Origin of the sequence: Spirillospora sp. NPDC047279 (genome assembly GCF_040643285.1) — a bacterium.
Classification (GTDB): Bacteria; Actinomycetota; Actinomycetes; order Streptosporangiales; family Streptosporangiaceae; genus Spirillospora.
Genome location: NZ_JBEYUA010000031.1, coordinates 1 through 84469 on the forward strand (window position 1 = coordinate 1; position 84469 = coordinate 84469).

Below are 84469 nucleotides of genomic sequence, written 5' to 3' on the forward strand. Positions count from 1 at the left end.
GCTGAACGAACTCGCCGCTGCCTACCCAGGTCGCATCAGGTAAGACAACCAGACCCACACCAAGATCAACTTTACACACTACGAGTTACAAGCTCCAAGCGGAGTGCACCGTTGGCCCGCGATTCCACCTCGCCGACGTCAGGATGGGGATGATTTGGGGGCGCTGGGCTGGCGCGCTTCGTGGCGGAGCAGTTCGCCGTCTCCCGTGCCACGTGCAGGTCCATGCGCCGCCCAATCACCGAGTACGGCATGTCCCATGCGTGCCCACCGGCAAGGGTCGCGTGACAGTCTGCCTGGCTCGTACCGGGCTCAAAGAGCGGCACAGGTAGCGGGCAACGGGCAGCGGGCGCGCCGACGAGCGTTCAGGGACGTTCGGCGCGCCTGGTGAGACGGTGGTCGATGTGCAGGTGCCGGGCTTGGCGTTGTGGGAGACGACCGTCGGGAGGGGCCCTGGCTGGCGGGCGGATGTTGTCGGTGGAGGTGCTTCTTGAGATGGATGTCGTGGTCGACGGCGGGCGGATCGTCTTGTATGTGAAGGCAGTCGACGAGAGGTGGAGGGCGCCGTGCCGGATGAGGACAGGAAGCGGGCAGCGCACCGAGCCCTGGTGGATCGCGTGCTGAACGGGGAGGGCGAGGCGTCTGCGGAGGATCGAGGACGTGCCTTCCGCAACGACGGGCTCTCCCCGCCGCTGGACGTGCTGATCGGCAAGGTCGTCGAGAGACCGGCTCAGGTCAGCGAGGCGGACCTGGCGGCGGCGAAGGCGGCGGGCCGCAGCGAGGACCAGCTTTTCGAGCTGGTGGTGTGCGCCGCGGTCGGCCGGTCGGAACGGCTGTACGAGGCAGGGCTGGCGGCGCTGGCCGAAGCGACCGCCGACGAGAGGCCGGATCATGCGACTTGACATTCTCGACCACGGTTACCGGCCAGGCACCAAGTTGTTGTTCGCGGTCATCAGGCTGTTCTCCCGTCATCCGGTGCCGGACGCCGCCAAGCTGGTCTTCTACCGGCCCGAGTTCTACGGTGCCCGGGCCAAGGCGTTCACCCACGAGGCGATGCGGGGGCCGTCCGCCTGGTCGGTGGGCGATCGGGAGCTGATGGCGGCCTACGTGTCCAAGGTGAACGGGTCCGCGTTCTGCGTCGGTGCGCACACCGCGACCGCGAGCCTGGCATACCAGGACGGGCGTCGGGTCGCGGCGGTACTGGCCGATCTGGAGTCGGCTCCGGTCGCGGAGCCGTTGCGGGCGACGTTGCGGATGCTCGGCAGGCTGACCCGGGAGGGGACGGTCGGTGCCGAGGACATGCGGGAGGTGCTGGCCGCCGGGGTCTCGCCCCAGCAGGTCCGGGACGCGCTGGCGGTCTGCGCCGCGTTCGACATCACCGATCGGCTCGGTGACGCCTTCGGGTTCGAGGTGCTCAGCCCCGAGGGGTTCGAGGCCGGCGCCAAGTATCTGCTCAAGCGGGGTTACAAGTAGCCGGACTGCGGCGTGGGGTGGCCCGATCCGGCCATGAAGATCACGGCTGGCTTTCCTCCTGGGGGCACGACCTCTTGACTCCCATTCGGACGACGTCTGGGCGCTTGAGCGGAAGGCCGATCCGGACGGCGCGTGGTTGAGGGATGCGTACGGCCTGGAGTACGCCGAGCGTGACCTCGTCAGGCGTGCGGTCGCACGGGGTGCGGCGGTGTCCCAGGAGCAGCTCCGCGCGCCTGCCGTCGCTTATGCCCAAAGGTTGCTGGGCCGGTCCTGGTGGTTCAGGCACGGGTCGGCCAGGGTCTGCGGCTGGACGCTGGTGGCGCTTCCCTTGGGGTTCTGTGTGGCGGACGGCGTCTCCCTTGCCGTCGGCAAGGTGGTCTCCCTGGAGAGCGCAGCGATCCACGTGGTGTGGCTGGTGGTGATGGGGGCGGCGTTTCCGGCGGGCGGTGCGGCTCAACGGGATCGACGAGCGGTGATCCGCGTTCGCGGCCGGTCAGGGGTGCGGGGGCGGGGCTAGGACGCCGGTGCCTCGCGTTGGGGTCTGCTGGCTGAGGTTCAGGGGGCTGATGCCGTCGGCGGCGGCGATTTCGGGAGCCGGGTCGAACGTCACCCAGGTCCGTTCCTCGACGTCTTCCTCGTTCGCGGGGGCGGGGTCCCAGTCGGACGGGTAGCCGAGTTGCTCGTGCCAGGCCGAACGTTCCTGTGGCAGGGGGCCGCGCAGGGCAAGCTGTTCGTCGTCCGGCCCGACCGCTGAGTATCGGCTCAGGACGGTGCCGTGTTCATCCATGCGGCGACGGCTTGGGGCGGCAGCGCCGGCCGCGGGCGAACAGCGGGTGCTGGCGGTCGTAGTCGATATGTCTCAGCACACTGCCGAACCTCACCTGGGCGGGGGTGCTGAGGCGCGCGGCCGGTCTGCTGGCAGACTGCCTGCCATGTCCGCCGTCCACCATCTCCCGTCCGAGCTGTCGTCGTTCGTCGGCCGGGCCGCCGAGCTGGCGGCGATCGGTGAGGCGGTGGCGGCCGGGCGGATGGTGACGCTGGTGGGGCCCGGCGGGTGCGGCAAGACCCGGCTGGCGATCCGCACGTGCCAGGACCAGGCGGCGGCGGGCGCGTGGCCGGACGGGGTGGTCTGGGTCGGCCTGGAGCAGGAGACCGACGCCGGTCATGTCGCCCATCGCGTGGCGGCGGCGCTGGACGTTCTCCTGCCGGCGCGGCCCGATCCGGTGCAGGTTCTGACCGCCGCGTTGCGGGATCGCGAGCTGTTGCTGGTCGTGGACAACTGCGAGCACGTGCTGGACGGCGCCGCGAGCGTCATCGCCGAGGTCCTGTCGCGCTGCCCGGGCGTCGCGGTGCTGGCGACGAGCCGGTCCACGCTGGGCATCGCGGGTGAACGGGTGTGGCGGGTGCCGCCCATGGCCCTGGCGGACGCGCTGGAGCTTTTTCTCGAACGTGCGGCGGTCGGTGCGGACGTACGTTCGGGGGCGCGGCGGGTCTGTGACCGGCTCGACCGCCTTCCGCTGGCGCTGGAGCTGGCGGCCGGCTGGGCGGGCACGTTGTCGCTGGCGCAGATCGCCGACTCGTTGAACGCCCCGTTCGCCCTGCTGGAAGGGGGCGTGCGGACGGCGCCGTTCCGGCAGCAGACGCTCGAAGGGTCGATGCGGTGGAGCCATGACCTGCTGAACGAGGACGAGCGGGTGCTGTTCCGGCGGCTGGGGGTGTTCGAACCCGGCTTCGCGGCGGACGCCGTCGCCGGGCTGGCGGTGGGCGATCCGAGTGGTGAACGGCTGCTCCGGGCGTTGCGGGGGCTGATCGACAAGTCGCTGGTCGTCGCCGACACCACGGGCGAGGTGGCCGGTTACCGGATGCTCGGGGTGGTGCGGGCGTACGCGCTCGACCGGCTGGAGGAGGCGGGCGAGTCCGAGGCCGTGCGGGACCGGCACCTCGACCTGCACCTGGCCCTCCTGGACCGGCTGGCGCCGTTGCTGGACACCGACAAGGACACCTGGCGCGCGCGGGTCGGCGACGTCTACCCCAACGTCCGCGCGGCGATCGAGTGGGGGTTGTCGCGCGACGACGCGTCGCGGGGGCGGCGGCTGGCCGTGGCCTGCGCGTGGTTGTGGCAGCTGGAGGGGCGGGGCCCGGAGGGCGTGCGGCTGCTCCGGCTGGCGATCGAACGCGGCGCGGACGAGCGCGGCCCGTTGCAGGCGGAGGTGCTGGCGGCGTTCGCCCTGGTCGCCGACAGCGCGCTGCCGGGGATCGAGCCCTACGAGGTCGCGCGGGAGGCGCGGGCCATGGCCGCCGAGGTCGGCGCGCCGTCGGCGGAACGGCTGGCGGGGGTGTTCGGCGCCCTCGGGCGGCTCGCCGTGGGCCTCACCGAGGCGCTGGAGGAGGCCGAGGCGGTCCGGGACGAGGCCGTACGGGCCGGGGACGGGTTCGTCGCGGACACCTCGGCGGCGTTCATCGGGCTCGTGCACGTGCTCGCGGACGACTACCGCGAGGGGATCAAGCACCTCGAACCGGCCGTGGAGGGGCTGCTGGGACGCGGCGACCGCGGCATCGCGTCCAACATGCTCGGCTGGCTGGCGCTGGCCGCCGCCCGGTCCGGCGACCTGCGGCGCGCGGGTGAGCTGGCCGAACGCGCCGTGGCCACGGCCGAGCCGCTCCGCGACTTCCACTGGACGGGTTCGACCCGCGGCATCCTGGCCGAGATCCGCGTTCTGCAGGGCCGTCTGGAGGAGGCCGCGGCGGCGATGGAGCCCATCGACCGCCTGGTCGCCGAGTCCGATCACTCGCCGCTGATCACCGGCTGGGAGCGCACCAAGGCGATGCTCGCCCTGGAGAACGGCCGTCCGGAGGAGGCCGTGGCGTGGTGCCGCAGGGAGGGCGCGTGGCACCCGGAGAAGAGCGAGGAGGTGCTCGCGCCCGACACCCGCCTGGTGCTGGCGGCCGCTCTGCGCCAGGCCGGTGACCACCAGGCCGCGGCGCGAACGCTCGACGCGCTGTCCGGTTCGCCCCTGACCAGGGAGATGCCCCGCATCCACGCGGGCATGCTGGACGAGCTGGCGCTGCTGGCCCACGCCACCGACGCCGAACGTGCCCTGAAGCTGCACCACGAGGCTTTGCGCGTCCGGATGGACCACGATCTCGTCCTCGGCTACGTCTCCAGCCTGGAGTCGCTCGCGCTCCTGCACCTGCGGCGCGGCGCCGCCGAGATCGCCGGGGTCCTCGCCGGTGCCGCCGAGCGCGCCCGCGCGGATCTCGGCCCGGCGCCCGAAGACCTCCGCGGCTCCGCGCCCGGCAAGTCTGTTCGTGTCGTGGACCGCACGGTGGCCGAGGCCCTTCGGGCACGACTGGAGCAGGAGCAGGACCCGCTCTTCCGCGAGGCGCTCGACCGCGGCCGCACGATGGACCTTCAGAGCGCCGTCGCCCACGCCGCGCGCGGACGGGGGCCGCGCCACCGGCCCGAGTCCGGCTGGGACAGCCTGACCCCCGCCGAGCTGTCGGTGGTGGAGCACGCCGTGCAGGGCCTGACCAACCCCGAGATCGCCGCCCGCCTCTTCATCAGCCGCGGCACGGTGAAGACCCATCTGGCCCACGCCTACGCCAAACTCCACGTCGCCAACCGCACCGAGCTGGCCCGCCTCGCCACCGAGCACCTGGACCGCTGATGGACGCCGTCGCCCGGCTGCGCGGAACGCTCGCCGCGCACCGGAGCGACGAGGGAGTCCGGTTCGGCTCCCGCGCCTGGCTCATCACCGCCCACCGCCGCCGACCGGCGAGGGCGCCGTGATGGGGTGATCAGGTCAGCCAGGTGAGGATGTGGGCATTGACGTCGGCGGGGCGTTCGAGGTGGAGGAAGTGACCGGTGCCGGGGATGACGGCGGCTTCGGAGCCGGGTGGGAGCTGGGCCAGGACGGTGGACCGGTCGGTGAGGTCGGCGCTGAGGCAGCCGTCGGCGGCGCCGTGCAGGTAGAGGATGGGGCGTTCGCCGGTGGTGGCGGCGGCCGCCTGCTCGGCGGCGTAGGCGTCGACGTGGTGGGAGGGGTCGAGCATGGCGCGGTAGTAGCCGATGGTGGCGGCGATGTTGGCGGGAGCGCCGAGGGACTCCATGACGTGGTCGACGTCGGCGGTGGCCTCATAGCCCGGTGACCAGTCGCGCCAGAGGCCTTCGACGAAGGAGCGGTCGAGGGCCATCTCGGCCAGCGGCGTCTGGAAGAGGAAGATGTAGAACGAGCGTTTGAGCTGCTCGTACGAGAAGAAGCCGCTCATCATCGCGTTGAGGGGCGGGACGGCGAGGGTGACGGCCCTGCGCCACCGGTCCGGGGCGTGGGCCGCGGCGGCGTAGGTGGCGAAGGCGCCCCAGTCGTGGCCGATGATGACCGCGTCGGAGCCGCCGCCGAAGGCCTCGTGGAGGGCGTTGGCGTCGGCGGCGAGGGCGCCGGTCTGGTAGGCGCCGTCGGGCGGGACGGCGGTGGGGGCGTAGCCGCGCAGGAACGGGGCCACGGCGCGGTATCCGGCGGCGGCCAGCTCGGGGAGCAGGTGGCGCCAGGTGCGGGCCGAGTCGGGGAAGCCGTGCAGGCAGAGCGCCAGCGGGCCGTCCTCGGGGCCTTCCGAGAGGTAGCCGAACTCCAGCCCGTTCGCCTTGACGATGTCCATGGTGCTCCGTCTCCTCGTCCGCGCGACGACGGTACACCGCGGGCCCCGGCGGGCGACGATGCGAAGATCACACAGATCCTTCGGATATCGAGGCCTGATTGGATGTTTGCAGCTAATTCCGTAGTCATCTAGCATCAGGACAACTGGATCGATCGCGACAGGGAAGTGTGCAATGACGGAGTCCGACCTTCTCCAGACGGCTGCCCGCGACCACCTGTGGATGCACTTCGCCCGTCACTCGGCGTACGAGAACGGCGGCGAGGTTCCGATGATCGTCCGGGGCGAGGGCGCGTACATCTACGACGCGCAGGGCCGGCGGTACCTCGACGGGCTCTCCGGGCTGTTCGTGGTACAGGCCGGGCACGGGCGCGAGGAGCTCGCCCAGGCCGCCGCCAAGCAGGCCGCCGAGCTGGCCTTCTTCCCGATCTGGTCGTACGCGCACCCGAAGGCGGTGGAGCTGGCCGAACGGCTCGCGAACCTGGCGCCGGGCGGCCTCAACCGCACGTTCTTCACGACCGGCGGCGGCGAGGCCGTCGAGAGCGCCTGGAAGCTGGCCAAGCACTTCTTCAAGCTCACCGGCAAGCCGGCCAAGCACAAGGTGATCAGCCGCGCGGTCGCCTACCACGGCACCCCGCACGGCGCCCTGTCGCTGACCGGGCTGCCCGGCATCAAGGCGCCGTACGAGCCGCTGGTGCCGAGCGCGTTCCGCGTTCCCAACACCAACATCTACCGGGCGAACGAGCACCGCGACGATCCGGAGGCGTTCGGGCGCTGGGCCGCCGACCGGGTCGAGGAGGCCATCCTCTTCGAGGGGCCCGAGACGGTCGCGGCGGTCTTCGTCGAGCCCGTGCAGAACGCGGGCGGCTGCTTCCCGCCGCCGCCCGGCTACTTCCAGCGGCTGCGCGAGATCTGCGACCGGCACGACGTGCTGCTGGTCTCGGACGAGGTGATCTGCGCTTACGGGCGGCTGGGAGAGATGTTCGGGGCGGCGAAGTTCGGCTACGAGCCGGACATCATCACGTTCGCCAAGGGCCTGACCTCGGGCTACTCGCCGCTGGGCGGGATGCTGGTGAGCGACCGGCTGTTCGAGCCGTTCCGGCACGGCACCGAGATGTTCGCGCACGGCTACACGTTCGGCGGGCACCCGGTGTCGGCGGCGGTCGCGCTGGCCAACCTCGACCTGTTCGAACGGGAGGACCTGCTCGGGCACGTGCGGCGGAACGAGGGCGCGTTCCGGACGACCCTGGAGCGGCTGTACGACCTGCCGATCGTCGGCGACGTGCGGGGCGACGGCTACTTCTACGGCATCGAGCTGGTCAAGGACAAGGACACCCGCGAGACGTTCGACGACGAGGAGAGCGAGCGGCTGCTGCGCGGCTTCCTCGACAAGGCGCTGTACGAGGCGGGCCTCTACTGCCGTGCCGACGACCGCGGCGACCCGGTGGTGCAGCTCGCGCCGCCGCTGATCTGCGGCCAGGCGCAGTTCGACGAGATCGAGCAGATCCTGCGGTCGGTGTTGACGGAGGCCTGGTCGCGGATCTGATCCGGCCGGCAGGCCGGGCCGCGCCGGGGTGGGCTCGGGCGCGGCCTGCCTGCCTGCCGGTCGGCCGGTCGGCCGGTCAGGGGACGCTGCTCAGCGGGTGTGGATGAGGGCGGCCGCGCGTTCGCCGATCATGATCGCGGGGGCGTTGGTATGGCCGCGGGTGATCCGCGGCAACACCGACACGTCGGCGACGCGCAGCCCCTCGACGCCGCGGACGCGCAGTTCCGGGTCGACCACGGCGTCGTCGTCGGTGCCCATGCGGCAGGTCCCGGTCGGGTGGTAGAGCGTCTCGCCGTTGGCGCGGACGTGCCGCGCCACCTTCTCGTCGTCGTCCGCGCCGCCCTCGTACGGGTCCATCGGCGGGCCCGCGTACGCCTTGAGCGGCTGGGTGGCCAGCAGCTTCTCGGCGAACCTGACGCCGTGCGCCATCACCCGCAGGTCGCCCTCGCCGGTCAGGTAGCCCGGGTCGATGGACGGCGCGGCGGCGGGGTCGGCGGACGCGAGCGCGATCCGGCCGGACGACTCGGGCTGGAGCAGCACGACGCCGACGGTGATCCCGTGGTCGGCCGGCTCGGTGAGGCCGTGCTCGGTGTACGGCGCGGGCGCGAAGATCAGCTCGATGTCCGGCGCCGCGAGGCCGGGATCACTCCTGAGGAAGACGACCGCCTCCCCCACGTTCGACGTGAACGGCCCGCGCCGGGCCAGCAGGTAGCGGGCGAGGTTGCGGGCCGAGTCGGCGAACGCCAGCGTGACGGGCTTGGTGCAGTGCCGCATGACGCCGACCGACAGGTGGTCCTGGAGGTGGCGCCCGACGGCGGGCCGTTCCACGACGGGCTCGATCCGGTGGTCGCGCAGGTTGCCGGGATCGCCGATGCCCGAGAGCATCAGCAGGTGCGGCGATCCGATCGCGCCCGCGGACAGGATGACCTCGCGGCCCGCCCGCATGGTGCGGCCCTCCGACTCGATGCCGACGGCCCGGCCGTTCTCGATGAGCACGCGCGACACCTGCGCGTTCGGGACGACGGTGAGGTTGGCGCGCTTGCGGGCCGGGCGCAGGTACGCGTCGGCGGCGCTCCAGCGGCGGCCCCGCTTCTGGCTCACCGGGGTCTGCGCGTACCCCTCGTTCGACGGGCCGTTGAGCTCCGGCAGGCGCGTCAGCCCGGCCGCCTCGCACGCCTCGAGGAACGCCAGCGTCGTCTCGTTCGGGCTGCGCTGCTCGGAGATCGTCAGCGGCCCCTCGGTGCCGTAGACGGCGCCGGCGTTGCTGCCGACCCGGCCCTCGACCCGCTTGAAGTACGGCAGGACGTCGGCGTACGACCAGCCGGGCACGTCCCAGCCGTCGTAGTCGGCCTGGTGGCCGCGCACCCACATCATCGCGTTCATCGACGAGGAGCCGCCGAGCATGCGGCCGCGCGGCCAGTAGAGCTCGCGGTTGTCCAGTTCGGGCTGCTTGGCGGTGGCGAAGTTCCAGTCGACGTCGGTCTTGAACAGCTTGGGGAACGCCGCGGGGATGTGGATCTCGTTCTTCTTCCCCGGCCCGCCCGCCTCGATCAGGGCCACCCGCACGGAGGTGTCCTCCGAGAGCCGCGCGGCGAGCGCGCAGCCCGCCGAGCCCGCGCCGACGACGATGTGGTCGAATTCCATCTGGGGCTCCTCACGCGACGAGGACGAGCTCCTGCCAGACTCGGCATACCACCGCGGCCCGGCGCCGTAAATGGCCACCGCCGCCACGCGCCCGCCGCCCCCGACGGCGGAGTCCGGCTCTAGGATCACTTCGACCCGTTTTCCGGCCCGATCCGGCCTTACGGTTCACTGTGCGTCGCCGCACTGGCACCGTTGGACGGGGCGTGTGCCGCGGGGGCGGCGGACGTACGGGGGCCGGGGCGAGACGGGTGCGGGTGAGGGGGGAGCGTGTATCTGTCGACGGCACGCGCGGCCGACACGGCGGGCGGCGTCGCACGCGCCGGCGTCCGTGACTCGGCCGCGGTCCGGGCCGTCCCGGCGAACGTGTTCGTGCTGGGCACGGTCAGCCTCCTCACCGACGTCTCCGCGGAGATGGTCACCGCCGTCCTGCCGATCTACATCGTGGTGGGCCTCGGGCTGAGCCCGCTGGCGTTCGGGCTGCTGGACGGGGTGTACGGCGGGGTCACCGCGCTGGTGCGGCTCCTGGGCGGGCACGCCGCCGACCGCGGGCGCCGCCACAAGCTGGTCGCCGGGCTCGGGTACGGGCTGTCGGCCGCGGCCAAGCCCGCGCTGCTGCTGGTGTCGACCGTTCCGGGAATCGCGGCGGTCCTGGCGGTGGACCGGTCGGGCAAGGGCCTGCGGACGGCGCCGCGCGACGCGCTCATCTCGCTCTCGGCCGGGCCGCGCGACCAGGGCCGGGCGTTCGGCATGCACCGCGCGATGGACACCGCCGGCGCCCTGCTCGGCCCGCTGGTCGCGTTCGGGCTGCTGTGGGCGGCCACCGACGCCTACGACGCCGTCTTCGTGGTGAGCGGGTGCGTCGCGGTCTTGGGCCTGCTGGTCCTCGTCCTGTTCGTCCGCCCGCCCGCCGCCGGTCCGGGCGGCGGCCCGGGCGGCGGTCCGGGCGGCGGTCCGGGCGGCAGGGAGGAGGCCAGGCCGTCGCTGCGGGCGGCGTTCGGGCTGCTCCGGCTGCGGGCGATGCGGCGGATCTGCGTCTGCGCGTCGCTGCTCGGCCTCGTGACGATCAGCGACGCGTTCCTGTTCCTGCTCATCCAGCGCAAGCTCGACCTGGCGCCGCAGTGGTTCCCGCTGCTGCCGCTCGGCACGGCCGCCGGGTTCCTGGCGCTGGCCATGCCGCTCGGGCTGCTGGCCGACCGGATCGGGCGCTGGCCCGTGTTCGTGGGCGGGCACATGGCGCTGCTCGGCGCGTACGCGCTGCTGCTCCTGCCGTACGGGGGGACGCCCGCCGTCGTCGCCGTCCTCATCCTGCACGGCGTGTTCTACGCCGCCACCGACGGCGTGCTGATGGCGGCCGCGGGCCCGTTCCTGCCCGCCGGGCTGCGCGCCAGCGGCCTCGCGCTCGTCCAGACCGGGCAGGCCGCGACCCGGTTCGTGTCGTCGCTGGCGTTCGGTGCCGCGTGGACGTTGTGGGGCATGGGCCCGGCGGTCGCGGCGGCCGCGGTAGCGCTCGCCGGATGCACCGCCGTCGCCGTCGTCCTCCGCCCCGCCGAGGAGCCAGTGTGACCGGCAGCGTGACCGGCAGCGTGACCGGCAGCGTGACCGGCAGCGTGACCGGCAGCGCGACCGGCAGCGCGACCGGCAGCGCGACCGGCAGCGCGACCGGCAGCGCGACCAGCGCGGCATGCAGGCCGGACGGCCTGGGCGCCGAGCAGCGTGAGGAGGCCGGGTGAGCACCGCGGTGCGGGTCCGCATCCTGATCGTGGCGGTCGTCGCGCTGGCGGCGGTGGCGACGGCCTACACCCTGTACGCGGCCGGACGTACGGACGCGCGCGACAAGCCCCGCCCCGGCGGGCCCGTCGTCGTGCAGGGCACGGTCGACCTCACCGGCCGCGGGCGCGTGCTCTTCCGCAACATGGCCTTCGGCCCGCAGCGCGACCACCTCGCCTCCGTGCCGCTGGACGGCATCGGCGGGCCGCGCACCGTCGCGTCCCTCTCCTGCCAGAAGTTCCACGCGTCCGCCGGGACCGCGGTGTGCGCGCAGGCGGACCGGGGCGCCGTCACCACGTTCTCGATCCTGATCCTCGACTCCCGGATGCGCGAGCTGCGCCGCTACAAGGCGGTCGGCGGGCCCAGCCGCGCGCGCGTCTCGCCGAGCGGGCGGATGGCGGCGTGGACGGTGTTCGTGAGCGGCGAGTCGTACGCCGGCATCGACTTCTCCACGCGCACCGCCATCCTCGACACCCGTACGTGGACGCTGCACGACAACCTGGAGAAGTACCGGATCCTCAAGGACGGCGAGCCGTACCGGTCCGTCGACGTCAACTTCTGGGGCGTGACGTTCGTCGACGACGACCTCTTCTACGCGACGCTGGCGACCAAGGGGAAGACCTACCTCGTGCGCGGCAACGTCTCGGCCAGGACCGTCCGGACGTTGCGCGAGAACGTCGAGTGCCCGTCCCTGTCCCCGGACGGCACGCGCATCGCGTTCAAGCACCGCGTCAAGGGCGCCATGTCGGCGATGCCGTGGCGGCTGCACGTGCTCGACCTGAGGACGATGAAGGAGACCGCGACCGCCGAGACCCGGCCGCTGGACGACCAGGTCACCTGGCTGGACGACAGGACGCTCCTCTACGCCCTGCCGGCCGAGTTCGAGACCGACCAGTACAAGGTCCCGGCGGACGGGACGGGGGCCCCGGCGCTGGTCATGAAGGGCGCCCAGACCCCCGTCATCCTCCGCTGACCGGCGCCGGGACGTCCGGCCGGGGCGTCCGGCCGGGGGGTTCGTCACTCGGGCTCGACGAACTGCATGTCGAGCGCGATCTTGACCACCTCGCCGAGCAGGCCGGGCGCGAACTTCAGCCCGAAGTCGCCGCGGCGGATCTCGCCGGTCGCCTCGAACCCGGCGTGCCGGCGGCCGTCCACCACCGAGTCGACGACGCCCCCGAACTCGACGGCGAGCGTCACCGCGCGGGTCACGTCACCGATGGTCAGGTCGCCCGCCATGGTCCAGTCGTCGCCCGCGCCGCTGATCCCGGTGGAGCGGAACGTCATCTCCGGGCGGCTCGCCACGTCCATCAGCTCGGGGGAACGTACGTGGTCGTCGCGGTCGGGGTTGCCGGTGTCGATCGAGGCGAGCTTGACCGTCGCCGTGATGGCGATGTCGGCCAGGGTCGCGCCGACGCTCAGCGAGGCGTCGAAGTCGCGGAACGCGCCGCGCACCTTGGAGATCCCGAGGTGGCGGATCGTGAAGCCGACCTCCGAGTGCAGGGGGTCGAGCCCCCACTCGCCCGCCTTGAGCGGCAGGCCGGTGGTGCTGGTCCCGGTGGTCGCGAGGGTGCTGTTCGTCGAAGTCATGCCTCCAACCTGCCGTCGCCGGCGAGGCGGAGGGAGACCGCGTCGAGGCTGGTCCCCGCGGGGACACGCTGCGCCCGCGGCACCGACCGCCGGGGCGTGCCGGCGGGCTCCCGCCGGAGACGACTCGCCGGGATTCGGCGATCATGGTCATCGGCCGGACGTTCAGCCCATACGGTTCCCTCTGTAACACTGTCAGCCTGGCAGCGGGCGGAGAGGGACTGGGTGTGGGCGGGAACCATTCGCATGACGTGACACCGGCGAGATCGCCGAAGGCGGTACGGGTGGCCGTCCTCGCCGTGATCGTCCCAGTCGCGATCGCGACCCTGCTCGCCATGGCCCTCATGTGGCCGGACAAGCCCAGGTCGGCAGCGTCCGAACGGCTGACCGAGGTCACCGGAACGATCCTGGCCATCGAGCTCAAGCCCTGTCCCAAGGCGGCCCCCGGCATCCCGGGGCAGGAGGCGCCGCCGGCCGACCCGGCCCGCTGCGGCGACGCCCGCGTGGAGCTGACCTCCGGCGGCGAGAAGGGTCGCGGCGTGACCGCCCCGCTGCCCAGCGGCCCGGGCACGCAGACGTTCAAGGCCGGCGACGACGTCATCCTGATCGAGGTGACCGACGCCCCGGACGGCATCCCCTACCAGCTGTCGGACCACCAGCGCTCCAACGCCCTGTGGATCATCGGGGCGGCGTTCGCGCTCGCCGTGGTCGCGTTCGGGCGCTGGCGCGGCGTGACCGCCCTGGTCGGGCTGGCGATCACGTTCGTCCTCCTCCTGCAGTTCCTGATCCCGGCCATCCTGGCCGGGTCGCCGCCGCTGCTCGCCGCCATCGTCTGCGCCGCGGCGATCATGCTGGTGGTGCTCTACCTGACGCACGGCTTCTCGATGACCACCTCGATCGCCGTGGTCGGCACGATCGCCAGCCTCGCCCTGACCGGCCTGCTCGCCACGGCCGCCCTCGACCTGGCGCACCTGAGCGGGCTGACCGACGAGAGCGCGCTCAACCTGGACCTCTCGTCCGGCATCAACGGGCAGGGGCTGCTGCTGGCCGCGATCATCATCGGCGCGCTGGGCGTGCTCGACGACGTCACCGTCACCCAGGCGTACACCGTGAACGAGCTGGCGCAGGCCAACCCGTCCTACCGCTTCCGGCAGCTGTACAAGGCCGCCGCCCGCGTGGGGCGCGCCCACATCGCCTCGGTGATCAACACGATCATCCTCGCGTACGCGGGCGCGTCGCTGCCCCTGCTCCTCCTGCTGAGCGTCTCCCAGCAGCCGCTCGGCGACGTGCTGACGGCCCCCGCGATCGCCACCGAGATCGTCCGGAGCGTGGCGGGCACCCTCGGCCTGATCGCCGCCGTCCCGATCACCACGGCGCTGGCCTCGCTGGCGCTCACCCGCGCCGACGACGAGCCCGCCGAGACCCCGCACGAGCACGTGGACGTGGACGCGTTCGCCTAGCCGCGCCTGCGGGTCGGCGCGGGCGGTCAGCGCGGGCCGGTCAGCGCGGGGGTCAGCGCGGGCGGTCAGCGCGGGCGGTCGTCGCAGCCCTCGAACTGCGGGACCTCGACGATCGAGATGTCCAGGCCGCTCCGCCCGAACCAGCGGCGCACGAGCCGTTCGGCGGTGCCGTCCTGGTACATCTCGGTGATCGCCTTGTTGATCGCCTCGCAGCCGTCGGGGTCTCCCAGCCGCAGCCCGATGCCGGTGCGCTGCTCGCCGAACTTCGCGTTCACCAGGCGGAACGCCCCGCGCTCGCGGATGGCCAGCCCGGCCAGGATCACGTCGTTCGTGGTGATCGCGTCGACCGTGCGGTCGCGCAGCAGGAGCACGCAGCGGTCGTAGTCGTCGGCGGGCACGACCGAGGCCCGCACCGCGCGGGTGGCGACCAGCCGCTGCGCGGCGTCCGATCCGCGCACCGCGCAGATCCTGCGCCCGGACAGGTCGCGCACGGTGCGGACCGCCCGGTCGTCGGCCCGGACCAGGATGTCCTGGTACGAGAGGTGGTAGGGCCCGGCGAAGGCGATCGTGCTCTTGCGGTCGGGGGTGATCGAGAACGTGGCGGCCATGAGGTCGACCTCGCCGGAGAGGAGCTTGGGGATCCGCTCGGACGCCAGCGCCTGCACGAATCGCGCCTCGCGGCCCAGCTTCGCCGTCACGTACCGGGCCACGTCGACGTCGAACCCCTCGAACGTGCCGTCCGCCCGTTTCAGCCCGAGCCCCGGCAGGTCGGGACGGACCCCGATCACCCAGGTCCGCTTGTCGAGGATCGACCCGGCCGCCGCGCCGCCGCAGGCCCCGGTGAGAAGCCCGCACACCAGCACGGCGACAGCGAGCACGCGCATCCGTCCCCCAGAAGTCCGGCCTCCATCCAGGGTGTGGAGGGGAGGACCCATCGTCCAGAAAGATCCATCCCGAGCGCCATGCCCCGTCCGACTCCGGCCATATCCGCCCGAGAGCTGGCAAACTGCCCGGATGGACAGGGTACTCGCCCGGCGCTGGCTGGCGGAAAGCGGCTTCACCGCGGCGGACGGCGGCGGGTGGGAGAGCGACGGCGAGGTGTCGTCCGCGAACGACCTCGTGCACATGGTCACCGGTTCGATCATGGTGGACGGCGACCTCACGCCCGCCGAACGGGTCCGGACGGGCTTCGGCCTCCTGGACCTGACCGGCGAGGGCTGGGTCCTGGTCGAGATCGGCTGGGGCCTGAAGGCCATGAAGGCCCCTGAGGCGGACGAGATGTTCTGGATCTGCTGCCGCCGCCGTCTCGAGGCCCCGGAGCCCTGCGAGCCCGTCCAGTACAGGTTGTGGGTCGACTGGTTCGAGCATGACGACACCGTCGAGCGGGCGTTCGCCGAAGTACTCGGCAACGACGTCTCCTGGCTGCGCGGGCACGACCGGCGCGGACGCGTCACCCAGGACCCGCGGTTCCGCCGCGCCGACCGTGTCCTGCGCGTCACCGGGCCCGTCCCGTGGGCGTTGAAGCTCCCCGTCTACCAGGCCGCCCGCACCTCGCGGGAGCTGCACCCGGCGATCTTCCAGGGCCTGCTCACCAGCTACCACGACGTCTACGGAAAGCTGGAGCCCGCGCCCGCCCTGGCCGTCCTCGAAGGACTCGACCTGCCGCCGGACACCGAGCACCTCGGCAGGCTGCGCACGGTCCTGCGCGGCGGCCACGAGAACCACTACCGCTCCCCCGAAGCCTGGCACGCGTAGCCGTCCGGGGCGTTCGGATCCGTCCCGAACGCCGGACGCCCTTGAGACCGCCCGGCCCGGACAGATGAACTGGACCCGCCACTCACCAGGAGCGGCGGGTCCAGCCCGGCGCGCACCCTCCCGCGCGCCGGGCCTCAGCCGCCGAGCAGGTCGCGGATCGCCTCCACGACGGCGTCGGGCCGTTCGACGTGCAGGTACTGATGGGAGGCGCCCGGGAGCGGCCGGAGCTCGCCGCGCGGGACGGAGGCCGCCAGCGCCGCGTGCATCCGCCGCAGTCCCTCGTGGGCCTCGCCCAGTTCGTCCGCGGACATGAACCGCTTCCAGTACGGGTTCTCCGCCTGCGCGGAGAGGACGATCAGAGGGACATCCGGCAGGGGGCCGCCGCCGCGGAGCTCGTCGTACACCTCGGTCTCGAAGTTCTCGGTCTCCCGCGTTCCCGTCCGGTAGGCGGCCAGACCGTGGTCGATCAGCGGCTCGCGCACTTCGTCCGGCCACTCGGCGTACAGCCGCCCGAACGCGACGCGGGCCGCCGTCAGCTGCTCGTCCGTGAGGTCGGCGGGCGGCTCCTTCATCCGCTCGTTGATCTCGGCGACCCGGGGCGGCATGAACGTGAGGATGTCCTCGTGCCCGGGGTCGAGCAGTAGCAGCCCGGCGACCTCCTCCGGAAACAGCTGCGCGTAGCGGCGGGCGTAGAACGCGCCCAGCGAATGGCCGGCGAGCACGAAGGGGCCCGGCACGTCCGCGGCGCGCAACAGGTCGCGGAGCTCTCGCGCGACCTGTCCGGGCGTCCGGGGCAGGTCGGCTTCATCGCTCCAGCCCGTTCCGGCCCGGTCGTACAGGACGCCGGTGGTGAACTCGGCGGCGCGGCGCTGCACGTTCAGGAAGTCCAGGCCGACCAGGCCCGCGCCCGGCAGGAACACCACGGCGGGGCCTCCCGCTCCCGAGCGGTGCAACATCAGGCCCCGGCCCGCCACCTCGTACCGCCGTCCAAGCGGTGGTTCCATCGCCCCTCCTCATCGTTCTCAAGTTTGAGAAAGGTATCAGATGTGAGATCGTACGCGAGTGGACCCGATGGACCTTCTCCTGCATCCGGTGCGCCTGCGCGTCGTGCACGCCCTGTCCGGCGGCCGGACACTGACCACCGGCCGGTTGTGCGACCTCCTGCCGGACGTCTCCAAAGCCACTCTCTACCGCCACGTCGGCCTGCTCGCCGACGGCGGTGTCCTGGAGGTGGTCGGCGAGCAGCGGGTGCGCGGCGCCGTGGAACGCAGCTACCGGCTGCACCGGGGACGGGCCGTGATCGACGCGGAGACCGCCGCCGCCGCGACCCCGGACGACCACCGCCGCGCGTTCGCCGCGGCCATGGCCACCCTGCTGGGCGAGTTCAACGCCTACCTCGCCCGCGACCACGCCGACCCCGCGGCGGACGCGGTCGGCTACCGTCAGCACGCCGTCTGGCTCAGCCCGGAGGAACTGGCCGACCTCCTCCAAGACCTGCGAGCCGTCATCGCACCACGCCTCGCCCGCAACCCCGCCCCCGGGCGCACGCGTCACCTGCTCAGCCCGATCCTCTTCCCAGCCGAAGAAACGAACGCCCAGGAAGCCGAAACCGAAGGACACGATTAGCCGAACCCCCCGGACACCCACGGCGCCACACCACACGCCGCATGCCCAGGCACGCAGGCGACCAGACTCCCGGTCACGCGGCCTTGCGCGGACACAAGCCTGCACAGACGCGGGGCTGCACGGACGGGTCGAGCCACAGGGGCACGCAGGCGCGGAATTGCACGGGCGCTGGGCGCGCGGGAGCACGGGCGCTGGGGCGCGCGGGCACAGGGGCGCGCGAGCGCGGAGGTGCACGGACAAGTGGGTCACCGGCCTGCGCGGGCGCTGGGGTGCGCGGGCGCTGGGGTGCGCGGGCGCTGGGGTGCGCGGGCGCTGGGGTGCGCGGGCGCGGACAGGCGGGCCGTGGGGTTCGCAGGTGCCGGTGGGTGCGCAGGGGAGGCGCGGGGTTCGGGAGGTGCGGGGGTGGGGGTGTGTTGTTAGGGGATTTTGTAGGGGGTGGGGGCGGGTGGGAGCGTGAATTGGTAGCGGTAGGGGCTTCGGAAGTCGAACGGGGTTGAGGTCGTCGGGGTCGGGGTGGGCTTCGGGGATGTGGACGGGGCGGGCCGCGTCCGGGCTGGGCGGGGGGTCGTGGAGGCGGGCGGACCTGACTTCGATCCCGGTCGGGGCTGGGCGTTCCGGGGTGGTGTGCCGTTCGGCGAGGGGGTCGGGTCGGGCTGTTCGGAGCGGGTGGGGGTGGGCCGTCCTGGCGCGGGTGTGGATCCGGGCGTGGTCTGGATGACGGCGGCGGGGGTGGCCGGGGCGGAGGCGCCGGGCATGGCGAGCCAGACGACGGCGGCGCCGACCGCGGCGCCGAGGAATCCGGTCAGGAGCGGGAGCCTTCCGCGTCCTCGCGAACGGCCGGCAGGGGCCGGCGCGAGGGACGGCTTGTCGGGGGCGTCCGGGGACAGGGCGTGCCAGGCCCGCGTCCAGCGGTCCGTCTCGGCCGCGATCTCCTCTTCGGCGTGCTCGCCGCCCGCGCGGAGGCACGCGCCGACGAAGGCGACGACGAACGGGAGGCGCGGCAGGTTGGGCAGGCGCTTGCCCGCGAGGTTGTCCGAGAGCGTGCTCACCGGCAGCAGGTCCGCGGGCGGCCGGCCGGAGTCGGAGCCCCTCCCCGCGAGCGCGGTCAGCGTCCGCAGCGAGGGCTGCCCCGCCCAGGCGCGAAGCCGCCGCAACGCTTCGAGGAACTCGTCCTGTGTGGTCGCCGACCTCGGATCGGGCCGAGTGTCCATCTGACTCCTCCCCCAGAGTCATCGGGTGTCGCTGTAATCCTTATATAGACAATGGTGTCTTATTGACTCGCGGACCTGCAAGGGCCCCTGTCCGAAGGGTGTCCGGCGGCGTCCGGACGCAGCTCAGGGGTTGCCGGACACCTCGCCGGACGGTTGTCGTGGAGGTCATGATCCATCTCGTCCGAGTGGGCCTCACCTCCGTCGGGGTCCTGTCCTTCGCCGTCTTCGGCGGCCTGGTCTACGACGCGTTCACGGCCGGGGAGGCCCAGGCGGCGCAACGTGCGTCCGCGGCCCCGTCCCCGTTCTTCTGCCAAGGGCAGACCGGGTTCGCGGCGGCCCTCTGCGACCAGACGAACCGGACCTCACCGGTGCCCCTGCCGTCGCCGCCGCGCTACCAGCCGATCGAACGGCTGCTCCCCCGTTCCCCTGTGCCCGGCTTCTCCGCTCCCAAGACCCGCTCGACCCCGAAGCCTGCGCCGCGCTCCTCCGAACGTGCACGGCCCAAGCGTTCGACGTCCAAGCCGACCACGCCGGTGGCGAAGCGGCGTTCGGCGACACCGTCCGGCGAGTCGTCGGCGTGCCCGGCCGACCGTCGGCCTCAGTGCGGACGGGACGCCCGCCCCGCCAAGCGGACGCCGAGCTCGCCCTGGAGCCAGAGCAACACCGCACCGCGAACGGAAGGCACGAAGCCCGGCGCAGGCTCCGCAGCTCCCGTCCCGCCGGGAACCCCCACGCTCCCGGCTCTCCCCGTGCTCCCCGGCGTGCCGGTGCCCCTCCCCACCCCGGTACGGACGGCCTCGTTCGTGTCCGACAACGGCGACGATCGGGCGTCCGGCGCGCCGCAGAACCCTGGTGCCGCGGGCTCCGGCGACGGCGGGCCGGACGTCCCCGGTGTCTCGGGCGCCGGTGAAGGCGGGCCGGGCGTCGGGCGCGCGGGAGGAGAGGCCTCGCCGGGACGCTGGTTCCCGTCCCGGCCATGGAGCCGGACGCGGCCGACGTCCGGCGGACCGCGCGTGGGCCTTGGAAAGCGGCTGTACTACGGCTGGTTCACGCCGCGGCTCTCGACGAGCCCGACCGTCTCGGCCGCGGAGGAATCGGCCGTCCTGGGCCAGGCGATGCGCAACTTCGTGGTGGCGCCGAGCTATATGAGCGGGACGGCCGCCGCGGTGGCGGCCGGGGACTTCTACCGGACCCGGTCGGAGATGGTCCGGGACGCCGGGCTGGCGCGCGCCGAGGACAGGGCGGCCAAGGCCGCACGCGAGCTGCGGCAGGCGCAGGGCAAGGGCCCCTGGGCCCGGCAGATGGCGCAGTGGGAGGTGATCGCGGCCAACCGCGCCCTGGACCGGGCGCGCCAGGCACGGATCGCCGATGTCCGGCTGGGCATGACCGAGAACTGGAAGCGCGTGCAGGCCGCGCAGACGGCCCTCGACCGTGCCAAGAACCCCGTCGCCCGGTACGTGGCGAACTACCGCCTGACCAGGGCCAGGGTGCAGTTCGCCGACTCCGTCAAGGCGGCCCAGGACCTCGACAAGGCCACCTGGTCCAAGGGTTACGGGTGGAAGGCGGGCGAGGGCTACCGGGCGGGAGTCGGCACCAGGCCGGTTCCGGGCGGCGGCCAGGGCGAGTGGCCCAAGCTCGGCACCAGGCCGAACTGGACGCGCACCGGCCCGACCGCGCCCCAGGCGCGTACCGCGCCCCGCCTGCCTGATGCCAACTGGAGAGGCGTCGCCCGCGGCACCGCGCCCGGCACCGGCACAGGCCGCGCCGGGCTCGCCCCCGCCGACCCGGCCTCCGGTTGGCGCGGCAACGCCCGCAGCACCGCCCCAGGCCGCGGCACCACCCCCGGCACCACCCCAGGACGCGGTACTCCCCCGGGCACCACACCAGGGCGCGGTGCCGCGCCGGGCGCGGCTCCGGACGCCGCGCCGGGCAAGTCCACCGGCACTGGCCGCGCCGGTCCCGCGCCCACCGGCCGCTTGACGTCCGGATGGCCCGGCAACGCACGGCCCGCCCCCGGCCGCGCCCGGCTCCCCCAGACCGGGGTGACGGGCATCGACTGGCCGGGCTCCGCCCGCAGCACGGGAACAGGTACCGGAACCGGCGCTGGGCGTGGAACGGGCACCGGCGCGGGCACAGAGACCGGCACAGGGCGCGGCGCCGGCACCGGCGCAGGGCGCGGCGCCGGTACGGGCGCGGAGTCCGGCACTGGACGTGGCACTGGTACCGGCACAGAGACCGGGGCCGGGCGCGGTACGGGTACCGGCGCGGGGAGCGGCAGCGGTACGGGCACTGGCAGTGGCTCGCGTACGGGTTCAGACGCGGGTGGCGGTAGTGGGCGGGCTGGGCTCGCTCCTGATGGGCAGAACAGGTACGGATGGCCGGGGATGCCTGACGGCGGCGGCCAGGCCGACGATGGCAGGGGCGGCGGTGGCGACACGGACGGTCCGCGGCCGACGCGGCCGAGCGGGCCGCAGCCGGTGAAGCCGGGACCGTCCGGCGGAGCGGCCGAACGTCCGTCCGGCTCGCCGGGCACAGGCGGACGTGCGCCAGGCACGGACACCGGGGCCGGGCGCCCGCCGGTCACCGACCCGGGAAGCGGACGTGCGCCAGGCACGGCCCCAGGGGTCGGACGTGCCCCCATCACCGACTCCGGCGTCGGACGGCCGCCCATCGCTGACCCTGGAGTCGGACGGCCGCCGGTCACCGACCCAGGGGTCGGACGTGCGCCCATCACCGACCCCGGAGCCGGGCGTGCCCCGGTCACGGATCCTGGGCTTGGGCTTCCGCCGGGCACTGATCCAGGGGCGGGACGTCCGCCGGGGAACGAGCCTGGGTCCGGGCGGGCGCCTGCTGCTCCTCCGACTGGCATGGAGGGGGACGCGGGACGGGCGCCGCGACCGATGACGCCCGCGCCGCCCGGGTTCACGCCGGACAGCGTGCCCAAGGTGGTCGATCACCGGGTCGGCTACTTCGGCAAGGGCAACATCGCCGCGGAGGCGTTCGCCCAGGGGCTGGAGATCACCTACGGCAGGCTGCTCGCCCGGAACCTGACCGCGCTGGCCGATCGGCTGGCGAAGGATCCGGCGGCGGCCGGCCGGTACCTGGACGAGTACGAACGTTTCCAGAACCTGAGCTGGGCGGAGAAGCGCACGCGCGACTTCGGGCAGTTCCTCGGGCTCAACGACGAGGAGTTCATCGAGGACTACTTCAACCCCGAGCTCAGGGCGTACCTCCAGCGGCTGTTCCCCACGATCGGGATGGCCGACGAGTCACAGACCCCGATGAACCCGAACGACCGGTACGGGGTGATGACGCCCCGGGACCAGCAGCGGACCCGTGATCTGCAGGCGGTCTACCGCTACAAGGCCGGTCAGGAGGGCAAGGACCTGGACCTGCTGCTGCGGGACCAGCAGCCGACGACGAGCCCGGCGCCCGAGGCTCCCGAGGCGCCCGAGGCCGCTCCGAAGCGCGACAAGGACGAGTCGCCGCACCAGCGCCGGATGCGGATGGGCAAGGTCAACAAGGGCAAGCGCGACATCGGACGGGCGGACACCGGGAACGACGAGCCCAAGCGTTACGGCGCGCGGAGCGGCTCCAACACCGTCGACCCCGACTACGGCGACAGCGGCCGGGACCGCGATTCCACCCCGGACCGGGACCGCGGCAACCAGCTCGGTGAAGGCGGCCGCAGGGACAACGGGCCGCGGGGCGGCGGCGCCCCCTCCGGCGGCGCCCCCTCCGGCGGTGCGCCCAGTGGCGGGGCGCCTTCGGGCGGCGCGCCCAGTGGTGGCGGTGCTCCGTCCGGCAACGCCGCGCCCGGTGCCGGTGGGCCGCCCACCGGAGCCGGTCCCGCGCCCGATCCCGGGCCGGGCAAGCTCAACAAGCTCGAGGGCGACCCGCCGACCGGCGGATCCGGAGGGGGTGACCCTGCCAAGAGGGTCTGACCCCACGAACGTGTGAGGCCCGCGCCGGCGACGGCGCGGGCCTCACACGTTCAGCGCTCAGGAAGCCCAGGTGGGCCGCAGCGGCATGTGGGCGTTGTTGTCGGCGTCCAGCTTCACGCCGAGCGTCTGGTGGAGCTGGATCCAGTTCTGCTCGAAGCCCAGGACGCAGCCGGCCATGTAGACCTTCCAGACGCGGGCGATGCCGTCGCCGACCTCCTCGACCGCCTCGTCCCAGTGGTCGTCGAGGTTGGCGCACCAGGCCTTGAGCGTGCGGGCGTAGTGCTCCCGCAGGTTCTCCTGGTGGCGGATCTCGAACCCGGCGTCGTTCATCTGCATCTGGATGTAGCCGGGGCCCTCGAGCTCACCGTCGGGGAAGACGTACCGGTTGATGAACCCGGCCTGCTTCATCGGCGGCGCCAGGTTGTCGGGCCGGGTGATGGTGTGGTTGAGCATCCGGCCGCCCGGCCTGAGCTTGCCGTACAGGAACGAGAAGTAGGACGGCAGGTTGGCCTTGCCGATGTGCTCGGTGAGGCCGATCGAGCTGACCGCATCGAAGCCCTCCTCGGCCACGTCGCGGTAGTCCATGTGCCGGACCTCGGCGAGGTCGGACAGGCCCCGGTCGGCGATGGCCTTCTGCGCCCACTCGGCCTGCTGCTTGGAGAGCGTGACGCCCAGGGCCTTCACGCCGTACTCCTTGGCGGCGTGCATGACCATGCCGCCCCAGCCGCAGCCGACGTCCAGCAGCCGCATGCCCGGCTCGAGACCGATCTTCTTGGCGACCAGGTCGTGCTTGAAGAACTGCGCCTCTTCGAGGGTGGAGTGTTCCTCGGGGTAACAGGCGCAGGTGTACGCCATCGACGGGCCCAGCACCCATTCGTAGAACGTGTTGGACACGTCGTAGTGGTGCGAGATCGCCTTGGCGTCGCGCCGCTTGGAGTGACGGAGCCACCCCGGGACGCGGCTGAACGGAGCCTCCTGCGGCGGGGGGTCGAGCCGGCGGGTCACGGCGGCCCTCAGCAGCGGGTCCCCCAGCACCGAGGCGACGATCTTGGCTTTCTCGCGCCCGGTCACCTCACCGAACACCTGCTGCATGGTGGACAGCGCCGTGTACATGTCGCCGCTGACGTCGATCATGCCACTGACGTACGCGCGGGCGAGCCCCAGCGCGCCGGGCGAATGCACCAGGTAGGACACCGCGTACGGCGAACGCACGTGAAAACGGATCTCGGCGCCGGGCACCCCCGCCCGGGATCCGTCGTAGGCGGTGAACTCCACTGGCGCCTCAGCCCCGGCGAGCCGCTCGAAGACCCTGGCCAGCGTCATCGTCATCCCTCCCTCTCTCTTCGCCCCGGCGAGGGCGATGGGGTCGCCATCGGCCCCGTCCGGGGCCTTCCCCCGATGGCGGCGAGCGCGCGTCAGCGCCCGCCCACGCACTTGTCGTAGAGGTCCAGCAGCCGTTCGGCGGGGTCGTACGTCTGCTTGAGACGCCGATAGGTTTCCCCGTCGTAATGGCGCCAGAACTCCTCCCGGCTGTAAAAAGCAGTCGAATAGAGGGACTTGTGCCCGTCAAGGGCCGCGACCTTACGTTCGATCAAACGGTTGTGGTATTCCGGGATCTGGCCCGGCGGCAGCCGCACCGTCCCCCAGAAACCGACGTTCACGTAGGTCGTCTCCGGCTCGAGCGGGTAGAGCGGCCAGCGTTCCCGCGCCTGCAGCGGGCACAGCCAGATCGGGCTCATTCCCACCTTGTCGTGGAAGAACTCCAGGAACTCGGGCAGCCGCTCGACGGGCACCTCGATGTCCTGGATGACGTCCTCGCGGGGCCGCAGCCCGCGCCAGCGCTCCACCCGCGCCACGACCTGGAAGCGCCGGTCGTACGCCACGAACTTGCGGTAGACGTCCGACCGTTTGGCCTTGTCCGGCCACACCCGCCGCACGAGCGGGTTCTGGACGCCGAAGGCGCCCGAACACCAGAACCAGTCGGTGTCCCAGCGCCAGATGTAGTCGCGCACGGTCAGGAAGTCGACGGACCGTTCCGGAATGGACCTGTAGTAGATCCCCTGGCCGGTGTAGTCGGAGGTGTACGGGGCCTCGTCGGTGAAGAAGCCCAGCGTCACGTACTGCTCGCGGCCGGAGAAGACCGTGCCGTCCATGAAGTCGACCGGCTCGCCCTCGTACGTCCGGGACGCGGTGACCTCCTGGAGCACCCGCGCGCACTCGGCCGCGTCGTCGAACCGCAGGTGGCGCACCCGCACGTACGGCTTGACCGGGATCAGCTGGATCTTCAGCCGCAGCGAGTAGCCGAGCGTCCCGTAGGAGTTGGGGAAACCGTAGAAGAGGTCCCGGTGCTGGTTGTCGCGCGTCGCCGTGACGATCTGGCCGTCTCCGGTCAGCACGTCCATCTCCAGGACGGCCTCGTGCGGCAGCCCGAGCCGGAACGACGTCGACTCGATGCCGAGCCCCGTCACCGCCCCGCCGAGCGTGATCGTCTTGAGCTGCGGCACCACCGTGGGCATCAGGCCGTACGGCAACGTCGCGTCGACGAGGGCCTCGTAGGTGGTCATGCCCTGGACCTCGGCGGTGCGCGTCTCGGGATCGACGCTGAGCACCTGGTCGAAGCCCGACACGTCGAGGCCTGGGGCCTCGTTCGGGTCACGCCACCGGAAGAGGTTGGAGGTCTTCTTGGCCAGCCGTACCGGTGTCCCCGGCGGAATCGCCTCGTACGACCTGCGCAGTGCCTCCACCGCGCGCCGGTGATCATCCTTGATCAGAAGCTCCGTCATGCACCCCTCCCGCGCCTAGTAAACCGATCATCCCATGTATGGTCCACATAAGTGGGACGAGAGGGTCGTCACAGGCAGGGAGGGGAATAAGTGAACGATCCGAGCCGCATTCGGCACACACGTATCACTTGACGAGACGCAGGATCCAGGGGTATCGGAACGACGATCCGGTGAGCGCGACGATGGCGGCCACCCCGGCCACCAGCCAGGTGACCGCGAACAGCATGGCCCCGACCCCGAACGTCACGATGGTGATCAGCAGCACGGTCAGCTGGAAGTTCAGCGCCTCCCGCGCGTGCCGCCGCACGTACTCCGAACGTTTGCCGCTCACCAGCATCAGGACCAGCGGGCCGACGAAAGACGTCGGATACCCGATCGCGTGCGCGACCGCCGCGAGCATCCGGTCCTCACCGCTGGGCTCCGGGCCGTGCCAGGGGCTGTCCCCGGGCAACACCGGCGTCGCGGGCCCCGGGCCGAGGTCGTACAGGACCCCGTCCAGCTCACCCCGCGTTTTGGCCGTCATGGCCAGATGCATGCGCATGTCGAACTCGCTGTGTTCGAGCCTGCCCTCGGCGTAGGCCTCCTGGAGCCGTTCGATGACCGGCTCCCGTTCGGCGTTCGACACCCGCAGACCGACGTTGGTGCTCTCCATGCCTTCCATCCTCAGCGTCGGGGCGGAAGGTCACCATCGGGGAAGTCCCTGGCTCAACCCCGAGATTGGTACCGCGCCACCTCCTCCCGGCCGATGACCCGGACAGGTCGCCATGGCCCCGACGTCGGCCGCCTGAGATCTCAGTTCGTAGGCGGCGGTGGCGGCGGTTGGTCCGGCGGCATCACCGGCTGCCCGTGTTGGGCAGACCCGTAGGACGGCCGAGGTCCGGGCCCGGCGGGCGGCTGCGAACCAGAGCCGTAGGACGACTGCGGGACAGGGCCAGGGCCGTAGGACGACTGCGGATCAGAGCCGTGGGCCGACTGCGGACCAGGCGCGTATGACGGCTGCGAGCCAGCGCCGTAGGACTGCGGGCCAGCGCCGTAGGACGACTGCGGACCAAGGGCGTAGGGCGGCTGCGAACCGGGGGCGTAGGGCGGCTGCGGGCCAGGGCCGTAGGACGGCTGCGGGCCAGGGCCGTGGGGCGGCTGGGGACCACGGGCGTAGGGCGGCTGCGGGCCAGGCGGGCCGTAAGGGCCCGCGCCATACGCCTGCCCGGGATGCATCGGGTGCTGCCAGGACGGCCGCTTGCGGTTCGAGGACCTGCTCGCAAGCGCTACGACCGTGACCAGCACCCCCACCACGAGCACGAAGGCCATGAGGCGGCCCATCAATTCGAAGGGACTCGTCTGCTGGGCCAGGATCGCCGTCGTCGCTGCATCCATCACCTCAGGCTCTAATAGACATAGGTGTTTGTCAAAGCCGTGGAGGGGTCGCATGCCCTCGACGCCAGTGGACGGGATCCACGTCGGCCGGTTCCCGTGGCTGATGCGTAACACGCTCAAGGCCGGGCGCCTCAAGGACCGGGCCCGGAACGCCGCGCCGAGCGAGTCCCGCGAGATGGCGTGGCCTCACAGATCCCCGAGATCCTGGCTAAGGACCGGGCTTGCGCTCGGTGTACTTCCTCCCGGGCGTGAGGGGCTTGCCGTACAGCTCCGACACCGTGACGAAGACGTACCCCTTGCGGGCCAGCCGGTCGATGATGGCGGGCACGGCCGCGACCGTCGTGGGGTGGATGTCGTGCAGCAGCACGATGGACCCGGGACGGACCCTCGCCACGACCTTCCGCTCCACGGCCCTGCGGTCACGGTCGAGCCAGTCGAGGGGGTCGACCGCCCAGAGGATCTGCGCGAGCCCGAGCTCCTTGGTGACCGCCGCGACGTCCCGGTCGGTCGACCCGTAGGGCGGCCGCATCAACGTGGGCGTCACCCCGGTGGCCCGCTTGACCGCGTCCTGCGTGCGCTGCAGCTCGGAGCGCACGCGGCCGGCCGACGCCCGCCCGAGGTCGGTGTGCGTGTAGCTGTGGTTGGCGAGCTCGTGCCCGCCCGCGAGCTCGGACCGCATGACGTCGGGCCGCTCGGCCGCGTTCCGGCCCACCACGAAGAACGTGGCCTTGACCTTCTTCCCCGCCAGGATCTCCAGCAGCCTGGTCGTGCTGGGCATGGGCCCGTCGTCGAACGTCAGCGCGACGCACTTGGCCGCCCTGCAGTCGATCTTGCGCGGCGGCGCCTGCACGACCGGCGGCGGTGGAGGTGCCGGCGGCGGCTTGGTGATCGGCGCCCGCACGGCGGCAAGCTCCGCCCGCTGGGGAGGCTCGCCACCCGTCAGAGTGCTCATCCATCCGGCGACCGCCAGTGCCGCGGCCACTGTGGCCCATCGCCTGGCCACGACCGTTCCCCGCATGCAGGTGTTCCCTCGACGCCAAGATGATCCTTACGGTCCGCAAGTGTATGGGCGAGCCCGGTCACAGGAAGCGCAAACCTTCACGGTCTCCGCAAGATCGTGACCGGCGTGGAACCCAATGCACCTGAACGATCGTTATCGTCTTACTCGCCCACTGCCCCGGGTTCACTCCGGGGCGTCGACAAAGGACGGGACAGGCGATGAGGTTCCGAGACCGGTTCGGGATCCGCAAGCACCGTGGCTCGTCGGTCACCAAGCTCGACCGCGAGGCCACCGATTCCGACATCGAGGCGCTGATCGCGTTCGCGCGCGCCAAGCAGGGTGTCGAGTTCTTCGTGGAGCCCGAGACCTTCGCCACCGACACCACCGCCGTGGCCGTCGCCCACGACGGCGAGTGGACCCGCCGCCGCGTCGGGGCCCCCAAGGTCATCGCCAAGGTGGCCCGCGACCTGGGCCTCCCCATCTACGACGTGCAGATCGTCGGCTACCCGCCCCGCATGCGCGCCTGGAACGAGCGCCACCGCGACCGCCGCATAGACCCCGGCTCCCCCGGCGAAGCCGTCTCCTCCTAACCCACCCCACGCACACGACCGCACTCCCACACGACCGCGCTTCGAACCGTGGAACACCCGCACGCCGGGCCGACCGCACCGTGGGACAACTGCACCCCGGACCGACCGCGCGATGGGCCGACCGCACAGTGGGACATCCGCACACCGGACCGACCGCACCGTGGGACATCCGCACGCCGAGCCAGCCGCACCGTGGGACATCCGCACGCCGAGCCAGCCGCACCGTGGGACATCCGCACGCCGAGCCAGCCGCACGGTGAGACATCCGCACGCCGAGCCAGCCGCACGTCGGACCGGCCGCACCGTGACAACTGCACGCCGGACCGGACGCACGATGGGCCGACCGCACGCCGAGCCAGCCGCGCGGTGGGAGGTCGCGCGATGGGGCGGCCGCACCGTGGGACATGCGCACGCCGGACTGGCCGCACGGTGGGAGGCCGCGCGACAGCGTGACCGGGCGTCCGCCTTCGCGGGTCCACGGGGCAGTACGGCTTGCGGCGAGGTGAGGTCTGGCAGGGTTCGGGTTGGCTCGGGTTCTTCGCTGGCGCGTGGGTGACCGGGCGGCGGGGTGGCCCCGGGCCGGTGGGGGCGGTCCGGGGCCTTGAGCGGCCGGCAAGGCGGGCAAGGGGGTCTTGGGGCCGCCTCGCGTCAGGGGTCAGGCCGCGGATCGTTGGTCAGGTCGGGCTCCTCTCTCTGGTGGGGTGGCGCGGCGGGGTCGGTGTAGGCGGGGTCGGTGTAGGCGCGGGTGGTGTAGGCGGGCTCGGGGTCGGTGTAGGCGGTGGCGAGGGCCTCGGGGGTGAGGGAGAGGCGGAGCTCGGACGGGGGGATGCCGACGGCTATGACGGCGCGGAGCAGGGACGCCAGGGAGTAGGCGGGGTCGGAGTCTTCGGCGCGGTCGAGGGCGAGGTTGGCCAGGCCGCCGTCTCCGGAGGCGTAGGCGGCGATGGCCAGGAGGCAGGCGGGGGCCGCGGCGTAGGGCTCCTCCACGCGGCGCAGGACGTCGCGCCAGAAGGCGATGTCGGAGCTCGGGTCGTCCTTGTCGATGCGCAGCCAGGCCTCGTCGCGGACGCGCATGTTGGTCAGGGCGATGCCCAGCCAGGCGATGTCGTCGTCGGACAGGGCGGCGGCTGTCCCGCTCAGGCCCAGGAGGGGCACCGCGCGGTGGAGGAGGCGGGCCTGGATCTGGGCGGGGGCCAGGCCCTCGCGGGCCCAGGAGAGGAAGCGGGTCTCGGCGTGGTCGGTGGCGCGGCGTACGGAGGCGCGGGGCAGGCCTTCGAGGGGTGCGATGGTGCGGGCGAGCTCGGCGCGGTCGTGGAGAGCGACCTGGCCGGCGAGGGTGGCCTCGGCCGCGACGACCGTGGAGGAGCTGTCGTAGGGGTGGCCGTCAGGGCAGCACTCGTCGGTGAGCGACCACCAGCGGTCGCCGGTCACGCGGATGGCGTCGGCCACCTCCAGGCCGCCCTCGGTCAGGGCCTCCCAGGTGGCCTGCACCGTGGGGGTGACCGCCTGGGCGGTGCCGTAGCAGAGCAGGAGCGCCCGGCGGAATCCGTTGTGCCGGAGCATGGTGGCGACCCGTCCGGCCGCGTCGGGCTGGGGTAAGTCCAGCCGCATCGCGCACGTGTCGTGCGGCCCGTCGTAGCCGATCACGACGAGGCTCTCGGACGGATGGAAGCCCAGCAGGTACGGGACGGCGGCGATCGCGTCCTGCGGTGAACGGATGACCAGTCGTGTCTTCATGGCCGCAACGTTCGCAGCGCACCGCGGAGAGCGACAGTGGAATCACGTTCTGTGGAAAACGCCGGTCACTCGCTGGCGGCGGCGACGGTCACGCGGTCCTCCTTGCCGCGGGTGCCGCCCAGCTTGGCGTGCAGGATCATCTCGAGCTCGAGGCTGCGGCGCGGGTCGAACAGCTCGTCGCCGAAGAGCTGCTCCAGGCGGCGCAGCCGGTACCGGACCGTCTGCGGGTGGACGTGCATCTGGTTGCCGGCCTCGGTGGCGTTGAACTTGTTCTCCAGGAGCGAGAGGAGCGTCTCGGAGAGGCGTTCGGCCTGGACGGGCGAGATCGAGCGCAGCGGGGCCAGGCGGGCGACCGCGGCGTGCTCGATCAGCTCCTCGGCCCGGAAGATCGCGAGGGTCGGCACGTGGTCCATGCAGCGCACGACCTCGCCGTCCCGGATGACGCCGCGGCGGACGAGGGCCTGCGCCTCGCGAGCCCAGCGGAGCGACTTGCCCGTCTCGGCGGGCTGGACGGCGGGCCCGACGACGACGGTCCAGTCGCGCAGGAGCGGCTCCAGCATGCGCAGGCGGCCGGGCCCCTCGGGGTCGGGCAGGACGAGGACGAGCGGCGAGGCGGCCGGGTCAACGAGCACCTCCGGCGGGAGGGCCGGCGGCCGGAAGTCGGCCACGCCGCGCGGGTAGAGCGCGACGGCGGCGACGACGCGGGGCAGCCGCCACTCCGCGGTGCGGGCCGCGTCCTTGATCAGCTCGGCGGGCGCGGGCGGTTCGCTGAGCAGGAGGTTGAGCAGCCGGGCGCGGCGGCGGTGGACGGCCTCGCTGCTGCCGGCCAGCTCGATCTCGTACCCCTGGGTGACGAGCGCGGAGACCGCGTCCATGTAGCTGAACTGCGCGTCGGCGATCAGGCCGAGCGTGGCCCGGTCGATGTCGAGCGAGTCGGCCATGCCCGTGATGGCGCGCCAGGCGGAACGGGCGGTCTGGCACACCAGCCGGTGGACCTCGTCGAGGTCCTGGCCGTCGCGCGCCATCTCCCGGCCGAGCTCCACGTAGATGGGCGTGATGCGCTGCCAGGCGGCGTGCGGGTCCTCGACGAGCGCGTAGAAGTGCTCGAGCCCCTGAACGATGCGTTCCCGGATCTTCGCGGCGCGCGGGTCGCCCGGGACCGCGGCGGCCGGCGTGACGACGGTCAGCTGCTGCTGGCCGGTCCGGGCCGCGTGCGGCCGCATGCGCCGTGCGATGTCCCGGGGGATGGCTTCGAAGGGACTGACGTCCAGCTGCGCTTGCGTCATCGTCGCGGCTCCCTGCAACAACGGACCACTGTGATACCCCGAGTCCCACAAGAATGGCGCATCCGCCTCCCGCATTGATTGTCAAAACGGTGCGAGCTTTAGCGCGCCGATTGTGACCCCGGCTGACAAGACCGAATGTTGTTCAAGGTCAAAAGCCTGCGCGGAGTTGAACGAAGGTGAGTCCCCGGACGCGCCGAGAGCGGCCCGGTGATCGGGCCACCCTCGGGTGCGTACCACCTACAACCTGCTCTTGCGGGATCCCGCGTCCCAGATATCAGGGTGTGGTCTGCCCGGCCGGACGCGGGTGCGCGGCGAAGAAGGACCACAACATCTCGGTGCCCTCCACTCCGGCCGTACGGGTGGGCGTGGGCCACTCGTGCCCGCCGCCCGTCACCGTGCACAGCGCCACCTCGGTCAGGGCCCGGCCGGTGCTGAGGCAGCTCGTGGCGGCCTTGTTGAAGTAGTTGTGGCTGAGCGCGGGCAGGGCGGCCAGCCTCCGCCAGATGTCGACGACCGTCTGCACGGGCAGGAACGGGACCTTGACGTCGAAGTCCATGTTGCCGCCGCCGTTGTAGGGCACCGAGAAGTCGGACGTGCCGTGGAACGCCAGCAGCGACACCTTGGGACGTTTCGGACAGAGGGTGGCGAGCGCGCCGGAGACGACGCCGATCGCGGCGACCCTGTCCGGGCGTTCGCACACGTAGCGGTACGCCATGCCGCCGCCGTTGGAGAACCCGGTCAGGTAGATGCGCCGCGGGTCGGCCAGCTTCTCCCTGACGAGGGTGGCGATCAGCTCGTCGATGAACGCGACGTCGTCCACCCCGGCCAGGCGGGCGAACGAGCAGCACCCGCCGGCGTTCCAGGTGCGGACGAAGCCGTCGGGGTAGGCGACGACGAAGCCGTGCCGGTCTGCGACGGCGTCCAGGCCGCTCTGCTTCTGGATGTAGGCGCTGTCGTCGAGGCCGCCGTGGAGCGCGATCACGAGCGGCGGCGGGCCGCCGCGCCGCCGCTCGGGCACGTGCAGCAGGTACCGCCGCTCCCACTTCTCCCTGATGAGCCAGTTGAACGTGGGCATGGTGAGCGTGCGCGCGTGCGTGCCGGGCGTCGTCGGGTCCGCCGGCGCCGTGGGCTGAGCGGTCGTGGTGGGCTGAGCGGTCGTGGTGGGCTGGGCCGTCGTCGTGGGCTGGGCGGACGCCGCCGGATCGGAGGTCGCCGGGGGCTGGGCCGGCGCCGCCGTCGAGGCGGGAGCCTGGGGCCGGACGGGCACGGCCACCGCGGGCAGGGGGTGGGCGCTGCTGATGAGGACCATGGCCACCATCAGCGGAGCCGCCCGCATGATGATTCTCATGCCGCCGATCTTGCGTGCCCGATGGGGATGATCGCTAGAGGTGGGACGCGTGAAAAACCAATTGGTTTGTGGGTTCCGGCATACTCCCGGGGCACAAGATCGCGCTACGGATTCGAGGTTGTACCCCCGGTGAAGGTGTCGATGTTCGAGATCTTCCACCGGCCGGACCGCCGCACGGCGTCGACGGCGAGCATGGCGCCCGCGTAGGAGCTCTTGCCGTCCGTCCCCCGCGTGCTGCGCTGGTCGGCGAAGATCAGCAGCCGGGCCCGGTCGCCCTGCAACATCTTCACCGCGCTGTCGGTGACGGTCGTGGTGAGCACGAGCCTCTGCTCCGGCGCCGACTTGCGCACCAGGGCGAACATCGTGTCGTACTGCCGGACGGCCTTGCCGACGAGCAGATCCTTGGCGGCCCGCTCCGTCTTGCCGATGTCGGTGTGGTTGTAGGAGAAGACCGTGTTGACGACGTCGTTCACCGAGCCCTTCACCTCGCTGGTGCGGGCGTTGTCGGTGAGCGCCACGTTGCGGGTCGCCGGGGTGGCGCGCAGATCGCCGGCCTGCTGGTGCGACCAGACGGTGAAACCGCCCAGCAGGACCGTCACTGCGCCGAGGACGGTGGACAATCTGGTGAGCATGGGTGGTCCTTCGCGGTCCGCGTTTCTCAGGAGTTGCCGACGGGGGCGGGGCCCAGGGCGCTGACCTTCCAGCCCGCCGAGGTCCTGGTCAGCTCGGCGATGTGCCGGTCGCGCTTGGTGGCGGGCGCGCCGCTCGGCGGGGTGACGACGATCTCGACCGCGACGATGACCCGCGCCCTGCCCGCGTGGGCGTCCAGCTCGGTGATCGCGCTCTCCAGGATCCGCGCCCTGGTGACCGTCTTGGCCTGCTGGGTCTGCTGCTCGAAGGTCGCCCGGCCCTGCACGATGTCGGAGTTCATCTTGCCGGTGGTGGAGTCCTGCCAGGAGCGCAGGCTGGCGTCCAGCGTCCGGTAGTCCAGGGTGTTGAGGTTCTGGACCGCCTGCTCGCCGCTCTGCAGCGCCTGGTCGCGCAGCCGCGAGTACGCCAGCGAGTCGTCGTGCTCCGCCCCGTACCACGACCACCCCGACCACAGCGCGGCCAGCGCGGCGATCGAGACCAGCACGATCGCCACCACCCCCACCGGATCCCGCACCGGGTCACGCTCCCGCACCCGTGCGGACGTCCGCGGCCGTGCCCGTGCCCGTGCCTCCTTCTTCCGCTCAGGCTCGGGCTCCTCGTCCGGCTCGGACTCGTCCTCCGAGGCGGCCTCATCCTGCGTCTTGACCTTGTCCTCGGGCTTGTCCTCGGGCTCGGCCTTGGTCTTGTCCTCGGGTTTGGCCTTGTCCTCGGGCTCGGGCTTGGGCTCGGCCTCGGCCTCGGGCTTGGGTTTGGCCTTGTCCTCGGGCTTGGGCTCGTCGGTTTCCTCCATGACGCCCACCGCGGCTTCGTCGGCCATCGGTGTCACCCCCTTCGGCGAGATCGTCGGGTCAGCGGGACGTGAGCTCGGTGATGCGCCAGAGACCGTCCTGGAGCACTGCGGTGACCGAGAGCTGGGCGGCGGCCGTCGAGGCGCCGGGCTTGCCGTTCCGGGTGGTCACCTGGTCGAGGAACACCAGCAGCCGCGCCCGGTCGCCGGTCAGGCTGACCAGGCCGGCGCGCACGACCCGGGTCCTCAGGCTGAGGCCGCCGGCCGGCGCCTGCCGCTCGACCTGGGCGAACAGGCGGCGGTAGTCGGCCGCGGCGCGGCCGGTCAGGGACTCGGCGGCGGCACGTTCGGCGGTGGCGGTGTCGGCCGAGGAGTAGGTGAAGATCCGGGTGAGGGCGTTGCTCACGTCGCCGACGGCCTTGGTGGTGGCGTCGGCGTCGGTGAGGGCGCGGTTGGGAGACGTCTCGCCGCCCGCCTGGCCGCGCAGGGCGAACAGGCCGGCCGCCGCGAGGCCGATCACCACCGCGACGCAGAGGCGGAGGACGAACGGCCGGCGCGAACGGACGGCGGTGTGCTCGTCGTCCTCGGTCGACGGGTCCTCGATGATGGTCGCCATCGTGTTCTCCTCAGCCCGCGCCGACCGGGATCGCGGTCAGCGACTTGAGCTTCCAGCCCGCGGGCGTCCGGGTGAGCCCGGCCTCGTAACGTTTGCGCTGGACGGTGGGCTGCCCGGTGACCGGGGTGAGCCTGACCCGCACCGTGGCGATGATCTGTGCCGTGCCGGACCGCACGTCCAGCGACAACACCGCGGCGTCGTCGACCGTCGCGGCCGCGCTGGTGCGGGCCTTGAGGATCTTCTGCCGGCTCGTGGCCGACTCGCGCTTGAGCTGGTCGTGGAGCGGTCCGGTGGACGACGCGAGCCATTGGCGCAGCCCGGCGTCGCTCTGGTTCCAGTCCATGCTGTTGAGCGCCGCGACGTGCCGCTTGCCGGTGGTGAGGACGAGGTCGCGGTCCTTGCCGAGGTCGTCGCCGCCCGCGTTCCAGGTCCGGTGGAGCGACCAGCCCGACCAGCCGAGGAGCACCAGGGCGAGGGCGATCAGGAGCGTGCCGAGGCGGGTCGCGGTCATTCCCTGTCTCCGTTCAGCCCGAGGAGCCCGCCGAGACCGGTCGTCGTGGCGGTCAGCGCGGGCAGGCCGAGGGCGCCGGGCAGCGACGGGTCGCCTGCCGCGCTCATGAGCGAGTCGGGACGCGCCGGCACCGGCACTCCCCCGCGCGGGGCGTTGGCGGCGCCGCGCACGTTCACGCCGCTGGAGGCGGGCATCGTGCAGCGGGCGGCGGTGTTGAGCGGCGGCCCGGCCGACACGTCCAGGCCGTTGCGGTACCGCGTGCCGCCGTACCCCTGGGTGCAGGGCAACGGCTGGAAGAACGTGGTCACCATGCCGAAGTTGAGCTTGCCGTTGTCGATCATCGACGATCCGGCGGAGACCGCGTGGGGCACCTTGACCAGCAGCTCCTCCAGCCCGTTCACCCGCGTGAGCAGGATGTCGGAGGTGGTGAGCAGGTTGGCGAGCACCACGCTGAGGTTGGGGTCGAGGTCGCGGACGAGCCCGGCGAACTGCTCGGACGCGCCGGGCGCCGCGGCCACCAGCCTGCGGAAGTCGCCGTCGGACTCGCGCAGCTGCCGCGCCAGCAGGCGCGCGTTGGTGCCGAACGCCTTGAGCGAGCCGGCCTCCTGGTTCTGCGTGCGCAGGACGACCTCGCTGTCGACGATGAGCCGCGTGGTCGGCTGGACGTGCGCGTTCGCCTCGCGGGTGAACGCGGCGCCGCTGTCCAGGAGCGCCTGGAGGTTCTGGCTCTGCCCGGTGAACGCGGTGCCCAGCTCGCTGATCATCGTCCGGTAGTCGTCGAGCGGCACCGACCGGGACAGGTCGCTGACGCTGCGCAGGAGGTCGGTGACCGGGGCCGGGGTACGGGTGGAGGCGCGGTCGATCCGGGCGCCGGCCGCGAGGTACGGGCCGCCGGTGACCTCGGGGCGCAGGTCGATGTACTGCTCGCCGACCGCGGAACGGTTGGCCACGAGCGCCGCGCTCCTCTGCGGGATCTTGGGCGCCGACTTCTTGATGCGCAGCTCCGCGACGACCCCGTCGTCGGTGAGCCGGATGGGCCCGACGCGGCCGACCGAGACGCCGCGGTAGGTGACGTCCGCGTACTGCAGGAGCCCGCCGGCCTCGGCGAGGTCGACGTTCACCACGTAGTAGTCGCGGTAGCCGACGTAGCCGCCCAGGTTCGCGTAGCGGACGCCGACGAACGAGAGCGTGATGACGGCCAGCAGGGCGAAGGCCCACACCTTGACCCGGGTCACCATGGTGATCATCAGCCCTGCCCTCCCCCGACGGTCGGCGGCGCGACCGTCTCGGCGCCGCCGGCCGACGGCAGCGGCAGTGGCGGCGACGCCTCCCGCCGCCCGGCCGGCGCCTGCTCGCCCGCGGGGGTCTGCTTCCCGGCGGGCGCCTGCTTTCCGGCCGGCGCCGGGGACGTCGACGCGGTGATCGGCGGGACGAGCTTCGGCGTGCCGGGAACGGCGGCCACCGTGAGGTACACGTTCAGGTAGTCGCCCTTGATCGCGGGCAGCACCGCGTCGGTGAACGGATAGGTCAGCAGCACCTGGAGCGAGCGCGGCAGGTCGGTGCCGGAGTCCGCCAGCTTGCGCAGCGTCGGCTCCAGCGCCTTCAGGTCGGCGACCATGTCGTCCCTGCTCTTGTCGATCGTCGTCACCGCGATCCCCGACAGCCGGTCGAGCGCCTCGAGCATGCCCACCAGCGCGCCGCGCTGCCGTTCGAGCACCTTCAGGCCCGGCTCCAGGTCGTCCAGCACCGTGTTGATCTGCGCGCGGCGGCCGTTGAGCGTCGCGGAGAGCCGGTTGAGCCCGTCCAGCGCGTCGGTGATGCCCCGCTTGTTGCCGTCCAGCGTGGACGTCAGCTTGGTGACCTGCTGCAACATCGACTTGACCTGCGGCTCGTTGCCGTTCAGCGCGTTGTTGAGCTCGGTCGTGATCGTCTTGATCTGGTTGAGCCCGCCGCCGTTCAGCAGCAGCGACAGCGCGCCGAAGACCTCCTCGATCTCGGGGTTGCGGTTGGTCCGCTCGGCCGGGATCGTGCCGCCGTCGGCGAGCGTGCCGGTCGCGCCGGTGGACGGCGGGGTCAGCGCCACGTACTTCTCGCCGAGGAGGCTCGACTGGCGCAGCTGCGCGTACGCGTTCGCGGGCAGCTTGACGTCGCCGTTGACCAGGAGCGTCACCTCCGCCTCCCAGCCGCCGGCCGGCAGCGAGACCTTGCTGACCCGGCCCACCGCGACGTCGTTGACCTTGACCGCCGACTGCGGCACCAGGTTGAGCACGTTCGCGAACCGGGCCTTCACCTCGTACGGGCGTTTCCCGACGTCGGCGCCGCCGGGCAGCGGGAGGTCCTGCACGCCGCTGACCCCGCCGCCGCTGCAACCGGCGAGCACGGAGACGGCCAGCGCGGCCAGCGCGGCCCTGGGGCCGAGCGACGCGGCCCTGGGACCGATGGATGCGAGGCGGCGCATCAGCCGCCACCTCCGTTCACGGCCGGGAGCGGCAGCGGCGGTGCGCTCGTCGTGGCGGCGCCGCCCATGCTCAGCTCGTTGAGGTTGCCGCGGCCCATGAGGCCGCGGAGGGTCGGGTCGTAGGCGTTGAGGACGTTCTGCACGTTGAGCGGCTGGACGTCCAGCGCCTCGGCGAGGGAACGCCGCTGGTCGACGAGCACCTGCGTGATCGAGGCGAGCTTGTCCACGTTCGCCTTGATCAGCGCGCGGTTGTCCTGGATGAACGTCTTCACCTTGCCGAGGGCCTCGGCGAGCAGCCGCAGCGCGGCGGCCAGGTTCTCGCGGTCCGCGGCGAGGAACCCGGTCACGTCGGCGAGCTGCTGCTCGGCCTGCCTGACCTGGGAGTCGTTGGCCCGCAGCATGGTCGTGAACTTCTGCAGGTGGACGATCGTGCCGAACAGGTCCTTCTGCGAGCCGTTCAGCGTCCTGGCGGCCTTGCCGAGCTGCTCGACCGTCTCGCCGGTCGCCTGGCCGTTGCCCTCGAAGTTGCGGGCACCGGTGCGGAGGGCGTTCGACAGCGCGCCGTTCTTGTTGAGCCCGTTCGGCCCGAGGTCGGCGGCGAGCTTCTTGACCGTCCCGTAGAGGGTGTCGATCTCCACCGGGGTGCCGGTGCGGTCGCCGGGGATGACGGCGCCGTCCGCCATCCTCGTGCCGCCGGTGTAGGCCGGGGTGAGCTGGATGTAGCGGTCCGCGACGACGCTCGGCGCGATCACCAGCGCCCCCGCGTTCGCCGGGATCTCCACGCCGTGGTCGACCTTCAGCACGACCCTGACCCGGGTGGGCTCGGGCCGCACCGAGTCGATGGTGCCCACCTTCACGCCGAGGACGCGGACGTCGGAGCCCACGTACACGCCGACCGCCTGGGTGAAGTAGGCCGTGATCTTCGTGACCGGCCGGCCCGTCAGGACCGAGAACGCCACGGCGACGAGCACGACCGCCATGACCGCGGCGATCGCGACCGTCAGGGCCCGGCGCACGCGCCGGTACCGCCGGGCGCGCCGGTCGTTGAGGATGATGGTCTGCTGCATCAGCGGCCTCGCTTGGGGGGCTGGCACCGTCCGGGCTTCTGCTGCTCCGCCTGCTTGGGCGGCAGGTGGTACGAGGGCGGGACGGCGCCGCAGAGGTAGCCGTCCATCCAACGGCCGTTGCCGAGCGAGTTGCCGAGCAGCCGGGTGTAGGGGCCGGCGACCGACAACGCCCGGTTGAGGTCGGACCTGTTGCGTTCGAGCAGCGCCGCGACCCGGTCGAGGGACCGCAACGCCGGCGCGAGCTGCTTCTGGTTGTCGTCCACCAGCCCGGACAGCTCGGCCGACAACTTCTGGGTGCCGACGAGCAGCCCGTGAATGGCGTCGCGGCGTTTGCGCAGCTCGGCGAGCAGCAGGTTGCCGTCGCGCAGCAACGTCTCCACCTGCGTGGTCTGGCCGGCCATCGTGCCGGAGAACTTGTTGGTCCCGGCGAGCAGCCGCTTGAGTTCGCTGTCACGTTCGGCGATCACCTTCGACAGCGCCGTGACGCCGGTCAGGGCCTTGCGCATCGCGGGCGGCGTGCCCGCGAAGGCCGCGGAGAGCGTCTGGAGGCTCTCGCCGAGCTTCGCCGAGTCGAGGTTGACCAGCGAGGTGCTCAGGTCGTCGAACGCGGCGGTCACGTCGTACGGCGACATCGTCCGGGCGACCGGGATGGTGGCGTCCGGGTCCTGCGGGCCGGTGCCGAGCGGGTCGACGGCCAGGTACTTGTCGCCCAGCACCGTCTTGATCGAGATCGCGGCGGTGCTGGCGTCGCCGACCCAGGCGTCCTTCACCCGGAACGTGACCCTGACCCTGCCCCGGTCCAGCCTGACCCCGGTGATCTTGCCGACCTTCACGCCGGCGACCCGCACCTCGTTGCCCGGCCGCAGCCCGGCCGCCTCGCTGAAGTCGGCGCGGTACGTGGTGCCGCCGCCGATGACCGGCAGGTCGGCGGCACGGAACGCGGCCGCGCCGAGGACGGTGAAGAACACCATGCCGACGATGAAGACGGTGATCGGGTTGCGGTCCCGCACCCGCTTGAACAGCGGCCGGCGGAGGCGGGCGGGCCCGCGGAGGCGGGCCGGGCCGCGCGCGGGCCGCCCGGCGGGGGCGCCCTTCGTCCTGCTCATGACGTGCACCTCGCCTGGGTGATCGGGATGCCGGTGGGCGGCGGGCGCCGGGAGTCGGGGTACTGCTCGTACTGGACGCCCGACAGCGAGGCCTGGCACAGGTAGAGGTTCATCCAGGAGCCGTACGAGCCGAGGCGGCCGATGGCGTTCATCTTCACCGGCAGCGTGTTGAGGAACTTGTCGAGGGTGGCCGACTCGTCCGCCAGGTTCCCCGAGAGCCGGCCCAGCTGCGCGATGTCCTTCTTCAGCGGGTCCCGGCCGACCTCCAGGAGGCCCGCGGTGCTGCGCGCCAGGTCGTCCAGCGCGCCGATCGCCTCGCCGATCGGACGGCGGTCGGCGGCGAGGCCGGAGACGAGCCGCTGCAGCGTGTCGACCAGCTCCACCACCCGGCCGCTGCGGCCGTTGAGGGTGTCGAGCAGCCCATTGAGGTTGGCGATGACCTGGTCGATCACCTGGTCCCTGGCGGCGACCGTGCTGGTGAGCGAGCCGATGGTGGACAGCAGCGTCTCCAGCGTGCCGCCCTCGCCCTGGAAGACCTGGATGATCGACTCCGCCAGCTTGTTGATGTCGTTCGGCGACAGCGCCTGCATCAGCGGGCGGAAGCCGTTGAACAGCTGGGTGAGGTCGAGCGCGGGCTTGGTGCGTTCGAGCGGGATCGTGGCGCCGGGCCGGAGCGTGCCGGTGGAACCGGTGCCGCGGTCGAGCTCGACGTAACGCTGCCCGACCAGGTTGACGTACTTGATCGTGGCGGTCGCCGACGCCGGCAGCGTGCGGTCGCGCTCGATCGAGAACTTCACCTGGGCGATCCGCCGCTCGGTGACGCGCACGCCGTCGACCCGGCCGATCTGCACGCCGGCGATCCGCACGCTGTCGCCCTCGCGGAGCCCGGACGCGTCGGTGAAGCGGGCCGTGTAGCCGCGCGTGTCGCCGACGTTGGTCTGGGCGATGCTGACCGCGAGGACGGCCGTGGCCAGACCGGTGAACGCCACGAAGAGCAGCGACTTGACGAGCGGGCGTGCCATGCTCCGGCTCTTCATCGGACCGTCACCTCCTTGCCTCGGTAGATCGGGCCGAGCAGGACGCTGCTCCAGTCGGGGAGGGCGCCCGGCACCTCGTTGAGGCCGGGGGCGAGCAGTTCGTTGATGAGCCGGTTCTCCTCCGGGGAGTTGGGCAGCCCGAGCCCGCCACGGCTGATCCTGACCGTCGAGGCGTTCGCGGCGTACGGCACCGGGTAGCAGTCGGGGCCGCTCTTGTCGCGGTACACCGGCCTGTCCCGGCCGGGCCGGTAGGCACCCTTGGACCGCATGGTCGTGACGTTCACGTGCAGGCCGGGCTGCTTGGTGCCCTTGCCGAGGACCTCGTCCATCCTGGGGATGAAGTCGTTCAGCATGCGCAGCGTGCAGGGCAGCTCGGGCGAGTACTTGGCGAGCACCTGGAGGCTCGGCCTGCTGTGCGCCGACAGCCGGATGATGTTCTGGGAGTTCTCGTTCAGGAAGTCGGTGAGGTCCTGGGAGGCGGCGGTCACCGACGAGTAGACCGTGCTCAGCCCCGCCTGCTGGTCGACCAGCGTGCGGCTGGTGTACGTGGCGTCGTTGAGCGCCTGGATCACCTCGGGGACCGCGTCGCTGTAGTTGCGGGTCAGCGCGACCAGCTCGGTGATGTCGCGGTTGAGCGCGGGCAGCGTCGGGTTCATCTTCTTCAGGTAGGCGTCCAGCTCGACGATCGTCGTGCCGAGCTGCGCGCCGCGGCCGTCCAGCGCCTGCGCGATGGCGCTCAGCGTGAACGACAACTTCGCGGGCTCGATCGCGGTGAGCAGCGGCAACATGTCGTCCAGCACCTGCTGCAGCTCGATCGAGTTGGACGACCGGTCCTGGCTGATCACGCTGCCCGCCACGAGCCGCTGCGGGCTCGGCCGCAGCGGCGGGATCAGCGCCACGTACCGCTGCCCGAACAGCGTGGTCGGCAACATCTGGGCCGACACGTTCGAGGGGAGCATCCTCACCTTGTCCGGATGGATCGCCAGCCTGAGCGTCGCGCCGGAGCCGTTGGCGCGGATCTCCCGCACCTCGCCGACCGTGACGCCGCGCAGCTTGACGTCCGCGTACTGGTGCAGCGAGTTGCCCGTGCTCGCCGCGTGCAGCGTCACCATCGAGACCCTGGTGAACCGTTTGTCGTACACGGCCATCGACAGGACCACCAGCAGCACCGGGACCAGCAGGAAGACGACCCCGGCCAGCCTGCGCCGGAGCATGTCGCCCTGCTCCGTTCTCCGCCGCCCCTTGCTCATCCGGCCACCTTCACCGTCGTCGTGGTCCCCCAGATCGCCAGGCTCATGAAGAAGTCGGTGATGCCGATCAGCAGGATCGACGTGCGCACGGCCTTGCCGACCGCCTGGCCCACGCCCGCCGGTCCCCCGGCGGCGCGGAAGCCGTAGTAGCAGTGCGAGATGATCACCATCACGCTGAAGATGAAGACCTTGAGGAACGACAGCAGCACGTCCACCGGCGACAGGAACAACCCGAAGTAGTGGTCGTAGGTGCCGGCCGACTGCCCGTTGAACACCGTCGTGACGACCCGCGCCGAGAAGTACGAGCTGACCAGCCCGACCCCGTACAGCGGGATGATCGCCACGGTGCCCGCGACGATCCGCGTGGTCACCAGGTAGGGCAGGCTCGGGATGCCCATGACCTCCAGCGCGTCGATCTCCTCGTTGATGCGCATCGCGCCGAGCTGGGCGGTGAAGCCCGCGCCGACGGTCGCGCTCAGCGCCAGGCCGGAGACCAGCGGCGCGATCTCCCGGGTGTTGGCGTACGCGGACGCGAAGCCCGTGAACGCCGCCGACCCGATCTGCTGGAGCGCCGAGTAACCCTGCATGCCGACGACCACGCCGGTCGCCAGCGTCATCGCGATCATGACGCCGAGGGTGCCGCCGACGACCCCGAGGCCGCCGCTGCCGAACGCGACCTCCGACAGCAGCCGCTGGACCTCCTTGAGGTACCGGCGGATCGTGCGCGGCGTCCACAGCAGCGTCTTCGTGTAGAAGATGAGCTGGTCGCCGGGCTGGTCCAGGAACCGGAACGCACGGCCCGGGTTCCGGAGCGCCCTTCTGCCGGGGAACGGGATGCTCATCGGTCATCCTCCCTTCGGTGGGACGACCTGCAGATAGATCGCGGTGAGGAGCATGTTGACGACGAAGAGCACGAGGAACGCGTAGACGACGGACTGGTTGACCGCGTCCCCCACGCCCTTGGGGCCCTTGCCGGGGTTGAGGCCCAGGTAGGACGAGACGACCCCGGCGATGAAGCCGAAGATGAGCGCCTTGACCAGGCCCACGTACAGGTCGGGGAGCTGGGCGAGCGCGGAGAAGCTCGCGAGGTAGGCGCCCGGCGTGCCGTCCTGCATGAAGACGTTGAAGAAGTAGCCGGCGCTCACCCCGACGACCGAGACCAGCCCGTTGAGCAGGACCGCGACGCCCATGCAGGCCACGACCCGCGGCACCACCAGCCGCTCGATCGGCGAGACGCCCAGCACCATCATCGCGTCGATCTCTTCGCGGATCGTGCGCGAGCCCATGTCGGCGCACATCGCCGACCCGGCCACGCCCGACACCAGCAGCGCCACCACCATCGGGCTCGCCTGCTGGATGATGACCAGCACGCTGGCCGCGCCGGTGAAGCTCTCCGCGCCCAGCTGCTGGATCAGCGAACCCACCTGCAACGACGTGACCGCGCCGAACGGGATCGACACGATCGACGCCGGCAGGATCGTCACGCTCGCGATGAACCAGAACTGGTCGACGAACTCGCGGAACTGGAACTTCGTGCGGAACAGCAGCCCGATCACGGTCGCCGCGAGCTGGAACACCTGTCCGATGGTCCGCATCGCGTTGACCGGGAACGCCAGCGCCCGAGCCGTCTGACTCGTCACGACCGGCCCCCGGCGGGCGGGGTCTCGATGCTTTTCACGGGCTCCTCACAACGCTTTTTCATTCACCGCTCCAAGCTTATGGAGATGATCTCCAAAAGCCATTTCGGCAGGCAATGAAAGCCTTTTAGTTCACGCTAGTGCCCGGCCCCTTGCCGGACTATGCGGGCCGCCCCACAAATTCGACTTCCGGGGCGCCGGTCATTGTCAGGAAACTGACAAACTCAGATTCCGACGCCGTTGCACTGCGGGGCGTCGCTGAAGGCGGTGTTGAGTTCCACGTTGGCCCTGAGCTCCTTGGCGGGGCCCTGGTAGGAGTTGAACCCGCTCATCCTGGTCTGGTGGGAGCCGAGCGCCCTGGTGAGCGACTTCATGTCGGTGACCCTGGTCTTCTCGATGCTGGCCGTGACGGAGGTCAGCTCGTCGCGGACCTGCGTCAGGTTGGCCAGGGCGGTCCGGTAGGCCGTCGCCCCCACCGGCGGCGCGCCGGCGGCGCTCAGGCTGGTCGCCTGCGCCGACAGCTGGTCGTTCATGTCGCCGAGGAAGCCGAGGATCGCGGTCTGCGACTTCCTGGCGTTCTTCGGGTCCAGCGCCGGCGCCTGCACCTTCCTGGTGTTCTTCTTGACGCCGTCGCAGACCTTGGCGGCCCAGGCGACCTTGGGGTCGGGCTTGTCGTCGTCTCCGCCGCAGGCGGACATCGGGAGGACCACCAGGCCGGCGAGCGCGATCCCGCAGAACATGCGTCGCACCATGTTTCTTCTCCTTATGCACTTCCCGATGTGCCGGGAATGTTACAGACGAGGGCGAGTCCGCCAACAGTCGCGCAGCAGGAATGTTGGCCCAGGAAAGCCGCCCGGGAATTCTTTGTCATTCGGTGATGAGTTCACCGGCCGAGTGCTCCCGTTCCGGCGTGATCCGACAGCTCCTGCGCCGAGCTCTGCAAGATCACGTCAAGACGGGTGGCCGTGGTCGAAGGGCCGGGGGATCGGGGTCCGGGGCGCCCCCGCCGCCGCCTGACGCGGCGGCGGGGGCTCCGTTCATGACCTGACGATCAGTGGCCGGGTGTCACTTCTTGGTGGCCTTCAGGTCGACGGTGTTCCCAGGACCGGCGACGAGCGCGCTGATGATCTGGGTGAGCGGGCCGCAGCCCGTGAGGGCGGGCAGCGTGTAGGTGCCCTTGAGCGTCCCGCCGGTGCCCACGTTCCAGTCGGTGGACTTCAGCGGGATGGTGGCGGCGGAGCCGGTCTGGCAGTTCGCACCGCCGCCGACCTCCATGCCGAACACCTTCACGACCGGGACCTTGACGATCGTCTTGGTCTCGGTGGACAGGGCGGAACCGGACACGGTGCCGGTCGTCTTGCCCTGCGGCACGAAGGTGATGTTGGCCGTGGCCGGGATGAACCCGAAGATCGAGAACGTCCCGGTGGCCGGGTTCAGCGTCAGATCGGCGCTGACCTTGCCGCCGTCGATCACCGCGGTGACCGAGCCGCTGAGGCCGACCTTGCCGTTCGCGCCCTTGATGGCGGACGTGCCGGCGAGCCCGTAGGTGTTGCCACCCGCGGGCGGGTCGATCTTCGCGGTGGTCGGCGGGGTGCTGCGGCCGGACTCGTTGCCGGCCTTGTCGGCCGCCGCGACCTCGAAGGTGTAGGTGCCGGCCGCGAGACCGGTCACCGCCTTCTTCGGCTCGGTGATCACACCGGGCACCTTCTGGCCGTTCTGGTACAGCACGTACCCGGCCAGGCCCGAACCGCCGTCCTCGTCCTTGGCCGCGGCCCAGGTGAGGTTGACGGTGCTGCCCGCGACGGCGGCCTTGACGTCGGCCGGGACCGAGGGGGCCGTGACGTCCGGCTTGGCCGGGGTCTTGACGCTGACCTCGGCCGGCGTACCGGTGCCGTGGTCGTTCACGCCGGTGACGGTGACCTTGTAGTCGGTCAGCGGGCTGAGGCCCTTGACGGTGTACGAGGTGGCGGTGACCTCCTCGGCCCCCGAACCCCAGTCGACCTTGTACTTGTCGGCGCGGTCGGCCGGGTTCCACTTCAGCGACACCGAGTCGAAGGTGCTGCCGGTCACCTCGAGACCGTTGACGGCGCCGGGCTTCTGGTCCGGCTCCTGGTCGGTCTTCGCGGTGGCGGTGGCGGCACCGCCGGTGCCGGCGGTGTTCACTCCGGCGACCGAGAAGGTGTAGTCGGTGGCCGGGGTCAGGCCGTCGATGGTGACGGTGGTGGCGCCACCGGCGACGTCCTTGGTCTGGTCGCCGTAGGTGACCTTGTACGAGGTCGCCCGCGCGGCGGCGTTCCAGCCGAGCGTCACGGTGTTGTGCGTCTTGCCGGTCACGGTCAGGCCGGTCAGGTCGGCCGGCTTCTCGTCCGGCGCCGGGTCGGTCTTCACGTTGACCTGGGCGGCGTCACCGGCGCCCGCGCTGTTCACGCCGGCGACGGAGAAGGTGTAGTCGGTCTCCGGCGTCAGGCCCTCGACGGTGGTCTCGGTGGCGCCACCGACGACCTCCTTGGACTGGTCGCCGTAGGTCACGACGTACTTGTCCGCGCCCGCGGCGGCGTTCCACTTCAGCGATACCGTGTTGTGGGACTTGCCGGTCGACTCGAGACCGGTCACCGGCACGGGCTTGACGACGGGCTCGGTGTCGGTCTTCTGCGAGACCGTCGCCGCGCCGCCGGTGCCTGCGCTGTTCTTGCCGGCCACCGAGAAGCTGTAGTCGGTGTCGGGGGTCAGGCCGGCGATGGTGACCGTGGTGGCGCCACCGGTGACCTCTTCGGTGTTGCCCGCGTACGACACGGTGTACGACTCCGCGCCGGTGGCGGCGTTCCACTTGAGGGACACGGTGTTGTGGGTCTTGCCGGTCGCCTCGAGACCGGTCACCGCGGCCGGCACCTGGACCGGCTCGGGGTCGGTCTTCTGCGCGACCGTCGCCGCGTCGCCGGGACCGGCGCCGTTCACGCCGGCCACCGAGAAGGTGTAGTCGGTGTTCGGGGTCAGGCCGTCGATCACCGCGGTGGTGCCGGTGACCTCCTTGGTCTGGTCGCCGTACTTCACGGTGTACGAGGTGGCGCGGGCCGCCTCGCTCCAGGCCAGGGTCACGGTGTTGTGCGTCTTGGCCGTCGCCTGGAGACCGGTGACCGCGGCCGGCTTCTGCAGGATCGTGGTCGCCTGGACCTCCGCGGGAGGCGAGGCCCCGGCCGCGTTCACGGCCACGACCTTGAGCGTGTACTGCTTGCCCGCCTCGAGGCCGGTCACCGTGTACGAGGTGCCGGTGACGTTCTCGGCGACCTTGGTGTCACCGTTGTAGACGGTGTAGCTGGTCGCGCCCTGCGAGGCGTTCCACTTCAGCGGCACGGTCGTGTCGGTGGCGGCACCGTCGACCGCAAGACCCGTGACCGCGGCGGGCGGCTGCGGGGTCGAGTCACCGATCGTGAACCGGCTGATGATGTTGTCCTGGCCCGCGACCAGCGTGCAGGTCCGGGTGAACGTGCCGAGGTCGGGGTGCGGCGAGCCGTCCGCGAGCCGCGGCGTCAGGGTCAGGTCGATCTTCTCCACCGACAGCGAGGCGTCGCCCGCCTGGGCGAAGACCAGCTGCGGCGCCCCACCGGCGGCCGGGATCACCAGCGGCTGGTACGGCGGACCCGGCGGGATCTCGGTCTTGTTGATCGGCAGCTTCACCCGGGCGAGCAGGCCGGCCGTCCCGGGGACCTCAGGTGCCCGGAGCGTGGACCAGGCCAGCGCCGTGCCCTCGACCGTCTTCACGGGCGGGTCGAGCGTCAGCAGGCCCTCGGTGGTCTCCGGGTCCGTCGTGCTGACCGACTGGATCGCGATCCGCGGCGCGTAGGTGTTGAGCGGGATCTGCGCCGGGTAGTCGATCGAGGCCTTCACCGAAAGGGGGTGCCGGCCGATCAGCGGGTACGGGCAGGTGTAGTTGAGGGTGATCTCGTTGAGGCGCGGCTCGTAGGTCTTGGTGCCCGGCTCGGTGCCCTGCGGCGTCGGCCGGTTGACCTTCGCGGGCGCCGGGCCGCCGCTGGGGGCACCGCTCTCGGTGATCTCCACCTGAGCCAGGACGTTGTCCTGGTTCGGCTTCTGGTAGCACGTGACGTTCAGCGTGCCCAGCGCGGTCGGGTTGCCGGCCGCGTCCTTCGGGGTGACCGTCAGCGTGATGTTGCCGACGTTGATCTGGCCCCAGCCGGCCGTGTCGAACGTCAGGGAGGGGGTCTGGCCGGTGGCCTTGACCGAGAACGGGCCGGACTCGGGGACGTTGGTCTTCTCCAGCGCGACGGTGGTGTTCGCACCGACGCCGTTGGGGAAGTCGGGGGTGTACACACGCGCCTGCGCCACGGCCGAGCCCTCGATCGTGGCGGCGTTCATCGTGTACAGGCCCTCGGTGGTGTCCGCGCCGATCGTCGTGGTCGCGTTGACCACGAAGCGCGGGACCGCCTCGCCCACCTGGACCGACTTGGGGATGTCGGAGGTGATGTCGGCGGTGATGTCCTTCGTGCCGATCAGCGGGTAGTTGCATCGGTAGCCGAGCGACAGCGAGACCGGCTCCGCCGAGGCGGTTCCCGTCCCTACCACGCCGACCAGGCCGGACACGGCCATGCTCGCGGCGGCCAGGACCGCGGTGGTCCTGACTCTCCTGAACGATCTCTTACGTTTCACCTGCTACCTCTCGTTTGTGAGACAGGTCGGGCCGCCCCCGGCACCGGACGTGCCGGCGCCGGGGGCGCTGCCCTGGTCAGGGGGTCGGGGCCGGAGGTCAGGCCTTGGGGGTGAGGTTGAGGTCGATCGTGTTGCCGGTGCCGGCGGCGAAGAGGCTGAGGATGCCCTCGAGGGGACCGCAGTCCTTGATCGCGGCGATCTTGTAGTCCTTGGTGCTGATCGCGCCGCCGGTCTTCGGGTTGAAGAACTGGCCGCCGGCGGAGGTGAGCTTGACCACGGAGGGCTCGGTGGTCTTGCAGTTCGCGCCGCCGCCGACCGGGATGGCGCCGAACACCAGGAAGTTCGGCATCTTCACGTTCATGGTCGAGGTGGTGGCGATCTCACCGTTGGCGTAGGTGCCGGTGGTCTTGCCGATCTGCTCGAAGTCGACCTCGGCGGTGACGGGCAGGAAGCCCAGGATGTTCATCTGGCCGGAGGTCTTGTTGAGCACCAGGTCGCCGGTGATGGCGCCGGTGGCGCCGTCCACGTCGACGCCGATGTTGCCGGTGAGCGGCACCTTGCCGTTGGCGTTCTTGATGAACGACTCGCCCTTGAGGTTGAAGCCGTACTTCAGCACGCCGGGCGCCACGGGGGCGGCGGAGTAGGGGAAGTACGACGGGACCGGCAGGGCGGGCGGCAGCGTCTGGTCGCCGTCGACGATCTCGGCCGTGACCACGGTCGGGTCCTGGCCGGCGTCCTGGGTGCACGCTGCCTTGAACGTGCCGAGGGCGGCGGGGCCGCCGTCCTTCTTCTTCAGGAGGATGGTGAAGTCCATCGCGCCGAGCTTCGCGACGACCTGGCCGGCCTCCTCGAAGGTCACCGCCGGGGCCTCGCCGTAACCCTTGAGCTGGAAGGGCCCGCTCGCGGGGATGGACGCCGGCTGGATGGCGTTCTTAATGTTGACGTTGAGGCCGTTGGGGTAGCCCGGGCCGACGATGTTGGCCTTCGCGTCCGCCGCGCCCTCGATCGTGGCGCCGTCCACGGCGTTCAGGCCGTCGGTGGTGTCCGCGCCCAGCGTCGCGGTGAAGTTCACCTGGATCTTGCCGCTGCTCTGGTTCACGCCGATCTTGCTCGCGACGTTGGTCTCGATGTCGACCTTGACCTGGCGCTTCCCGATGAGGGGGTAGTTACAGGTGTAGGTGAGCGATTTGGCGGCGGCAGCGGCGGAGGGGGCCGCGGAGGCCGTGCCCGCACCCATCGCGCCGGTGAGGCCGGCGACGAGGCCGGTGGCCGCGCCGAGGACGATTCCCGTCCTGAGCCGTGCTGATTTCTTCTGCACTCGTACCTCTCCCAAGGTTGATGTGTAGTGGTGCACATCACAGACGTTTCGGGAACGTAAACTACTCCCGAGTAGACAATTGGTCATCAGGCCCACGTGACAAACTTTTCGGGCCTACACTCACTGTTTCCCAAAGCATTTATCTGGCTCGTCGAACTCTCCGGACATGCCGATATTCACGTCCGGAGCATTCTTCTGAGTTATTTGTCGTCCGATGACAGTTCAGGCCACCGGAGCGGCCGAGAGGGTCAGCCGGATCCGCTCTTCTGGCAGGCCTTCATCGCGGCGGCCACCTTGGGGTCATCGGTCTTGGGCAGGAAGGGCTCCCCGGCCGCGGGGACGGGAGCCCCCTTCTCCTTCATGCAGGTCCGGAGCGCCTCGATCTTGGACTGGAGGCCGGAGTCGGAGCTCATGAACATCTGCGCCGCGCACTTCTGGGCCGCCTCCCGCTCCTGCGGAGACAGGCTCGCGCCGGGGCTCGGAAGCCCTTTCATGCCCTGCTTCCGCATACATTCGGTGAGCTTCTGCTTGGCCTCCGCGGCGCGCTTCTCGGCGTCGAGCGCCGTCGTCGGCACGCCATTTCCCGCGTTCGTCGCGGGCGCTCCGGACACCTTCGCCGGATCGGCGGAGTCAGGCCCGGGCCCCTCGTCTCCCCCGCAGCCGGCGGCGAAGAACAGCGCCCCGGCGAAGGCGACGATTCCGAACGACCTCGTCCACGCTCTCATTGACAATTCTCCTTCGCACGGCGCCGGCTCCCGGTTCAGCGCACCGGGTCGACGGGCAGGCATTCGGCCGTCTCCTTCTTGCAGATCGGCCCCTGCTTGATCTTGATCAGGTTGCCGCTGCCGGAGACCGCCCCGGTGAACAGCGGATCGAGGTCCTCGCCCACCCCGCACCCGGCGAAGGCGGGGATCGCCGTCGTGCCCTTCAGCACGCCGCCTTCGAGGATGTCCTTGTAGTCGGCCGGGCTCGCGGTGAGCCCGATCTTCATCGGCGTCCCGGTCTGGCAGCGGGCGCCCACGTTCACCGGGGCGCCGTTGGCCGTCGCGTCGTAGATGCGCACCCGCATCGTCGCCGACGCCTTGATGTCGTAGCCGTCGCCCTTGTACTCGCCCTCGAGCGAGCCGTCGCCGATCTGGGTGAGCTCCATCGTCGCCGTGGTCGGCATGAACCCGAACGTGAGGAACGTGGTCGTGGACCGGAGCGGGCGGGTGAACCTGAACCTGGCCTTGACGTACTTCTGCTCGACGGTCTTGAACGCCACGTTCGCGAACGCCGGGCCCTGCCGCGGGTCGTTGACGATCGCCGCGCCGTCGAGCTTCTGGACGTTGTTGAACCCCGACATGTAGACGCATCCCCGCGAGGCGAGGTCGGCCGGGGCGTCCGGGTACTCGCCGCATCCCTGGGGCGCGCCCTTGAGCGTGCGGACGGTGACCGGCCTGCTGAACGGCGACACGTTGCCCGCCGCGTCCCGGGCACGGACGGCGAAGGTGTACGACGTCAGCGGCTGGAGCCCCTCGACCCACCCCTCGGGTTCGCCGGTGCCGGGGAACGAGGCGGCGAGCTTCCCGCCGTTGTAGATGTCGTAGAAGGCGACGCCGACGTTGTCGGTGGAGGCGCCCCACTTCAGCCGGACCCAGATGCCGCCGACGTGGGTCGCCGACGGGTCCCCCGGCGTGGTCGGCGGCACCCGTTCCGGCACGTCCGGCCCCAGCTGGACCGTGACCGGGTCGCTCGGCTCGGACTCGTTGCCGTAGAAGTCGCGCGCCGTGACGGTGAAGGTGTGCGCCGACTCGGGCGTCAGGCCGGTGAGCGTGGCCGTGGTGTCCGGGCCGTAGGTGCTGAGCACCTTCTTGGTGCCGTCGTAGACGTTGTAGCCGCTGACGCCGATGTCGTCGCTCGCCGCACCCCACTTCAGCGACGCGGTGGTCCCCGTCTGCGCGGTGACGCTCGGCCTGCCCGGCGTGCCGGGCGGCTGCGTGTCCTCCGCGACGATGGTGAACTCGGCCAGCAGGTCGCTTCCCGACGTGCGCGCGCAGGGCACCTCCAGCCCGTCCTCGAAGTCGGTGGGGCTGCCGTCCGCCTTGCGCAGGATCGGAAAGAGGACCAGCTCCCGCAGGACGAGCCTGCCTGCACCCGGCTCCTCGAAGGCCAGGCCGACCGTCGAGCCCGAGGCCGGGACCTTGAACGCGCCGGCCGGCGGGATGCTCGACTTGGCGATCTCCGCGCGCGGGGCGACCGAGACGCCGTTCGGGTACTCGGGCGTGACCGCGGCCGACCGGGCCAGGGCCGTGCCCGACAATGTGGCGGCGTCGAGCGTCCGGAGCCCGTTCGTGGTCTTGTCGTTGATCATCGACACGGTGTCGAAGATGATCCGCGGCACCGGCCGCTCACCGACCACCGCCACCTTGGGCATGTTGGTCTTGATGGTGATGTCGAGGTCCTGGGCTCCGATGAGGGGGAACTCGCACCGGAACCGCATCGTGACCCCCTCCGGGGCGGCCGCGGCCGGGGCCGGGCGCGACACGACGGTGACGACGGCGAGAAGGCCGCAGACGAGTCCCGCGGCGGCGACGAGGGCCCAGCCGGCCCGGCGCCAACCCGAGATGATCCTGACGTTCATTGCCGCCTCTCGTACGGAACGGGGGACTGCCGCCCAAGAGTAGAGAGGCAATTAACCGCGGCGTAATACCGAACACCACATCCGCGTCACATTTGGCATCCGGTGAGCAAACATGCCCGGCCACCTGCTCATTCGCTGCTACGCGGCACCGCACTCGCCCGAATACAAAAGGGCGGGGTTATTTATCACTCGATGACAGTCGCGCGTTTTCCGCCGAATGGAAGGCCATTCGGCGGGACACGATGCGGCCCCGGTCAGGCGGCGGCGTCGGCGGGCCTCCCCGCGGCCTCCCGGACGAACGCGGAGATCTCGTCGATGGCCTGGTGGCCTTCGGGGATGACGCCGGCGAAGGCCGGGAAGACGTGGATCTGGTTCTCCCAGATCTGGAGGCGGTGCGGGACCCCGGCCGCGGCCAGGCGTTCGGCCATGAGCTCGGCGTCCCAGCGCAGGCCCTCGCAGGAGCCGACCTGGATGAGGACCGGCGGGAGGTTCTGGAGGTCCTGGTCGCAGGGGGACGGCAGGGGGTCGCCCTCGGCCGCGCCCTTCAGCAGCAGCTTCTTCAGGCCCTTCAGGCGGTGGACGGGGACGTACACGTCCTTCCTCGTGTGCGGGTAGCCGGCGCGCCTCTCGTGGTCGAGGTCGACCAGGGGCGAGAGCGCGACGATGCCCGCCGGGGCGGGGAGTCCCGTCTTCAGCGCGGTGATGGCGGTGGTGAACGCGAGGAAGCCGCCCGCGGAGTCGCCCGCGACCACGATGTTCCCGGGGGCGTGCCCCTGGTCGAGGAGCCAGCGGTACGCGGCGAGGGCGTCGGCCATCGAGGTGGTGAGCGGCGCGCCCGGAAGCTGGCGGTACGCGACCGAGAAGGCCGCCGCGTCGGAACGCCTGGCGATGCGTTCGACGAGCTTGCGGTGCGTGCGCAGCCCGCAGCAGAAGAAGCCGCCGCCGTGCAGGTACAGGACGACCCGGTCGTTGATGGCGATCCCGGCGGGCCGGATCCACTCGCCGTGGAAGCCGTCCAGCCGCACACGCTCGATCTCGGTGTCGCGCGAGCGGCGCATGAGGAGCGGGGCTGCGAGGTCCAGGACGATCGCGGCGCGCAACATGAGCGGCGTCAGCGGGCTGTAGAAGAAGATCGGCCGGATGGCGTACTTCATGAAGCGCGCGAACCGGCGGGCCTGCTTGCTGTGGCCCGGGCGCTCCTCGATCACGGGATCCATGCCACGCTCCTTCGGCCCCGGGTGGAATCACCCGATCGTAAGGACCGGCGACGGAACGAAGCTGCTCATCTCGTGCCAAACAACAGAAGGCGAAGACGCCTGACAAAGACGGCGTCCAGACCCGTCGCCGAGTGCGTCGACGGGCTCCGGAGGGGTGCCTAGTGTCGGATGCCGCCCACCCCGAAGGAATGATGTCCCGTGAAGCTCGCGCCGGTCATCGGCCTGTCGGCCGTTCTCCTCCTGTCGGCCTGCGGCGGCGGGGACGGCGGTGACGGCGGCCCGGAGGGGGCGGCGCCCCCGGCCGCGTCGCCGGCGGCCCCCAGCTCGTCGCCCGGCCCCGTGACCTCCGCTCCGCCGCCGCCCGCGACACCGCGCTCGGCGCCGCCGGCGCCCCAGGTGAGCGCCTCGTTCGCCGCGTGCATGCGCCGGAACGGCGTGGACATCCCCGGCAGGGGCGACAACTGGACTCCCCCGCCGGACGCCGACAAGGCCAAGATCCAGAAGGCGTTCGCCGCCTGCATGAAGCGCATGGCCTCCCCCACGCCCTGAGCGCACCCGCGTTTAGCGGCGAATGACAATGCTCCCGCGGAAATTGTCCACGGCGGAGTGACGGCCGGCCGGAGGGTAGGGCCAGGCCGCGCGCTATTAACCTGCGTGAGCATTTTTTCGCAGGAGCGTTCATTCGCGATAGAGAGAAAGTGCGCATCGCGGGACACACTTCGGAGTGTCCTGGATCACGGCCGGACCGGCGCATGGGTCCCCGCTCGATGCGTCCCACCCCCGGGTCGTGATCGCTGGTGACCACCGGCAATGTCGGAAGGCCGCCGTCGGGTGCCCCGCCCGCGCCGGCCGACCACGCGGCGCGGCCGGTGGGTACGGAGGTGCCACCCATGACTGAGATTCTCGAGCCCGGGCTCCTGGAGGATCCGACACTCCCCCTGCCCCGGCGGCTGGCCCCGATCCTGCGGCCCGAGCTGCCGAGCCTGGCCGAAGAGATCGTCACCGAGATCCGGCGGAACATCCCCGAGTACACGGGGTCGATCGACGGGCCGTTCGGCCACGTGCTGCGCCTCGGCGTGCAGGAGGGCCTGGCCACGTTCGTCGACCGCATCGCCGTGCCGCACGGCGCGGCCGCCAAGAACGGCATCGAGAACATCTGCCGCAAGCTCGGCCGCATCGAGGCGCACGAGGGCCGCAGCCTGGACTCCCTCCAGGCGGCGTTCCGGATCGGCGGCCAGGTCGCCTGGCGGCGGCTGATGAAGATCGCGCCCCGCCACGAGCTGTCGTCGTCGGTCATGTCGCGGCTGGCGGACGCGGTCTTCACCTATCTGGACGAGCTCGTGGCGTTGTCCCTGAACGGCTACGCCGAGGCCAAGACGCACCCGGCGGGCGCGATGGACGGTCGCCGGCGCCGGCTGCTCCAGCTCCTGGTGGAGGACTCCGCCGGGAACGCGCCGCTCATCACCGAGCTCGCCGAGTCGCTGCGCTGGAAGATCCCCGAGCAGGTGACGCTGGTGGCGACCCGGCCGGGCGTGCGGTGCGCGCCTGCCGCGCTGGACGAGGACGTGCTGCTGGACCTGGAGGGGCCCGAGCCCTACCTGCTGATCCCGGGGCCGCTCACGCTGGCGCGGAAGGCCATGCTGCGCGCGGCGATCCCGGGACGGCAGCTCGCCGCCGGGCTCGCCGTCCAGCCGGTGCGGGCGCCGGACTCGCTGCGGTGGGCGCGCAAGGCGCTCGACCTGGCCGAACGGGGCGTCATCGACGACGGCCCGGTGGTGGCGTGCGAGGACCACCTGGTCACGTTGTGGCTGCTGTCGGACACCGAGCTCATCGGCCAGATCGCCCGCCGCGAGCTGGCCAGCCTGGACGCGATGACAGCCGGGCAGCGCGAGCGCATCACCGAGACCCTCCAGGCCTGGCTGATCACCCGCGGCACCGCCGCCGAGATCGGCCAGCACCTCTTCATCCACCCGCAGACGGTGCGCTACCGGATGCGGCGGATCGAGCAGAGCCTCGGCGACCAGCTGAAGGACCCCGAGACGCGGTTCGGCATCGAGGCCGTCCTGCGGGCGATGTCGCTCCAGGAGCGGGTGACCGCCCGCCGGCCGGGCGACCGCACCGCCTGACGGAGAACGCCCGTCCCGGCCGCGCCTTCACGCGGCCGGGACGGGCCCTCCCGCCGGCGAGCCGCCCGCGCCGGTCTGGAGGATGGTCACCTCCCGGACCGCGTCGTCCAGACGCCGTTTGAACTCGGGCTCGGGAAGCGCCGGTGCACCTGGACCACGCCGCCGTAATGTTCTCGCCGGCGTTCGAGCGCGGGCCCCTCGATATCGAGCTTGGAAAGTTGCGCATTGACGTTGTCGAGCATTTGAGGCGGTCGACTTCGAGTAGGAGGAACACCGTCACGGTGCTGAGAACGAGCAGCGTGACCTGGGGCAGGGTGCCGCCCGGCGCCAGTCTGTCGAGCCAGCCGAGGAGATCGGCGAGAAGGACTCCGATACCGGCCAGTGCCATGACGGCCAGCGCGATCCGCTCGACCCGGTAGCGTACGCCGCTCCCCCTGCTCATCCGGCCCCCGCATGATCGACTACTACCGGCGGTGAAGACACCCCACCGGTGAGTGTTGCCGATTCAGGGGATCGAGATGATGGCGGCACGTCCGGCGGCGCCCGTCCGTGCCACCATCACCCGCCACGGTAGTGAGGGGCAAGAGACCCGGAAAAGTCATCGAGTGACCCAGTGCCGACAATTCCTGCTCATCAATTGATAGGCGTTCCCGGAGAGCTCCGCCGGAGGCCGCGGGTCCTTGACATCGGCGAAACGTGCCGTGCACGGTTGTGACGTAAATCCACGGTACATAGATCCATGAGACTCGCGTCTGGAGGGACGTCCAGCGGAAGGGGTGCGCGGATGGACGGTCCAGGCCAGACCATCGAGCTCGACCTTGACCTCGACCTCGACTCGCAACTCCGGCTGTCGCTCACCGTGCGCCGCGTGGTCCCGGAGATCGTGCGGGAGGCGGTCGCGGAGGTCCGGCGCAAGGTCCCCGAGTACGCCGGCGACGGCTGCGCGCAGGGCATCGAGATCGCCACCGGCCATGCCGTCGACCAGTTCGTCGAGCTGATCGAACGGTCCGGGCCGCCGTCCGGGCAGGTCGCCGAGTTCTTCCGCAAGGTCGGCTCGCTGGAGGCCGAGGCCGGCCGCGGACTGCGCGAATGGCAGGCCGCCGTCAACGTCAGCGCGCGGACCGCCGTGCGCCACCTGGCGCAGGCGATGACGGCGGTCGACATCCCGACCGCGGTGTACGGCCAGGTCATCGAGGAGGCCTTCGCCTATCTCAACCGGCTCACCCGCGCCGCCGCCCAGGGGCACGCCGAGACGGCCGGCGAGGCGTTCGACACCGGCCTGCACCGGCGGCGCGTGCTGATCGAGCGGCTCGTCGAGGGTCCGCCGCCCGCGGCGGACGAGGTGACCGAGCTGGCGGCCGGGGCCGGATGGCCGGTCCCGCGGCGGGCCGCGGTCGTCGCGCTGCGCGGCGGTGACCCGGGCCCGCCCTGGCGGCTCGGCCCGCCGGCCGACGTGCTGGACGGGCGGCACCGGACCCAGCCGTGCCTCGTCGTGCCCGATCCGGAAGGGCCCGGCCGCCGCCGCGCCCTGGAGAACATGCTGCGCGGGCGGCTCGCCGCCGTCGGCCCCGCGGTCCCGGTCGACCGGCTCGCCCGGTCACTGCACTGGGCGCGGCAGGCGTTGTCGCTCGGCGTGCGCGGGCTCGTCCCCGGCGACCGGCTCATCGTGGCGACCGAGCATCTGCCGACGCTCTCCGTCCTGCGCAACCGGGACCTGGTCGCCGGCACGGCCGCGCGGCGGCTCGCGCCCCTGCTGGAGCTGCGCCCCAAGCAGCGGTACCGGTTCGCCGAGACGTTGTCGGCGGTGCTCGAGTGCGGCCACCATTCCGCCGCGGCGGCCGAACGGCTGCACGTCCACCCGCAGACGGTCCGGCTCCGGATGCGCAGGCTGGAGGAGCTCTTCGGCGACTCCCTGCACGACCCGGCGCTGCACCTGGAGCTGCTGATGGTGCTGCGGGCGTGGCTGGCCGAGGCGGCGCCCGGTGCCGACCCGCCGTGGTTCGTCGCTCAGCCTGGTGACGCCGGTGACGCCGGCGGCGCCGGGTCCGGCGTGGTGCGCGCCTGTTGAGCGATCTGCTCCATCTGGCGGCCGAGCTCGGCCTGGATCTCGACGTGCAGCGACCCGGCGAGCAGGCCCTGGACGGCGCGGATGCCCATCGGCCGCAGGCGCTGCACGAGGTCGGCGACCTCGCGGAAGTCCTGCCGCCGCGAGTGGCCGACGATGTCGCCGAGACCGGCGTGGTCGACCGTCAGCTGGACGAACCGGCGCGCGATGGCGTCGCAGTCGCCGCGCAGCGCCTCGGCGATCTCGAAGACCGCGTGCAGCGGGATGCCGGACACGACGAGCTCGGCGCCGACCGCGAACAACGCCGGGCTGGGGATGTCGAAACGTTCGCCCGTCCAGCGGATGAAGCCCAGCTCCTCGGCACGCCGGAGGTCGGGCGCCAGGTCCGGCAGATCGCGGGGCGCGCGGCCGTCGAGCTCCCCGACCGGGTAGCCGGGCACGAACGTGCGCACGACCTCGGCCAGCGTCATGGCGGTGGGCTCCTCGCTGGACCACCGGTCGGTCAGCACCTGCTCCAGGCCGAGCAGGTCGCTCAGGTTGTGGCCGCGCTCCCAGGCGGTGAGCATCTCGGCGATGCTCGCCAGCGTGTAGCCGCGCTCCTGGAGCTGCCCGATGACGCGGATCCGGGCCAGGTGCGAGTCGTCGTAGAAGCCGACCCTGCCCTGCATCCGGGGCGGCGGGAGCAGCCCGCGCTCCTGGAACCCGCGAACGTGGCGGACCGTGGTCCCGACCTCCCGCGCCAGGTCGTCGATTCGGTACTCAGCCATTTCGGTACTCAGCCATGCCCGCTACTTCACGTCTCCCCGGCCGTCGCCCTGGACCGTCCGCAACCCGTCCGAACCGCCGTGCCGTCGGACGAGCCGCACGTGGCGGTCATATCGTACTCCCCAGCTGTGGGGCGGTGACGGACGTCTCATCGACCGATGTCACATCGAGATCGGCATTTTTATCATCCGTTCTCCAATTTTTCAGCGCACTGGACGACGAGCAGCACTGGGACGTTGTCGGCCTCGTTATGCGTCTTGACGACCCATGTCATTACCTCGAAACTGCGTGACAGTCATCCATGTCTCATAGATTGATGGAGGTTCTCATGGCCGACCTGAGCGACGCCCGGACCCTGATCGCCGAGAGCAGCCCCGAACAGCTCCAGAACCTGCTCGGGGACCTGACGGCGAAGGAGATCGGCGAGGTGCTGGCACAACTGGAGCCGGGCGACTTCCCGACGCTGGTGGAGAAGATCGACCCGTCCGTGCTCGGCACCCTGGCCGCCGGCATCGGCAGCCCGTCGGAGCTCAAGCGGTTCCTCGACCTGTCCGGCGGCGACGACGCGCTGATCGACCGTTTCATCACCAAGGCCGGCACCGACACGATGCTCGACCGCGTCTTCGCCCTCATGGGCGACCATTTCCTGGCGGAGAAGGTCGGCTCCGACAGCGGCACGGTGGAGTGGCACATCACCACCCCCGACGGCGAGAAGGTCTACCACCTCGACATCGGCGACGGCCGGGCGCACGGCTCCAGCGGCCCCGCCCCCAAGGCCCGCACCACCCTCACCATGTCGAGCCCGGACCTGCTGCGGCTCTGCGCGGGCACGCTCGACGGCATCACCGCGTTCATGCACAGCAAGATCAAGCTGTCCGGCGACATGCTCTTCGGCGCCAAGCTCCCGCAGGCCTTCAACACCGCCGCCTGACGCCCCGGCCGTCCCTCGCCGCACGGCGGGGGACGGAGAACGGCGCACTTTCCCACAAGGACCACCCGGCGGTTTATCACCGGATGAGCATCACCCCTTCTAGAACTGCGTTCCAGGATTGTCGCCGACCCCTCCGGCCTCCAGCCGATCCGGTCGGTTTCTATGTACATTCACTTACATTTGGCCGCTTTTCTTTGGCAGCGGCTTAGTACAGCGCGGCGGCGATCTCATCTAACTTTCGAGGTGTCCTGGACCACGACTGGAACGGTGCGCAGGGGTCCCCCGCTCGGCGCGTCCCACCCCCCGTCGTGGTCTCGTGCTACCGCCGGCGAGCAGGCCGGACCGGTCCAGGTGGCGGCCCCGCCAGGGAGCGGTCCCGCGGCCCGACGACGGCGGTGACGGAGGTGTGTCCAGATGACGCAGACTCTTGAGCCGGGAGCGTTGGACGATCCTTCGCTCCCCGTCCCCCGAGGGCTCGCCTCGCTGATGCGACCTGAACTGCCCAGCCTGACCGAGGAGATCATCACCGAGATCCGCCGCAACATCCCCGAGTACGCCCGTCCGCTGGAGGGCCCGTACGGCCAGGCCCTGCGGACGACCGTCGAACGGCACCTCGCCGCGTTCGTCGACCAGATCGCCGACCCGGCCGGCGTGCGCGCGGCGCACGAGGAGGCCTGCCGCCGCCTCGGCCAGCTCGAGGCGCACGAGGGCCGCAGCCTGGACTGCCTCCAGGCCGCGTTCCGCATCAGCGGCCAGGTCGCATGGCGCCGGATCATGAAGGCGGCGCCGCGGTTCGACGTGTCCGCCGCGGTCATGTCGGGGCTCGCCGACACCGTCTTCGCCTACATGGACCGGCTCGCCGCGCTGGCCCTGGACGGCTACGTCCAGGCCAAGCAGAGCCCGGTCGCGATCGTGGACGAACGGCGCCGGCGGCTGCTGCGGCTGATCCTCGAGGGCCCGTCCGCCGCCAAGGCCGCCATCCGCGACCTCGCCGAGTCGGCCGGCTGGAAGGTGCCGGACGAGGTGGTCCTGGTCGCGACCCAGCCGAGCGCGCGGTACGTGCGCGCCACCCTCGACGGGGACGTGCTGGTCGACTTCGAGTCGTCCTCCCCGCACCTGCTGCTGCCCGGCCCCCTGACCCCGGGCCGGCTCGCCATGCTGAAGGCCGCGCTGCCCGACCACCGAGCCGCCGTCGGTCTCACCGTCCCGATCGCCCGCGCCGCCGACTCGCTGCGCTGGGCCCGGCAGACGCTCGCGCTGGCCAGGCGCGGCGTCCTCGACGACGGCCCGCTGACGTTGTGCGAGGACCACCTGGTCACGTTGTGGCTGCTGTCGGACATCCCGCTGATCGAGCAGCTCGCCAAACGCCAGCTGGCGGTCATGAACGACCTGACGCCGGCGCAGTACGAGCGGCTCGTCGAGACGCTGCGGGTGTGGCTGGTGACCCGCGGGACGGCCGCCGAGATGGCCGACAAGCTCCACGTCCACCCGCAGACCGTGCGCTACCGGATGCGCCAGCTCGAACGCACCCTCGGCGACCGGCTGCAGGATCCGGAGACGCGGTTCGGCATCGAGGTGGTGCTGCGCGCGATGCACCTGCGGCAGCGCGCCACGGGCGCCTGAAAATGCGCGCCCGGTGACAATGCCGGGCGCGCGGTGAAACCGGCGGTGCGCACCCGGCAACAGACTCTCCACCAGAGCCTTGCCCGCGTTCCCCGGCACATGGTCCGATCCTTTTCACTTCCATTCTTGTCAGCCATCGGAGATGGGCGGAAATGTGCGTGCAGAGCGCTCGCTGAAAGTGGCGGGGTCCGTCCTCGCGGTCGGCATCGGCACCGCGTCCGTCGTCGCCGTGACGGCGAGCCTGCCGGGCCCCTCGTCCTCCAACAGCCCGATGAGCGAGTTCGGCGACGCCGAGCCGGCACCCGGCACCAGCGGCGAGCCCGCCGGGGAGACCCCGGCGCCGAGCGAGGAGCCGACGCCCACCCCGACGCCGACCGACGACCCGGATCCGACGCCGACGCCCACCCCGACGCCGACCGACACCCCCGACCCGCCGGACCCGACCCCCACGCCGGGGCAGCCCTCCCCCGCGCCGAAGCTCTCGCTGAGCCTGTCGCTCTCCGCGGTCTCGGCGGCGCCCGGCGGCTCGCTGACGGCGACGATGCGGGTGTCGGCGTCGCGGGCCAAGGCCGGCGGCACCGTGGTGCGCCTGACGTCCTCGGGGGCGACGACCTCGCCGTCCTCGCAGAACCTGGGCACGGTCTCGGGCGGCCGTACCGCGCTCGCCGTCGTGCGGGTCCCGGCGAACGCGGCGGCCGGGACGATCACGCTGGTCGCCACCGCCTCGGCCGGCCGCGCCTCGAACGTGACGGCCACCACGACCTTCACCGTGACCGCCGCCGGCTCGGGGTCCGTACCGCCCGGCACCAGCGCCGGGACGTTCCCGGCCGGGACCGTGCCCTCGCTGCCGCCCGGCAGCACCGTGGCGCCGACGCTGCCGCCGGGCCCGCAGGTCGCCCTGCCCCCGGTCGCCACACCCCAGATCGCGGGCGCGCCGCTCACCGGTTCGCCGCTCAAGTCGGCCGCGCTGCGCGGCAACACCGTCACCGACCTCGGGCGCGACGACCTGTACTCGGTGCAGGCGGGCTGGCTGGCCGCGCTCATGACCGGGGGCTGGCTCATCCTCCTCCGGGTGCGCCTGGCCCGCCGGGACGACAGGACCCGGCCCCGGCCCGGCCGCCTGCAACTCGCCCCCGCGGTCTCCACGCTGGCCGGGAGCACGCCGCCGGCGTCCAAGCGGGGCAAGCAGGGCACGCCGAGCAAGCAGGCCAAGCCATCCAAGCAGGGCGCGCCCGGCAAGCAGGGCAGGCCGTCACCGTCGTCCCGGCAGGCCAAGCCGTCCCAGCAGGGGCGGCACGCGGCGCCGCCTGCGCGGAATGTGGCTCCGCGCAGGCGGGATCGCCGCCCCGCCACGCCCTGACCCTCCGGCCGGGGCCGCGTTCAGCCCCGGTCGGCCCGGCGGCAGGACGCGCCGGAGCACGCGCGGTAGCGGCCCAGCCAGCCCGACAGGCGCTGGACGCGGGCCCGCAGCCGTTCGGCCCCCGGCGCCCGCCCCTTGCCCGCCAGGGCGGGATCGGCCATCAGGTTCCGCAGCTGGTGCGGGTCGGCCGCGAGATCGAACAGCTGGCGTTCGCCGGTCACGTACTCCACGTAGGTGTGGCGTGCGGTGCGCAGCGCCGCGTACGTCGGCGGCAGCGGGCATCCCCTGCCGCGTTCGTCCCGGGTGTCGCAGTCGGGCCCCTCGGGGTTGTTCTTGGCGCGCCCGGCGAAGAACTCCACGAGCATCGCGCGGCGCCACCCGCGCGGCTCGCGTCCGCGCAGCAGCGGGGTCAGGGGGCGTCCCTCCGCGTACGCGGGGATGCGGGCCCCCGCGAGCCGCGCGAACGTCGGCGCGAGATCGACCGTCCCGGCCATCGCGGGCACCGACCGTCCCGCCGGGACGCCCGGCCCGCGCACCAGCATCGGCACCCGGATGTCCTCCTCGAACGGCGTGGTCTTGCCCGGCGGCAGCCGGTGCTGGCCGAGGTGGAAGCCGTTGTCGGAGGTGAAGAACACGTAGGTGTTCCGCAGCCGGCCGGTGTCGCGCAGGCTCTTCATCAGCGCGCCGACCATGTCGTCGACCGCGAGCATCGACCGGAGCCGGTTGCGGTGCACGCGGTCGATCCTGCTGATGTCCTGGGCGCCGAGCCTGGGCTTGGTGCTGAGCCAGCGCGGCTCGGCCTGCCGACCCGGCGCCTTGGCCGTCTTCCTGGGCGTCTGGACCGCGCGGTTGAACGAAGGGGTCCGGGGCGCCCTGGCGTTCGGGAAGGCCCGCGCGTGCCGCTGCGCGTAGGCGGCGGGGCCGTGCGGGGCGATCGGCGACAGGTAGAGGAAGAACGGCTTGTCCTTGGGCGACTCGTGCACGAACGAGACGGCCTTGCGCGCGAGGACGTCGTCCAGGTGGTCCTGCGGGCCGTTGCCGTAGGCGACGGGGAAGCCCTGCTCGATGAGCTGGTAGCCGCGCTGCTGGTACATGCGGCGCGGCGCCGGCACGTGCCACTCGTCCCACCCCGGCGGCACGTACGCGGGGCTCGCCGTCCGCGGATAGCCGTTGAGGAACTTGCCCATGAAGCCCGTCCGGTATCCCGCCGGGCGCAGCCAGGTGCCGATCGTCGACCGGTCGAGCCCGCGGGCGTGGAACTCCGGGAAACCCCCGTTGGGCGGGTTGTTGGTCAGCACGCGGTGGCTGTGCACGAACTGCGAGCGCAGGATCGACGACCGCGACGGGCAGCACCACGAGTCGGAGACGATGAAGTTGCTCAGGCTGGTGCCCTCGCGCCGCAGGCGGTCGATGTTGGGGAAGAGCCCCAGGTCCGTGCGGTCGAGGTCGTCGGCGAGCACCAGCACGATGTTGGGCGGGGCGCCGCCGCGCTTCATCAGCGGCGCGCCGGCCGCCAGGCCCCCGAGCGGGAGCAGCAGGAGCGGCGCGAGGAGCGCGGCGAGCCAGGTCCGGCGGCGGACGGCGCGGACCCGGCGGAGACGGCGTACCCGGCGAAAGCGGCGTACGGCACGGTTCAACGAACCTCCCAGTGCGGCGTGACTCCTCCCTTCTTCCCAGTGAACCGCACGTCGTCACGCTGCGTAGCGTTCTTTACCCGCCCTGTCCGGGCGGGCAGACGTCCACGATGATCTGGCAGACGTTCAGCGGCGCCTGGCCGCGCAGCACGGCGGGCCGGTAGCCGTTCGGGCCCGGCCCGGTCATGACGTTGGCGAGACCGCCGAAGAACCCGTTGAGCACGTCCATGAGGACGATGATGTTGCGGCTCTGGGGGGCGGCGACGCGCGCCGCGCGACCGGCCCCGTCGACCAGGCCGCCGAACGCGCCGCCGTACGCGTCCAGGTCGTCGCCGACCTGGGTGGAGAGCCGCCCGGCCTGGTCGAGCAGCTGGCCGATCTTGTCGGGGCGTTCGGTGAGCAGCGGGCCCAGCTCGCTGGCGTCCCGCGCCGCGGCGACGATCGGCTCGCCGCTGTCGCCGAGCGTGCCGCCGAGGCCGGCGAGGTCGGAGACGAGCCGGCGCACCGTCTCGCGGTTCGCGTGCGCCCGGTCGATCACCAGGGCGCCGTTGTCGAGGGTGCGGCGCAGCGCCGGCCCCTGCCCGGACAAGCCCGCCGAGAACGTGTGCATCAGGGTCGCGACGTCCTGCGGGTCGATCCTGCTCGCCAGCTCGTAGGCGGGCCGGGCGGTCTCGGCCGGGTCGGACGGGTCCTGGGTCCTGGCGATCCGCGCGCCGTCGGCCAGGTAGGGCCCGGAGACGGCGCCGGAGCCGAGGTCGAGGTCGATCTCCTTGGGCCCGAACAGCGACACCGGGTCGATCCGGGCCTCGGCGGTGGCGGGCACCTGGACGCCTTTCTCGACGCGCAGCCGCACGGTGACCCTGCCGTCGGGACCGAGCCGCACGGACTCGACGTTGCCGACCGTGATCCCGCGGACCTTGACGTCCGACCTGGCGTCCAGCCCCTGCCCCGCCCGCCCGAACTCGGCGGTGTAGTACGTCGAGCCCGCGTGGGAACGGGTCGAGGCGATCACGGCCGTACCGGCGGCCGCGACCAGGACGGCCGTTCCGAGCGCGCAGTAGAGCACGCGGGAACGCGCCGACATCGAGTCGGTCATCTGGAGGGAACTCCCCTTACATGGCCGCCCGAGAGCGGCCCGCGCCGTAAGTGGTCACTTGCATTATGTTGGGCATTTGATGCCCGTGTGACCGATGAGGCGCGTGATCCCTCTCACGGCGTGCACCGGCACCCGGAGCGAGAGCACGCGCGGACCGGTAGCGTTGGCCGACGTGCCCGCCCCAGATCTGCTGACCCACAGCGACACCCAGATTCCGGACACGGCGACCCTGCTGGCCGCCGCCGTCGAGGCCATCGGAGGGGCGGAACGCCCAGGTCAGGTCGAGATGGCCGAGGCCGTCGAACGGTCGATCCGGTCCGGCGACCATCTCGCCGCGCAGGCGGGCACCGGCACCGGCAAGTCACTGGCCTACCTCGTCCCGGCGATCAGGCACGCGGTCGACAAGGGCACCACCGTCGTGGTGTCGACCGCGACCATCGCGCTCCAGCGCCAGCTCGTCGACCGTGACCTGCCCCGGCTGGCGCAGGCGCTCGGCCCGCTGCTGGGCAAGGAGCTGAAGTACGCGATCCTCAAGGGCCGCCGCAACTACCTGTGCCTGCACCGCGTCCAGACCGGCGTGCCCGACGACCCCGAGGACGGCAGCGAGAGCCTGTTCGACCCGCAGCAGCTGTCCTCGCTCGGCCGGCAGGTCAAGCGGCTGAACGAGTGGGCCGAGGAGACGCGGACCGGCGACCGCGACGAGCTCGTGCCGGGCGTGAACGAGCAGGCCTGGCGGCAGGTGGCCGTGACCGCCAAGGAATGCCTGGGCGCCACCCGCTGCCCGCAGGGCACCGAGTGCTTCGCCGAGCTGGCCCGCGCCCAGGCCGGCGAGGCGCACATCGTCGTCACCAACCACGCGCTGCTGGCGATCGACGCGCTCGAGGAGTTCCAGGTCCTGCCCGAGCACGACGTCGTGATCGTGGACGAGGCGCACGAGCTGGTCGACCGCGTCACCTCGGTCGCCACCGGCGACGTCAGCGCCGCCGCCGTCGAGACCGCCGCGCGCCGCTGCGGCCGCCTGATCGAGGAGGGTCTCGCCGACGACCTGAAGGCGTCCGCCGAAGACCTGGGGCTCCTGCTGGAGGAGATGCCCGCCGGCCGCATGGACGTCCTCGGCCAGTCCGTCGGCGCCTCCCTCGCGGGTGTGCGCGCCGCCGCCCACAAGTGCCTGTCGGCGCTCGGCCCGGAGAAGAAGGACCACGAGCCCGCCGACGCCGCGGCCCGCAAGGCCGCCCGTTCCTCCCTGGAAGACCTGCACGACACGGCGGTCCGCATCCTGGAGTCGTTCGAGCCGGAGATCGCGGCGCGCTTCGACGTCGTCTGGCTCGACAAGCCGTTCGTCCAGGACGGCCGCCCCAAGCGCCCGCCGACGCTGCACGTCGCTCCGATCGGCGTCGGCGGCCTGCTGCGCACCACCCTCTTCGAGCAGCGCACCGCCGTCCTGACCTCTGCGACCCTCACCCTGGGCGGCTCGTTCGAGCCGCTGGCCCGCCAGTGGGGGCTTCCCTCGCTGGAGGCACCCAAGGTCCCGGAGGCACGCACGGCGGCCGAGGGCCTGGCCGCCACCGCCGACGACGAGCCCGAGTCCAAGAAGTCGGAGGACAAGGAGCTCGTCTGGTCGGGCATCGACGTGGGCTCCCCGTTCGACCACCCCAAGGCCGGCATCCTCTACGTCGCGCGGCATCTCCCCCAGCCCGGCCGCGACGGCCTCGCCGACGCCTACCTCACCGAGATCACCGAGCTGATCGAGGCGGCCGGGGGCCGCACGCTCGGCCTCTTCTCGTCCATGCGGGCCGCCCGCCAGGCCGCCGACGAGCTGAAGGACCACCTGTCCCACCCGCTGCTGTGCCAGGGCGAGGATTCCACGTCCCAGCTGGTCAAGCAGTTCGCCGAGGACGAGCGCACGTGCCTGTTCGGCACGCTCTCCCTGTGGCAGGGCGTGGACGTGCCCGGCCCCTCCCTCCGGCTCGTGATCATGGATCGCATCCCGTTCCCCCGCCCCGACGACCCGGTCTCCTCGGCCCGCCAGCGCGCGGTCGCGGCGCGCGGCGGCAACGGCTTCATGGCGGTCGCCGCCACCCATGCCGCCCTCCTGCTCGCCCAGGGCGCGGGGCGCCTCCTGCGCTCGATGGACGACAAGGGCGTGGTCGCCATCCTCGACCCGCGCCTGGCGACCGCCCGCTACGGCGGCTTCCTCAAATCGTCGCTGCCCCCGTTCTGGGCGACCACCGACGCCGACGTCGTCCGCGGCGCCCTCCGCCGCCTCGACGCCACCGCGGACGAATCGGGCTGACGGCGGATCGGGCCGTCAGAAAATCGGACTAACACTGTCATTCATCACAAACAAGTCTTGTTAACACCAAAATCGGCGCCCACACTCATGTCGGCGCCGCAAGTGCGACGCTTCCGTTCCCGGTACGGAGGTGTCCCGTGGGTCCGAACCCACGCAGTCGTCCGATCCCACGCAGTCGTCCGATCCCACGCCGCCCGATCCCACGCCGTCGTCTCCTCCTCGCTCCCCTCGCCGCGTCCGTCCTGACCGCGGGCCTCTGGTCGATCCCGGCCGAGGCCTCCGCCGCCGCCGCTCCCGCCGTCCCCGCCCGGATGGCCTCGCTCGGTGACTCGATCACCCGCGCGTTCAACGCCTGCGGGTGGTTCTCCGACTGCACCGGCCGGTCCTGGTCGACCGGATCCACCGCCTCGATCACCAGCCACTACACCCGGCTGCGGGCCCTGAACGGCTCGCTGACCGCGTACAACGACGCCCGGTCCGGCGCGAAGATCTCCGACCTGAACGGGCAGGCCCAGACGGCCGTGTCGCAGGACGTCGGGTACGCCACGATCCTGATGGGGGCCAACGACGCCTGCACGTCGTCGGAGTCCTCCATGACCTCGGTCGCCGACTACGAGACCCGCTTCCGCTCGGCGATGACCACGCTCAAGAACGGCGTGCCGAACGCGCTGGTGTTCGTCGCCAGCGTCCCCGACGTCAAGCGCCTCTGGGAGGTCGGCCGGACCAGCGGCTCCGCCCGTACGGCGTGGTCGGTGTTCGGCATCTGCCAGTCGCTGCTGGCCAACCCCACCTCCACCGCGGCGGCGGACGCCGCGCGCCGCGACCGCGTGCGGGCGCGGGTCGTCGCCTTCAACCAGGTGCTGGCGAACGTCTGCGCCGAGTACGGGCCGAACTGCCGTTTCGACGGCAACGCGGTCTTCTCCTACCCGTTCACCCTGTCGCAGGTCAGCGGCTGGGACTACTTCCACCCGAACGCGAGCGGCCAGACGGTGCTCGCCCAGCAGACCTATCCCCGGAGCTTCTGGGGCACGGCCGCCCGCAAGGCCGAGGCCGCCGCCTGACGCCGGCCGGGTGGGGGCCGGAGACAGGTCCCCACCCACGGCGCGGACTGAGCCGGAGGCCGGCCTCCACCCCCGGCGCGCGGTCAGCGGCGGCGGGACTCCAGGAAGTCGGCCATGCGGCCGATGGCCTCTTCGAGGTCGTCGGCGTACTGGAGGGTGACGACGCGGAAGTGGTCGGTCGCGGGCCAGTTGAAGCCGGTGCCCTGGACGACCAGGATCTTCTGCTGTTCGAGGAGGTCGAGGGCGAACCGCATGTCGTCCTCGATCGGGTACATCTCCGGGTCGAGGCGCGGGAAGACGTACAGCGCGCCCCGGGGCTTGACGCAGCTCACGCCCGGGATGTCGTTGAGGAGCTTCCAGGCGCGGTCGCGCTGCTCGCCGAGCCGGCCGGTCGGCAGCACCAGGTCGCCGATGGTCTGGTGACCGCCGAGGGCGGCCTGGATGGCGTGCTGGCCGGGCACGTTGGGGCACAACCGCATGTTGGCCAGGATGTCCAGGCCCTCGATGTAGGACTCGGCGTTCTCCTTGGGGCCGGACAGCACCACCCAGCCGGAGCGGAAGCCCGCCACCCGGTAGTTCTTGGACAGGCCGCCGAAGGTCAGGCACAGGACGTCGGGCGCCAGCGAGGCGATCGAGGTGTGCGTCGCGCCGTCGTAGAGGATCCGGTCGTAGATCTCGTCCGCGAAGATGATCAGACCGTGCCGGCGGGCGACCTCGACCAGCCGCTCCAGCACCGCGCGGGGGTAGACGGCTCCGGTGGGGTTGTTGGGGTTGATCAGCACCAGGGCCCGGGTGCGTGAGGTGATCTTGGCCTCGATGTCGTCGAGGCTGGGCGCCCAGTCGGCCCCCTCGTCGCACAGGTAGTGCACGGGGGTGCCGCCGCCGAGGCTGGTCGCCGCCGTCCACAGCGGGTAGTCGGGCGCCGGGATCAGGACCTCGTCGCCGTCGTCCAGCAGGGCCTGCAGGGTCATCACGATCAGCTCGGAGACGCCGTTGCCCAGGTAGACGTCCTCGACGTCGACGCCGGTGATCCCGTGCTCGTTCTCGTACCGCTGCACGACGGCGCGGCGCGCGGACAGTATGCCCTTGGAGTCGCTGTAGCCGTGCGCCTCCGGCAGGTTGCGGATCATGTCCTGGAGCAGTTCGGGCGGGGCCTCGAAGCCGAACGGGGCCGGGTTGCCGATGTGCAGCTTCAGGATCCGCTGCCCCTCGGCCTCCAGTTGCTTGGCGCGCTTGAGCACCGGCCCGCGGATGTCGTAACAGACGTTGGTCAGCTTCGACGACTGGTTCACCTGCATGGAGTCAATCTAATGGGGACCTCGGGGTGGCGTGCCCGGCCCCGCGGCGGGCACGCCACGTTCTCAGGTGGCGGCGATCGCCGTGAGGGTGCTGAGCCGGGCCGCCCGGCGGGCGGGGCGCAGCGCGGCGAGGACGCCGGCCAGCGCGCCGACGAGGGCGATGATCACCAGCTGGACGGCCTGCGCGGCGAACGGGTTGCCCAGCGCCTCCGCGAGCGCCCAGCCCAGGAAGAGCCCCAGGCCGATCCCGCCGAGGGTGCCGAAGAGGGCGACGATCACCGACTCCCAGCGCACCATCGAGCGCACCTGGGCGCGGGTCGCGCCGACCGCCCGCAGCAGGCCGATCTCGCGGGTGCGTTCGTGCACCGAGAGGGCCAGCGTGTTGGCGATGCCCAGCAGGGCGATGATGATCGCGAGCGCCAGCATCGCGTAGACGATGCTGAGGAAGGCGTTCATCTGCTCGGTCTGGGTGTCGACGTAGGCCTCGCGGTCCTGCACCAGGGGCGCCCCGTACGGTGTGACCAGCGCCTCGATGGCGCGCTGGGCGTCGGCGGCGGAGGCCCCCGGCTTGAGCGTGACGAACGCGGCCCGGTCCAGGCCCTGCCGGTTGTGCGCGTCCCAGGCGCTGCGCGGCATCAGGTAGTCGCCGGCCACGTCGTCGCGCTCGTAGATCGCCCCGACCGCGAACGTCTGCCGCGAGCCGTCGGCGAACGTGACGGGCACGGGCGAGCCGATCTTCCAGTCGTGATCGTCGGCCGCGCTCCGCGACACCGCGAACGTGCTGGAGGTGGCCAGGCTTCCGGCGGACACGTCCAGGTCGAGCACCCGGCCCAGGCGCGCGGGGTCGGCGAACCGGACGTCGGCGTTGCCGCCGTCCACCCGCGCCGCACCCTGCCCGAGCCCGGCCACCTCCGCGACCTGCGGCACCCGCGCGACCTCCTCCGCCAGCCGGGGGCCGAAGCCGACCAGGTCGTTGGACCCGGCGTTGACGACGAGCGCGCCGTGGAACGACCCCGCGACGCCGTCCTCGACCGACGCCCGCATCGACCCGGTGAAGACGGTCATCAGGGTGACGACCCCGACGCCGACCATCAGCGCGGTCGCCGCCCCGGCCGTGCGGCGCGGGCTGCGGGCGGCGTTGTCGCGCGCCAGCGTTCCCGGCACGCCGCGCCACCGGGCGGCGGGCGCCCCCGCGACCCGCGCGGCGGAACGGGCGGCGACGGGTCCGAGCACGACCATGACGACCAGGCTCATCACCGCTCCCGCGCCCGCCATCGGCATCGATCCGGTGAGCGCGCCCAGGACGACGCCGCCCACGGCCACCGCGGCCAGGACCGCGCCGATGACGATCCGCGACTCCGACGGCCCGGCCCGTTCGGCGGCGACCTCGCGCAGCGCGGCCATCGGGGTCACCCGGGAGGCGCGCAGGGCGGGGCCGAGCGCGGACAGCAGGGTGACGAGCAGGCCGACGGGCACGGCGATCAGGACGGTGCTGGCGGTGAACACCAGGCCCTGCGCGACCAGGCCCATGCCGAAGCTCGCGAACAACATCTTCAGCAGCGCCGCACAGCCGATCCCGCCCGCGAGCCCCGCTACCGTCGCGATCACGCCGATGGCCAGCGCCTCCGCGGTGACCATCGCGAGGATCTGGCGGCGGGACGCGCCGACCGCGCGCAGCAGCGCCGACTCGCGGGTGCGCTGCGCCACGGTGATCGCGAACGTGTTGTGGATGCTGAACGCGGCCACCAGCAGCGCGACGCCGCCGAAGGCGGCCAGCCCGGCCCGGAAGACGCCGAGGAACTGCCCGACGCGGTCCCGGTCCTCCTTGGCCAGCTTCTCCCCGGTGACCGCCTCGGCGCCGGCCGGCAGGAGGGGTTTGAGGCGCGCGGCGAGGTCCGCCTGCGAGACGCCGTCCGTCGCCTTGATCGTCACGGCGGTGATCGTGCCGGGGGCCTCGCTGACGTTCGCGCGCACGCCCTCGAGGGTGAACGCGGTGAACGCGGTGCCGCCGAAGCCGTCGTCCTGGCCGAACTTGGTGATGCCGACGACCGTCACCGGCACCCGGCGGGGGGTCAGGACGGCGGTCCGGTCGCCGACCTTCAGCTTCCCCTGGTCGGCGGTCGCCTTGTTGATCACGACCTCGTCCGGCGCGCGCGGGGCGCGGCCCTCCACGACCCGGTAGGGGTTGAGGTCGGGCTCGTTGATCCAGTTGCCCGCGATGCGCGGGCCCTGCGTCTCGATCACCTTGCCGTTCCGGCCGAGCGGCTGGCCCGAGCCCTGCACGACCGGCTCGGCCACCGCGACGCCCTCGGCCGACCGCACCCGGTCGAACGCCGTCGCGTCGATCCCGCCGCGCAGCTGGCCCGGCATGTCGGTGACGGCGGTCGTGTTGCGGACGATCACGTCGGTGCCCGCGTACGCGTTCGCGAAGAAGCGGTCGATGCTGCGCGCCATGGTCGCGCCGAGCACGAGCGTCCCGGTCAGGAACGTCACGCCGAGGAAGACCGCCACCAGCGAGCTCGCCAGCCGCCGGCGCCTCCCCCACAGCTCCTTGAGCACCAGCCCGGTCATGACGTGCCTCCCAGGTCTCCCATGCGGTCCAGCACGCGGGCCGGAGTCGGGCCGGCCATGATGTCGACGACCCGCCCGTCCGCCAGGAAGATCACCGCGTCGGCGTGCCCGGCCGCGACCGGGTCGTGGGTGACCATGGCGACCGTCTGGCCCAGGTCGTCCACGGCACCGCGCAGCAGCGCCAGCACCTCCGCGCCGGTACGCGAGTCGAGGTTGCCGGTGGGCTCGTCGGCGAAGACGATCTGCGGCCTGGTGGCCAGCGCCCGCGCCAGCGCGACCCGCTGCTGCTGGCCGCCCGACAACTCCGACGGCCGGTGCCGCAGGCGGTCGCCGAGCCCGAGCACCCGCACGATCGACCCGAACCACTCCTCGTCGGGGTGGGTCCCGGCGAGGGTCATCGGCAGCAGGATGTTCTCCCGCGCGGTCAGCGTCGGGATGAGGTTGAACGCCTGGAAGACGAACCCGATGCGCTCGCGCCGGAGCCGGGTGAGCTGCCGGTCGGAGAGGGCGCCGAGCTCCTGGTCGCCGACGTACACCTGCCCGGACGTGGCCGAGTCGAGGCCCGCGACGCAGTGCATGAGGGTCGATTTGCCGGCTCCCGAGGGGCCCATGATGGCGGTGAACCGGCCGCGCGGGAGCTCCACGCTGACGTCGTCGAGCGCGCGCACCGCCGTGTCGCCCGACCCGTACACCTTGGTGAGCCCGGCCGTGCGGGCTCCTGCGATGCTCGTAGGACTTGCCTTTGCTGCGTTTCCCATGTGCGGGATCGTCGCCGCGGGGTTCCCCGGCCGTCGTCGGGTGAGGAGAGGCATCGCCGCTGCGCCGTACGGAGCACGCGGCGGCCGTGCCCCTACGCCGCCGGGCGTAGCCACCGCGGTCGTGCGCCTCCGACCTGCGACGCAACGCTGGTGACCGGCCGGTCACACCAGGTCGTTGACTCGATGTCCAATTGTGATGCGCACAACATACAAGCAGGCTTGCTTGCTTGTATGTGCGCTCGTACCGTCGTAGACGTGTCAGTAAGCAGCCGCCGACGCCATTCGCGCAGGCACAGCGAGAGCAGCAGCCGCCGCACCCAGGAGGAGCGCCGGTCGCGCACCCAGGCGCGTCTCCTCGACGCGACCATGGAGTGCCTGGTCGACCTCGGCTGGTCCGGCACGTCCACCACCGAGGTGGCCCGCCGGGCGGGCGTCTCGCGGGGCGCGCAGCAGCACCACTACCCCACCAAGATGGTGCTGGTCGCCGCCGCGCTCGAGCACCTGCTGGAGGCGCAGCGGCTGGCCTACGAGACCGCGTTCGCGATCCTGCCGCCCGAGCGGCGCAACGTCGAGAGCGCGCTGGACCTGCTCTGGGAGGTCTTCCGCGGCCGCCCGGCCAAGGCGCTGATGGAGCTGGCGGTGGCGGCCCGCACCGACGAGGAGCTCCGCCCCCTGTGCCGCGACCTCAACGAGCGCATCCTCCAGGTCATCCTGGAGACCTTCGAGCGGCTGTTCCCGAGCACCTCGCTGCCGGAGGACCTCGTCCCGACCATGCTGCGCGGCATCTTCGCGATGTTCGTCGGGCTGTCGGTGCAGAACGCGCTCGACGACGACGCCGAGGGCCACCAGGCCGCCGTGCTGACCCAGGTCAAGAGCGTCGCCCGGTTGATCATTCCCGATCCCGGGGTCACCACCTGACCGTTCCGCCCCGCCTTCCACTCCCGCCGACCTCCACCCCACCCCCACTTCCCCATCACCCCCACGTCCCCATCACCCCCACGTCCCCATCACCCGACTTCCACAGCTGCCCGACCGCACAACCCCCAGGGAGCGCCCGACATGTCCAAAGCCCCCACAGAGCTCGCCGAGGAAGTGCGCGAGCAGGTCAAGGACAAGAAGTCCTACCTAGGCGTCATCGACCGTCTCAACAAGGCCTCGGTCGACAAGCACTGGGAGGCCTACGTCGACATCCCCTGGGACGACCCCGAGTTCCAGGTCGAGAAGAACGACCCGCGCTTCGTGCTGCCCCCGTTCGACCGGCTCGGCGACACCGCCTGGTACAAGGCGCAGCCGCCGGAGATCCAGTCGCAGATCGGGCTGTGGCGCGTCGCCACCGCGATGAAGATCGGCCTGCAGTTCGAGAACCTGCTCAAGCGCGGCCTGCTCAACTACGCCTACCGGCTGCCGAACGGCCGGCCCGAGTTCCGGTACGTCTACCACGAGACGACCGAGGAATGTCACCACGGGATGATGTTCCAGGAGTTCGTCAACCGCACCGGGATGCCCATCAAGGGCATGCCCAGGGCGCTCAGTGCGGTGGCCCAGGTGGCGCCGTGGATCCCGCTGGTCAACACCGAGCTGTTCTTCGTGTTCGTGCTCGGCGGCGAGGACCCGATCGACTACGTGCAGCGCAAGTCGCTCAAGGGCGGGCACATCAAGCACCCGCTCGAAGAGACCATCATGAAGATCCACATCGCCGAGGAGGCCCGGCACATCTCGTTCGCCCGGCACTACCTCAAGCACCGGGTGCCCAACATGGACCCGCTGCGGCGGCGCGTCCTCGGCGCGGCCACCCCGGTCATCCTCGGCGTGATGGCGCGGATCATGCTGTCCCCGCCCGGCCCGATGGTGCGCCACTTCAACATCCCCAAGGACGTCGTCCGCGAGGCGTACAAGAACCCCGAGGCCCAGGCCGAGATCTGCGCCTCCGTCGGCAAGATCCGTGACCTGATGGCCGAGCTCGGCCTGATCAACCGGCGCAACAAGCAGATCTGGAAGGCGTTCGGCATCTGGGACACCCCGCAGGTCAAGGGCACCGCCAGGGCCACCGGGAAGTCCGCGGGCAAGTCCGCGAAGGCCGCCTGAGCATGGCCGCCGAGGCCGCCCGGTCCGCGCCGGCGGACCGGGCCCCCGTGGTGACGCCCGCGGCGGGACCGGGCGGGGCGTACAAGGTCGTCATCGTCGGCACCGGGTTCTCCGGCCTCGGCATGGCGATCGCGCTCAAGAAGGCCGGCACGCACGACTTCGTGATCCTGGAGAAGGCCGGCGAGGTCGGCGGCACCTGGCGGGAGAACACCTACCCCGGCTGCGCGTGCGACATCATGTCGCTGCTCTACTCCTACTCGTTCGAGCCCAAGGCCGACTGGTCGCGGATGTTCCCCGAGCAGCGCGAGCTGCTGGAGTACATCAAGCACTGCGTCGACAAGTACGACCTGGCGCAGCACATCCGGTTCGGCGCCGAGGTGACCGGCGCGGAGTACGAGGACGGCACCGGCACCTGGCGGATGACGGTGGCCGGACCGGGCGCCGAGCCGGGCGAGGTCGTGCGCGGGCGCGCCCTGGCCGCGGGCATGGGGCCGCTGCACCTGCCCAGCGTCCCCGACCTGCCCGGGCTGGCCTCGTTCGAGGGCACGACCTTCCACTCCGCCGAGTGGGACCACTCCTACGACCTGCGCGGCAAGCGGGTCGCGGTGATCGGCACCGGCGCCTCGGCGATCCAGTTCGTGCCGCGGATCGCCACGCGGGTGCGGTCGCTGACGGTGTTCCAGCGCACGCCACCGTGGATCATGCCCAAGCCCGACCGCCGCGTCACCGGGGTCGAGCGGGCGCTGTTCAACCGGGTGCCGGGCGTGCAGCGCGGCTACCGCAACGGCATCTACCTGCTGCAGGAGAGCTTCGTCCTCGGGTTCAAGAACCCGAGGCTGATCAAGGCGGCCGGCAACATCGCGGCCTGGCACCTGCGGCGCCAGGTGCCCGACCCGGCGCTGCGCCGCAAGCTCACCCCCGACTACACGATGGGGTGCAAGCGCACCCTGGTGTCCAGCGACTACTACCCGGCGCTCATGCGGCCGAACGTGGAGCTGACCACCGAGGGCATCGCCGAGGTGCGCGAACGTTCGATCGTGACGCGGGACGGGCGCGAGCACGAGGTCGACGCGATCATCTTCGGCACCGGCTTCCACGTGACCGACGCGATGGAGGACGCCCGCATCACCGGGCGCGGCGGGCTGAAGATCCAGGACGCCTGGAAGGACGGCGTGGAGGCGCACCTGGGCGTCACCGTGGCGGGCTTCCCCAACCTCTTCCTGCTGCTCGGGCCCAACTCCGGGCTCGGCCACAACTCGATGATCTTCATCATCGAGGCGCAGGTGCGCTACGTGACGCAGTGCCTGCGGATGCTCGACGCCGTCGGCGCGGAGCGGATCTCGGTGCGCCGCACCAGCCAGGACCGCTTCAACGAGTGGGTCCAGCGCACGTCGCAGGGCGCGGTCTGGGTCGCGGGTGGCTGCACCAGCTGGTACCTCGACCGTGACGGCGTCAACCGGGCCGCCTGGCCGGCGTCGACGATCAACTACTGGCTGCGGACCCGCCGGATCGATCCGGCGGACTTCGAGCTCGCTACCCGGCGGGCTGCTAAGCCACAGATGGAAAAACATGCCCAACGCACAACATGAGTGCGCTACCGACCAGTAGAATCCTCTAATTAACACCTGATCCAATTAAACGCCTTCCCGCCCACCGCGCTCCGGGCCGGGGCCACTCCCCCCTCCGCCCCGGCCCGGATCCTCCCCCGCGGCGCGGAGACTTCGGGCACGGAACCATCGAGCGGAGCCCCTCCATGAGCATTGCCATCGTGACCGGCGGCGCGTCCGGCATCGGCCGGGCGATCGCCACGTCCCTGGTCGGCCGCGGCGACACCGTGATCGTCGCCGACCTCAACGCCGCGGGGGCCCAGAAGGTCGCCGACAGGCTCAACACGCTCGGCCGGGGCACCGCGACCGCCGCCGCGCTCGACGTGACCGACGCCGAGGCCGTCGCCGACCTCTACAAGGGCGTACGGGCCGAGCACGGCAGCCTCGACCTGGTCTTCAACAACGCCGGGATCTCCATCGGCGGCGCGGCCGAGGAGCTCACCCTCGACCACTGGAACCGCGCCATCGACATCAACCTGCGGGGCGTGGTGCACGGCGTGCACGCCGCGTACCCGATCATGCTGGAGCAGGGGACCGGGCACATCGTCAACACCGCGTCCCTGGCCGGCCTGGTCCCGATGCCGCTCGGCATCCCCTACACCGCCACCAAGCACGCGGTGGTCGGCCTGTCCCTCGGCCTGCGCGCCGAGGCCGCCGCCCGGGGCGTCAAGGTCAGCGTCGTCTGCCCGAGCTTCGTCGACACCCCGCTGCTCAGCAACGTCAACCCGGGCCTGCCCGAGACCTCGATGAGCGGCGACGCCAAGGACGACATCAAGAAGGCCTCGCCGCGCCTCTACACCGCCGAGAAGCTCGCCCGCGACATCATGCGCGGCGTCGGCAAGAACCAGGCCCTCATCGTGGCCCCCGCGCACGGCCGCGCCGCCTGGCGCGGCGCCCGGCTCAACCCGGCGGGCGCGGTCAAGGTCGCCGGCCTGGCCGTCGGCCGCCTCCGCGGCAAGTCCTGACCACCCCGCGGCCTGCCCGGCGCTTCCCGTCCCCGGCTAGGGGGCGGGCGGCACGGACTCGTGGTCGAGGGCGTAGCCGATCGCCGACCCCAGGCTGAGCTCCGCGCCTTCGGCGACCGTACGCCGGTAGCCCTCGTCGCCCAGCACGGCGCGGGCCCGGCGCACGGACTCCTCGTGGATCGTCACGAACATCGGCGCGCCGAACCGCGGGACACCGTGCCGTTCCCAGATCCGCTCGCCCGCCCCGTGCAGCAGCCCGGCCCGGCCGGCCTGCCCCGCGGCGGCGGCGGTCGCGGCCAGGATGTCCACGCAGAGCGCGATGCCGACCAGGTCGCGGAAGTCGCGCTTGACCGCGAGCGCCGCCCGCGCGTGCTCGGCCGCGGCGCCGACGGCGCCCGTGCTGAGCCTCTCCAGGGCGAGCCCGTGGTCGACGTGCGAGCGCCACCACAGCTCGCCCCTGCCGACGCAGGCCGCGCGCACCGACGAGAGCGTGTCGATCGCGGCGTCGTGCCGGCCCAGCGCGCCGTACGCGGTCCCCAGCGAGCCCTTGAACAGCAACGGGAAGATGTCGCCCGGCCCGCTGCCGCCGTCCTGCGACCGCAACGACTCCCGCAACATCTCGGCGCCCCGCTCGGCGTCGCCGGCCAGCATGGTCACCAGGCCGCTGAGGCCGGCCGCGCGTGCCAGGTCGGCCCGCTGTCCGCGCGCGACCGCCGACAGGCCGGCCAGCTCGAGCGTCTCGAGCGCGGCGGCGGTCTCGCCCTGAACGCCCAGCACCCAGCCCAGCACCCACCACGCGCGGGTGCGCGCCGCGCTCGGCTCCGGCGCCAGCGGCAGCAGCCGCTCCAGATGGCGGCGGCCCACGCCGGCGAGACCGCGGGCGATCCACAACGGCCAGAGCGCCCCGGCCAGTGCCTGTCCCGCCGCCGCCTCGCCGGGCTCGGTCACGCAGAAGTCCAGGGCCGCCTGGAGTTCGGTGTACTCCTCGTCGAGCCTGCGGAACCAGTCCAGCTGGGCGGGCCCGCACCACTCCCGCGCGCACCGTTCGGCCAGGGCGAGATAGTGGTCCCGGTGCCGCCGCCGCAGGGCCGGCTCCTCGCCGAGCTCGCGCAACCACCACGCGCCGTACTCCCGCAGGGTGTCGAGCAGCCGGAACCGCCCACGTTCGGGCAGGACGATCGACTTGGCCACCAGCCCGTCCAGCAGCGGGCCGGTCGCCGTCCCGTCGCCGCCGCAGACCGCCTCCGCCGCCGCCCGGTCGAACGTGCCGCGGAAGACCGACGACCGCGCCCACAGCAGCCGCTCGCCGGGGGTGCACAGCTCGTGGCTCCAGCCGATCGTCGTCCGCAACGTCCGGTGCCGGTCGTGCCCGCCCGGACGTCCCGGCTCGCCGGCCCGCCCGAGCACCGTGAACCTGTCGTCGAGCCGGGTGAGCAGCCACTCCACCGGCATCTCGCGCATCCGCACCGCCGCGAGCTCGATCGCGAGCGGGATGCCGTCGAGCCGGCGGCACACCTGCGCGACGGCGACGGCGTTGCCGGGCGTGAGCTCGAAGTCCCGGGCGCGGTCGACGAACAGCGCCACCGACTCGTTGCGCAGCAGCCGGTCGGTCTCCGCCGTGCACGGCGGAACGGGGAGCGGCTCGACGACCATGCGCTCACCCTTCAACAGCGCCGGCTCCTGCCGGCTGGTGGCCAGCACGGACAGGCCGAGCGCGGACCCCATCAGCCGCGCGGCGAGCCGCTCGGCCGCCTCGAGCACATGCTCGCATCCGTCCAGAACGAGCAGCAGCCGGCGTTCGGCCAGGAAGGCGGCGAGATTGTCGAGCTGCGGCCGGGCGGCCCGGTCGTGCGGCCGCCCGAAGGCGTCGGCCACCGCGTGCGGCACCATCGCGCCGTCCTGGAGCGCGCCGAGCTCGACCAGCCAGGCACCGTCGCGGAACCGCGGCGCGAGGTCGTGCGCGACCCGCAGCGCGAGCCTGCTCTTGCCCACGCCGCCGACACCGGTCAGCGTCACCAGCCTGGACCGGATCAGCAGCCGCCTGATCTGCGCCAGCTCCCGCCGCCGCCCCACGAGCCTGGACGGCTCGGCCGGCAGGTTGCCGGAGAACGAAATCTCTGCATCAGCCAATGGACGCCTCTCGACCGCGCCGCGTACCCCCGGTCTCATTTTCCAATACCCGGTCCCCCGCACGTCCGGAAACAGAGGAGCCGGACGACCGCCCGATCACCGGCCGCCGACCGTGTCAGCGCTCGGCGTGGCTGCGTCCGGTGGATCGCGGGGCGGGCACGGGAGCGGGCGCCGACCGCACCAGCAGCGGGGCGGCGTCGTCCTGGAGGCTGCCACCGGCATTTGCGCAGCTTTCCCTCGATGATGGCGACCAGGTCGGCGGGCCCCTCGTCGTCGTGGTCCGCGACGTGTTCGTCGAGCGGGAAGAAGCGCCCGTCGGCGTCGCGGGCCTCGGTGACGCCGTCGGTGTAGAGGGGCAGGCGGTCGCCCTCGCCCAGCCGCAGCCGCATGGAGGAGGTCCAGCCGTCGTCGCGCATGCCGAGCGGGCCGAGCGGCGGGGCGGGCGGGATCGTGTCGAGCCGGACCGCCATGCCGCCGAGCGTCGCCTCGTTCTGCGCGAGCTCGCGGAAGGCGCCCAGCACGTCGGTGGCCTTCTCGACCGCGCTCAGCCCCTCGCCCATCGCGTCGCCGACGATGAGGCGCACCCCGCACGGCGTGATGACCCCGTCGTACAGGTCGCCGCCGACCTGCGCGTGCGCGGCGGCGGCGAGATAGCGCGCGTGGGCGGCCAGCGGGCCGAGCCGCGGCGGCACCGGACGCAGCACCGCCCGCTGCATCGCCTCCAGCACGGTGCGCAGGCCGGCCTGCGTGCCGTCGCTGCGCTCCTGGCGGCGGCAGGCGACCCACATCATCACCGACGTGACGACGATCCCGGCCAGGCTGCAGGTCACCACGACCGGGGTGGCGCCGCCGTGCTCGGCCGCCAGCGGGGCCGCCACCAGCAGCGCCGCCAGCCCGATGAACGACGAGCAGCGGGTGCGGGTGCACGTCAGGACGGCCAGGGTCGGCACCGCCACCAGCAGGGGCATGGCCGTGAACGCGGCCGGTAGCGCGAGGTCGAACGGCACGATCCCGCTCAGCAGGATCACCAGGGTGATCGCTGCCGCCCCCGCTCACCCCGGCCAGGCCTCCCCCTGGCGGAGGTTGTCGTAGCCGACGAACGTGAACAGCCTGACCCCGCGCTCGAGCGGCACCGGCTCGCCCAGGTAGCGGTGCACGCCCACGGAGTACGCGGACTCGCCGGGCGGCGACGACCAGACCTGCTCGAAGCCGTGCTTCTCGAACCAGCGGCGGACGTGCGGCGTGAGGTCCGGCGGCTGCCGGTTGCGCGTCCACACCACGTGCGCGCCCTCGGCGCACAGTTGCGGGAGCAGGGAGATGGTGCGCTCGACGTCGGCGTCGGCGAGGTTGCCGAACACCCCGCAGACCAGCACGAGGTCGGCAGGGACGGCACCGGCGTAGGCGTCGGTGCGCGAGGCGTCGCCCGCCACCGCCTCGACGTTGACCAGGTCGGCCGCGTCGATCATCGCCCGGGCCAGCCGGACGTTGCGCTCGTCCAGTTCGACCAGCCGGGCGGCGACGTCGTCGCGGCGCGGATGCCGGGCGAGGACGTCGAGGAGGTCGCGGCCCTGGCCCGCGCATAGGCTCACCGCGATGACCGGACCCTGCGGCGCCCGGTCGAGGACCTCGCCGACGCGCTGCCGTACGGTGTGCAGCCGCCGCGCCAGAGCCGACGCGGGGTCGTCGTAGGACCCGTGCCACGCCGCCCAGTCGCGACCGACCGAATCTTCTCGCTTCTCCATGTGACGACGCTATTGCGGAGCGTGATCGACTTAGAAGAAAAGCGATGAGGTGACCACTCCAGGTCGCGACATACCCATTAATCGCGGAGCGCCACTCCTACCCACCCGTATTGTGCTCGGCCTTCTCCAGCGGAATCCGCGGGTAGTGCAGATCGAACGCCGGCCTTTCGGAGCGGATCTGCGGAATCGAGGTAAAATTGTGGCGGGGCGGCGGGCAGGAGGTCGCCCACTCCAGCGAGTTGCCGAATCCCCAGGGGTCGTCGGCGTCGACCCGCGGCGCATGCCGGGCCGTGTGATAGACGTTGTAGAGGAAGAACAACGTCGAGACGCCCAGGAGGAACGCGCCCGCGCTGGAGACGCGGTTGAGCGTCACGAACGTCTCCGGATAGTCGGCGTAGCGCCGCGGCATGCCCTGCGCGCCGAGGATGTGCTGGACGAAGAACGTCGTGTGGAAACCCACGAACAGGAACCAGAAATGGATCTTGCCGAGGGTTTCGTTCAGCATCTTTCCCGTCATCTTGGGCCACCAGAAATAGAAGCCCGCGAACATCGCGAATACGACCGTGCCGAAAACCACGTAATGGAAGTGGGCCACGACGAAGTACGAATCCTGCAGATGGAAGTCCAGCGGCGGCGAGGCGAGGATGATGCCCGTCAGCCCGCCGAACAGGAACGTGACGAGGAAGCCGACGGACCACAACATCGGCGTCTCGAAGCTGAGTTTCCCCCGCCACATCGTGCCGACCCAGTTGAAGAACTTCACCCCGGTCGGCACCGCGATCAGGAACGTCATGAACGAGAAGAACGGCAGCAGTACCTGGCCGGTGGTGAACATGTGGTGCGCCCACACCGCCATCGACAGGCCCGCGATGAGGATCGTCGCGCCGACCATGCCGAAGTAGCCGAACAGCGGCTTGCGGCTGAAGACCGGGATGACCTCGGTGATGATGCCGAAGAACGGCAGCGCGATGATGTAGACCTCGGGATGGCCGAAGAACCAGAACAGGTGTTGCCAGGTCAGCGCGCCACCGACGGCGGGGTCGAAGACGTGCGAGCCGAGCCGCCGGTCCGACTCCAGTACCAGCAGCGCGGCCGCCAGGATCGGGAACGCCATCAGCACCAGCAGGCTGGTCAGCAGGATGTTCCAGGTGAAGATCGGCATCCGGAACATGGTCATGCCCGGAGCGCGCATGCCGATGATCGTGGTGATGAAGTTGACCCCGCCCAGGATGGTCCCGAACCCGGACATCGCCAGCCCCATGATCCACAGGTCCGCGCCGACGCCGGGCGAGCGGATGTCGTCGGTCAGCGGTGCGTACGCGGTCCAGCCGAAGGCCGCCGCGCCGCCCGGGGTGACGAACGACAGGAAGACGATCAGCCCGCCGAACAGGAACAACCAGTAGCTGAGCATGTTGAGCCGGGGGAACGCCACGTCCGGCGACCCGATCTGCAGCGGCATGATCACGTTCGCGAACCCGACGAAGAGCGGCGTCGCGAACAGCAGCAACATCACCGTCCCGTGGATGGTGAACATCTGGTTGAACTGCTCACGGCTGACCACCTGCTGCCCCGGCTCGGCCAGCTCGGCCCGCAACACCATGGCCATGAGGCCGGCCAGCAGGAAGAACGCGAACGATGTGATCAGGTACAGGTATCCGATCACCTTGTGGTCGGTGGTGGTGATCCAGGACACCAGGACGGATCCGCGCGGGCCGCGCGTGCGCGGCGGCGCCTCCGCTAGCGGACGGCCGAGCAGGACCATGCCGGACTCCCTGGGGGTGGGCTCCTGGCGGATGAGGCCTCTTCAACTATTCGCCAGTGCCCGGTGAGACGCAAGGCACATTCCCGATCTCCCGCCTCGTCCGTCCCGGAGATGGACGCCCGTACCCTGGAGGGGTGGAACGGATCCTGGTGAGCGCCTGCCTGCTGGGCAGGCCGGTGCGCTACGACGGCGCCGCCAAGAACGTCGACGACGAGCTCGTCGGCCGCTGGCGGGCCGAGGGCCGGGTGATCCCGTTCTGCCCGGAGGTCTCCGGCGGCCTCCCCGTGCCGCGCCCGCCCGCGGAGATCGTGGGCGGCGACGGCGAGGCGGTGCTGGACGGCACCGCCCGGGTGCTCACCGGCGCGGGCGCCGACGTGACGGCCGCGTTCGTCCAGGGCGCCCGCCTGGCCCTCGACGCGGCCCGCCGCGGCGGGGCGCGCGTCGCCATCCTCAAGGAGGGCAGCCCGTCGTGCGGCAGCCTGCGCATCTATGACGGCCGGTTCTCCGGAACGTCGATCCCCGGCCACGGCGTGACGACCGCCCTCCTCGAACGTTCCGGCGTCCGCGTCTTCGACGAGGACCAGATCGACGCCGCCGCCACCTACCTGCGCACGCTCGAATCCCCCTGACCATCCGGCGCACGGGCCCCTTTGGACGGTATGAAGAGTGCCGTTCATGACCGTCGAACACGACTTCCCGCGGGGCATCGGCCGGCCCGCCACCGGGGCGCTCCTCCATGAGGCCGCCACGGAGAACGCATCTCCTTAGGGGTACGGAAACAAGAAAAGGCCCCGCCATTTCTGGCGGGGCCTTTCCCCTAACAAAGTGTCCGGCGGTGTCCTACTCTCCCACACAGTCTCCCGTGCAGTACCATCGGCG

Annotated in this window: 69 protein-coding genes; 26 read left to right on the forward strand and 43 right to left on the reverse strand. The window is 71.8% G+C overall.

Features of this window, described 5'->3' with window-relative positions:
• Nucleotides 1–563 precede the first annotated feature (563 nt).
• Nucleotides 564–899 (forward strand): hypothetical protein, encoded by a 336-nt coding sequence (locus tag ABZ810_RS45390; protein ID WP_358414237.1) that lies wholly within the window; start codon nucleotides 564–566, stop codon nucleotides 897–899.
• Nucleotides 889–1470: a carboxymuconolactone decarboxylase family protein gene (locus ABZ810_RS45395; protein WP_358414240.1), complete on the forward strand. Its 582-nt coding sequence runs from the start codon at nucleotides 889–891 to the stop codon at nucleotides 1468–1470. Before ABZ810_RS45390 ends, ABZ810_RS45395 begins: the two co-directional genes overlap by 11 nt.
• A gap of 493 nt (nucleotides 1471–1963) precedes the next feature.
• On the opposite strand, the gene ABZ810_RS45400 is transcribed toward ABZ810_RS45395, so the two are convergent.
• On the reverse strand, nucleotides 1964–2257 hold the full coding sequence (locus ABZ810_RS45400) for a hypothetical protein (protein WP_358414243.1): 294 nt from the start codon (nucleotides 2255–2257) through the stop codon (nucleotides 1964–1966).
• Between the two features lie 145 nt (nucleotides 2258–2402).
• On the opposite strand from ABZ810_RS45400, the gene ABZ810_RS45405 reads away from it, so the two are divergent.
• Together ABZ810_RS45405 and ABZ810_RS45410 are read left to right on the forward strand one after the other, a co-directional pair.
• Complete coding sequence (locus ABZ810_RS45405) at nucleotides 2403–5138, forward strand: LuxR C-terminal-related transcriptional regulator (protein WP_358414246.1); 2736 nt, start codon at nucleotides 2403–2405, stop codon at nucleotides 5136–5138.
• Nucleotides 5138–5260, forward strand: a complete 123-nt coding sequence (locus ABZ810_RS45410; protein WP_358414248.1) for a hypothetical protein — start codon at nucleotides 5138–5140, stop codon at nucleotides 5258–5260. The genes ABZ810_RS45405 and ABZ810_RS45410 overlap by 1 nt, the downstream gene beginning before the upstream one ends.
• 8 nt (nucleotides 5261–5268) lie before the next feature.
• Here ABZ810_RS45410 and ABZ810_RS45415 read toward each other — a convergent pair whose 3' ends face one another.
• Nucleotides 5269–6126 (reverse strand): alpha/beta hydrolase, encoded by an 858-nt coding sequence (locus ABZ810_RS45415; protein ID WP_358414251.1) that lies wholly within the window; start codon nucleotides 6124–6126, stop codon nucleotides 5269–5271.
• Between the two features lie 172 nt (nucleotides 6127–6298).
• Here ABZ810_RS45415 and ABZ810_RS45420 point away from each other — a divergent pair, with 172 nt between their 5' ends.
• On the forward strand, nucleotides 6299–7669 hold the full coding sequence (locus ABZ810_RS45420; protein ID WP_358414254.1) for an aspartate aminotransferase family protein: 1371 nt from the start codon (nucleotides 6299–6301) through the stop codon (nucleotides 7667–7669).
• 90 nt (nucleotides 7670–7759) lie between these two features.
• On the opposite strand, the gene ABZ810_RS45425 is transcribed toward ABZ810_RS45420, so the two are convergent.
• Nucleotides 7760–9313 (reverse strand): GMC family oxidoreductase N-terminal domain-containing protein, encoded by a 1554-nt coding sequence (locus tag ABZ810_RS45425; RefSeq protein WP_358414257.1) that lies wholly within the window; start codon nucleotides 9311–9313, stop codon nucleotides 7760–7762.
• Nucleotides 9314–9580: 267 nt separating this feature from the next.
• Here ABZ810_RS45425 and ABZ810_RS45430 point away from each other — a divergent pair, with 267 nt between their 5' ends.
• Genes ABZ810_RS45430 through ABZ810_RS45440 form a run of 3 tightly spaced genes read left to right on the forward strand, consistent with a single transcriptional unit; the run spans nucleotide 9581 to nucleotide 12053 of the window.
• Complete coding sequence (locus ABZ810_RS45430) at nucleotides 9581–10876, forward strand: MFS transporter (RefSeq protein WP_358414260.1); 1296 nt, start codon at nucleotides 9581–9583, stop codon at nucleotides 10874–10876.
• Complete coding sequence (locus tag ABZ810_RS45435) at nucleotides 10873–11043, forward strand: hypothetical protein (RefSeq protein WP_358414262.1); 171 nt, start codon at nucleotides 10873–10875, stop codon at nucleotides 11041–11043. Before ABZ810_RS45430 ends, ABZ810_RS45435 begins: the two co-directional genes overlap by 4 nt.
• A complete protein-coding gene (locus tag ABZ810_RS45440) occupies nucleotides 11040–12053 on the forward strand; it encodes a hypothetical protein (RefSeq protein ID WP_358414265.1) in 1014 nt (337 codons plus the stop codon). Before ABZ810_RS45435 ends, ABZ810_RS45440 begins: the two co-directional genes overlap by 4 nt.
• Before the next feature lie 44 nt (nucleotides 12054–12097).
• Here ABZ810_RS45440 and ABZ810_RS45445 read toward each other — a convergent pair whose 3' ends face one another.
• Entirely contained in the window at nucleotides 12098–12667 is a 570-nt protein-coding gene (locus ABZ810_RS45445; protein ID WP_358414268.1) for a YceI family protein, read from the reverse strand.
• A 281-nt stretch (nucleotides 12668–12948) separates the two neighbouring features.
• On the opposite strand from ABZ810_RS45445, the gene ABZ810_RS45450 reads away from it, so the two are divergent.
• Nucleotides 12949–14124 carry a YibE/F family protein gene (locus ABZ810_RS45450; protein WP_358414271.1) on the forward strand — a complete coding sequence of 392 codons (1176 nt, stop codon included), beginning with the start codon at nucleotides 12949–12951 and terminating at the stop codon, nucleotides 14122–14124.
• Nucleotides 14125–14189: 65 nt separating this feature from the next.
• On the opposite strand, the gene ABZ810_RS45455 is transcribed toward ABZ810_RS45450, so the two are convergent.
• Nucleotides 14190–15008, reverse strand: a complete 819-nt coding sequence (locus ABZ810_RS45455) for a glutamate ABC transporter substrate-binding protein (RefSeq protein WP_358414274.1) — start codon at nucleotides 15006–15008, stop codon at nucleotides 14190–14192.
• Nucleotides 15009–15138: 130 nt separating this feature from the next.
• On the opposite strand from ABZ810_RS45455, the gene ABZ810_RS45460 reads away from it, so the two are divergent.
• On the forward strand, nucleotides 15139–15879 hold the full coding sequence (locus ABZ810_RS45460; protein WP_358414277.1) for a hypothetical protein: 741 nt from the start codon (nucleotides 15139–15141) through the stop codon (nucleotides 15877–15879).
• A 134-nt stretch (nucleotides 15880–16013) separates the two neighbouring features.
• Here the strand turns inward: ABZ810_RS45460 and ABZ810_RS45465 are convergent, their stop codons facing one another.
• Nucleotides 16014–16883, reverse strand: a complete 870-nt coding sequence (locus tag ABZ810_RS45465; protein ID WP_358414280.1) for an alpha/beta hydrolase — start codon at nucleotides 16881–16883, stop codon at nucleotides 16014–16016.
• A 67-nt stretch (nucleotides 16884–16950) separates the two neighbouring features.
• Here ABZ810_RS45465 and ABZ810_RS45470 point away from each other — a divergent pair, with 67 nt between their 5' ends.
• Nucleotides 16951–17505 (forward strand): helix-turn-helix domain-containing protein, encoded by a 555-nt coding sequence (locus ABZ810_RS45470; protein ID WP_358414283.1) that lies wholly within the window; start codon nucleotides 16951–16953, stop codon nucleotides 17503–17505.
• 416 nt (nucleotides 17506–17921) lie between these two features.
• On the opposite strand, the gene ABZ810_RS45475 is transcribed toward ABZ810_RS45470, so the two are convergent.
• Complete coding sequence (locus ABZ810_RS45475) at nucleotides 17922–18716, reverse strand: hypothetical protein (protein ID WP_358414286.1); 795 nt, start codon at nucleotides 18714–18716, stop codon at nucleotides 17922–17924.
• Between the two features lie 167 nt (nucleotides 18717–18883).
• Here ABZ810_RS45475 and ABZ810_RS45480 point away from each other — a divergent pair, with 167 nt between their 5' ends.
• On the forward strand, nucleotides 18884–22660 hold the full coding sequence (locus ABZ810_RS45480) for a hypothetical protein (protein ID WP_358414289.1): 3777 nt from the start codon (nucleotides 18884–18886) through the stop codon (nucleotides 22658–22660).
• Between the two features lie 57 nt (nucleotides 22661–22717).
• On the opposite strand, the gene ABZ810_RS45485 is transcribed toward ABZ810_RS45480, so the two are convergent.
• From ABZ810_RS45485 to ABZ810_RS45500, 4 genes are all read right to left on the reverse strand, one after another.
• A complete protein-coding gene (locus ABZ810_RS45485; protein ID WP_358414292.1) occupies nucleotides 22718–23983 on the reverse strand; it encodes a class I SAM-dependent methyltransferase in 1266 nt (421 codons plus the stop codon).
• 92 nt (nucleotides 23984–24075) lie between these two features.
• Nucleotides 24076–25443: an FAD-binding oxidoreductase gene (locus tag ABZ810_RS45490; protein WP_358414295.1), complete on the reverse strand. Its 1368-nt coding sequence runs from the start codon at nucleotides 25441–25443 to the stop codon at nucleotides 24076–24078.
• A gap of 124 nt (nucleotides 25444–25567) precedes the next feature.
• Nucleotides 25568–26095: a DUF1707 and DUF4870 domain-containing protein gene (locus ABZ810_RS45495; protein ID WP_358414298.1), complete on the reverse strand. Its 528-nt coding sequence runs from the start codon at nucleotides 26093–26095 to the stop codon at nucleotides 25568–25570.
• Nucleotides 26096–27025: 930 nt separating this feature from the next.
• Entirely contained in the window at nucleotides 27026–27769 is a 744-nt protein-coding gene (locus ABZ810_RS45500; protein ID WP_358414301.1) for a polysaccharide deacetylase family protein, read from the reverse strand.
• A gap of 266 nt (nucleotides 27770–28035) precedes the next feature.
• Here ABZ810_RS45500 and ABZ810_RS45505 point away from each other — a divergent pair, with 266 nt between their 5' ends.
• The gene (locus tag ABZ810_RS45505) at nucleotides 28036–28407 is read left to right on the forward strand and encodes a hypothetical protein (RefSeq protein WP_358414304.1); all 372 of its coding nucleotides are present in this window, start codon (nucleotides 28036–28038) and stop codon (nucleotides 28405–28407) included.
• A gap of 648 nt (nucleotides 28408–29055) precedes the next feature.
• Here ABZ810_RS45505 and ABZ810_RS45510 read toward each other — a convergent pair.
• From ABZ810_RS45510 to ABZ810_RS45610, 21 genes are all read right to left on the reverse strand, one after another.
• The gene (locus tag ABZ810_RS45510) at nucleotides 29056–30144 is read right to left on the reverse strand and encodes a DUF4192 domain-containing protein (protein ID WP_358414307.1); all 1089 of its coding nucleotides are present in this window, start codon (nucleotides 30142–30144) and stop codon (nucleotides 29056–29058) included.
• Nucleotides 30145–30209: 65 nt separating this feature from the next.
• The gene (locus tag ABZ810_RS45515; RefSeq protein WP_358414310.1) at nucleotides 30210–31430 is read right to left on the reverse strand and encodes a helix-turn-helix domain-containing protein; all 1221 of its coding nucleotides are present in this window, start codon (nucleotides 31428–31430) and stop codon (nucleotides 30210–30212) included.
• 274 nt (nucleotides 31431–31704) lie between these two features.
• Nucleotides 31705–32778 carry a PHB depolymerase family esterase gene (locus tag ABZ810_RS45520; RefSeq protein WP_358414313.1) on the reverse strand — a complete coding sequence of 358 codons (1074 nt, stop codon included), beginning with the start codon at nucleotides 32776–32778 and terminating at the stop codon, nucleotides 31705–31707.
• Between the two features lie 104 nt (nucleotides 32779–32882).
• Nucleotides 32883–33410, reverse strand: a complete 528-nt coding sequence (locus tag ABZ810_RS45525) for a hypothetical protein (protein ID WP_358414316.1) — start codon at nucleotides 33408–33410, stop codon at nucleotides 32883–32885.
• Between the two features lie 26 nt (nucleotides 33411–33436).
• Nucleotides 33437–34246: a hypothetical protein gene (locus ABZ810_RS45530; protein WP_358414319.1), complete on the reverse strand. Its 810-nt coding sequence runs from the start codon at nucleotides 34244–34246 to the stop codon at nucleotides 33437–33439.
• Between the two features lie 31 nt (nucleotides 34247–34277).
• Nucleotides 34278–34832, reverse strand: coding sequence for a hypothetical protein (locus tag ABZ810_RS45535; RefSeq protein ID WP_358414322.1), 555 nt, complete (start codon nucleotides 34830–34832; stop codon nucleotides 34278–34280).
• A gap of 10 nt (nucleotides 34833–34842) precedes the next feature.
• Nucleotides 34843–35343, reverse strand: coding sequence for a hypothetical protein (locus ABZ810_RS45540; RefSeq protein ID WP_358414325.1), 501 nt, complete (start codon nucleotides 35341–35343; stop codon nucleotides 34843–34845).
• The gene (locus ABZ810_RS45545) at nucleotides 35340–36590 is read right to left on the reverse strand and encodes an MlaD family protein (protein ID WP_358414328.1); all 1251 of its coding nucleotides are present in this window, start codon (nucleotides 36588–36590) and stop codon (nucleotides 35340–35342) included. Before ABZ810_RS45545 ends, ABZ810_RS45540 begins: the two co-directional genes overlap by 4 nt.
• Entirely contained in the window at nucleotides 36590–37801 is a 1212-nt protein-coding gene (locus ABZ810_RS45550) for an MCE family protein (protein WP_358414330.1), read from the reverse strand. The genes ABZ810_RS45545 and ABZ810_RS45550 overlap by 1 nt, the downstream gene beginning before the upstream one ends.
• The gene (locus tag ABZ810_RS45555; RefSeq protein ID WP_358414332.1) at nucleotides 37801–38868 is read right to left on the reverse strand and encodes an MCE family protein; all 1068 of its coding nucleotides are present in this window, start codon (nucleotides 38866–38868) and stop codon (nucleotides 37801–37803) included. Before ABZ810_RS45555 ends, ABZ810_RS45550 begins: the two co-directional genes overlap by 1 nt.
• The gene (locus tag ABZ810_RS45560; RefSeq protein ID WP_358414334.1) at nucleotides 38868–39974 is read right to left on the reverse strand and encodes an MCE family protein; all 1107 of its coding nucleotides are present in this window, start codon (nucleotides 39972–39974) and stop codon (nucleotides 38868–38870) included. The genes ABZ810_RS45555 and ABZ810_RS45560 overlap by 1 nt, the downstream gene beginning before the upstream one ends.
• Nucleotides 39971–41011, reverse strand: coding sequence for an MCE family protein (locus ABZ810_RS45565; protein ID WP_358414337.1), 1041 nt, complete (start codon nucleotides 41009–41011; stop codon nucleotides 39971–39973). Before ABZ810_RS45565 ends, ABZ810_RS45560 begins: the two co-directional genes overlap by 4 nt.
• Nucleotides 41008–42261 carry an MCE family protein gene (locus ABZ810_RS45570; RefSeq protein ID WP_358414340.1) on the reverse strand — a complete coding sequence of 418 codons (1254 nt, stop codon included), beginning with the start codon at nucleotides 42259–42261 and terminating at the stop codon, nucleotides 41008–41010. Before ABZ810_RS45570 ends, ABZ810_RS45565 begins: the two co-directional genes overlap by 4 nt.
• Complete coding sequence (locus ABZ810_RS45575; protein ID WP_358414343.1) at nucleotides 42258–43103, reverse strand: ABC transporter permease; 846 nt, start codon at nucleotides 43101–43103, stop codon at nucleotides 42258–42260. Before ABZ810_RS45575 ends, ABZ810_RS45570 begins: the two co-directional genes overlap by 4 nt.
• A gap of 3 nt (nucleotides 43104–43106) precedes the next feature.
• Nucleotides 43107–43856 carry an ABC transporter permease gene (locus tag ABZ810_RS45580; protein ID WP_358414432.1) on the reverse strand — a complete coding sequence of 250 codons (750 nt, stop codon included), beginning with the start codon at nucleotides 43854–43856 and terminating at the stop codon, nucleotides 43107–43109.
• Between the two features lie 266 nt (nucleotides 43857–44122).
• Nucleotides 44123–44650 carry a hypothetical protein gene (locus ABZ810_RS45585; protein WP_358414346.1) on the reverse strand — a complete coding sequence of 176 codons (528 nt, stop codon included), beginning with the start codon at nucleotides 44648–44650 and terminating at the stop codon, nucleotides 44123–44125.
• Between the two features lie 313 nt (nucleotides 44651–44963).
• Nucleotides 44964–48560: a fibronectin type III domain-containing protein gene (locus tag ABZ810_RS45590; RefSeq protein WP_358414349.1), complete on the reverse strand. Its 3597-nt coding sequence runs from the start codon at nucleotides 48558–48560 to the stop codon at nucleotides 44964–44966.
• A 97-nt stretch (nucleotides 48561–48657) separates the two neighbouring features.
• Entirely contained in the window at nucleotides 48658–49878 is a 1221-nt protein-coding gene (locus ABZ810_RS45595; protein ID WP_358414352.1) for a DUF6801 domain-containing protein, read from the reverse strand.
• A gap of 248 nt (nucleotides 49879–50126) precedes the next feature.
• Nucleotides 50127–50603, reverse strand: coding sequence for a hypothetical protein (locus ABZ810_RS45600; RefSeq protein ID WP_358414354.1), 477 nt, complete (start codon nucleotides 50601–50603; stop codon nucleotides 50127–50129).
• Between the two features lie 35 nt (nucleotides 50604–50638).
• Nucleotides 50639–52501 carry a fibronectin type III domain-containing protein gene (locus tag ABZ810_RS45605; protein ID WP_358414357.1) on the reverse strand — a complete coding sequence of 621 codons (1863 nt, stop codon included), beginning with the start codon at nucleotides 52499–52501 and terminating at the stop codon, nucleotides 50639–50641.
• Between the two features lie 254 nt (nucleotides 52502–52755).
• Entirely contained in the window at nucleotides 52756–53718 is a 963-nt protein-coding gene (locus ABZ810_RS45610; protein WP_358414360.1) for an alpha/beta hydrolase, read from the reverse strand.
• 198 nt (nucleotides 53719–53916) lie between these two features.
• Here ABZ810_RS45610 and ABZ810_RS45615 point away from each other — a divergent pair, with 198 nt between their 5' ends.
• Both ABZ810_RS45615 and ABZ810_RS45620 read left to right on the forward strand, forming a co-directional pair.
• Nucleotides 53917–54267: a hypothetical protein gene (locus tag ABZ810_RS45615; RefSeq protein WP_358414362.1), complete on the forward strand. Its 351-nt coding sequence runs from the start codon at nucleotides 53917–53919 to the stop codon at nucleotides 54265–54267.
• A 341-nt stretch (nucleotides 54268–54608) separates the two neighbouring features.
• Entirely contained in the window at nucleotides 54609–55844 is a 1236-nt protein-coding gene (locus ABZ810_RS45620) for a helix-turn-helix domain-containing protein (RefSeq protein ID WP_358414365.1), read from the forward strand.
• Nucleotides 55845–55930: 86 nt separating this feature from the next.
• Here ABZ810_RS45620 and ABZ810_RS45625 read toward each other — a convergent pair whose 3' ends face one another.
• Nucleotides 55931–56086: a hypothetical protein gene (locus tag ABZ810_RS45625; protein WP_358414368.1), complete on the reverse strand. Its 156-nt coding sequence runs from the start codon at nucleotides 56084–56086 to the stop codon at nucleotides 55931–55933.
• Between the two features lie 542 nt (nucleotides 56087–56628).
• On the opposite strand from ABZ810_RS45625, the gene ABZ810_RS45630 reads away from it, so the two are divergent.
• Nucleotides 56629–57912 carry a helix-turn-helix domain-containing protein gene (locus ABZ810_RS45630; protein ID WP_358414371.1) on the forward strand — a complete coding sequence of 428 codons (1284 nt, stop codon included), beginning with the start codon at nucleotides 56629–56631 and terminating at the stop codon, nucleotides 57910–57912.
• Here the strand turns inward: ABZ810_RS45630 and ABZ810_RS45635 are convergent.
• Nucleotides 57852–58676 carry a MerR family transcriptional regulator gene (locus tag ABZ810_RS45635; protein ID WP_358414373.1) on the reverse strand — a complete coding sequence of 275 codons (825 nt, stop codon included), beginning with the start codon at nucleotides 58674–58676 and terminating at the stop codon, nucleotides 57852–57854. The two genes, ABZ810_RS45630 and ABZ810_RS45635, sit on opposite strands and share 61 nt — an antisense overlap.
• A 326-nt stretch (nucleotides 58677–59002) precedes the next feature.
• Here ABZ810_RS45635 and ABZ810_RS45640 point away from each other — a divergent pair, with 326 nt between their 5' ends.
• From ABZ810_RS45640 to ABZ810_RS45650, 3 genes are all read left to right on the forward strand, one after another.
• Nucleotides 59003–59605 carry an SCP2 sterol-binding domain-containing protein gene (locus ABZ810_RS45640; protein WP_358414376.1) on the forward strand — a complete coding sequence of 201 codons (603 nt, stop codon included), beginning with the start codon at nucleotides 59003–59005 and terminating at the stop codon, nucleotides 59603–59605.
• Nucleotides 59606–60019: 414 nt separating this feature from the next.
• On the forward strand, nucleotides 60020–61228 hold the full coding sequence (locus ABZ810_RS45645) for a helix-turn-helix domain-containing protein (protein ID WP_358414379.1): 1209 nt from the start codon (nucleotides 60020–60022) through the stop codon (nucleotides 61226–61228).
• Nucleotides 61229–61382: 154 nt separating this feature from the next.
• Complete coding sequence (locus tag ABZ810_RS45650; RefSeq protein ID WP_358414382.1) at nucleotides 61383–62588, forward strand: hypothetical protein; 1206 nt, start codon at nucleotides 61383–61385, stop codon at nucleotides 62586–62588.
• Nucleotides 62589–62608: 20 nt separating this feature from the next.
• Here the strand turns inward: ABZ810_RS45650 and ABZ810_RS45655 are convergent, their stop codons facing one another.
• On the reverse strand, nucleotides 62609–64225 hold the full coding sequence (locus ABZ810_RS45655) for a sulfatase (protein WP_358414385.1): 1617 nt from the start codon (nucleotides 64223–64225) through the stop codon (nucleotides 62609–62611).
• A gap of 73 nt (nucleotides 64226–64298) precedes the next feature.
• Complete coding sequence (locus ABZ810_RS45660) at nucleotides 64299–65318, reverse strand: MlaD family protein (protein ID WP_358414388.1); 1020 nt, start codon at nucleotides 65316–65318, stop codon at nucleotides 64299–64301.
• Between the two features lie 94 nt (nucleotides 65319–65412).
• Between ABZ810_RS45660 and ABZ810_RS45665 the strand changes: the two genes are divergently transcribed.
• Nucleotides 65413–67611: an ATP-dependent DNA helicase gene (locus ABZ810_RS45665; RefSeq protein WP_358414391.1), complete on the forward strand. Its 2199-nt coding sequence runs from the start codon at nucleotides 65413–65415 to the stop codon at nucleotides 67609–67611.
• Between the two features lie 311 nt (nucleotides 67612–67922).
• Nucleotides 67923–68672: an SGNH/GDSL hydrolase family protein gene (locus ABZ810_RS45670; protein ID WP_358414394.1), complete on the forward strand. Its 750-nt coding sequence runs from the start codon at nucleotides 67923–67925 to the stop codon at nucleotides 68670–68672.
• Nucleotides 68673–68755: 83 nt separating this feature from the next.
• Here the strand turns inward: ABZ810_RS45670 and ABZ810_RS45675 are convergent, their stop codons facing one another.
• From ABZ810_RS45675 to ABZ810_RS45685, 3 genes are all read right to left on the reverse strand, one after another.
• Nucleotides 68756–69970, reverse strand: a complete 1215-nt coding sequence (locus ABZ810_RS45675) for a pyridoxal phosphate-dependent aminotransferase (protein ID WP_358414396.1) — start codon at nucleotides 69968–69970, stop codon at nucleotides 68756–68758.
• A gap of 63 nt (nucleotides 69971–70033) precedes the next feature.
• Complete coding sequence (locus ABZ810_RS45680) at nucleotides 70034–72541, reverse strand: FtsX-like permease family protein (protein ID WP_358414399.1); 2508 nt, start codon at nucleotides 72539–72541, stop codon at nucleotides 70034–70036.
• A complete protein-coding gene (locus tag ABZ810_RS45685) occupies nucleotides 72538–73299 on the reverse strand; it encodes an ABC transporter ATP-binding protein (protein ID WP_358414402.1) in 762 nt (253 codons plus the stop codon). Before ABZ810_RS45685 ends, ABZ810_RS45680 begins: the two co-directional genes overlap by 4 nt.
• A 255-nt stretch (nucleotides 73300–73554) precedes the next feature.
• On the opposite strand from ABZ810_RS45685, the gene ABZ810_RS45690 reads away from it, so the two are divergent.
• The 4 genes from ABZ810_RS45690 (at nucleotide 73555) to ABZ810_RS45705 (ending at nucleotide 77956) form a co-directional block, all read left to right on the forward strand.
• Nucleotides 73555–74217 (forward strand): TetR/AcrR family transcriptional regulator, encoded by a 663-nt coding sequence (locus tag ABZ810_RS45690; RefSeq protein WP_358414405.1) that lies wholly within the window; start codon nucleotides 73555–73557, stop codon nucleotides 74215–74217.
• A gap of 141 nt (nucleotides 74218–74358) precedes the next feature.
• A complete protein-coding gene (locus ABZ810_RS45695; protein ID WP_358414408.1) occupies nucleotides 74359–75384 on the forward strand; it encodes a diiron oxygenase in 1026 nt (341 codons plus the stop codon).
• 2 nt (nucleotides 75385–75386) lie between these two features.
• A complete protein-coding gene (locus ABZ810_RS45700) occupies nucleotides 75387–76973 on the forward strand; it encodes an NAD(P)/FAD-dependent oxidoreductase (RefSeq protein ID WP_358414411.1) in 1587 nt (528 codons plus the stop codon).
• Nucleotides 76974–77137: 164 nt separating this feature from the next.
• Nucleotides 77138–77956, forward strand: coding sequence for an SDR family oxidoreductase (locus ABZ810_RS45705; protein ID WP_358414414.1), 819 nt, complete (start codon nucleotides 77138–77140; stop codon nucleotides 77954–77956).
• 36 nt (nucleotides 77957–77992) lie between these two features.
• Here ABZ810_RS45705 and ABZ810_RS45710 read toward each other — a convergent pair whose 3' ends face one another.
• The 4 genes from ABZ810_RS45710 to ctaD all read right to left on the reverse strand — a co-directional run bounded on the left by ABZ810_RS45710 (nucleotide 77993) and on the right by ctaD (nucleotide 83590).
• Complete coding sequence (locus ABZ810_RS45710) at nucleotides 77993–80086, reverse strand: NB-ARC domain-containing protein (RefSeq protein ID WP_358414417.1); 2094 nt, start codon at nucleotides 80084–80086, stop codon at nucleotides 77993–77995.
• Between the two features lie 35 nt (nucleotides 80087–80121).
• Nucleotides 80122–81114, reverse strand: a complete 993-nt coding sequence (locus ABZ810_RS45715) for a SpoIIE family protein phosphatase (protein WP_358414420.1) — start codon at nucleotides 81112–81114, stop codon at nucleotides 80122–80124.
• Nucleotides 81115–81138: 24 nt separating this feature from the next.
• Complete coding sequence (locus ABZ810_RS45720) at nucleotides 81139–81828, reverse strand: class I SAM-dependent methyltransferase family protein (protein WP_358414423.1); 690 nt, start codon at nucleotides 81826–81828, stop codon at nucleotides 81139–81141.
• Between the two features lie 97 nt (nucleotides 81829–81925).
• The gene (gene ctaD, locus ABZ810_RS45725; RefSeq protein ID WP_358414426.1) at nucleotides 81926–83590 is read right to left on the reverse strand and encodes a cytochrome c oxidase subunit I; all 1665 of its coding nucleotides are present in this window, start codon (nucleotides 83588–83590) and stop codon (nucleotides 81926–81928) included.
• 134 nt (nucleotides 83591–83724) lie between these two features.
• Here ctaD and ABZ810_RS45730 point away from each other — a divergent pair, with 134 nt between their 5' ends.
• Nucleotides 83725–84219 carry a DUF523 domain-containing protein gene (locus tag ABZ810_RS45730; RefSeq protein ID WP_358414429.1) on the forward strand — a complete coding sequence of 165 codons (495 nt, stop codon included), beginning with the start codon at nucleotides 83725–83727 and terminating at the stop codon, nucleotides 84217–84219.
• Nucleotides 84220–84469: the final 250 nt, after the last annotated feature.

What these genes read in the sequence shown, in the direction of transcription:
- ABZ810_RS45395 (WP_358414240.1), top strand. Translation starts at nt 889, where the DNA reads ATGCGACTTGACATTCTCGACCACGGTTACCGGCCAGGCACCAAGTTG.
- ABZ810_RS45400 (WP_358414243.1), bottom strand. Translation starts at nt 2,257, where the DNA reads ATGGATGAACACGGCACCGTCCTGAGCCGATACTCAGCGGTCGGGCCG.
- ABZ810_RS45405 (WP_358414246.1), top strand. Translation starts at nt 2,403, where the DNA reads ATGTCCGCCGTCCACCATCTCCCGTCCGAGCTGTCGTCGTTCGTCGGC.
- ABZ810_RS45410 (WP_358414248.1), top strand. Translation starts at nt 5,138, where the DNA reads ATGGACGCCGTCGCCCGGCTGCGCGGAACGCTCGCCGCGCACCGGAGC.
- ABZ810_RS45415 (WP_358414251.1), bottom strand. Translation starts at nt 6,126, where the DNA reads ATGGACATCGTCAAGGCGAACGGGCTGGAGTTCGGCTACCTCTCGGAA.
- ABZ810_RS45420 (WP_358414254.1), top strand. Translation starts at nt 6,299, where the DNA reads ATGACGGAGTCCGACCTTCTCCAGACGGCTGCCCGCGACCACCTGTGG.
- ABZ810_RS45425 (WP_358414257.1), bottom strand. Translation starts at nt 9,313, where the DNA reads ATGGAATTCGACCACATCGTCGTCGGCGCGGGCTCGGCGGGCTGCGCG.
- ABZ810_RS45445 (WP_358414268.1), bottom strand. Translation starts at nt 12,667, where the DNA reads ATGACTTCGACGAACAGCACCCTCGCGACCACCGGGACCAGCACCACC.
- ABZ810_RS45455 (WP_358414274.1), bottom strand. Translation starts at nt 15,008, where the DNA reads ATGCGCGTGCTCGCTGTCGCCGTGCTGGTGTGCGGGCTTCTCACCGGG.
- ABZ810_RS45460 (WP_358414277.1), top strand. Translation starts at nt 15,139, where the DNA reads ATGGACAGGGTACTCGCCCGGCGCTGGCTGGCGGAAAGCGGCTTCACC.
- ABZ810_RS45465 (WP_358414280.1), bottom strand. Translation starts at nt 16,883, where the DNA reads ATGGAACCACCGCTTGGACGGCGGTACGAGGTGGCGGGCCGGGGCCTG.
- ABZ810_RS45470 (WP_358414283.1), top strand. Translation starts at nt 16,951, where the DNA reads ATGGACCTTCTCCTGCATCCGGTGCGCCTGCGCGTCGTGCACGCCCTG.
- ABZ810_RS45475 (WP_358414286.1), bottom strand. Translation starts at nt 18,716, where the DNA reads ATGGACACTCGGCCCGATCCGAGGTCGGCGACCACACAGGACGAGTTC.
- ABZ810_RS45480 (WP_358414289.1), top strand. Translation starts at nt 18,884, where the DNA reads ATGATCCATCTCGTCCGAGTGGGCCTCACCTCCGTCGGGGTCCTGTCC.
- ABZ810_RS45485 (WP_358414292.1), bottom strand. Translation starts at nt 23,983, where the DNA reads ATGACGCTGGCCAGGGTCTTCGAGCGGCTCGCCGGGGCTGAGGCGCCA.
- ABZ810_RS45490 (WP_358414295.1), bottom strand. Translation starts at nt 25,443, where the DNA reads ATGACGGAGCTTCTGATCAAGGATGATCACCGGCGCGCGGTGGAGGCA.
- ABZ810_RS45495 (WP_358414298.1), bottom strand. Translation starts at nt 26,095, where the DNA reads ATGGAGAGCACCAACGTCGGTCTGCGGGTGTCGAACGCCGAACGGGAG.
- ABZ810_RS45500 (WP_358414301.1), bottom strand. Translation starts at nt 27,769, where the DNA reads ATGAGCACTCTGACGGGTGGCGAGCCTCCCCAGCGGGCGGAGCTTGCC.
- ABZ810_RS45505 (WP_358414304.1), top strand. Translation starts at nt 28,036, where the DNA reads ATGAGGTTCCGAGACCGGTTCGGGATCCGCAAGCACCGTGGCTCGTCG.
- ABZ810_RS45510 (WP_358414307.1), bottom strand. Translation starts at nt 30,144, where the DNA reads ATGAAGACACGACTGGTCATCCGTTCACCGCAGGACGCGATCGCCGCC.
- ABZ810_RS45515 (WP_358414310.1), bottom strand. Translation starts at nt 31,430, where the DNA reads ATGACGCAAGCGCAGCTGGACGTCAGTCCCTTCGAAGCCATCCCCCGG.
- ABZ810_RS45520 (WP_358414313.1), bottom strand. Translation starts at nt 32,778, where the DNA reads ATGAGAATCATCATGCGGGCGGCTCCGCTGATGGTGGCCATGGTCCTC.
- ABZ810_RS45525 (WP_358414316.1), bottom strand. Translation starts at nt 33,410, where the DNA reads ATGCTCACCAGATTGTCCACCGTCCTCGGCGCAGTGACGGTCCTGCTG.
- ABZ810_RS45530 (WP_358414319.1), bottom strand. Translation starts at nt 34,246, where the DNA reads ATGGCCGACGAAGCCGCGGTGGGCGTCATGGAGGAAACCGACGAGCCC.
- ABZ810_RS45535 (WP_358414322.1), bottom strand. Translation starts at nt 34,832, where the DNA reads ATGGCGACCATCATCGAGGACCCGTCGACCGAGGACGACGAGCACACC.
- ABZ810_RS45540 (WP_358414325.1), bottom strand. Translation starts at nt 35,343, where the DNA reads ATGACCGCGACCCGCCTCGGCACGCTCCTGATCGCCCTCGCCCTGGTG.
- ABZ810_RS45545 (WP_358414328.1), bottom strand. Translation starts at nt 36,590, where the DNA reads ATGATCACCATGGTGACCCGGGTCAAGGTGTGGGCCTTCGCCCTGCTG.
- ABZ810_RS45550 (WP_358414330.1), bottom strand. Translation starts at nt 37,801, where the DNA reads ATGCGCCGCCTCGCATCCATCGGTCCCAGGGCCGCGTCGCTCGGCCCC.
- ABZ810_RS45555 (WP_358414332.1), bottom strand. Translation starts at nt 38,868, where the DNA reads ATGCAGCAGACCATCATCCTCAACGACCGGCGCGCCCGGCGGTACCGG.
- ABZ810_RS45560 (WP_358414334.1), bottom strand. Translation starts at nt 39,974, where the DNA reads ATGAGCAGGACGAAGGGCGCCCCCGCCGGGCGGCCCGCGCGCGGCCCG.
- ABZ810_RS45565 (WP_358414337.1), bottom strand. Translation starts at nt 41,011, where the DNA reads ATGAAGAGCCGGAGCATGGCACGCCCGCTCGTCAAGTCGCTGCTCTTC.
- ABZ810_RS45570 (WP_358414340.1), bottom strand. Translation starts at nt 42,261, where the DNA reads ATGAGCAAGGGGCGGCGGAGAACGGAGCAGGGCGACATGCTCCGGCGC.
- ABZ810_RS45575 (WP_358414343.1), bottom strand. Translation starts at nt 43,103, where the DNA reads ATGAGCATCCCGTTCCCCGGCAGAAGGGCGCTCCGGAACCCGGGCCGT.
- ABZ810_RS45580 (WP_358414432.1), bottom strand. Translation starts at nt 43,856, where the DNA reads ATGCGGACCATCGGACAGGTGTTCCAGCTCGCGGCGACCGTGATCGGG.
- ABZ810_RS45585 (WP_358414346.1), bottom strand. Translation starts at nt 44,650, where the DNA reads ATGGTGCGACGCATGTTCTGCGGGATCGCGCTCGCCGGCCTGGTGGTC.
- ABZ810_RS45600 (WP_358414354.1), bottom strand. Translation starts at nt 50,603, where the DNA reads ATGAGAGCGTGGACGAGGTCGTTCGGAATCGTCGCCTTCGCCGGGGCG.
- ABZ810_RS45605 (WP_358414357.1), bottom strand. Translation starts at nt 52,501, where the DNA reads ATGAACGTCAGGATCATCTCGGGTTGGCGCCGGGCCGGCTGGGCCCTC.
- ABZ810_RS45610 (WP_358414360.1), bottom strand. Translation starts at nt 53,718, where the DNA reads ATGGATCCCGTGATCGAGGAGCGCCCGGGCCACAGCAAGCAGGCCCGC.
- ABZ810_RS45620 (WP_358414365.1), top strand. Translation starts at nt 54,609, where the DNA reads ATGACTGAGATTCTCGAGCCCGGGCTCCTGGAGGATCCGACACTCCCC.
- ABZ810_RS45625 (WP_358414368.1), bottom strand. Translation starts at nt 56,086, where the DNA reads ATGCTCGACAACGTCAATGCGCAACTTTCCAAGCTCGATATCGAGGGG.
- ABZ810_RS45630 (WP_358414371.1), top strand. Translation starts at nt 56,629, where the DNA reads ATGGACGGTCCAGGCCAGACCATCGAGCTCGACCTTGACCTCGACCTC.
- ABZ810_RS45635 (WP_358414373.1), bottom strand. Translation starts at nt 58,676, where the DNA reads ATGGCTGAGTACCGAATCGACGACCTGGCGCGGGAGGTCGGGACCACG.
- ABZ810_RS45640 (WP_358414376.1), top strand. Translation starts at nt 59,003, where the DNA reads ATGGCCGACCTGAGCGACGCCCGGACCCTGATCGCCGAGAGCAGCCCC.
- ABZ810_RS45645 (WP_358414379.1), top strand. Translation starts at nt 60,020, where the DNA reads ATGACGCAGACTCTTGAGCCGGGAGCGTTGGACGATCCTTCGCTCCCC.
- ABZ810_RS45660 (WP_358414388.1), bottom strand. Translation starts at nt 65,318, where the DNA reads ATGACCGACTCGATGTCGGCGCGTTCCCGCGTGCTCTACTGCGCGCTC.
- ABZ810_RS45665 (WP_358414391.1), top strand. Translation starts at nt 65,413, where the DNA reads ATGAGGCGCGTGATCCCTCTCACGGCGTGCACCGGCACCCGGAGCGAG.
- ABZ810_RS45670 (WP_358414394.1), top strand. Translation starts at nt 67,923, where the DNA reads ATGGCCTCGCTCGGTGACTCGATCACCCGCGCGTTCAACGCCTGCGGG.
- ABZ810_RS45675 (WP_358414396.1), bottom strand. Translation starts at nt 69,970, where the DNA reads ATGCAGGTGAACCAGTCGTCGAAGCTGACCAACGTCTGTTACGACATC.
- ABZ810_RS45680 (WP_358414399.1), bottom strand. Translation starts at nt 72,541, where the DNA reads ATGACCGGGCTGGTGCTCAAGGAGCTGTGGGGGAGGCGCCGGCGGCTG.
- ABZ810_RS45685 (WP_358414402.1), bottom strand. Translation starts at nt 73,299, where the DNA reads ATGGGAAACGCAGCAAAGGCAAGTCCTACGAGCATCGCAGGAGCCCGC.
- ABZ810_RS45695 (WP_358414408.1), top strand. Translation starts at nt 74,359, where the DNA reads ATGTCCAAAGCCCCCACAGAGCTCGCCGAGGAAGTGCGCGAGCAGGTC.
- ABZ810_RS45700 (WP_358414411.1), top strand. Translation starts at nt 75,387, where the DNA reads ATGGCCGCCGAGGCCGCCCGGTCCGCGCCGGCGGACCGGGCCCCCGTG.
- ABZ810_RS45705 (WP_358414414.1), top strand. Translation starts at nt 77,138, where the DNA reads ATGAGCATTGCCATCGTGACCGGCGGCGCGTCCGGCATCGGCCGGGCG.
- ABZ810_RS45720 (WP_358414423.1), bottom strand. Translation starts at nt 81,828, where the DNA reads ATGGAGAAGCGAGAAGATTCGGTCGGTCGCGACTGGGCGGCGTGGCAC.
- ctaD (WP_358414426.1), bottom strand. Translation starts at nt 83,590, where the DNA reads ATGGTCCTGCTCGGCCGTCCGCTAGCGGAGGCGCCGCCGCGCACGCGC.